71 protein-coding genes, 3 tRNA genes, 1 other RNA gene and 1 pseudogene are annotated in these 85031 nt (G+C 59.6%); 51 read left to right on the top strand and 25 right to left on the bottom strand.

From position 1 onward, the window contains the following. Positions 1–247 precede the first annotated feature (247 nt). Both IMW75_RS18195 and IMW75_RS18200 read left to right on the top strand, forming a co-directional pair. Complete coding sequence (locus IMW75_RS18195) at positions 248–1186, top strand: 5'-nucleotidase (RefSeq protein WP_205893397.1); 939 nt, start codon at positions 248–250, stop codon at positions 1184–1186. 48 nt (positions 1187–1234) lie between these two features. Then, entirely contained in the window at positions 1235–1567 is a 333-nt protein-coding gene (locus tag IMW75_RS18200) for a hypothetical protein (protein ID WP_205893398.1), read from the top strand. A 544-nt stretch (positions 1568–2111) separates the two neighbouring features. On the opposite strand, the gene IMW75_RS18205 is transcribed toward IMW75_RS18200, so the two are convergent. Continuing rightward, positions 2112–2312 (bottom strand): hypothetical protein, encoded by a 201-nt coding sequence (locus tag IMW75_RS18205; RefSeq protein WP_205893399.1) that lies wholly within the window; start codon positions 2310–2312, stop codon positions 2112–2114. A gap of 682 nt (positions 2313–2994) precedes the next feature. On the opposite strand from IMW75_RS18205, the gene IMW75_RS18210 reads away from it, so the two are divergent. Further along, positions 2995–3276, top strand: coding sequence for a DUF3077 domain-containing protein (locus IMW75_RS18210; protein WP_045060068.1), 282 nt, complete (start codon positions 2995–2997; stop codon positions 3274–3276). A 355-nt stretch (positions 3277–3631) separates the two neighbouring features. On the opposite strand, the gene IMW75_RS18215 is transcribed toward IMW75_RS18210, so the two are convergent. The 9 genes and pseudogenes from IMW75_RS18215 to IMW75_RS18250 all read right to left on the bottom strand — a co-directional run bounded on the left by IMW75_RS18215 (position 3632) and on the right by IMW75_RS18250 (position 14683). After that, positions 3632–5512, bottom strand: coding sequence for a DNA/RNA helicase domain-containing protein (locus IMW75_RS18215; protein WP_205893400.1), 1881 nt, complete (start codon positions 5510–5512; stop codon positions 3632–3634). 324 nt (positions 5513–5836) lie between these two features. Beyond that, positions 5837–6039 (bottom strand): annotated as a pseudogene (locus IMW75_RS26990) (integrase); the annotation flags it as partial. A 141-nt stretch (positions 6040–6180) separates the two neighbouring features. Then, positions 6181–6577: a transfer-messenger RNA gene (gene ssrA / locus IMW75_RS18220) on the bottom strand. Positions 6578–6675: 98 nt separating this feature from the next. Then, positions 6676–6957, bottom strand: coding sequence for a hypothetical protein (locus tag IMW75_RS18225; protein WP_045060067.1), 282 nt, complete (start codon positions 6955–6957; stop codon positions 6676–6678). Positions 6958–7083: 126 nt separating this feature from the next. Then, the gene (locus IMW75_RS18230; protein ID WP_205893401.1) at positions 7084–9894 is read right to left on the bottom strand and encodes an FAD-binding and (Fe-S)-binding domain-containing protein; all 2811 of its coding nucleotides are present in this window, start codon (positions 9892–9894) and stop codon (positions 7084–7086) included. Further along, on the bottom strand, positions 9891–10562 hold the full coding sequence (locus IMW75_RS18235; protein ID WP_045060065.1) for a LutC/YkgG family protein: 672 nt from the start codon (positions 10560–10562) through the stop codon (positions 9891–9893). Before IMW75_RS18235 ends, IMW75_RS18230 begins: the two co-directional genes overlap by 4 nt. Continuing rightward, positions 10562–12016, bottom strand: coding sequence for a LutB/LldF family L-lactate oxidation iron-sulfur protein (locus IMW75_RS18240; protein WP_205893402.1), 1455 nt, complete (start codon positions 12014–12016; stop codon positions 10562–10564). Before IMW75_RS18240 ends, IMW75_RS18235 begins: the two co-directional genes overlap by 1 nt. Next, positions 12013–12837, bottom strand: coding sequence for a (Fe-S)-binding protein (locus IMW75_RS18245; protein ID WP_205893403.1), 825 nt, complete (start codon positions 12835–12837; stop codon positions 12013–12015). The genes IMW75_RS18240 and IMW75_RS18245 overlap by 4 nt, the downstream gene beginning before the upstream one ends. Positions 12838–12988: 151 nt before the next feature. Continuing rightward, positions 12989–14683, bottom strand: a complete 1695-nt coding sequence (locus IMW75_RS18250) for a lactate permease LctP family transporter (RefSeq protein WP_205893404.1) — start codon at positions 14681–14683, stop codon at positions 12989–12991. 260 nt (positions 14684–14943) lie between these two features. On the opposite strand from IMW75_RS18250, the gene IMW75_RS18255 reads away from it, so the two are divergent. Next, entirely contained in the window at positions 14944–15711 is a 768-nt protein-coding gene (locus IMW75_RS18255) for a GntR family transcriptional regulator (protein WP_122837454.1), read from the top strand. Positions 15712–15854: 143 nt separating this feature from the next. Here IMW75_RS18255 and smpB read toward each other — a convergent pair whose 3' ends face one another. Next, positions 15855–16337: an SsrA-binding protein SmpB gene (gene smpB, locus IMW75_RS18260; RefSeq protein ID WP_028623113.1), complete on the bottom strand. Its 483-nt coding sequence runs from the start codon at positions 16335–16337 to the stop codon at positions 15855–15857. A gap of 118 nt (positions 16338–16455) precedes the next feature. Here smpB and IMW75_RS18265 point away from each other — a divergent pair, with 118 nt between their 5' ends. The 3 genes from IMW75_RS18265 to IMW75_RS18275 are packed head-to-tail and all read left to right on the top strand — an operon-like array spanning position 16456 to position 18608. Then, on the top strand, positions 16456–17859 hold the full coding sequence (locus IMW75_RS18265; protein ID WP_045060060.1) for a sodium-dependent transporter: 1404 nt from the start codon (positions 16456–16458) through the stop codon (positions 17857–17859). Between the two features lie 7 nt (positions 17860–17866). Continuing rightward, positions 17867–18301, top strand: a complete 435-nt coding sequence (locus IMW75_RS18270; protein WP_045060059.1) for a type II toxin-antitoxin system RatA family toxin — start codon at positions 17867–17869, stop codon at positions 18299–18301. Further along, positions 18294–18608 carry an RnfH family protein gene (locus tag IMW75_RS18275; protein ID WP_045060058.1) on the top strand — a complete coding sequence of 105 codons (315 nt, stop codon included), beginning with the start codon at positions 18294–18296 and terminating at the stop codon, positions 18606–18608. Before IMW75_RS18270 ends, IMW75_RS18275 begins: the two co-directional genes overlap by 8 nt. A 58-nt stretch (positions 18609–18666) precedes the next feature. On the opposite strand, the gene IMW75_RS18280 is transcribed toward IMW75_RS18275, so the two are convergent. Continuing rightward, positions 18667–19194, bottom strand: a complete 528-nt coding sequence (locus IMW75_RS18280) for an outer membrane protein assembly factor BamE (protein WP_045060057.1) — start codon at positions 19192–19194, stop codon at positions 18667–18669. A gap of 97 nt (positions 19195–19291) precedes the next feature. On the opposite strand from IMW75_RS18280, the gene fur reads away from it, so the two are divergent. Then, positions 19292–19696 (top strand): ferric iron uptake transcriptional regulator, encoded by a 405-nt coding sequence (gene fur / locus IMW75_RS18285; protein WP_045060056.1) that lies wholly within the window; start codon positions 19292–19294, stop codon positions 19694–19696. A 207-nt stretch (positions 19697–19903) separates the two neighbouring features. Here the strand turns inward: fur and recN are convergent, their stop codons facing one another. Then, positions 19904–21577: a DNA repair protein RecN gene (recN, locus tag IMW75_RS18290; RefSeq protein WP_045060055.1), complete on the bottom strand. Its 1674-nt coding sequence runs from the start codon at positions 21575–21577 to the stop codon at positions 19904–19906. Positions 21578–21817: 240 nt separating this feature from the next. Here recN and grpE point away from each other — a divergent pair, with 240 nt between their 5' ends. The 8 genes from grpE (at position 21818) to IMW75_RS18330 (ending at position 32282) form a co-directional block, all read left to right on the top strand. Then, on the top strand, positions 21818–22384 hold the full coding sequence (grpE, locus tag IMW75_RS18295) for a nucleotide exchange factor GrpE (RefSeq protein WP_205893405.1): 567 nt from the start codon (positions 21818–21820) through the stop codon (positions 22382–22384). A 102-nt stretch (positions 22385–22486) separates the two neighbouring features. Then, positions 22487–24403 (top strand): molecular chaperone DnaK, encoded by a 1917-nt coding sequence (dnaK, locus tag IMW75_RS18300; RefSeq protein ID WP_045060053.1) that lies wholly within the window; start codon positions 22487–22489, stop codon positions 24401–24403. 298 nt (positions 24404–24701) lie between these two features. After that, complete coding sequence (gene dnaJ / locus IMW75_RS18305; protein ID WP_205893406.1) at positions 24702–25826, top strand: molecular chaperone DnaJ; 1125 nt, start codon at positions 24702–24704, stop codon at positions 25824–25826. A gap of 10 nt (positions 25827–25836) precedes the next feature. Further along, positions 25837–26640 carry a 4-hydroxy-tetrahydrodipicolinate reductase gene (gene dapB / locus IMW75_RS18310; protein ID WP_045060051.1) on the top strand — a complete coding sequence of 268 codons (804 nt, stop codon included), beginning with the start codon at positions 25837–25839 and terminating at the stop codon, positions 26638–26640. Positions 26641–26898: 258 nt separating this feature from the next. Continuing rightward, the gene (gene carA / locus IMW75_RS18315) at positions 26899–28035 is read left to right on the top strand and encodes a glutamine-hydrolyzing carbamoyl-phosphate synthase small subunit (RefSeq protein ID WP_045060050.1); all 1137 of its coding nucleotides are present in this window, start codon (positions 26899–26901) and stop codon (positions 28033–28035) included. 116 nt (positions 28036–28151) lie between these two features. Continuing rightward, positions 28152–31373 carry a carbamoyl-phosphate synthase large subunit gene (gene carB, locus IMW75_RS18320; RefSeq protein ID WP_045060049.1) on the top strand — a complete coding sequence of 1074 codons (3222 nt, stop codon included), beginning with the start codon at positions 28152–28154 and terminating at the stop codon, positions 31371–31373. Then, on the top strand, positions 31370–31846 hold the full coding sequence (gene greA / locus IMW75_RS18325) for a transcription elongation factor GreA (protein WP_008029775.1): 477 nt from the start codon (positions 31370–31372) through the stop codon (positions 31844–31846). The genes carB and greA overlap by 4 nt, the downstream gene beginning before the upstream one ends. 31 nt (positions 31847–31877) lie before the next feature. After that, entirely contained in the window at positions 31878–32282 is a 405-nt protein-coding gene (locus tag IMW75_RS18330) for a hypothetical protein (protein ID WP_045060048.1), read from the top strand. Positions 32283–32291: 9 nt separating this feature from the next. On the opposite strand, the gene IMW75_RS18335 is transcribed toward IMW75_RS18330, so the two are convergent. Then, positions 32292–32600 carry a YhbY family RNA-binding protein gene (locus tag IMW75_RS18335; RefSeq protein ID WP_045060047.1) on the bottom strand — a complete coding sequence of 103 codons (309 nt, stop codon included), beginning with the start codon at positions 32598–32600 and terminating at the stop codon, positions 32292–32294. A gap of 101 nt (positions 32601–32701) precedes the next feature. Between IMW75_RS18335 and rlmE the strand changes: the two genes are divergently transcribed. The 25 genes from rlmE (at position 32702) to IMW75_RS18460 (ending at position 56523) form a co-directional block, all read left to right on the top strand. Further along, on the top strand, positions 32702–33331 hold the full coding sequence (rlmE, locus tag IMW75_RS18340) for a 23S rRNA (uridine(2552)-2'-O)-methyltransferase RlmE (protein ID WP_205893407.1): 630 nt from the start codon (positions 32702–32704) through the stop codon (positions 33329–33331). Positions 33332–33528: 197 nt separating this feature from the next. Then, positions 33529–35439 carry an ATP-dependent zinc metalloprotease FtsH gene (gene ftsH / locus IMW75_RS18345; protein ID WP_045060045.1) on the top strand — a complete coding sequence of 637 codons (1911 nt, stop codon included), beginning with the start codon at positions 33529–33531 and terminating at the stop codon, positions 35437–35439. 8 nt (positions 35440–35447) lie between these two features. After that, positions 35448–36299, top strand: coding sequence for a dihydropteroate synthase (gene folP, locus IMW75_RS18350; protein ID WP_045060044.1), 852 nt, complete (start codon positions 35448–35450; stop codon positions 36297–36299). Between the two features lie 17 nt (positions 36300–36316). Beyond that, positions 36317–37654, top strand: coding sequence for a phosphoglucosamine mutase (gene glmM / locus IMW75_RS18355; RefSeq protein WP_045060043.1), 1338 nt, complete (start codon positions 36317–36319; stop codon positions 37652–37654). A 66-nt stretch (positions 37655–37720) separates the two neighbouring features. After that, a complete protein-coding gene (gene tpiA / locus IMW75_RS18360) occupies positions 37721–38476 on the top strand; it encodes a triose-phosphate isomerase (protein WP_205893408.1) in 756 nt (251 codons plus the stop codon). Between the two features lie 4 nt (positions 38477–38480). Then, positions 38481–38864: a preprotein translocase subunit SecG gene (gene secG / locus IMW75_RS18365; protein ID WP_017336473.1), complete on the top strand. Its 384-nt coding sequence runs from the start codon at positions 38481–38483 to the stop codon at positions 38862–38864. Positions 38865–38886: 22 nt separating this feature from the next. Continuing rightward, a tRNA-Leu gene (locus IMW75_RS18370) sits at positions 38887–38972 on the top strand. Between the two features lie 96 nt (positions 38973–39068). Next, a tRNA-Met gene (locus tag IMW75_RS18375) sits at positions 39069–39145 on the top strand. Between the two features lie 138 nt (positions 39146–39283). Beyond that, positions 39284–39742, top strand: a complete 459-nt coding sequence (rimP, locus tag IMW75_RS18380; RefSeq protein WP_010463487.1) for a ribosome maturation factor RimP — start codon at positions 39284–39286, stop codon at positions 39740–39742. A 47-nt stretch (positions 39743–39789) separates the two neighbouring features. After that, positions 39790–41271 (top strand): transcription termination factor NusA, encoded by a 1482-nt coding sequence (gene nusA, locus IMW75_RS18385; protein WP_045060041.1) that lies wholly within the window; start codon positions 39790–39792, stop codon positions 41269–41271. A 27-nt stretch (positions 41272–41298) separates the two neighbouring features. Beyond that, complete coding sequence (gene infB / locus IMW75_RS18390) at positions 41299–43824, top strand: translation initiation factor IF-2 (protein WP_205893409.1); 2526 nt, start codon at positions 41299–41301, stop codon at positions 43822–43824. Positions 43825–43983: 159 nt separating this feature from the next. Next, positions 43984–44385, top strand: coding sequence for a 30S ribosome-binding factor RbfA (gene rbfA, locus IMW75_RS18395; RefSeq protein ID WP_045060039.1), 402 nt, complete (start codon positions 43984–43986; stop codon positions 44383–44385). A gap of 3 nt (positions 44386–44388) precedes the next feature. After that, positions 44389–45306, top strand: a complete 918-nt coding sequence (gene truB, locus IMW75_RS18400) for a tRNA pseudouridine(55) synthase TruB (RefSeq protein WP_045060038.1) — start codon at positions 44389–44391, stop codon at positions 45304–45306. Between the two features lie 117 nt (positions 45307–45423). Beyond that, entirely contained in the window at positions 45424–45693 is a 270-nt protein-coding gene (rpsO, locus tag IMW75_RS18405; protein ID WP_028623136.1) for a 30S ribosomal protein S15, read from the top strand. 195 nt (positions 45694–45888) lie between these two features. Next, entirely contained in the window at positions 45889–47994 is a 2106-nt protein-coding gene (gene pnp, locus IMW75_RS18410) for a polyribonucleotide nucleotidyltransferase (RefSeq protein WP_045060037.1), read from the top strand. 215 nt (positions 47995–48209) lie between these two features. Further along, positions 48210–48285: transfer RNA gene (locus tag IMW75_RS18415), tRNA-Thr, on the top strand. 168 nt (positions 48286–48453) lie between these two features. Then, on the top strand, positions 48454–49668 hold the full coding sequence (locus tag IMW75_RS18420; protein WP_205893410.1) for a tyrosine-type recombinase/integrase: 1215 nt from the start codon (positions 48454–48456) through the stop codon (positions 49666–49668). A gap of 136 nt (positions 49669–49804) precedes the next feature. Beyond that, on the top strand, positions 49805–50482 hold the full coding sequence (locus tag IMW75_RS18425; RefSeq protein WP_205893411.1) for a hypothetical protein: 678 nt from the start codon (positions 49805–49807) through the stop codon (positions 50480–50482). 142 nt (positions 50483–50624) lie between these two features. Continuing rightward, positions 50625–50846, top strand: a complete 222-nt coding sequence (locus IMW75_RS18430; RefSeq protein ID WP_205893412.1) for a helix-turn-helix transcriptional regulator — start codon at positions 50625–50627, stop codon at positions 50844–50846. A gap of 281 nt (positions 50847–51127) precedes the next feature. Then, a complete protein-coding gene (locus tag IMW75_RS18435; RefSeq protein WP_205893413.1) occupies positions 51128–51340 on the top strand; it encodes a hypothetical protein in 213 nt (70 codons plus the stop codon). Continuing rightward, positions 51333–51611: a hypothetical protein gene (locus tag IMW75_RS18440; protein WP_205893414.1), complete on the top strand. Its 279-nt coding sequence runs from the start codon at positions 51333–51335 to the stop codon at positions 51609–51611. The genes IMW75_RS18435 and IMW75_RS18440 overlap by 8 nt, the downstream gene beginning before the upstream one ends. 3 nt (positions 51612–51614) lie before the next feature. Then, complete coding sequence (locus IMW75_RS18445) at positions 51615–52679, top strand: toprim domain-containing protein (RefSeq protein WP_205893415.1); 1065 nt, start codon at positions 51615–51617, stop codon at positions 52677–52679. Further along, positions 52666–54531, top strand: a complete 1866-nt coding sequence (locus IMW75_RS18450; RefSeq protein ID WP_205893416.1) for a DUF927 domain-containing protein — start codon at positions 52666–52668, stop codon at positions 54529–54531. The genes IMW75_RS18445 and IMW75_RS18450 overlap by 14 nt, the downstream gene beginning before the upstream one ends. Before the next feature lie 445 nt (positions 54532–54976). Further along, complete coding sequence (locus IMW75_RS18455) at positions 54977–55519, top strand: hypothetical protein (protein ID WP_205893417.1); 543 nt, start codon at positions 54977–54979, stop codon at positions 55517–55519. 698 nt (positions 55520–56217) lie between these two features. Then, positions 56218–56523 (top strand): DUF6388 family protein, encoded by a 306-nt coding sequence (locus tag IMW75_RS18460; protein ID WP_045060036.1) that lies wholly within the window; start codon positions 56218–56220, stop codon positions 56521–56523. 113 nt (positions 56524–56636) lie between these two features. On the opposite strand, the gene nadC is transcribed toward IMW75_RS18460, so the two are convergent. Then, positions 56637–57485, bottom strand: coding sequence for a carboxylating nicotinate-nucleotide diphosphorylase (gene nadC, locus IMW75_RS18465; RefSeq protein WP_045060035.1), 849 nt, complete (start codon positions 57483–57485; stop codon positions 56637–56639). 195 nt (positions 57486–57680) lie between these two features. Between nadC and ampD the strand changes: the two genes are divergently transcribed. The 3 genes from ampD to IMW75_RS27395 all read left to right on the top strand — a co-directional run bounded on the left by ampD (position 57681) and on the right by IMW75_RS27395 (position 61272). Beyond that, on the top strand, positions 57681–58241 hold the full coding sequence (gene ampD, locus IMW75_RS18470) for a 1,6-anhydro-N-acetylmuramyl-L-alanine amidase AmpD (protein ID WP_045060034.1): 561 nt from the start codon (positions 57681–57683) through the stop codon (positions 58239–58241). Then, a complete protein-coding gene (gene ampE, locus IMW75_RS18475) occupies positions 58238–59074 on the top strand; it encodes a regulatory signaling modulator protein AmpE (protein ID WP_205893418.1) in 837 nt (278 codons plus the stop codon). Before ampD ends, ampE begins: the two co-directional genes overlap by 4 nt. 1493 nt (positions 59075–60567) lie before the next feature. Beyond that, complete coding sequence (locus tag IMW75_RS27395) at positions 60568–61272, top strand: methyl-accepting chemotaxis protein (protein WP_414704657.1); 705 nt, start codon at positions 60568–60570, stop codon at positions 61270–61272. Between the two features lie 165 nt (positions 61273–61437). Here the strand turns inward: IMW75_RS27395 and IMW75_RS18485 are convergent, their stop codons facing one another. Both IMW75_RS18485 and cra read right to left on the bottom strand, forming a co-directional pair. Further along, positions 61438–62238 (bottom strand): TatD family hydrolase, encoded by an 801-nt coding sequence (locus tag IMW75_RS18485; protein WP_205893420.1) that lies wholly within the window; start codon positions 62236–62238, stop codon positions 61438–61440. A gap of 3 nt (positions 62239–62241) precedes the next feature. After that, positions 62242–63237, bottom strand: coding sequence for a catabolite repressor/activator (gene cra / locus IMW75_RS18490; protein ID WP_045060030.1), 996 nt, complete (start codon positions 63235–63237; stop codon positions 62242–62244). A 289-nt stretch (positions 63238–63526) separates the two neighbouring features. Here cra and ptsP point away from each other — a divergent pair, with 289 nt between their 5' ends. Genes ptsP through IMW75_RS18505 form a run of 3 tightly spaced genes read left to right on the top strand, consistent with a single transcriptional unit; the run spans position 63527 to position 69080 of the window. Next, on the top strand, positions 63527–66388 hold the full coding sequence (gene ptsP, locus IMW75_RS18495) for a phosphoenolpyruvate--protein phosphotransferase (RefSeq protein ID WP_045060029.1): 2862 nt from the start codon (positions 63527–63529) through the stop codon (positions 66386–66388). Then, positions 66388–67329 (top strand): 1-phosphofructokinase, encoded by a 942-nt coding sequence (gene pfkB, locus IMW75_RS18500; RefSeq protein ID WP_045060028.1) that lies wholly within the window; start codon positions 66388–66390, stop codon positions 67327–67329. Before ptsP ends, pfkB begins: the two co-directional genes overlap by 1 nt. Before the next feature lie 11 nt (positions 67330–67340). Continuing rightward, positions 67341–69080 (top strand): PTS fructose-like transporter subunit IIB, encoded by a 1740-nt coding sequence (locus IMW75_RS18505; protein ID WP_205893421.1) that lies wholly within the window; start codon positions 67341–67343, stop codon positions 69078–69080. A gap of 253 nt (positions 69081–69333) precedes the next feature. Here IMW75_RS18505 and IMW75_RS18510 read toward each other — a convergent pair whose 3' ends face one another. Both IMW75_RS18510 and IMW75_RS18515 read right to left on the bottom strand, forming a co-directional pair. Further along, complete coding sequence (locus IMW75_RS18510; protein ID WP_205893422.1) at positions 69334–71862, bottom strand: PepSY domain-containing protein; 2529 nt, start codon at positions 71860–71862, stop codon at positions 69334–69336. Between the two features lie 258 nt (positions 71863–72120). After that, the gene (locus IMW75_RS18515; RefSeq protein ID WP_205893423.1) at positions 72121–74457 is read right to left on the bottom strand and encodes a TonB-dependent receptor; all 2337 of its coding nucleotides are present in this window, start codon (positions 74455–74457) and stop codon (positions 72121–72123) included. A gap of 207 nt (positions 74458–74664) precedes the next feature. Here IMW75_RS18515 and IMW75_RS18520 point away from each other — a divergent pair, with 207 nt between their 5' ends. Together IMW75_RS18520 and IMW75_RS18525 are read left to right on the top strand one after the other, a co-directional pair. Further along, complete coding sequence (locus IMW75_RS18520) at positions 74665–75345, top strand: Fe2+-dependent dioxygenase (RefSeq protein WP_045060023.1); 681 nt, start codon at positions 74665–74667, stop codon at positions 75343–75345. After that, positions 75342–76103: a tetratricopeptide repeat protein gene (locus tag IMW75_RS18525; RefSeq protein ID WP_205893424.1), complete on the top strand. Its 762-nt coding sequence runs from the start codon at positions 75342–75344 to the stop codon at positions 76101–76103. The genes IMW75_RS18520 and IMW75_RS18525 overlap by 4 nt, the downstream gene beginning before the upstream one ends. A 194-nt stretch (positions 76104–76297) precedes the next feature. On the opposite strand, the gene IMW75_RS18530 is transcribed toward IMW75_RS18525, so the two are convergent. The 5 genes from IMW75_RS18530 to IMW75_RS18550 all read right to left on the bottom strand — a co-directional run bounded on the left by IMW75_RS18530 (position 76298) and on the right by IMW75_RS18550 (position 81379). After that, complete coding sequence (locus IMW75_RS18530) at positions 76298–77461, bottom strand: type III PLP-dependent enzyme (RefSeq protein WP_045060021.1); 1164 nt, start codon at positions 77459–77461, stop codon at positions 76298–76300. 452 nt (positions 77462–77913) lie between these two features. Next, entirely contained in the window at positions 77914–79071 is a 1158-nt protein-coding gene (locus tag IMW75_RS18535) for an osmoprotectant ABC transporter ATP-binding protein OsmV (protein ID WP_045060020.1), read from the bottom strand. Beyond that, positions 79068–79721, bottom strand: a complete 654-nt coding sequence (locus IMW75_RS18540) for an ABC transporter permease (RefSeq protein WP_205893425.1) — start codon at positions 79719–79721, stop codon at positions 79068–79070. Before IMW75_RS18540 ends, IMW75_RS18535 begins: the two co-directional genes overlap by 4 nt. A gap of 12 nt (positions 79722–79733) precedes the next feature. Beyond that, the gene (locus tag IMW75_RS18545) at positions 79734–80642 is read right to left on the bottom strand and encodes a glycine betaine ABC transporter substrate-binding protein (RefSeq protein WP_414704656.1); all 909 of its coding nucleotides are present in this window, start codon (positions 80640–80642) and stop codon (positions 79734–79736) included. A gap of 20 nt (positions 80643–80662) precedes the next feature. After that, on the bottom strand, positions 80663–81379 hold the full coding sequence (locus IMW75_RS18550) for an ABC transporter permease (protein WP_045060018.1): 717 nt from the start codon (positions 81377–81379) through the stop codon (positions 80663–80665). 468 nt (positions 81380–81847) lie between these two features. Here IMW75_RS18550 and IMW75_RS18555 point away from each other — a divergent pair, with 468 nt between their 5' ends. Both IMW75_RS18555 and IMW75_RS18560 read left to right on the top strand, forming a co-directional pair. Next, positions 81848–83431 carry a peptide chain release factor 3 gene (locus IMW75_RS18555; RefSeq protein WP_045060017.1) on the top strand — a complete coding sequence of 528 codons (1584 nt, stop codon included), beginning with the start codon at positions 81848–81850 and terminating at the stop codon, positions 83429–83431. A gap of 303 nt (positions 83432–83734) precedes the next feature. Beyond that, a complete protein-coding gene (locus tag IMW75_RS18560; RefSeq protein WP_205893426.1) occupies positions 83735–83992 on the top strand; it encodes a hypothetical protein in 258 nt (85 codons plus the stop codon). Positions 83993–84789: 797 nt separating this feature from the next. On the opposite strand, the gene IMW75_RS18565 is transcribed toward IMW75_RS18560, so the two are convergent. After that, the coding region (locus tag IMW75_RS18565) for a hypothetical protein (RefSeq protein WP_205893427.1) at positions 84790–85031 on the bottom strand (242 nt) is incomplete at its 5' end.

Here is an 85031-nt window from a genome sequence, read left to right on the forward strand (position 1 = left end):
AACGCTTCGATTTCAAATGTCCGATCGAAGTGATGAGTGAGGTGATGCAAAAGGCCATTGCGATGCGGCACGATACTCCCACTTCGATTCAATAACCGTGTTGCACTCAGCTCCTGCAACCGCCCTGTGTTTATTTTTAGCTGGAATACCCATTGGAATACTGCACGTCTTCGATGGAAGCGTCGGTGAAATTAGGTTTAGCTAGGCCGAACAGTGACGGCTCCACGAGGTGTAAAGGAATGGCCCTATGGCATTTGATCTGAGCAACACCCTAGTCGTCGGCATCTCCGCTACCGCGTTGTTCGATATGAGCGAGTCCGACCAGATGTTCAAGGCGGCATTGGAGGCCGACCCGGAAAGCGTGATCGACAACTATCGTCGCTACATGCAGGAGCATGAGGACGAGCCCCTGGCACCCGGCACCGGTTACCACCTTGTGAAGGCGTTGCTCGATCTCAACCGGCATAAGAAAAGTGGCGCCGAGTCTCCGCTGGTCGAGGTGGTGGTAATGTCGCGCAACAGTCCGGACACTGGTATTCGCGTTCTCAAGACCATTCGCTGTGATCAGTTGGCTATCACTCGCTCTGCTTTTACAGGCGGCGAGTCGGTCGCCGATTATATCGATGCCTTCGACGTAGATCTGTTCCTAACCACTAACGTAGAGGATGCGCAAAAGGTTATCGACTCCAGGCAGTGCGCTGCGGCGATCCTCAAGGCGCCGCCAGCCAACGCCCCACAAATTCCGGAAGGCCAAGTACGCATCGCCTTCGACGGTGATGCCGTGCTGTTCTCCGACGCCAGCGAACTGGTCTACAAAGCCCAAGGGCTGGATGCCTTTCAAGCTCAGGAAGATGCGCTGCAGCACACGCCCATGGATGAGGGGCCCTATGCCAGCCTGCTCATAAAGCTGGCCAAGTTGCAGGAGCGTTTGCCAACCGGTGGGAAGGATTCACCGATCAGAATCGCCATTGTCACTGCGCGAAACTCCCCTTCCGAGATGCGCGTAATCAACACTCTGCGTGCCTGGGGCGTGTACGTTGATGAAGCCTTCTTTCTCGGTGGTGTGGGCAAGCCCAAAGTGCTCACGGCCTTCAACCCGCACATTTTCTTCGATGACCAAGACGTCCACTTGGAAGCTGCGGCAAATCTGGTACCCTCGGGCAAAGTGCCATATTTAACGAGATAGAATATTGGCTCAGGTATTGCCAGCCCGGTGGAGTGAAAGGAATCAAGAATGGACGGTGATAATCGGCTCTACAAACTAGCCATAACCCCCACAGGTCGACGGCTGTGGACATATATGGCTGCCATCCTCGAAGTCACGGAGATGGACCACGGGAAAGTGTTTCCTTTGAAGCGGTTTTTGGTGAATTTTCAGACTCATCTGGATTGTGGACGAGTTGAAAGTGCACCTGAGGGCTACCGATTGACTCGCATTGGGCAGGACTATTTTCAAGCCCGTTATCAGGCTGGAAACACCCAGCGCATTGAGCGGGGGGCAGTCGAGCAGATGATCAGATCTATTCGCTCTGGGGTCGGAGAAGACGAGTGGGTTGAACTGACCTGATCGATGATCTTTTGTACGTAGCCGAAATTCAGATGATCTGAATTTCTCGATCTGATTAAGTCGCCCAACACGGATGTTGTTCATGTCTGCACAGAAGTACTCCGCGAGTCAGCACTTGGTCGAAGCCTTGCTGAGCTGGGTAAAGTTCTGCGAGATTGCCATTCCAGAAATTCGGCGCCCTCTCCTATGGGATGCAACCAAGGTGCATGACCAGATGGAAAGTCTGGCCCAGGTTTCCCAGTCAGATACATCATCGACGCAGCCGACGTGCTTGCTCAGTTTGATCGCGACATGGCGCACTATGACGCGGTCACCGGCTGGGATGACCTCAAGCCAACCTGGCACCAACTGCATCCTTAAGGATTCAGCTGCCTCCTAGCCGGAGCGGTGCGAAGCCTTCGTGGTCGAACGCCGTCGGCTAATGGCCCAGGAAACTAAGGAGTATACTGAGGCTTATGAGAGCCAACCTCAGGCGTCTCGCGCCTTTAGGCGTATACAGGGATAAAGCGAGCGGTAAGTTTCGGCGCCTTTGTTAGGTCGTGGCTCAATCAAGGAAGTCAATAGTCCTGCGTTTCTGCCTGCCTGAAAGTGTCCGGATAGCCGTGGAATCGGTGTCCGGATGCTTGTGGAATGAGTGTCCGGATGTTGGTGGAATGGGTGGCCGGATGGTCATGGAATCCGCACGCAGCGTGACGAGCTTGCGGTAACCGTCGAAGGTGCTGCTGGCTACATACTTCTTCTTCATCAAACCACCTGGTCAAAAAACCCGTTCATGGTTTCTCGCGATGCTTCGGGTACGAACTTCGCGGCTCGGCCAGTCCCGGAAGTGTCACCGAGTAATCGAGGGTGCCAATCGATATCGCATGTTTGATCGCCTCCTTGTGCTGCTCGGCCTTCTAAATCAATGCCTGCCATTCCTGAGCGCGTCAGGGACTGATGCATACTTGCAAAGATCTTTTACGAAGCAAACCGTCTGTTAGCCCGCAGGCGCGAAGCGGTTCAGGCGTCATCCCGTGGGTTGCAGGATTCAGTCCAAGGCTGTCAGTGGTTGCAGGGGAGGAACGCTCGCGATACCCTTCCCATGTCGCTGCAAATTCAGCGACCGGGTGTGGTAACCCGAGTTCAAGGCGCAACAGCGCCCCATCACGTTTGCCGGCGTTTTTTTATGCCAGCAAGCGCGAGTTATGGCGGCTGTGCGTGGGACGCCCTCGGGCGTGCCGGTTTCCTTGATACCCGGTTTACCACCCTGCGCACAGCTGTCACCCATTCGTGTGGTAACGAACGTGGCAGCTCCTCGTATCAAGGAGTTGGATAATGCGCAGAATCAAACCGTATGAAGTTTGGCTTCCCCCACTTCGCAGTTCCCAGTGGCGTAACGCCCCACCATCCACCCTCGGCTACTGCATCTCCCTCTCCGGAGGTGGCAAATGACCGACAATCCCGAACTCAAAACCATCGGCTTCACTCCCGCGATCTACCTCGGTAATCAAGCAATGTTTCACGTCATTGGTGGCGTGCCCATTGGTGATGCGTTGTCGATGGCTTCGGATTTTCTTTGCCTTGCCAAGTCGCTGACAGAGGATGCGGCTTATGCGAAAGACAATGGGCGCCATGCTTGGGCTGCGCATTATTTGGCGGCTATGGGTAAGGCGTTGGTTGATGATTCGTTGAAGGTTTTGATGCGGGAGCGGGAGGACTCTGGGGATTAGTCTGAAGGTGGGCTTGCGATGGTGCTGGGTCATTTGGGTTTGTTGTGGGTGATCTGGCGCTTTCGCGGGCAAGCCCGCTCCCACAGGAGGTGGTGTTTTGGGGGTGGGCTTTTGTTCGCTGATTAGCAATTGATTTGGGGTGAGGCTGGGTGCCTTGAAGGTCTTGGGGATTGGTGGGGCTGGGGATCGTCATCACGAATTTTGATCCGCAGTGAGTCGAAGACAATCATTGGGTACATGGGGGCAAGCGGACGTTGCGGAGCCTCCCCAAACACAGGGGGTTGGCCGGAGGAGCAAAGATGAGGGGCAAACTTAACTACGGCCGCCTCATCCTTCGCCATGCTTAGCCATGGTTTTATGGATCGTCAGTCGTGACTGTATCCGACAACTTACTGGCAAAATACTGTGCGGTCTCCGGATCGGTGCAGTACAGAAAGCAGCCCTTCATTCCACGGGTCATCAACGTTCGATACGTGTTTTTTATGATCAGGTCTGTTTCCTGTTGCGCTAGGACCGGTTGCTCCTTCATCAACTTCTTCCAACCTCGAATCGATTTGTCATGCTTATCTCTGTCATGTGGCGATGTCACCACTTGCCCGTTCCGCACCACCAGATCCGGCCCGATGATCACCCCTATATAATCCACCTCGAGACCCTGACAGGTATGGATGCACCCGACCTGTTCGATGGAGTTTTCAGCGATAATCCATAAGCTACCATCCTGATCCAGATTCCATTGGCGTGCGTAGTCGTCGCCGATAACAATATCCGAAGCCTTGGAGTCTTTTTTGCTGAGCCAAGGCCAGCAGTAACCCGCGACAACGCGAGCCTTGTTACCGTGATTTTTCTGCTCGATAGCGGCATGCATGGCTTGAGGGGAATCGAACACCTTGAACTCATAGTCGCTGGTGTCGAGCAGGGGGTGGGCTGTTGGGCGAATCTCCAATACGTCGTCTAGCCATGCAACGTAGCCATCAGAGCCACTGCAACGGAACTGGGAGGACAGGACGTACTCTTCCACGGTCGCGCCTTTGGCTTTGGCAAAGGCGCGAATCGCTTGCTTGCTACCGATGTCGCTCAGGGTCACGCGTTGATCTTCGTCGATAAAGAAGATTGAGCATTTCGCTGAATTGATCAGCTCCTTGATTTGGTTTTCGCCAAGGTTTCCGTACAGGCCACTTTTTTCATTGAGCCTATGAGCCTCATCAATGATGAGCGCATCATAGGTATTAGGTTCGGTACCGATAAATGCACCCGAACCGGAAAAGAAATTAGAAAAGTGGGTTCGCTTTACAGTGCCAATCAATTTGCTCTCGTACACCTTGCGTGGGGCAGCATTTTTTGACACATATTTGCTCAAAAGGCTCAAGGCGGTGAGCCTTACCAGCAAGTTAATCGCCAGTACCGTTTTTCCGGTACCCGGACCACCCTCAATAATCAACACCTTTGGTGCTTCGATAGTAGCTTGGCTCGCTGACGCGAGAGCAGACTCGAAAGTTGCCTTTTGATCGTCGATCAATATGAACTCAGGCTTGCCTTTCATCAGTCCACTCAGGGCTTCAGCCAGAGCTTTGGATGGGCGAATTTTTCCGTTCGAGAGCTCGTAAAGCACCTCTTTGTTGTCACCGTGAACGATGTGTTTTTTCAGGAAGCTTCTCAGCTTTTCGAGCTCTGCGGGGCCTTTCAGGAACAAAGGTGCTTTGCTGGTGTAGGGCTCATAGTGAGCAGAATTGATGACACCGTCGCTGAGATAGTTATGCAGGTAGGCACAGGGACGCACCTCGATGCTTTTGTCATAGACGGCTTCGTTAAAGCCCTCCAGTAGGGCGGCGTACGACCATACCTGATAGGAGGGATGGATAGTCTCGACTTGGCTGCCACCCAATGCCGTTTTTACGATGGCATCCTTTGTGGTTGCAGTGGCTTTACTCCACTGCTTTAACTCAATCAAGACCGCGTTTTTTGCTTGAAACTCATCACGGCCCGTGAGCAAGAAATCGATACGTTTCGAAGACTGGGGGATATGCAGCTCGATGGCCAAGCCTGCGTCGCTGGGTAGACCGTCGTCTCGTAGCACCTTAGCCATGTAGGTCAGTGATCCCTGCCAGGATTTGATCTCCGAAGCGCCAACCTTTTTTCCGGTGGCTTCTTTGAAATGCCTGAGAATCACTTCTTCAATATCGTCGTTATCGCTGTCTCTGAGAAACTGCTGTTTGGTCGCAGCGTAAACGATCACACGTGGTCCTTAGAGCTCCGAGCTCAGAATTGGTCGCAGTTTTTGCCGATGCTGGCGGATTTGCTGGCAGCACCCAAAATACGATCAGAAAACGTAGACTGAGATTGTAGGACCTTTCGTTTTTCGTAGCCGAATTTTCGCACATCGTCCTGCGATAGTTTTTAGCAGGAGAAGCTTGGCGGCATTCGCCACTTCTGTCGCCACGCGCATGCCCCGGGATACTTATGTTGTCGCCGTTGTCGCCGTTGTCGCCAAAAGCTGATTTACCTTGGTGTTGGTCTTGGTTATGGCTCAGCGAATGGGAATGACGTTGGAGTTCCTGGTCTAATTGATCGCAGATGCCGACAGGCTGCCTTCTCGATATACTCGCGCCACCAAACCATCATCGGCCGCCGGCGTTCGATTTAGGCTGCCCGGTTTTAGGCACTCCGGACTTCATCCTTATCAACTTGCGCCAGTGCGACTTCGATCAGCTCCGGGTCTCAGTCATGTTCGTTCAGGATCATGCTCGCCATGGAGCGCATGCCGGGTAGCTGGGAATACCATTGGGAATAACAACCCGCCAGGAACTCAAAAAAACAGGAAAGCCCCCGAAGCCCTGAAACCCTTAATTTCTCTGAATCCCAGGCACAAAAAAAGACGTCCTTAGACGTCTTTTTTCGTTGATTTGGTGGAGCCGGGGGGATTTGAACCCCCGTCCGCCAGTACTCCGCTGTCGGTACTACATGCGTAGCCGTTTCTATTAAGTTAACCCGCAGCGACCCGAAGGGCAGGGTGCTTTGGGCGAGTTGTGTAAGTTTTAGCCGCTTCGTCCACAACGTACTGCACGGCGATTCTGTTCTATATGACAATCATTTCGGGTTTACAGACATCCCCTAGTGATTGCTGGGCCCGAAGGCACCAGGAGCTCAGGGCTAAGGCTGCTTACGCAGCGAGAGCGTAATCCTGGCTGTATTTTTCGTCATTGGCAACTATAAGAAGTTGCAACAGTGGATTTACGAGTTCTGTTACCAACTCGGCATGCACCTAAAGTTTCGCGACCGGCGTCGAATCCTAAACGGCCCCGAACTCATTGCTCGTGAATCTGGTGAGCAACAAGCCTGTACAGTGTACGGCAAACCAACCCGGAAGGCCAACCCGAAGGTTCGCCTTCCGGGAATGGGTCATTTATTGCTGCCGCTGCTGGCGTTCTGGATGTCCTGGATAGTCTGGGTGGTCTCAGCGATGCACTTCTCGGTGCCTTCCTTGGTGTTCATGGCCTGGTGCGCCTTGGCTTGCTGGACGCTGGCCTCGACACGGGTCTGGATTTCCGGCGCCTGGATCTGCGACTTGGCATTGGCGATGGTCTGCAGATTCACTTCGCACAGGTCTTCAGTCGCGGCGAAAGAGGTGGAGGCCATCATGGAAGCAGTAACGAAAAGACCTAACAGTACAGAACGTTTCATGTGTATCTCCTTGAACTGAGGCGCCGGGCTTGGCCGGCGTCAGGACGGGCTGCCGAGTTTGGGTAAAGCCCGGCAGGGCCGGGTTACTTGGTTGACTACAACCAGGCGCAAGGGTTCTATTTTTCTTCAGGTCGCTCGCGCTCGGGTGACGCGGTCCACGAGGTAGACCAGCCCGTGGTAGTCGATTCCACCGTGCTGGCTGAGGCCGATTTCACAGGTGCGGCTGGTGGATATGCCTTCGCTGCAGTGCTGTACGGCGTCCTTGAGCGAGCGCAGCGAGTGCGCGTTCAGTTCCGGGGTGGTGAAGCCCTTGTCGCCGGCAAAACCGCAGCAGTGAATGCCTTCCGGAATGACCACGTTGGTGCTGCATTTGCGCGCCAGGTCTATCAGCGCCTGGCTCTCGCCCAGGTGCTGGGTGCTGCAGGTGACGTGGACGGCGATGGGCGCTTGCTGCGGGGTGAAGTCGAGACGATCCATCAGGTGGGTGCGGATGAATCGAACCGGGTCGTACAGGTCCAGGCGCACTTCGCCCAGGTCCTGGACCAGGCGCAAGGTGCAGGGGCTGGTGTCGCAGTAGATCGGGTCGAGCCCGCCGCGGCTGGCGTGTAACAGTGCGCCGATGAGTTCCTGGCGCTTGTGTTCGGCCTGCTCGGCGTAGCCCTTGGAAGCGAAGGGCTGGCCGCAGCAGAGACTGTCCAGGTTGTCTGGGAACACGACCTGGTAGCCGGCCTTTTCCAGCAGGCCGCGGGTTTTGTCGTAGAGCGACATTTGCTCGTTATCACCGGCTGCCGGGCCCATCACACGCGAGACGCAGGCGGCCAGATAGACCACCCGGGGGCGGTCGTCCGAGAGGGGCGGGCTGAAGCGAATGGCTTTTTCCGGCTGGGGCATGGCGTTGGACCACTGCGGGACCTGGCCTTTGGATAATTTGCTGAGTGCCGCGGACACCTTCGCCAGTCGCGGCGCACCCAGGAGCATCCGGGCACCGTTGGCCACGTGCAGGGTGAAGCGCGCGCCTTGCAGGGCAGTGGCGAAATTGCCTTCCAGCCAGTTGGCGGTTTTCTTACTGGTTGCTTTGCGGCTGCGCAGCTTCTTCACCAGTTCGCCGGTATTGATGCCTACCGGGCAGCGCTGTGCGCACAGACCGGTAGCGGCGCAGGTGTCGATGCCCTGGTATTCGTAAGCGGCTTCCAGCTCTGTGGTGTCGACACCGGCGCGTTTTTTCGCCTGGATATCGCGCCAGATCACGATGCGCTGGCGCGGGCTCAGGGTCAGGCCCTTGGACGGGCACACGGGTTCGCAAAAGCCGCACTCGATGCACTTGTCCACAATTTCGTCGGCGGCGGGCAAGGGCTTGAGGTGCTTGAGATGGATCTGCGGGTCTTCGCTGAGTACCACGTCCGGGTTGAGGATGCCGGCGGGATCGAGCAGGCGCTTGAGCTGCCACATCAACTGGTATGCATCGCTGCCCCATTCCAGTTCAACGAAGGGCGCCATGTTGCGGCCGGTGCCGTGTTCGGCCTTGAGCGAACCACCAAATTCCACGGCGACCAGTTGCGCCACGTCTTCCATGAACGCCTGGTAGCGCGCGACTTCTTGCGGGTTGTTGAAGCCTTGGGTGAAGACGAAGTGCAGGTTGCCTTCCAGGGCGTGGCCGAAGAGGATCGCTTCGTCGTAATGATGTTTGTCGAACAGCTCGATCAGGCGGTTTACGCCGATGGCCAGCTGTTCCACGGGGAAGGTCACGTCTTCGATGATGACCGTGGTGCCGGTTTTACGCACGGCGCCGACGGCGGGGAAGGTGTCCTTGCGGATCGCCCAGAGGCGGGCGTTCTCGACCGGGTCTTCAGTGAAATCGACTTGTTTTTCCACGGGGAAGGAAGTCAACGACGCCATGATCAGCGCCAGTTGTTCCTGCAGCAAACTCGATGACGCGGCGCGGGATTCGATCAGCAGGGCGCAGGCATTGTTCGACAGCTGCTGTACGAAAGCCGGCATGCCGGGTTTGTCCTGCACCGAACGCAGGCTGCGGCGGTCGAGCAGTTCCACGGCGGACACCGGCTGGCTTTTCAGCACGCTGACCGCGTTGCAGCAGGTTTCGACGTCCGGGAAGACGATCAGTGCCGAGGCCTTGTTGGGGTGGTCGATCACGGTGTCGTAGGTCACGGCGCTGATAAAGCCCAGCGTGCCTTCGGAGCCCACCAGCAGGTGGCTCAAGATATCCACAGGCTCGTCGAAATCCACCAGGGCGTTGAGTGACAGGCCGGTGGTATTTTTCAGGCGGTATTTGTGGCGAATTCTTGCCGCCAGTTCGGTATTGGCGCGGGTTTCACGGCCCAGCGTGGCCAGGCGCTCCAGCAGGGCTGCGTGGCTCTGGCGGAATGCCGCGACACTGGCCGCGTCTTCGGTGTCGAGGCGGCTGCCGTCAGCCAGCACCAGGCGAATGCCGGCCAGGGTGTGATAGGTGTTTTGCGCAGTGCCGCAGCACATGCCGCTGGCGTTGTTGGCGACGATGCCGCCGATTTTGCAGGCGTTGATCGACGCCGGGTCCGGGCCGATCTTGCGTCCGAACGGCGCCAGCCATGCGTTGGCCTGTGCGCCGATTACGCCCGGTTGCAGGCGGATTTGTGTGCCCTGGCCGCGAATCTCGCGGCCGTTCCAGTTATCCCCAAGCACGATCAGCACCGAGTCGCTGATTGCCTGGCCGGACAGGCTGGTGCCCGCCGCGCGGAAGGTCACCGAAACCTGGTCCCGTTGCGCCAGCTTCAGCAGCGCCACCACTTCGTCTTCGGACTCGACCCGGATCACCAGCTGGGGAATCAGCCGGTAGAAGCTGGCGTCGGTACCGAAGGCCAGCGTCGACAGCGGGTCGTCGAAGCGCCGCTCCTGGGGGATCAGTTGTTGCGCGTCTCGCAGGAAAGCCGCCGGTAAAGTCATTGGTCCTCCAGAATCAAAACCACCAGGTCTTTCGGGCCGTGGGCGCCGTAGGCCAGCACTTGTTCGATGTCAGCAGTCTTCGACGGACCGGACACCAGCAAGGCGTTGGTCGGCATGCCTTGGGCCCACTCGAATTCCTGTTGCACCTGGTAGAAGTTGTCGCGGATTTCGCTCGCCTTCAGCAGGGCGAAATGCACCGGCGGCACCAGGCTCATCAATCGCGGCTCTTCCCGGGTTGGCCAGAGGATCAGGCTGCCGGTGGCGGCGATGGCACCCAGGGTCGTGGTCAGGCTGGCCGGCGTGTCGTGGAACAGCTCGGCTTTCCATTCCTCGATCGGACGATTGTAGGATTTGAGTGTTGGCAGCTGCGGATTGTTCGCCCAATGCTGAGTGACGCGTTGGCCGTGTGCAGTGGTCGGGGCGATCAGCAAGCTGGGTAGCTGGCGATCCTTGACCAGTTGCGCGAGCAGTGCCGGCCACTGTTCATCGCACGTCAGGTGGATCTCGGTGTGCACCGCTTCCATCAGCTTGCGCAGTTGCGGGATGCGTTGTTCGGGCGCGTAGGTGTAGGGCGCTGTCAGCAGTTCGACGTCGAAGTCGTCAGGCACCGGCGTGGTTCCCGTCAGACTGTTGCGTAACTTGCCGAGGATATTGTGCTTGGCACTCATCAGCGATCTCCCTGTCTGGCCAGATGTTCGCGGGCCATGTCGTGCAATGAACGGGCTGCCGGCTTTGGCGCGCTGTGGTTTTGTGTCCACGGGCCCAGGCGGGTCGGTGTGAGGGCGCGCAGGCGGGTGGCGAAGAAGCCGAACAGGCGATAGAGCGCCGGTGAACTGTTGAGCCTGGCCCAGGAATTCCAGATGAAGCGTTCCTTGCGCGAATACTTGCTGCCCTGGCCGCGCATGACCGGGTTCGGGCTGTCCGGGGCCTTGACGTTCTCTTCGCGCAGGCGACGCAGCAACGCAGGGATAGGAATTTTGACCGGGCAGACTTCACCGCACGCCCCGCACAGCGACGATGCGCTGGGGTGGTCCGGAACCTTCGCCAGGCCAACCAGGTGTGGGGTGATGATTTTGCCGATGGGCCCTGGGTACACCTCGCCGTAGGCGTGGCCGCCGATTCGGGTGTAGACCGGGCAATGATTCATGCAGGCGCCGCAGCGGATGCAGTTGAGGGTCTGGCGCAGCTCGCTGTCGGCGAAAGCCTGGCTGCGGCCGTTGTCCAGCAGCACCAGGTGCACTTCCTGCGGGCCGTCGAGTTCATGTTCCTGGCGCGGGCCGGAGATCATGTTGACGTAGGTGGTGATCGGCTGGCCGAGGGCGGAACGGGTCAGCAGCGACAGCAGCGGCACCACGTCGCGCAGGTTCTCGACCACTTTTTCGATGCCGGTGACGGCAATGTGCACCGGCGGCACCGTGGTGGTCATGCGCCCGTTGCCTTCGTTTTCCACCAGCAGCAGGGTGCCGGTTTCGGCCACGGCGAAGTTGACACCGGAGACGCCGATGTCTGCTTCGAAGAATTTCTGCCGCAGGACTTTGCGACCGATCTGAATGAGTTGGTCAACGTCCTTGGTGTACTCCACGCCAAGTTTGTCGTGGAACAAGGACGCGACCTGACCGGCATTCTTGTGGATTGCCGGCATAATGATGTGTGAAGGCTTCTCGTGGTCGAGCTGGACGATGTACTCGCCCATGTCCGATTCCAGGCATTCAATGCCCCGATCAGCAAGGAAATGATTCATCTCCATTTCTTCGCTGACCATCGATTTGCCCTTGATCACTTGCCGCCCCTCGTGAGCGCGGATGATCGAGAGGACGATGCCATTGGCCTCGTCCACCGTTTCCGCCCAGTGCACTGTCACACCGTTGCGGGTCAGGTTCTGTTCAAGCTGCTCGAGCAGGTCGGGCAGCTTGGATAAAGCACGGGCGCGGACGGCATTGCCGAGCGCTCGCAGATGTTCCCTTTCGTGGGCATCGCTGAAAGACGCTGCCCTTTTTGTCATCAGTGAATCCATCGCCGTGCGAAAGTTGTTTCGCAACTGCGGGTCACCCAGTGCCGTGTGGGCTCGGGTGCGAAAATCTTCTTCTACGGCAACCGTAGGAATAAGCGCGGAAGCGTTCATAGAACACCTCCGGTTCGCTGCCAGAGGAAACTGGCCAGGTGTTGGCCGCGCAACGCTTCCTTCTGTTTCTCCAGCGAGCCGTTGATGTTCATCAGGCAACCGCAATCGGCACTCAGTACCTGGTGCGCGCCCGACTCTTTCAGCGACCGGGTCTTGTCAGCCACCATCGCGCCGGAAATGTCTGGCATACGGACGCTGAAAGTCCCACCGAAGCCACAGCATTCACTTTCGTGGCTGTGGTCGACTCGCTCCACGTTGCTCAGTTGCGACAACAACTCGCGACCGTGCAGGTGGGTGTTCATCTCACGACGCGCCGAACACGAGGTGTGCAGCGCCACTTTCACCGGCTCGCCGCTGTCCTTGAGCTGCACCTTGCAGACAAACAGCAGGAACTCGGCCAGTTCATACGTCCGGGCCGCCAGGGCCTGAACCTGTTTCAGCGTTTGCGGCTCGTCCTTGAACAAGTCGGCATAGTGTTCGCGCAACATGCCGGCACAGGATCCCGACGGCACTACCACCGGGTAATCTGCGGCGAACAGCGCCAGTTGCGAGCGCGCGACGATCCTTGCCTGCTCGGTGTAACCCGAGGTGTAGGCCGGTTGTCCGCAGCAGCTCTGCCCCTGCGGGTACTCGACCCGAATGCCTTCGCGTTCCAGCAAGCGGATCGCATCCATCCCGGCTTCGGGATAGAACAGATCCACCACGCAGGTCCCGAACAGGTAGACCCGTGACGGTTTCTCGCTGGGGTATTGCCGAGGCTCAGGCAGTGGCGGGGCCACGCGGGTCGCGTTCGGCACGGCGTTGTAAAAAAGCTCGCTCATCAGGCGTGTCTCCGGGTGGGCCCGGTTATCCGTCCGCTGAGGCTGCTGAATATAGAGAGGGAAGCTTTCAGCAGCCTTACAGACCGGGTTGTGAATAGCTGACGCCGGAGTCGTGGTCCGGCGTCGGTTTTTTCGATGCTGCTTCCAGGTCTTAGTGCACCAGCATGCCGGTGAGCCAGTAGGCCTGGATGTAGGTGATCAGGCCGACGATCGTTGCAAAGAACAGGCTGTGCTTGAGGGTGAAGCGGAACAGATCCGACTCCTTGCCCACCAGGCCGGTCGCGGCGCACGCCACGGCGATCGATTGCGGCGAGATCATCTTGCCGGTCACGCCGCCGCTGGTGTTTGCCGCTACCAGCAGCACATCACTGACGCCGATCTGGTGCGCGGTGGTCGCTTGCAACGAGCTGAACAGCGCGTTGGACGACGTGTCGGAACCTGTCAGGAACACGCCCAGCCAGCCAAGGAACGGCGAGAAGAACGGGAAGGCCGCGCCGGTGCCTGCCAATACCAGCGCCATGGTCGAGGACATGCCCGAGTAGTTGGTGACGAAGGCAAATGCCAGGACCATACCGATGGACAGAATCGGCCAGCGCAGTTCGTAGAAGGTCTCTTTCAAAGTGGTAAGACCAGTTTTGAAATTGATCTTCAGTACCAGCATCGAGATCAGTGCGGAGAAGAAAATCGCCGTGCCGGTGGCGGAAATCGGGTCGAGCTTGAACACCGCTGGAATGGCGGTTGGCGCAGTCACGATCGGTGCGACTTTGATCACCATCTGATCCAGGTGCGGAATCGCGAAGTTGAACACCCAGCTGTACATCGAGCCGCCGGCAGCAAACATTGCCTTGAACGGTTTGAGGGTCCAGATGGTGACCAGCACGGTGAGAATCAGGAACGGCGACCAGGCTTTGATGATTTCGAACAGGCTGTATGGGGATGCCACGCTGGTGCGCGGTTGGCCGAAACCACCGGCGCTGGCGGTCACCACCGAGGCCGAGACGGCACCGGCGATGTGTTGGCCGGCGGCGCGTTTTGGCTGCCAGACTTTCAGGAACAGCGTCAGGGAAATCAGGCTGACCAGGGCCGAGGTGATGTCCGGCAGCTCAGGGCCGATAAAGTTCGACGTGAAGTATTGAGTGATGGCAAAGCTCAAGCCGGCGACCAGCGCAGCAGGCCAGGTCTCACGAACGCCGCGCAGGCCATCCATCATGAACACCAGCCAGAACGGCACGAACAGCGACAGCAGCGGCAGTTGGCGACCGGTCATGGCGCCGATCTTGAACGCGTCGATGCCGGTCACTTGCCCGGCCACGATGATCGGAATCCCCAAGGCACCGAAGGCCACTGGCGCGGTGTTGGCGATCAGGCACAGGCCCGCGGCGTACAGTGGGTTGAAGCCGAGTCCTACCAGCAATGCGGCGGTAATCGCTACCGGCGCACCGAAACCGGCAGCACCTTCCAGGAACGCACCGAAGCAGAAACCGATCAGCAGAACCTGCAAACGCTGGTCGTCGGTGATCGACAAAACCGAGCTGCGGATGACCTCGAACTGACCACTCTTGACCGTCAGTTTGTAGAGGAACACAGCGGCGACAATGATCCACGCAATCGGCCACAGACCGTAGGCGAAGCCATAGCCTGCGGCGGCGAACGCCATGTCGACGGGCATCTGGAAAGCGAAGATTGCGACGGCGATGGACAACGCCAGCGTGATACTGCCGGCCACGTGCCCTTTGAGGCGGAACACCGCCAGCGCCAGGAAGAAAAACACGATGGGGATAACGGCGGCGAGCGCGGAGAAGCCAAGGCTGCCGAGCGGGGTATAGAGCTGTTGCCAGGTTTGCATATGGGGTGGCCCCTAATTGTTGTTGGTCAGGCACTGGTCAGCGTGCTTGGATAATTGGTAATACCAATTTACAATCGCTGTTGGCTAGAGTAAAAGCCTTCTAGGGGTGTGTCAATTTGCCGCCCGCAAACTTTCGTCTTACGTGCGCCTGGCGGGTCGATTTTTCGTTCGACTAAACAGTGTCCGGCAGGTGCCTGCGCAGCGCCGATAGGCCAGAATAGAGAGCCCGGCGAGTGGTCGGGATCGTGGAGAAATGAGTCATGGGGTTTGATCAGATTCGGCAGCGCCGTTTGTCTGACGATATTGTCGAGCAGCTCGAGGGGATGATTCTCGAGGGCACGCTGAAGGCCGGTGAGCGCTTGCCTGCCGAGCGTGCGCTGGCCGAGCAGTTCGGCGTTTCGCGGCCGTCTTTACGCGAAGCGATCCAGAAACTGGCGGCCAAGGGCTTGCTGGTCAGCCGTCAGGGCGGTGGCAACTATGTGGTCGAATCCCTGGGCACGACGTTCAGTGATCCGTTGCTGCATCTGCTGGAAAGCAATCCCGAGGCCCAGCGCGATTTGCTGGAGTTTCGCCACACCCTGGAAGCGTCATGCGCCTATTACGCAGCGCTGCGCGCTACCGATGTTGATCGCGAGCGCCTGACTGCGGCATTCAATCAGCTGCAGGACTGCTACACGCGACACGATGAAATCAGTCGCGCGGAAGAAGGCGCCGCTGATGCGAAATTTCACCTGGCGATTGCCGAAGCGAGCCACAACGCCGTGTTGTTGCACACGATTCGCGGGCTGTTCGATCTGCTCAAGCGCAATGTCGTGACCAATATCGGCGGGATGTACAAGCAGCGCACGGAAACCCGCGACATGCTGATCACTCAGCACCGGGAACTGTACCTGGCGATTATCGAGGGGCGTGCCGAGCAGGCGCGAGAGGTGTCCAGCAGGCATATCCTGTATGTGCAGGAGGTGCTGGAGGAAGTGCGTCAGGAAGTGCAGCGCGTGGCTCGGGCGGAGCGGCGCAAAGGGATGTGAACGATTTTGAGTGCAAAAGATCGCAGCCTTCGGCAGCTCCTACATGGATTTTGTTTCAACCCGATTCATCGGGCTCGCACAAAACTGTAGGAGCTGCCGCAGGCTGCGATCTTTTCGCAGGCGCCGCATTTCAGGCAGAAGAATTAATCTTCCTTGCCCTTGTTCCGCACCGCACGCTGCAGCTCACGACCGGCGTCGCGTTCGCGTTCGGTGTCGCGCTTGTCGTATTCCTTCTTGCCCTTGCCCAGAGCGATCTCGCACTTGACCATGTGCTTGCTCCAGTACCAGGACAGGCATACGCAGGCATAACCCTTCTGCTGCACGGCGGCGGCCAGCTTTTCCAGCTCGCGCCGATTCAGCAGCAGCTTGCGCGTGCGGGTCGGGTCAGCAATGACGTGGGTGCTTGCGGTCATCAGTGGCGTGATATGGCTGCCAAGCAGCCAGGCTTCGCCATCCTTGAGCAGTACATAACTGTCAACCAGTTGTAGCTTGCTCGCCCGCAAACTCTTTACTTCCCAGCCGGCCAGGACCAGACCAGCCTCGAACCGATGTTCGATGAAGTAATCGTGTCGCGCCTTTTTATTTTGCGCGATGGTCCCTGTGGGGTGTTTCTTCTGTTTAGCCATAGGGGCGGCATTATAGGGAGTTGCAAGCAAGTCGGCTACGGTATCGCTACGTGCTTGAGCAGGTTGATTGAATCCCGGACAATGCGCGCTCTTTTTTGAACGCTTGGGCGTGATAACGATGTCGACAGACAAGGTTTCTGTCCACGGCAGTTGGGCTAGCCGCTGGGTCTTCATACTCGCCGCGACCGGTTCGGCCGTGGGCCTGGGTAGTATCTGGAAATTCCCCTACATGGTCGGCGTCTATGGCGGCGGCGCCTTTGTGCTGATGTTCCTGGCCTGCATCGCGCTGATCGGTGTGCCGGTCATGCTGGCCGAAACCCTGATCGGCCGCCGTGCCCGGCAAAGCCCGGCGAATGCCTTGAAGGTGCTGGCCATCGAGGCCGGGCATTCGGGCAAGTGGTCCTGGGGGGCCTTCGCCGGCATGATCACGGCGTTGCTCATCCTGTCTTTCTACAGTGTGGTGGGCGGCTGGTCGCTGGATTACATCATCGACATGGGGCGTGGCGATTTCCAGGGCGTGACACCTGATCAGGTCGGCGCGTATTTCGGTAATGTCATCGCCGACCCCTGGCGCCTGACACTTTGGCACACAATATTCATGCTGCTGTCGGCCGTGGTGATCGCCAAGGGCGTCGTTGCCGGGCTCGAGCGCAGCCTGCGGATCATGATGCCACTGCTGTTCGTGATGATCCTGGTGTTGCTGGGTTACAGCATGACCACGGGCCACTTCATGGAAGGCGTGCATTTCATGTTCGACTTCCATCCGGAAAAAGTCCTTGATGGCTTGCTGCCCGCGATGGGCCATGCGTTCTTCTCCCTCAGTGTCGGCGTTGGTTCGATCATGATCTACGGCGCCTACATGCCCAAGGATTCATCGATTTCCGGTACGGTTGTCGGCGTGGCGCTGCTGGATACCTTCGTGTCCCTGGTCGCCGGATTGGCCCTGTTCCCGATCGTGTTCGCGGCCGGCCTGAACCCGAGCGAAGGTCCAGGGCTGATGTTTGTCAGCCTGCCTTTCGCCTTCGGCAACGTAGCCTTCGGCCAACTGATGGGCGTAGTGTTCTTCGTGCTGGTAGCCGTTGCGGCCTGGAGTTCGGCGATTTCCCTGCTCGAACCGATGGTGGCCTACCTGGTTGAACGGACCAAGGTCAGCCGCGCCTGGGTGACGTTCTGGCTGGCTTTCACCTGCTGGTTCGTGGGGCTGGGCACGGTGTTTTCCTTCAATATCTGGAAGCAAGCCAAGTTTTTCGTGAACGAAGGCGGGATGTTTCACCTCTATCAATGGGGTGCGGCCGGGGGATTGGACTTCTTCGGCGTGATCGATTTCTTCACCTCGCGAATCATGTTGCCCCTTGGCGGGTTATGTTTCGTGGTGTTTGCAGGCTGGGTAATGGGCCGTGAGGCGGTGCGCGACGAATTGTCGATCCGCCGTCCGGCACTGTTCGCCCTGTCCCTGTTTTTGATGCGCTATGTGGCGCCCATCGGCATTCTTGTAGTGTTTGCCGCCCAGCTGTGGAAGTGACGCTGACATGACGACACATATTCAACGTTCGGCCCTGCTGCCGTATCCGGCGCAAGCGCTGTATGACCTGGTCAACGACGTGGCGCGCTATCCGGAATTCCTGCCCTGGTGTTCGTCTGCCGAGGTCCTGGAGAGTTCTGCCGAGCATATGCGCGCCAGTGTCGGCGTGGCGAAGGGTGGCCTCAGCCAGCATTTCGTGACGCGCAATACGCTGGTGCCCGGTCAGTCCATCGAGATGAACCTGGAAGAAGGTCCGTTCAATCAGCTGCATGGCGTCTGGGTGTTCAAGGCGTTGGGCGAGAAGGCCTGCAAGATCAGCCTCGATCTGTCGTTTGATTATGCCGGCCCGATCGTTCGCGCCACCTTGGGGCCGCTGTTCAACCAGGCCGCCAACACCCTGGTGGATGCGTTCTGCCAGCGTGCCAAGCAAATGCATGGTTGAGGTCATGATCGACGTTGAGGTGATGTACGCCGCCGTTGATCGCCAGCTGTTGTTGGCGGTGAGCGTGCCGCCGGGGCTGACCGTGCGCGAGGTTGTGCGGCGCTCCGGGGTTGGCGAAGCGTTTCCCGAGCTTAATCTTGACGAGTGCCCGCTTGGGATCTTCGGCAAGGTGGTGGCCGATCCGCAAAGCCGGCTGGCCCAGGCCGGCGACCGGATCGAGATTTACCGGCCATTGCTGGCGGACCCCAAGGAAGTTCGGCGGCTGCGCGCAGCAAAAGCGGCTGAAGCCAGGGCGCGTAATCAGTAATCGCTGAACCGCAGACAATAAAAAACCCGGCATGCCGGGTTTTTTAATGCGTCGCAAATTATTGCGGCGAAGTGTCCAGAGGCTCTGGAGTCGGGACCGGAACGGTTTCTACGCCGTCCACGTCCTTCTGGATCTGGTCCAGCAACGAGCCTGGCTTGACCGGTTTTTCCGGTTTCGGCTTCTCGACGTTCTCTGCAGGTGCGGTCACATTAGTGCCGCCATCCTGGCCGAGAATGGCTTCGTCACGGCTGACTCCCGGCATGAAATCACCGGAAAGGCTGACAAGCTGGTCATTTGGGTTGAAGATAACGCTAATGCGTTCCTGTTGGCGTTCACCGCCACCGGGTTGCAGGCTGTACAGGTAATCCCAGCGATCGGCATGGAACGTGTCAGTCAGCAGGGGGTTGCCCATGATAAACCGTACTTGCCGACGGGTCATTCCCGGGCGTAACTGGTCTATCATGTCCTGCGTGACGACATTGCCCTGCTGGATGTCGATTTTGTAAACCCCGGGGAATGAACAACCGGCGAGTGCGAGCAGTCCCACAAAGGTGAAACTGGTTAGCAAGAGCTTGGTGTTTTGCATCGGTGGGCGACTTCCACTATCTTGGCTGGGACAACGTAAACGCCGATCATACCCGCATTAAGAGAAGCTGCGAAGCAGCATCGCGAGAAAGCTGACCATGGTTGAAAATAGCGAACTACGCAAAGCCGGCCTCAAAGTGACCCTTCCGCGGGTCAAAATTCTGCAAATGCTCGATTCCGCCGAGCAACGCCACATGAGTGCCGAGGACGTCTACAAGGCGCTGATGGAGGCTGGTGAGGACGTCGGTCTGGCCACGGTTTACCGTGTACTGACCCAGTTCGAGGCAGCTGGCCTTGTGGTGCGGCACAACTTCGACGGAGGCCATGCGGTCTTCGAGCTGGACGACGGCAAGCATCACGACCATATGGTCGACGTCGAAACCAGCGAAGTGATCGAATTCTTCGACGAAGAAATCGAGCGTCTGCAGAAAGCCATCGTCGACAAGTATGGCTTTGAGATGGTTGATCACAATCTTGTGCTGTACGTACGCAAGAAAAAGTAAGTATGTCGCGCGAACCTTCGGTTCGCGAAACGAGCGAAGGCGACCCCAGGGTCGCCTTCGTGCTTTCTGCTGCTTGTATGGGTTTGCAAGCGGTTCCTGTAGGAGCTGCCGCAGGCTGCGATCCTTTGATCTTTGCATTACAAGGGGCAAAGTCAAAAGGTCGTCCGAACGCGGCCCGAGCCTGCGGCAGCTCCTACAGGGTTCGCTTTAGTTTTTTGCGGTAACCACCATTTTTTTCGCGTGAGCGAGAGATTCCTTGGTGAGGTCGATGCCGCCCAGCATGCGCGCCACTTCTTCCACTCGTTCATTCTTGCTGAGCTTGGACACGGCGGTACGCGTCGCGTCCTCCCCGCGCACCTTGTGCACAAACAGATGTTGATGACCTTGGGCGGCCACCTGCGGCAAGTGGGTCACCGTCAGCACCTGGCCGCGTTCGCCTAGGCGGCGCAGCAGCTGGCCGACAATTTCTGCGGTGGGGCCACCGATACCCACGTCCACTTCGTCGAATACCAGGGTTGGCACCCGAGAGGTCTGGGCCGTGATCACCTGAATGGCCAGGCTGATCCGCGACAACTCGCCGCCCGACGCCACTTTCGCCAGGGCTTTGAGCGGCTGGCCGGGGTTGGCGCTGACCAGCAATTCGACCTGCTCCAGCCCGTTAGGCAGCAGTTCATCACTGGTGTTGGGGCGCAATTCAATACTGAAGCGCCCACCGGGCATGCCCAGGCGCTGGATTTCCTGTTCAACCGCGCTGGCCAGGCTGCCTGCGGCCTGGTGGCGCAGGTCGCTGAGGTCACGGGCCTTCTCGTGATAATGACGGGCGTAAGACGCCAGCTCATCACTCAAGCGCTCGATGGATTCGTCGTTGGCATTGAGTGTCTCGATTTCATCCAGCAGTTTCTGCTGCATTTCCGCGACTTCGGTCGGCTGGATGCGGTGCTTGCGTGCCATGGTGTAGATCGCATCCAGGCGCTCCTCCAGGTATTGCAGGCGTGCGGGGTCGGCATCGAAGTTGTCGAGGAAACGATTTAGCTCGCCAACGGCTTCTTCGACCTGGATCTGTGCGCTGGTCAGCAGGCTGCTGGCTTCGCCCAGGGCGCCGATGGAGTTGTTCACGCTCGACAGGCGATTGAGGCTGGCCGTCAGGGCGTTCAAGACATTTCCCGAATCACTTTCGCTGCATTGCTCGACCACTTGGCGGCAAATGCCCAGGAGTGTCTCGGCATTGGTCAGGTTCTTGTGCTCCTGCTCCAGCTGTTCCAGCTCGTTTTCGCCAAGGCCGAGGTTTTCCAGTTCTTCGAGCTGGTAGCTGAGCAGTTGATGGCGGGCACGCTGTTCGTCGCCGGAGTTGGAGAGGCGGTCCAGCTCGTGGCGGGTCTGGCGCCAGCGCTGGGCGGCCAGTTGAACATGGCGGGCCAGGTCGGTTGCGCCGGCATACTCGTCCAGCAGGCGACGGTGAGTGTCGGTCTTCAGCAGGGACTGGTGTTCGTGCTGGCTATGGATGTCGATCAGCAGTTCGCCCAGCGACTTGAGGTCGCCAAGGGGGCAGGGGGTGCCATTGATGTACCCGCGGGAACGGCCCTCGGCGGTGATCACCCGGCGCAGGATGCACGGCCCGTCGCTGTCGAGGTCGCGCTCGGCCAGCCAGGCACTGGCTTCAGGGATGTCGACCAGGTCGAAGGTGGCCAGGATGTCGGCCTTGTCTGCGCCTGGTCGCACCACGCCGCTGTCGGCGCGATCGCCCAGGGTCAGGCCCAGGGCGTCGAGCATGATCGACTTGCCGGCGCCGGTTTCCCCTGTGATCACGCTCATCCCGCGATCAAGTTCCAGATCGAGATGTTCAACGATGGCGTAGTTGTGTACAGACAGGTGCACCAGCATAAGGGCCGCTCCCAGGTGTTAGGTCTGGTTATTTATACAGTGTTTTCATTCTGGCTGACAATGGCCTCGCTTAGCTCGATTTGCTTGATCCGACGAAACCCTTAGTCCCGTGTTGAATCACAATGCAGCTCTTTTTTGTAGGGTTAATCCGCTCAACCCCTTGAAGCTGGTTTTTGCGGCCCCATATAGCTGGGCAGAAGCGCGAGTTGAGCTCGCGGACGTTATTGAAAGGAGAAATCTATGGCTGACGAACAGACAGTAGATACGCAAAATCCAGACGCCAATCAGGCGCCCGAGACTTCGGGTGATGACCTGGCGACCCGTGTAAAAGTGCTCGAAGAGCAACTGGCAGGCGCTCAGGATCAGGCTTTGCGTGTAGCCGCCGATCTGCAGAACGTCCGCCGTCGCGCCGAGCAGGATGTAGAAAAGGCTCACAAATTTGCGCTGGAAAAATTCGCCAGCGACCTGCTGCCGATCATCGACAGCCTGGAGCGGGGCCTGGAGTTGTCCAACCCGGATGACGAAAGCATCCGCCCAATGCGTGAAGGCATCGAGCTGACCCTGAAAATGTTCCAGGACACCCTGAAGCGTTATCAGCTGGAAGCGATCGACCCGCATGGCGAACTGTTCAACGCCGTTCATCATCAGGCGATGGCCATGCAGGAAAGCGCCGATGTCGAGCCAAACAGCGTGCTCAAGGTGTTCCAGAAGGGCTACCAGCTCAATGGTCGCCTGCTGCGCCCGGCCATGGTCGTGGTCAGCAAGGCCCCTGCGCCAGTTTCGCCTTCTATTGACGAGCAGGCTTGAAATTAGCCGCAAGGCCCCCATTTAGAAGTCAAGCGTTTAAGTGCTACCGCAGTTAGCCACCACTGCTGCGGCAACCAAATCCAAAGTTTCGGGAGAGTTAACATGGGCAAAATTATCGGTATCGACCTGGGGACTACCAACTCCTGCGTCTCCGTGATGGAAAACGGCAAAGCCAAAGTTATTGAAAACGCTGAAGGCGCGCGTACCACGCCGTCGATCATCGCTTACGCCAACGATGGTGAAATCCTGGTTGGCCAGTCGGCCAAGCGTCAGGCAGTGACCAATCCGCACAACACCCTGTACGCGGTGAAGCGTCTGATCGGTCGCAAGTTCGACGAAGAAGTCGTACAAAAAGACATCAAGATGGTCCCTTACAAAATCGCCAAGGCTGACAACGGCGACGCATGGGTAGAAGTGAACGGCCAGAAAATGTCGCCGCCACAAATCTCGGCTGAAATTCTGAAGAAAATGAAGAAGACCGCCGAAGACTACCTCGGCGAGCCAGTGACCGAAGCGGTGATCACCGTTCCGGCCTACTTCAACGACAGCCAGCGTCAAGCGACTAAAGACGCCGGCCGCATCGCGGGCCTGGACGTTAAACGTATCATCAACGAACCAACCGCAGCTGCTCTGGCTTACGGTATGGACAAGGCCAAGGGCGATCACACCGTGATCGTTTACGACCTGGGCGGTGGTACTTTTGACGTTTCCGTGATCGAAATCGCTGAAGTTGATGGCGAGCACCAGTTCGAAGTACTGGCCACCAACGGTGACACGTTCCTGGGCGGTGAAGACTTTGACATTCGTCTGATCGACTACCTCGTTGACGAATTCAAGAAAGAAAGCGGCATGAACCTCAAGGGTGACCCGCTGGCGATGCAGCGCCTGAAAGAAGCCGCTGAAAAAGCCAAGATCGAACTGTCTTCGAGCAATTCGACCGACGTGAACCTGCCGTACATCACTGCAGACGCTACCGGTCCTAAGCACTTGAACGTGAAAATCTCCCGCGCCAAGCTCGAAGCGCTGGTTGAAGACCTGGTTCAACGCACCATCGAACCATGCCGCATCGCTCTGAAAGACTCCGGTATCGACGTTGGCGCTATCAACGACGTGATCCTGGTTGGCGGTCAGACCCGTATGCCACTGGTTCAGAAGCTGGTGACCGAGTTCTTCGGTAAAGAAGCTCGTAAAGACGTGAACCCGGACGAAGCCGTTGCCATGGGTGCTGCTATCCAGGGCGCAGTATTGGCCGGTGATGTGAAAGACGTCCTGCTGCTCGACGTCAGCCCGCTGACCCTGGGTATCGAAACCATGGGTGGCGTGATGACTGCGCTGATCGAGAAAAACACCACGATTCCTACCAAGAAATCGCAAGTGTTCTCGACTGCCGACGACAACCAGGGCGCTGTGACCATTCACGTGCTGCAAGGTGAGCGTAAGCAAGCCGCTCAGAACAAGTCTTTGGGCAAGTTCGACCTGGCCGAGATTCCACCAGCACCACGTGGCGTGCCACAAATTGAAGTGACCTTCGACATTGACGCCAACGGCATCCTGCACGTAGGCGCCAAGGACAAGGCCACTGGCAAGACTCAGTCGATCGTGATCAAGGCCAACTCGGGTCTGTCCGAGGAAGAAATTCAGCAGATGATTCGCGATGCTGAAACCAACGCCGACGAAGATCGCAAGTTCGAAGAGCTGGCCGCTGCCCGTAACCAGGGTGATGCGCTGGTGCACTCGACTCGCAAAATGATCGCTGATGCTGGCGACAAGGTGAGCGCTGAAGAGAAGACTGCAATCGAAGCTGCTGTGGTAGCCCTGGAAGCCGCTGTCAAAGGCGACGACAAGGCTGCGATCGAAGCCAAGGTTGAAGAGCTGTCGAAAGTCTCCGCTCCAGTGGCGCAGAAGATGTACGCCGAACAGGCCCAGCCTGCTGAAGGCGCTGCACCGCAGGACGAAAAGGCTGAGAAGGCCGATGACGTCGTCGACGCTGAGTTCGAAGAAGTCAAAGACAATAAGTAAGTTGTTGGTCGCCCGGTTGACTGCCTTCAGGCGGTGACTGGTAGGATGTCGCCGCGCGGGAGCCTGCTCCCGCGTTGGCGTGTCTGGAGTACGAGAATTTTTTACAGCATGCGGCAGCGTTCGTATGTTGGTGGTATGGCCGGGAATGCTCCTGCTTTCCGCGCCGCAAGTACCGCAATGAATCAAAGACCAGGATCGTTGAATTGACGTGAGTTGGGTCCGGGCCTGTATTGGGGCTCAACGAGTTTGGCAAGGCTCAGGAGAGGTTTGCCGGACGTCCTCAAGAGTGCAAAGACTTATGGCAAAGCGTGACTATTACGAAGTGTTGGGTGTTGAGCGTGGCTCAAGCGAAGCAGACCTGAAGAAGGCCTACCGCCGCCTGGCAATGAAGCATCACCCGGACCGTAATCCCGATGACAAAGCGTCGGAAGAGATGTTCAAGGAGGCCAACGAGGCCTACGAAGTGCTGTCCGATTCGAGCAAGCGCGCCGCTTACGACCAGTACGGTCATGCCGGCGTCGACCCGAGCATGGGCGGCGGTGGGCCAGGTTTCGGTGGTCAGAATTTCTCCGACATCTTTGGCGATGTGTTCAGCGATTTCTTCGGTGGCGGTCGCGGCGGTGCTCGTGGCGGCGCCCAGCGCGGCAGCGACCTGCGCTACACGCTGGAGCTGAACCTGGAAGAAGCGGTGCGCGGTACTACCGTGAATATCCGCGTTCCGACATTGGTCAACTGCAAGCCGTGCGATGGCTCGGGTGCCAAGAAGGGCTCGGCGCCTGTTACCTGCCCGACCTGCGGCGGCATCGGCCAGGTTCGCATGCAGCAAGGCTTCTTCTCGGTACAGCAGACCTGCCCGCGCTGCCATGGCCAGGGCAAGATCATTTCCGACCCGTGCGATTCCTGCCAGGGCGACGGTCGTATCGAAGAGTACAAGACCCTGTCGGTGAAAGTGCCGGCCGGTGTCGATACCGGTGATCGCATCCGCCTGTCCGGCGAAGGCGAGGCGGGTGCCCAGGGCGGCCCGACTGGCGACCTCTATGTGGTGATCAACGTGCGCGAGCACGCGATCTTCCAGCGCGACGGCAAGCATCTGTTCTGTGAAGTGCCGATCAGCTTCGTCGATGCGGCGCTGGGTGGCGAGCTGGAGATTCCGACCCTGGATGGTCGAGTCAAGCTGAAGATCCCCGAGGGCACCCAGACCGGCAAGCAGTTCCGGGTCCGTGGCAAAGGCGTTGCGCCGGTGCGCGGTGGCGGTGCCGGCGACCTGATGTGCCGGGTGGCGGTCGAAACCCCGGTAAACCTGGGTCGTCGTCAGCGCGAATTGCTGGAAGAGTTCCGCAGCTCGCTGGCGGACGATAACAGTCATTCGCCGAAAACCACCGGCTGGTTCGAAGGCGTGAAGCGCTTCTTCGGCGATTTGTAAGGAGAAGGGCATGCGACGTATTGCAGTGATGGGCGCCGCCGGGCGCATGGGTAAAACCCTGATTGAAGCCGTGCAGCAAACCCCGGGCGCCGGCCTGACGGCGGCTGTGGATCGTCCCGACAGCACGCTGGTCGGTGCGGATGCCGGTGAGCTGGCGGCGCTGGGTCGCATTGGTGTTCCGCTGTCTGGTGACCTGGCTCGGGTGGCCGACGAGTTCGACGTGCTGATCGACTTCACTCACCCGACAGTGACCCTGAAGAACCTCGCCTTCTGCCGCAAGCACGGCAAGGCGATGATCATCGGCACAACGGGTTTCAGTGTCGAAGAGAAGCAGCTGCTGGCCGAGGCGGGCAAGGACATTCCAATTGTCTTCGCTGCCAACTTCAGCGTCGGCGTCAACCTGTGCCTGAAACTGCTCGATACGGCGGCGCGGGTGCTGGGTGATGATGTCGATATCGAAATCACCGAGGCTCACCATCGGCATAAAGTCGATGCGCCGTCAGGCACTGCCGTGCGCATGGGTGAGGTGATTGCCGATGCCCTCGGTCGTGATCTGAAGAAGGTTGCGGTGTACGGTCGTGAGGGTCAGACCGGCGCTCGCGAGCGCGAGACCATCGGTTTTGCCACCGTGCGTGCCGGCGACATTGTTGGCGATCACACGGTGCTGTTCGCCGCCGACGGTGAGCGCGTCGAGATCACCCACAAGGCGTCCAGTCGCATGACCTTCGCCAAGGGTGCGGTGCGTGCCGCATTGTGGCTGGACGGGCGTGAGCCTGGTCTGTACGACATGCAAGACGTGCTCGACCTGCGTTAAGATGCACCCGAAATCGGGCTCGCGCGCAGCGTTTGAGCCCGTTTTTACTCCGCCAAGCGACGACCTGTCGCATTCTCCGGCCTTTAAGGCTCATTGGCGGTAGACCAAAAAGGCCTTTTTCTGTAAGCTACAGCTTTAGTGTGTTCACTAAAAGCGCGCAGAATAATTCAGTGAATGAGCGGGGTGACGTGTCCATACGTCACTCCGCTTTTTTACACCTGCGATCGCCCTTTCAGGCTTTATTTACGGGAGGTCTTCTTGACTAAGCCAGCCATACTCGCCCTTGCTGATGGCAGCATTTTTCGCGGCGAAGCAATTGGAGCCGACGGTCAAACCGTTGGTGAGGTGGTGTTCAATACCGCCATGACCGGCTATCAGGAAATCCTTACCGATCCTTCCTACGCCCAACAGATCGTTACCCTGACCTATCCGCACATCGGCAACACTGGCACCACGCCGGAAGACGCCGAGTCTGACCGCGTCTGGTCTGCTGGCCTGGTCATCCGTGACTTGCCACTGGTTGCGAGCAACTGGCGCAACACGATGTCCCTGTCCGATTACCTGAAAGCCAACAACGTCGTGGCCATCGCCGGTATCGATACCCGTCGCCTGACCCGCATCCTGCGTGAGAAAGGTGCACAGAACGGCTGCATCATGGCCGGCGACAACATCTCCGAAGAAGCCGCCATTGCCGCCGCCCAGGGTTTCCCTGGCCTCAAGGGCATGGACCTGGCGAAAGTCGTCAGCACCAAAGAGCAGTACGAGTGGCGCTCGACGGTCTGGGACCTGAAAACCGACAGCCACGCGACCATCGACGCTTCTGAGCTGCCGTACCATGTGGTCGCCTACGACTACGGCGTAAAGCTGAACATCCTGCGCATGCTGGTCGAGCGCGGTTGCCGCGTCACTGTGGTTCCGGCCCAGACGCCAGCGGCCGACGTGCTGGCGATGAAGCCCGATGGCGTGTTCCTGTCCAACGGCCCGGGTGATCCGGAGCCATGCGACTACGCGATCCAGGCGATCAAGGACGTACTGGAAACCGAGATCCCGGTATTCGGTATCTGCCTCGGTCACCAGCTGCTGGCCCTGGCCTCCGGCGCCAAGACCCTGAAAATGGGCCACGGCCACCACGGTGCCAACCACCCGGTGCAGGACCTGGACAGCGGTGTAGTCATGATCACCAGCCAGAACCACGGTTTTGCGGTGGACGAAGCGACCCTGCCGGCCAACGTGCGCGCGATCCACAAATCGCTGTTCGACGGCACCCTGCAAGGCATCGAGCGTACCGACAAGAGCGCCTTCAGCTTCCAGGGTCACCCGGAAGCCAGCCCTGGCCCGAACGACGTAGCGCCATTGTTCGATCGCTTCATCAACGAGATGGCCAAGCGACGCTGATCGCTCGCCCTGATGCAGCAAAGCTTGAGGGCGGCCCCCATCGGCGGCCCCCTCAAGGCTTCACAGATTGAACAAGACGGCTTGCCGACTGACCTGCGGATTTGAGTGACAAACCCATGCCAAAACGTACAGACATAAAAAGCATCCTGATTCTCGGCGCTGGCCCGATCGTGATCGGCCAGGCCTGCGAATTCGACTACTCCGGCGCCCAGGCCTGCAAAGCCCTGCGCGAGGAGGGCTACCGCGTCATCCTGGTGAACTCCAACCCGGCGACCATCATGACCGACCCGGACATGGCCGACGCCACCTACATCGAGCCGATCAAGTGGCAGACCGTTGCCAAGATCATCGAGAAAGAGCGTCCGGACGCGCTGCTGCCAACCATGGGTGGCCAGACCGCCCTGAACTGCGCCCTGGACCTGGAGCGCGAAGGCGTCCTGGAAAAATTCGGCGTAGAGATGATCGGCGCCAATGCCGACACCATCGACAAGGCTGAAGACCGCTCGCGCTTTGACAAGGCGATGAAATCCATCGGCCTGGACTGCCCGCGCTCGGGTATCGCCCACAGCATGGAAGAAGCCAACGCAGTGCTCGAGAAGCTTGGCTTCCCGTGCATCATCCGTCCGTCCTTCACCATGGGCGGCACCGGTGGCGGTATCGCGTACAACCGTGAAGAGTTCGAAGAAATCTGCGCCCGTGGTCTGGACCTGTCGCCAACCAAAGAGCTGCTGATCGACGAATCCCTGATCGGCTGGAAAGAATACGAGATGGAGGTTGTCCGCGATAAGAAGGACAACTGCATCATCGTCTGCTCCATTGAAAACTTTGACCCGATGGGCGTGCACACCGGTGACTCGATCACCGTTGCGCCGGCACAGACCCTGACGGACAAGGAATACCAGATCATGCGTAACGCCTCCCTGGCGGTACTGCGCGAGATCGGCGTGGAAACCGGCGGCTCCAACGTCCAGTTCGGCATTTGCCCGGACACCGGTCGCATGGTGGTCATCGAGATGAACCCGCGGGTATCCCGTTCGTCGGCACTGGCCTCCAAAGCCACCGGTTTCCCGATTGCGCGCATCGCTGCCAAGCTGGCGATCGGCTACACCCTGGATGAACTGCAGAACGAAATCACCGGCGGTGCTACGCCTGCGTCCTTCGAGCCGTCCATCGACTACGTCGTGACCAAGCTGCCTCGCTTCGCCTTCGAGAAATTCCCGAAAGCCGACGCGCGCCTGACCACGCAAATGAAGTCGGTGGGTGAGGTCATGGCCATCGGCCGGACTTTCCAGGAATCCCTGCAGAAAGCGTTGCGCGGCCTGGAAGTGGGCGTTTGCGGCCTGGACGAGAAGCTCGACCTGAGCAATCCGGAAAGCATGAGCATCCTCAAGCGCGAACTGACCGTGCCGGGTGCCGAGCGTATCTGGTACGTGGCTGACGCCTTCCGCGCCGGCCTGTCGGTCGAAGACATCTTCGGCATGAACATGATCGACCCGTGGTTCCTGGTGCAGATCGAAGATCTGATCAAGGAAGAAGAGAAGGTCAAGACCCTGGGTCTGGCCAGCATCGACCGCGACCTGATGTTCAAGCTCAAGCGCAAAGGCTTCTCCGACATGCGTCTGGCCAAGCTGCTGGGTGTGACCGAGAAGGCGCTGCGTCGTCACCGCCACAAGCTGGAGATCTTCCCGGTCTACAAGCGCGTTGACACCTGCGCGGCCGAGTTCGCCACCGACACCGCCTACATGTACTCGACTTACGAGGAAGAGTGCGAAGCTGCACCGTCGGGCCGCGACAAGATCATGATCCTCGGCGGCGGTCCTAACCGTATCGGCCAGGGCATCGAGTTCGACTACTGCTGCGTGCACGCGGCATTGGCCCTGCGCGAAGACGGTTACGAGACCATCATGGTCAACTGCAACCCGGAAACCGTTTCCACCGACTACGACACCTCCGATCGCCTGTACTTCGAGCCAGTGACCCTGGAAGACGTGCTGGAAATCTGCCGCGTCGAGAAGCCAAAAGGCGTGATCGTCCAGTACGGCGGTCAGACCCCGCTGAAACTGGCACGAGCCCTGGAAGAAGCCGGCGTGCCGATCATCGGCACCAGCCCTGACGCCATTGACCGCGCCGAAGACCGTGAGCGCTTCCAGCAGATGGTCGAGCGCCTGAACCTGCGCCAGCCGCCAAACGCCACCGTGCGCAGCGAAGACGAAGCGATTCGCGCTGCCAGCAAGATCGGCTACCCGCTGGTGGTTCGTCCGTCCTACGTGTTGGGCGGTCGTGCGATGGAAATCGTCTACGAAGAAGAAGAGCTCAAGCGCTACCTGCGTGATGCGGTGAAAGTGTCCAACGACAGCCCTGTGCTGCTTGACCACTTCCTCAACTGCGCCATCGAGATGGACGTAGATGCGGTCTGCGACGGCACCGACGTGGTGATCGGCGCGATCATGCAACACATCGAGCAGGCCGGCGTTCACTCCGGTGACTCCGCATGCTCCCTGCCGCCTTACTCGCTGCCTGCGCACATCCAGGACGAGATGCGCGAACAGGTCAAGAAAATGGCCCTGGAGCTGGGCGTTGTCGGCCTGATGAACGTGCAGTTGGCGCTGCAAGGCGAAGACATCTACGTCATCGAAGTCAACCCGCGCGCTTCCCGTACCGTACCTTTCGTGTCCAAGTGCATCGGTGTTTCCCTGGCAATGATCGCGGCTCGCGTCATGGCCGGCAAAACCCTGAAGGAAATCGGCTTCACCAAGGAAATCATTCCTAACTTCTACAGCGTGAAAGAGGCGGTGTTCCCATTCGCCAAATTCCCTGGTGTGGACCCGATCCTGGGCCCTGAGATGAAGTCCACCGGTGAAGTGATGGGCGTGGGCGACACCTTCGGCGAAGCATTCGCCAAGGCCCAGATGGGCGCCAGCGAAGTGCTGCCGACCGGCGGTACTGCGTTCATCAGCGTGCGCGACGATGACAAACCACTGGTTGCAGGCGTGGCCCGTGATCTGATCAACTTGGGTTTCGAAGTGGTTGCCACTGCCGGTACTGCCAAGCTGATCGAAGCCGCAGGCCTGAAAGTGCGCCGTGTGAACAAGGTGACCGAAGGTCGTCCGCACGTGGTCGACATGATCAAGAATGACGAAGTCACCCTGATCATCAACACCACCGAAGGTCGTCAGTCGATCGCCGACTCGTACTCCATTCGTCGTAATGCGCTGCAGCACAAGATTTACTGCACCACCACCATTGCTGCTGGCGAAGCCATCTGCGAAGCGTTGAAGTTCGGTCCCGAGAAGACTGTGCGCCGCTTGCAGGATCTACACGCAGGATTAAAGGCATGATCAAGTACCCAATGACCGTCCAGGGCGCCAAAGCCCTGGAAGAAGAACACGCTCACCTGACCAAGGTCGTCCGTCCGAAGCTCAGCCAGGACATCGGGACGGCCCGCGAGTTGGGTGACCTGAAGGAAAACGCCGAGTACCACGCTGCTCGCGAGCAGCAAGGGATGGTCGAGGCGCGGATTCGTGACATCGAAGGCCGGATTCAGAACCAGGTCATCATCGACGTCACTTCCATTCCTCATACCGGTAAAGTGATTTTCGGCACCACCGTTGAGATCGCCAACGTCGAGACGGATGAGCGCGTCACTTACCACATCGTGGGTGAGGACGAAGCTGACTTCAAACTCGGCAAGATTTCGGTGGGTTCACCACTGGCCCGCGCCTTGATCGCCAAGGAGGAGGGTGACGTGGTTGCCGTGAAGACGCCGGGTGGCGTTATCGAGTATGAGATTGTCGAAGTTCGCCACATCTGATAAGCCATGGCGCCCGCTTCGTGCGGGCGCGATGCTCTGGCAGCTGACCCAGATGTTATGGGTAGGCGGCCTGTGGCTGTTGCATATCGGTCTGCTGCCGGTGCTGGGCTGGATTGGCCTGGCACCGCTGCTGATCGACGAAATTGCAGGCATGCTGAATGCGCTGATGGTGGGGTTTGCCGCAGCGTGTGTGATTTTTCAGGCTTTGGTGCTGATTCAGGCCGAGGGCCTTGCCAGTCTATGGCGCGATATTCGCGGGCAACTGCTGTTGATGGCGCTGTATGCGTGCGGGATGTTTGTCGCTGTGCGCCTGGGATGGCCGGATGCCGTGAGCTGGCAGGTTTTCAGCTATCTGGTCCTGGGGTTTTCCGGGCTGGTGCTGGTGTTGCAGCCGGTACCTGGATGGAGTGGCAGGGTGCGCGAAGCACACCCTTGACCCTTGTCATCACTTGAAGCGATGGACGTTCGACAGCTGCTTGTTGACGCTGAAGTTCTTGCGGTGAATCAGTGCCATCTTGCCAATGACCTGGACCAGGTCCGCTTTACCGACCTTGCACAGCTCTGCAATGGACGCCAGGCGCGATTCGCGATCGAGGATGTTGAGCTTGATCTTGATCAGCTCGTGATCCGCCAAAGCGCGTTCAAGTTCGGCTAACACACCTTCAGTCAAACCGTTGTCCGCCACGATCAAAACCGGTTTCAGATGGTGGCCGATGGATTTGTACTGTTTCTTCTGCTCTTGAGTGAGCGGCATAATCTGACCCTTTCGTCTGGATTCTGTAAAATGGCGGCCATTTTACCCGAGGGCTCGTGGATCCGCCCAATTAATCACGACCCTTATCATCGAGGTGCCCAATGGCGCGTTCCAAGACAAGCCTTGGCTGGCTGAAAAGACATGTCAATGATCCCTATGTGAAGCAGGCGCAGAAGGATGGTTACCGCTCGCGTGCGAGCTACAAGCTTCTGGAAGTCCAGGAGAAATACAGGTTGATCCGTCCGGGTATGAGCGTTGTCGACCTGGGTGCGGCGCCCGGCGGCTGGTCGCAGGTCACCAGTCGGCTGATCGGCGGTCAGGGGCGTCTGATCGCTTCGGACATTCTGGAAATGGACAGTATTCCGGACGTGACTTTCATCCAGGGTGACTTCACCCAGGACGAAGTGCTCGCCCAGATCCTTGAAGCCGTGGGTAATTCGCAGGTGGACCTTGTGATTTCCGATATGGCCCCCAATATGAGTGGTACGCCTGAAGTAGACATGCCAAAAGCCATGTTTCTATGTGAACTGGCGCTTGATCTGGCGGCCCGGATACTCAAGCCGGGTGGTAATTTCGTGATCAAGGTGTTTCAGGGCGAAGGGTTTGATGCTTACGTGAAGGACGCTCGTCAGAAATTCGACAAGGTCCAGATGATCAAGCCGGACTCTTCCCGTGGCAGTTCCCGCGAGCAATACATGCTGGCTTGGGGCTATCGCCGTCCTGCCGAGTAAGGTTTTTTAGCGGGTCGATAGGATTTTCGTATTTCGCCCCGCGGGCAATAGCGAATATTGTGTAGAAAGTGTTTCACAAAGGGTTACAGACGGCGCCTGCCACCGCCGTTCGTAATGTAGTAAGTTAGGCCGGTGAATATCATGCGAAGCGCGCGCCATTAGCGGAGCTTGCTTCAGAGGGTAGTTAATTGAACGATATGGCAAAGAATCTGATCCTGTGGTTGATCATCGCGGCAGTCCTGGTGACGGTGATGAACAACTTCTCCAGCCCTAACGAGCCGCAGACCCTCAACTATTCCGACTTCATCCAGCAGGTCAAGGATGGCAAGGTCGAGCGCGTAGCCGTTGATGGTTATGTCATCACCGGCAAGCGCAGCGATGGCGACAGCTTCAAGACCATCCGTCCGGCAATCCAGGACAATGGTCTGATCGGTGACCTCGTGGATAACCACGTCGTTGTCGAGGGCAAGCAGCCTGAGCAGCAAAGCATCTGGACTCAACTCCTGGTGGCCAGCTTCCCGATCCTGGTGATCATCGCCGTGTTCATGTTCTTCATGCGCCAGATGCAGGGCGGTGCAGGGGGCAAGGGTGGGCCGATGAGCTTTGGCAAGAGCAAGGCACGCCTGCTCTCCGAAGATCAGGTCAAGACCACATTGGCTGACGTTGCCGGTTGCGACGAAGCCAAGGAAGAAGTTGGCGAGCTCGTCGAATTCCTCCGCGATCCGGGCAAGTTCCAGCGCCTGGGCGGTCGCATTCCTCGCGGCGTCCTGATGGTCGGTCCTCCGGGTACCGGTAAAACCTTGCTGGCCAAGGCGATTGCCGGCGAAGCCAAGGTGCCGTTCTTCACTATTTCCGGTTCCGACTTCGTCGAGATGTTCGTCGGCGTGGGTGCGAGCCGTGTTCGTGACATGTTCGAGCAGGCCAAAAAGCACGCGCCTTGCATCATCTTCATCGATGAAATCGACGCCGTCGGTCGCCACCGTGGCGCCGGCATGGGTGGCGGTCACGACGAGCGCGAACAGACTCTCAACCAGTTGCTGGTAGAGATGGACGGCTTCGAAATGAATGACGGCATCATCGTCATCGCCGCGACCAACCGTCCGGACGTACTGGACCCTGCGTTGCTGCGTCCGGGCCGTTTCGACCGTCAGGTTGTGGTCGGTCTGCCGGATATCCGTGGTCGCGAGCAGATTCTCAAGGTGCACATGCGCAAAGTGCCAATGGGTGACGATGTCGCTCCTGCGGTGATTGCCCGTGGTACCCCGGGTTTCTCCGGTGCCGACCTGGCCAACCTGGTGAACGAAGCGTCGCTGTTCGCTGCCCGTACCGGCAAGCGCGTCGTCGAAATGAAAGAATTCGAGCTGGCCAAGGACAAGATCATGATGGGCGCCGAGCGCAAATCCATGGTCATGTCGGAAAAAGAGAAGCAGAACACCGCTTATCACGAAGCCGGCCACGCCATTGTGGGTCGCGTAGTGCCTGAGCATGATCCGGTCTACAAGGTCTCCATCATCCCGCGCGGTCGTGCGCTGGGTGTGACCATGTTCCTGCCGGAAGAAGATCGCTACAGCCTGTCCAAGCGTGCGCTGATCAGCCAGATCTGCTCGCTCTACGGTGGCCGTATCGCTGAAGAGATGACCCTGGGCTTCGACGGTGTCACCACCGGCGCTTCCAACGACATCATGCGTGCCAGCCAGATTGCGCGGAACATGGTGACCAAGTGGGGCCTGTCGGAAAAACTCGGTCCGTTGATGTACGCCGAAGACGAGGGCGAAGTATTCCTCGGTCGTGGCGGCGGTGGTCAGAGTGCAAGCTTCTCCGGTGAGACAGCCAAGCTGATCGACTCCGAAGTGCGCAGCATCATTGACCAGTGCTACGGCACCGCCAAGCAGATCCTCACGGACAACCGCGACAAGCTTGATGCGATGGCCGATGCGCTGATGAAGTACGAGACGATCGATGCTGAGCAGATCGACGACATCATGGCGGGTCGTACTCCTCGCGAACCTCGCGACTGGTCGGGTGGTACAGGGACTTCCGGTACTCCTCCGGCAGTACAGGATCCGCGTCCGGAAACACCGATCGGCGGTCCTGCTGCTGACGTTTAAGGTTTGAAATGACTTCTGTTCAGTCCTCAACCCGGTTGCCTTGCGGCAACCGGGTTCTTGATTTGGCCCATACGCATGTCATGGGCATTCTCAATGTAACTCCCGACTCTTTCTCCGATGGTGGCCGATACAGCCAGCTCGATGCGGCCTTGCGCCATGCCGAAGCGATGGTGGCCGCCGGCGCGACCCTGATCGATGTCGGCGGTGAGTCGACCCGGCCGGGTGCCAGGGCGGTTTCTCCGCTGGAGGAGATCGAGCGCGTAGCGCCTATCGTCGAGCGCATCAGCCGCGAACTCGATGTGATCATCTCGGTGGATACCTCCACCCCGGCAGTCATGCGCGAAGCCGCGCGGCTGGGGGCCGGGTTGATCAATGATGTGCGCTCCCTGCGTCGTGAGGGTGCCCTGGATGCCGCGGCAGCCACCGGCTTGCCCGTGTGCCTGATGCATATGCTGGGCGAGCCTGGCGACATGCAGGATGATCCGCATTATCAGGACGTGACCAAAGAAGTCGGTGAGTTTCTCGCCGAGCGCATGGCCCAGTGTGCGCTGGCTGGAATTCCAGCCGAGCGGATCATCCTGGATCCGGGCTTCGGCTTCGCCAAAACCCTGCAGCACAATCTAAGCTTGTTCAGGCACATGGAAGCTTTGCATGCCCTGGGGCGCCCCCTGCTGGTCGGGGTTTCGCGCAAGAGCATGATTGGTCATGCGTTGAATCGCCCGGTCGGGGAGCGCCTGTATGGCGGCCTGGCACTGGCGGCACTGGCGTGCGCCAAGGGAGCGCGTATATTGCGCGTCCATGATGTAGCCGAAACAGTTGATGTAGTGCGGATGATTACCGCAGTTGAAACAGCCGAATAAGAGTGATGGAGCAACTTATGACTAAGAAATATTTTGGTACCGACGGCATTCGCGGTCGTGTCGGCGAATACCCTATTACCCCTGACTTCATGCTCAAGCTCGGCTGGGCGGCAGGCATGGCCTTTCGCAAGATGGGTGCATGCAAGGTACTGGTGGGCAAGGACACGCGCATTTCCGGATACATGTTTGAGTCGGCGCTGGAAGCTGGCCTGACGTCGGCCGGTGCCGATGTGATGCTGCTGGGGCCGATGCCGACGCCTGCCATTGCCTATCTGACCCGTACGTTCCATGCGCAAGCCGGGATCGTGATCAGTGCCTCGCACAATCCCCACGACGACAACGGCATCAAGTTCTTCTCCGGCAAGGGCACCAAGCTGCCGGATGAAGTCGAACTGATGATTGAAGAGCTGCTCGACACCCCGATGACCGTGGTTGAATCGAGCAAGATCGGCAAGGTTTCGCGCATCAACGATGCCTCGGGTCGTTACATTGAGTTCTGCAAGAGCAGCGTCCCGACCGGCACCAGCTTTACTGGCTTGAAGATCGTGCTCGACTGCGCCCACGGTGCCACCTACAAGGTGGCGCCGAGCGTATTCCGTGAACTGGGGGCTGAAGTCGTAGTGCTCTCCGCCCAGCCCAACGGCCTGAACATCAATGACAATTGCGGTTCGACCCACATGGGCCAGTTGCAGGCTGCCGTACTGGCCGAGCATGCGGACCTGGGTATCGCCTTTGATGGCGATGGCGACCGGGTGTTGATGGTCGATCACACCGGGGCCATCGTTGATGGCGACGAGTTGCTCTACATCATTGCCCGCGACCTGCATGAGCGCGACAAGCTGCAGGGCGGCGTGGTCGGTACCCTGATGAGTAACCTGGGGCTGGAACTGGCACTGGCTGAGCTGTCGATTCCTTTTGTGCGCGCCAATGTCGGCGACCGGTATGTGATTGCTGACCTGCTCGAGCGCAACTGGTTGGTGGGTGGCGAAAACTCCGGGCATATCGTGTGCTTCAGCCACACCACTACGGGCGATGCGATCATTGCGGCGCTGCAAGTGCTGATGGCGCTCAAGACTCGCGCCGAAGGCCTCGCCCAGGCGCGCCAGGCGCTGCGCAAGTGCCCTCAGGTGCTGATCAATGTGCGTTTTGGCGGCGGCGCCAACCCGCTTGAACATCCGGCAGTCAAGGAGGCCAGCCAGCGCGTTACTGACGCCATGGCGGGTCGTGGACGCGTGCTGTTGCGCAAGTCCGGTACCGAGCCGCTGGTGCGTGTCATGGTCGAAGGCGAGGACGAAACACAGGTTCGCGGCTACGCCGAAGAGCTGGCAAAGCTGGTTACTGAAGTTTCTGCCTGAATTCGGCTTGCCAGCCTTGATTGTGTTGGGTAACATCTGCGCCCACTTTGACCGACGAGGTACAGCATGCGTCGCCCTATGGTAGCTGGTAACTGGAAGATGCACGGTACCCGCGCCAGCGTCGCTGAGCTGATCAACGGCCTGGGTCAACTGGCCTTGCCAAGCGGTGTTGATGTAGCGGTATTCCCGCCTTGCCTGCATATCAATCAAGTGATTGATGGCTTGAAAGGCCTGCCGATCCAGGTCGGTGCGCAGAATGCTGCGGTGCAAGCCCAGCAAGGTGCGTTGACCGGTGAGATTGCGCCGAGTCAGTTGGTGGATGCAGGTTGTACCCTGGTTCTTGTTGGACACTCCGAGCGCCGCCAGATCATGGGTGAGCAGGACGGAACACTGATCCGCAAGTTTGCAGCGGCACAGGCATGTGGCTTGATTCCGGTGTTGTGTGTAGGGGAAACCCTCGAGCAGCGCGAAGCCGGAAAAACTCTTGAAGTGGTCGGGCGTCAGCTGGGCTGCATCATCGAGGATCTGGGTGTTGGTGTCTTTGCCCAGGCAGTCATTGCTTACGAGCCGGTCTGGGCCATTGGCACAGGGCTAACGGCTTCGCCGCAACAGGCGCAGGATGTGCATGCAGCCATCCGCGCTCAGTTGGCGGCAGAAAATTCTGAGGTCGCACAAGGTGTGCGGCTTCTATACGGCGGCAGCGTGAAGGCGGCCAATGCGGTCGAACTGTTCGGCATGCCGGATATCGATGGGGGGCTCATTGGTGGAGCTTCCCTGAATGCAGATGAGTTCGGTGCGATCATTCGCGCCGCGGGAAACTGAAAAAATGCTGGAAACAGTCGTAGTCGTTTTTCATCTGCTGGGTGCATTGGGCGTAGTTGCTCTGGTTTTGCTTCAGCAGGGTAAAGGTGCGGATGCTGGTGCGTCTTTCGGAGCAGGTGCTTCAAATACTGTGTTCGGAAGCCAAGGTTCCTCTACCTTTCTTAGTAAGTTTACTGCTATACTTGCCGCAGGTTTCTTCATAACCAGCTTAGGGTTAGGTTACTTTGCTAAAGAGAAAGCTCACCAGCTGACTCAAGTAGGTTTGCCAAATCCAGCAGTGTTGGAAGTGCCAAAGCAACAACCGGCTTCTGATGATGTTCCGGTGCTTCAAGAGCAAAAGTCGGCTACTCCAGCGACTGACGTGCCTCCAGCTCAAGAGCAGAAGTAAGAAGGGTTTCAAACGTAGTATTGCCGAGGTGGTGGAATTGGTAGACACGCAACCTTGAGGTGGTTGTGCCCATAGGGTGTAGGGGTTCGAGTCCCCTTCTCGGTACCAATTATCAGGAGAGCCCGCTGTTGCGGGCTTTCTTGTAGGTGGAAGGTTACATTGACCCTGGAAGGGATCGGTCGTATACTTCCGCCCCAGCTTTGTCGCGGGGTGGAGCAGTCTGGTAGCTCGTCGGGCTCATAACCCGAAGGTCGTCGGTTCAAATCCGGCCCCCGCAACCAGTTTAAAGAGCCCCTTTTAAGGGGCTTTTTGTTAGCTGGACACTTTCAACGCCGCTGTTCGACGGCGTTTCAAGGATGGGCGTTTCGCCCATTTTTTTATTTTGCACAGCATGCACATACATGCACGAGGGGGTTCAGGTGTCGAGCAAGCTAGAAGAGTTGCAGGCCTTGCTGGCCCCGGTGGTCGTGGCCCTAGGCTATGAATGCTGGGGTATTGAGTTTTCGGCTCAAGGTCGCCACTCAATGTTGCGCGTTTATATTGATAAAGAGGGCGGTGTGCTGGTGGACGACTGCGCCATTGTCAGCCGTCAGATCAGTGGTGTCCTGGACGTTGAAGATCCAATCGCCGTTGAATACACCCTCGAAGTTTCCTCGCCTGGCATGGAACGCCCGCTGTTCACTATTGAGCAGTTTGCAAAATTTGCCGGTGAACAAGTGAAGATCAAGCTGCGCTCGCCTTTTGAAGGACGACGCAACTTTCAGGGCCTTCTGCGCGGTGTAGAAGAGCAGGACGTCGTGGTGCAGGTAGAAGACCATGAGTTCCTGTTGCCGATCGATATGATCGACAAGGCCAACATTATTCCCAGTTTTGACTGAGACGCGGATCCCGCGGATCCAATGGCTTGCGAAAGGCGAGGCGTACGATGAGCAAAGAAGTACTGCTGGTTGTTGAGTCGGTATCCAATGAAAAGGGCGTACCGGCAAACGTAATTTTTGAAGCGCTGGAGCTGGCTCTGGCCACTGCTACCAAGAAGCGTTTCGAGGACGAAGTCGATCTGCGTGTGGAAATCAATCGCCACACCGGTGCCTATGAGACTTTCCGTCGCTGGACGGTAGTCGAAGAAGCGGACCTGGACGATCCGGCTATCGAAACCTGGCCAAGCAAGGTTGCTGAAACGCATCCTGGTGCTCAGGTCGGTGACGTAGTCGAAGAAAAGATCGAGTCCATCGAGTTCGGCCGTATCGCTGCACAGACCGCCAAGCAGGTCATTGTGCAAAAAGTTCGCGAAGCCGAGCGCGCTCAAGTCGTTGATGCTTATCGCGAGCGCCTGGGAGAAATCATCTCCGGCACCGTGAAGAAAGTGACCCGCGACAACGTGATCGTCGACCTGGGCAACAACGCAGAAGCGTTGCTGGCTCGTGAAGACATCATCTCCCGCGAAACTTTCCGGGTTGGCGTGCGCTTGCGTGCGCTGCTCAAGGAAATCCGCACCGAGAACCGCGGCCCGCAGTTGATCCTGTCGCGTACCGCGCCGGAAATGCTGATCGAGTTGTTCCGCATCGAAGTGCCGGAAATCGCTGAAGGCCTGATCGAAGTAATGGCTGCATCCCGTGACCCGGGTTCGCGTGCCAAGATCGCGGTCCGTTCCAAGGACAAACGCATCGACCCGCAGGGCGCTTGCATTGGTATGCGCGGTTCGCGCGTCCAGGCAGTGTCGGGCGAGTTGGGCGGCGAGCGTGTGGATATCGTCCTGTGGGACGACAACCCGGCTCAGTTCGTGATCAACGCCATGTCCCCGGCTGAGGTTGCGGCAATTATCGTTGACGAAGATGCCCATGCAATGGACATCGCCGTTGGCGCAGACAATCTGGCTCAGGCCATCGGTCGCGGAGGTCAGAACGTGCGTCTGGCCAGCCAGTTGACTGGCTGGACCCTGAACGTGATGACCGAATCGGACATCCAGGCTAAGCAGCAAGCAGAAACCGGCGACATCCTGCGCAACTTCATCGACGAGCTGGAAGTCGACGAAGACCTGGCACAGGTGCTGGTAGATGAAGGCTTCACCAGCCTGGAAGAGATTGCCTACGTACCGGTGGAGGAAATGCTCAACATCGATGGCTTTGACGAAGAAACCGTCAACGAGCTTCGCGCTCGTGCCAAGGATCGTTTGTTGACCAAAGCCATCGCTACTGAGGAAAAGCTGGCAGACGCCCATCCGGCCGAAGACCTGCTCTCGCTTGAGGGTATGGACAAGGATTTGGCGATGGAACTGGCGGTGCGCGGCGTAATTACCCGCGAAGACCTGGCCGAGCAGTCTATTGACGATCTGCTCGACATCGACGGCATTGACGATGATCGTGCCGGCAAGTTGATCATGGCCGCCCGAGCCCATTGGTTCGAGTAATTAGGCGCGGCCTGAGGAGAGAAGTGCATGACGCAAGTCACGGTGAAACAACTGGCCGATGAGGTCAAAACACCGGTAGAGCGCCTGTTGCAGCAGATGCGTGAGGCAGGTCTGCCGCACACCGCCGCCGAAGAACATGTGACTGACAGTGAGAAGCAATCTTTGCTGACTCACTTGAAAAGCAGCCACAAGGCGAAAGTGGAAGAACCACGTAAGATCACGCTGCAGCGTAAAACCACCAGCACCCTGCGTGTTGCTGGCAGCAAAAGCATCAGCGTTGAAGTACGCAAGAAGAAAGTTTTCGTACAACGCAGCCCGGAAGAAATCGAAGCCGAGCGCAAACGCGAACTGGATGAACGTCGCGCAGTAGATAATGCTGCTCGTCAGAAGGCTGAAGAAGAAACCAAGCGTCGCGCCGAAGAAGAAGCGCGTCGCCAGCCTGCGCAAACCGGTACCAACGACGCAGTCGCGGCTCCTGCTGCGGCCGCCGAACCTGTGCGTGAAAGCGCTCCGGTTGTGGCTGCTGCTCCAGCACCGTCTGCAGACGTTCGTAACAAGCAGAACGAACAGCGCCGTCCGGACAAACCACGTGCAGACGATAACAATCGTCGCAGCGGTGGTGGCGATGGCGAGCGCAAAAACGCTCCGCATCGTGCCTCGGTCAAAGAGAAAGCGCCTGCTCCACGGGTTGCTCCACGTACTACCGACGAAGAAAGCGATAGCTTCCGTCGTGGTGGTCGCGGCAAGGCCAAGCTGAAAAAACGCAACGCCCACGGTTTCCAGAGCCCAACCGGCCCTGTCGTGCGTGATGTGCAGATCGGCGAGACCATCACTGTTGGCGATCTCGCCAATCAGATGTCGGTCAAGGCTGCTGAAATCATCAAGTTCATGTTCAAACTGGGTACTCCAGCGACCATCAACCAGGTGCTTGATCAGGAAACTGCTCAGCTGGTAGCCGAAGAACTGGGCCACAAAGTGACCCTGGTCAGCGACACCGCCCTGGAAGATTCCCTGGCCGAGTCACTGAAGTTTGAAGGTGAGACGTTCTCCCGTGCGCCAGTTGTGACCGTAATGGGCCACGTTGACCATGGTAAGACTTCGCTGCTCGACTACATCCGTCGTGCCAAGGTAGCTGCTGGCGAAGCCGGCGGTATCACCCAGCACATCGGTGCGTACCACGTTGAAACCGAACGCGGCATGGTCACCTTCCTCGACACCCCGGGTCACGCCGCGTTTACCGCCATGCGTGCTCGTGGTGCCAAGGCGACTGACATCGTGATCCTGGTAGTTGCAGCGGACGACGGCGTGATGCCGCAGACCATTGAAGCTGTCCAGCACGCCAAGGCTGCCGGTGTTCCACTGGTGGTTGCAGTGAACAAGATCGACAAGCCGGGCGCTGATCTTGATCGCATCCGTAGCGAGCTGTCGGTTCACGGCGTGACTTCGGAAGAGTGGGGCGGCGACACCCCGTTCGTATCGGTTTCGGCGAAAGTCGGTACCGGCGTGGACGAGTTGCTCGAAGCTGTCCTGCTGCAAGCTGAAGTTCTTGAATTGAAAGCGACTCCGTCGGCTCCTGGCCGTGGCGTCGTGGTTGAATCGCGTCTCGACAAAGGTCGTGGCCCGGTTGCAACCGTTCTGGTTCAAGACGGTACCCTGCGCCAAGGCGACATGGTGCTGGTCGGTTCGAACTATGGCCGTGTACGTGCCATGCTCGACGAGAACGGCAAGCCAATCAAGGAAGCCGGTCCTTCCATCCCTGTCGAGATCCTCGGCCTGGACGGTACCCCGGACGCTGGCGACGAGATGAGCGTGCTGTCGGACGAGAAGAAAGCCCGTGAAGTGGCTCTGTTCCGTCAAGGCAAGTTCCGCGAAGTCAAACTGGCTCGCGCTCACGCCGGCAAGCTGGAAAACATCTTCGAAAACATGGGCCAGGCAGAGAAGAAGACGCTTAACATCGTCCTCAAATCCGACGTCCGTGGTTCGCTGGAAGCGTTGAACGGTGCCTTGAACGGCCTGGGTAACGACGAAGTGCAAGTGCGTGTTGTCGGTGGCGGTGTCGGTGGTATCACCGAGTCCGACGCCAACCTGGCACTGGCCTCCAACGCTGTACTGTTCGGCTTCAACGTGCGTGCCGATGCTGGCGCTCGCAAGATCGTCGAGCAGGAAGGTCTGGATATGCGTTACTACAACGTGATCTACGACATCATCGAAGACGTCAAGAAAGCCCTCACCGGTATGCTGGGCAGCGATGTTCGCGAGAACATCCTGGGTATCGCTGAAGTGCGTGACGTGTTCCGCTCGCCGAAGTTTGGCGCGATCGCCGGTTGCATGGTGCTCGAAGGTGTCGTTCACCGTAACCGTCCAATCCGTGTACTGCGTGAAGACATCGTTATCTTCGAAGGCGAGCTGGAATCCCTGCGCCGCTTCAAGGATGACGCTGCCGAAGTACGTGCCGGCATGGAATGCGGTATCGGCGTGAAGAGCTACAACGACGTCAAAGTCGGTGACAAGATCGAAGTCTTCGAGAAGGTTCAGGTTGCTCGCAGCCTCTAACTCGCGCACTTCAAGGGCCACGCCAGGCCGCCGCATGCAGATGCGCGGCCAGGTGTCAGGACTCTAAACGCAACGCCCGGTCTGGCTTCTGTCAGGCCGGGCGTTTGCCGCTTTCAGACCACACGGGTTTCACCGTGGGGCAGTAACAGGTAACAAGACATGGCAAAAGAATACAGCCGTACCCAACGTATCGGCGATCAGATGCAGCGTGAGCTGGCACAGCTGATCCGTCGTGAAGTCAAAGACCCGCGCGTCGGCCTGGTCACCATTACTGCTGTTGAAGTCAGCCGTGACGTCGGTCACGCCAAGATCTTCATCACCGTGATGGGCCAGGACAACGCCGAAGACATCGCGCAAAGCATCAAGGTGCTCAACTCCGCCGCAGGTTTCCTGCGCATGCAGCTGGCCCGTGAAATGAAACTGCGCAGCGTTCCGCAGCTGCACTTCCACTACGACGAAAGTGTCGTGCGTGGCGCGCACCTGTCGGCCCTGATCGAACGTGCGGTGGCTGAAGACAGTCAGCGCCCGGTAGCGGCTGAACCCGAAGACGCCAAGGAGTAATCGGTGGCTCAGGTCAAACGTATCCGTCGTAACGTCAGCGGCATCATCCTGCTCGACAAACCGCTGGGGTTCACCTCCAACGCGGCGTTGCAGAAGGTTCGCTGGTTGCTGAACGCCGAGAAGGCCGGTCACACCGGCAGTCTCGATCCGCTGGCCACCGGTGTATTGCCGTTGTGCTTCGGGGAGGCGACCAAGTTTTCGCAATACCTGCTCGATTCCGACAAGGCCTATGAAACCCTGGCGCAGCTGGGCAAGACCACCACCACGGCGGATGCCGAAGGTGAGGTTTTGCAGGAGCGCCCGGTGACCGTTGGTCGCGTCGATATCGAAGCGGCTTTGCCAAAATTCCGTGGGCAAATCAGTCAGATACCGCCTATGTACTCGGCGCTCAAGCGTGACGGGCAGCCGCTCTACAAGCTGGCTCGTGCAGGCGAAGTAGTGGAGCGCGAACCGCGTTCTGTTACTATTGCGCGCTTGGAATTGCTGGCCTTCGAAGGCGATACTGCGCGGCTGGCGGTGGATTGCAGCAAAGGCACCTATATTCGTACCCTCGTGGAGGATATCGGTGAGCAACTCGGTTGTGGCGCTTACGTTGCAGAATTGCGACGTACCCAGGCCGGGCCTTTCACTCTGGCGCAGACTGTCACGCTTGAAGAGCTGGAAGCGGTACATGCCGAGGGCGGTAACGAAGCGGTCGATCGCTTCCTGATGCCATCGGACAGCGGCCTGCTGGATTGGCCACTGCTGCAGTTTTCGGAGCACAGCTCGTTCTACTGGCTTAACGGCCAGCCGGTACGAGCCCCGGACGCGCCGAAGTTCGGCATGGTACGGGTACAGGATCACAATGGTCGCTTCATCGGAATCGGTGAAGTGAGCGAAGACGGGCGCATCGCGCCGCGTCGACTGATTCGGTCAGAATGACCGGACGAGGGTGGCTGTTAATAGGCACGGTCACTACTCATTTTTAGATACAGGGATTTGTCCCTGGCCTATTGAGACTGTTTTTCTGAAACAGTTTCCTGATAAAAGGATTGCCTCATGGCTCTCGACGTTCAAGAAAAAGCTCAAATTGTTGCCGACTACCAGCAAGCTGTTGGTGATACTGGTTCTCCAGAAGTGCAAGTTGCACTGCTGACCCACAACATCAACAAACTGCAAGGTCACTTCAAGGCCAACGGTAAAGATCACCACTCCCGTCGTGGTCTGATCCGCATGGTAAACCAGCGTCGTAAGCTGCTGGACTACCTGAAAGGCAAAGACGTGAGCCGTTACAGCGCTCTGATCGGTCGCCTGGGTCTGCGTCGCTAATAAGCGATTGCGCTATGAGGTTGGTTGTTTGCTGTGCGTCAGCGGGTTTCCCGCTGGCGCATGGCAGGCTCCCAGCCTCAAGTTTTATCTGGATACACGTTTTACCCTGGACAGGCGTTGGGCCGATTCCCGACATTGCCCAAGAATTTCGCAAGAAGACAAGTTCCCCAAGAGCCACAAAGAAGGTAGGACACCGTGAACCCGGTTATCAAAAAATTCCAGTTCGGTCAGTCGACCGTTACCCTCGAGACAGGCCGTATCGCCCGTCAAGCCTCCGGCGCAGTGCTGGTTACCGTTGACGACGACGTTACCGTATTGGTGACCGTTGTTGGCGCCAAGACCGCTGACCCGAGCAAAGGCTTCTTCCCTCTTTCCGTTCACTACCAGGAAAAGACTTACGCTGCCGGTAAGATCCCTGGTGGTTTCTTCAAGCGCGAAGGCCGTCCTTCCGAGAAAGAAACCCTGACTTCCCGACTGATCGACCGTCCGATCCGTCCGCTGTTCCCAGAAGGCTTCATGAACGAAGTGCAGGTTGTCTGCACCGTCGTCTCCACCAGCAAGAAGACCGATCCGGACATCGCTGCGATGATCGGTACCTCGGCGGCCCTGGCCATCTCCGGCATTCCTTTCGATGGCCCGATCGGCGCTGCCCGTGTTGCGTTCCACGAAAGCACCGGCTACCTGCTGAACCCGACTTACGAGCAACAGAAAGCTTCGAGCCTGGACATGGTCGTTGCCGGTACCTCGGAAGCCGTACTGATGGTTGAATCGGAAGCCAAAGAGCTGACCGAAGACCAGATGCTGGGCGCTGTACTGTTTGCTCACGACGAGTTCCAGGTTGTGATCAACGCCGTTAAAGAACTGGCTGCCGAAGCGGCCAAGCCAACTTGGGCCTGGGCTCCACAGCCTGAAGCTACCGCTCTGCTGGGCGCTATCCGTGCCGAGTTCGGCGACGCGATCTCCCAGGCCTACACCATCACCATCAAGGCCGACCGTTACGCTCGCCTGGGTGAGTTGAAAGACCAGGTGGTTGCCAAGCTGTCCGGTGAAGAAGGCCAGCCTTCTTCCAGCGAAGTGAAAGCTGCCTTCGGTGAAATCGAATACCGCACCGTTCGCGAAAACATCGTAAACGGCAAGCCACGTATCGATGGTCGCGACACCAAGACCGTACGTCCTCTGAACATCGAAGTCGGTGTTCTGCCAAAGACCCACGGTTCGGCCCTGTTCACCCGTGGCGAAACCCAGGCCCTGGTTGTTGCAACTCTGGGCACCGCCCGTGACGCGCAGCTGCTGGACACCCTGGAAGGCGAGAAAAAAGACCCGTTCATGCTGCACTACAACTTCCCGCCGTTCTCGGTAGGTGAGTGTGGTCGCATGGGTGGCGCTGGTCGTCGCGAAATCGGTCACGGCCGTCTGGCCCGCCGTTCGGTTCAGGCGATGCTGCCAGCCGCCGACGTGTTCCCGTACACCATTCGTGTTGTATCGGAAATCACCGAATCCAACGGTTCGAGCTCGATGGCTTCGGTCTGCGGCGCTTCCCTGGCCCTGATGGACGCTGGCGTGCCAATGAAGGCACCGGTTGCCGGTATCGCCATGGGTCTGGTTAAAGAAGGCGAGAAGTTCGCCATCCTGACCGACATCCTGGGTGACGAAGACCACCTGGGCGACATGGACTTCAAAGTAGCCGGTACCGCCAAAGGTGTTACCGCGCTGCAGATGGACATCAAGATCAAGGGCATCACCGAAGAGATCATGGAAATCGCCCTGGGCCAAGCCCTGGAAGCGCGCCTGAACATCCTCGGCCAGATGAACCAGATCATTGGCCAGTCGCGTACCGAACTGTCGGAAAACGCTCCGACCATGATCGCGATGAAAATCGACACCGACAAAATCCGTGATGTCATCGGTAAAGGCGGCGCGACCATTCGTGCGATCTGTGAAGAGACCAAGGCTTCGATCGACATCGAAGACGACGGCTCGATCAAGATCTTCGGCGAAACCAAGGAAGCGGCTGAGGCAGCACGCCAACGCGTTCTGGGCATCACCGCTGAAGCTGAAATCGGCAAGATCTACGTGGGTAAGGTTGAGCGCATCGTCGACTTCGGCGCATTCGTCAACATCTTGCCTGGCAAGGACGGTCTGGTTCACATCTCGATGCTGAGCGACGCTCGCGTTGAGAAAGTGACCGACATTCTGAAAGAAGGCCAGGAAGTGGAAGTGCTGGTACTGGACGTGGACAACCGCGGCCGTATCAAGCTCTCCATCAAAGACGTGGCAGCTGCCAAGGCTTCGGGCGTTTAATTACCCCCTTCGCTTGAAAGCTTTGACGTTGTAAAAAATGCCCCGCAGTGAACGCTGCGGGGCGTTTTTTTGCTCTGTACAGAAAGATCAAAAGATCGCAGCCTGCGGCAGCTCCTACTCGGTTTCAATGTACGAGCTGCCGCAGGCTGCGATCTTTTGTTTTTAGGGCGTATGAAGTTGCCTGACTCTATAGTCAGTGCTAGGTTTAGCCCACTGCCCGTGTAGCTCAGCCGGTAGAGCAGCGCACTCGTAACGCGAAGGTCGCAGGTTCGATTCCTGTCTCGGGCACCATTAGAGAGTTTTTTGCAGTCCCATCCAGTGCCCGATGCCATCCTCAAACCCCGCCTAGTGCGGGGTTTTTGTTTCATGGAGTCCCATCCGGTTTCATCGAAGCCCTTGTGTTGTTAGTACCCATGTTAGTACCCTATGCTGGTTCAATAAAGTCTGGGGACTCATTCGATGGCCTTAACCGCCTTGCAGATTAAGAACGCCACGCCTAGCCACAAGGATTACGAGCTGGCAGACGGCGACGGCCTATCGCTACGGGTGCGCCCATGCGGGAGCAAGTCGTGGCGCTTTCGCTTTCGCCTGGATGGCAAGCAGTCCCATATCTCCCTTGGCCCTCTAAACAAGGTAACGCTTGCTCAGGCTAGGCAGCGGACCAGCGAGGCGCGCAGCTTGGTAAGCCAGGGCAAACACCCCGGAATGGAGCGCCAGTCGTCACGCACCCAAGCCGCTGCCGACCGCGCCAATACCTTCAAGGCTCTGGCGTTGGAGTGGCACGCACACAAAGTGCCTCGCTGGTCGCCGGGCTACGCCACCGATGTGCTGGAGGGTTTTGAGCTGGACGTTTTCCCGCACGTTGGCTCTCAATCCTTGATTGCCATCAAGCCGTTGGAATGGCTGGGCGTGTTCCGCCGTATAGAGGCACGCGGGGCGCTGGAGAAGTTGCGCAAAGTACGCCAACGCTGTCAGGAGGTTTACCGCTTTGCCATTGCCACGGGGAACGCTGAGTACAATCCAATAGCCGACGTGGGTGGCGCCCTGCGAGCACCCGAAGCCGAGCACTATCCGTTTCTGCCCATTGCCGAGCTGCCCGCGCTGCTGGCCGCCGTGCGTGCCTGTCGCGGCCATGACGTGGTTAAGTTGGGAGCTCGCTTGCTACTGCTGACGGGAGTCCGTACCGCTGAGCTACGCGGCGCGCCATGGGCAGAGTTCGACCTTGAAGCGGGCCTATGGTCGATCCCGGCTGAGCGCATGAAAAAGCGCCGTCCGCATTTGGTGCCACTGTCCCGGCAAGCGCTGGAAGTCCTGATCGAGCTACGCGCTATTACGGGTGGTTACACCCTGGCTTTTCCGGGTCGCAACGACCCAGCCAAGCCAATGAGCGAGGCGGCCATCAATCAGTTGTTGAAGCGGTGCGGCTACGACGGCAAGACCACGGGCCACGGATTCCGCCACACCATGTCCACCGCTTTGCATGAGCAGAATTACTCCAGCGAGTGGGTGGAAACTCAGTTGGCACACGTTGATAAAAACTCGATTCGAGGCACTTACAACCATGCGCAGTACCTGGAGGGTCGCCGCCAGATGCTTCAGTGGTACGCGGACCATCTGGATAACCTGGGCAGGGGCGGCAACGTGGTGGCCGGAGCCTTCGGGCGCCGCGCCTAAATGCTCTGTCTGGCGCCGCCGAACCGACGCTGTACAATCGCGCTACGGCCAGCCTAGCCCGACGGGGTGAACAGGCGATTCCCCCCAGACGCCCGGCTGGCCGTTCTACCGCTCTGGGGGATTGTCTGGGGGCAATATGCTTCACACCACATCCGTGCCAGCGGCGGACTTCATTCGCCTTTCCGATCTAATCAAGCATTACAGCCAAGCACTGGCTTGCAGCCACGCCGCTGCCGCCTGGGAGCTGCGCGAAACCTTCGCTGAGTTGGCCATCTTTCGGGGCAAACAAGGACAGTCGGATTACCTTGATGGGAGTATCTGTTGTGTCGGCACGGTCGCAAGGCCGAGCAGGCAGCGCGGCCTTCAACGTATCAGCCTGACCCAACTCATAACCTACTTCGATCAGCATATGCAGGCAGGTCACACCGGCCCCGAACTCATTGAGTGCGGCAACCAGATTGACGGTTTACGTCCGGTCGCGGCAGCGGCGGTTGGCTTTGATCGGCAGGAGCTGACGCACCAGCTGGTCTTTGTCGAGCGCCCATTTCCTAGGCTCATGGATAGCCAAATCGACTCAGCGGGCGAGCCAAAAGGGCGCCGCAAAGGCAGTGAGCGCGAAGCCTTGGAGGGGCTGATAGAGATCGCGGTAACTGCTGCTCGCAAAGCCCCGAACGATCCATTCTGCCTACAGGTCGCTGGGCTTGATGTGAAGGTGGCTATGGGCGCCCGTGCCCGTGTCCTGCGTGAGCTGGCGGACTTTCTATGCAACAAGGAATTCCCCTCAGCAGGTACGATCAGGAACATGTTGAGGTAGGGTATTTGGCACCGGCATCGCTATGGCGTTAGAGAGACGTTAGACGCCGCTAGAGGTAGGTTAGACGCTGTATAACTCGGTTGGCCAAAGGCCTATGCGTCAATTGTAGTCATTCCCAGCAAGCCCCATTGAGGCCCAACGAATGGCTACAATTCACGCCCAAACCGTCACCCCGGCGCTGCTGCGCCTACCTGCCGTCTGCGCCCTGGTCGGCTTGAGCAAGTCACAGATTTATCGCCTGTCCGGTGCCGGGGAGTTTCCCAGCGCCGTGCGCCTCGGTGCCAATTCCGTGGCCTGGCCAGCTGAACATGTGCAGGCTTGGATTGCCGATAAGATCGTGTCGGCAGGTGGCGCGAACGCATGACCGCCCTTGCCTGGTGCCAAACAAAGCGCTATTGTTCGCCCGTCGCTGCCAATTCAGCGACCGGGTTTGACGGCCCGATCAGTAAACGGCGCTACAGCGCCCCAAGTCTTGCAGGCGCTTTTTTTGTGCCCGCAATGTCGTTTTATGGCGGCTGTGCGTGGGAGACCGAAAGGTCTGCCGGGTTCCGTTTACCCCGGTCCGTCAACCTGCGCACAGCTGCCACCTTAATTCGTTTGACGGCGAACGGTGACAGCTCCCAACCAGTAAGCGGAGCGCCACCCATGACACACTCTCACGCCCTCAATCCGTCCAGCACCAGTCACCGTCAGGCCATCGCCCTGATCGGCGCCGAACTGATCGCCTACCGCGTCAACCGCAAGCCCGAACAGCGCACCCACTTGCTGGGCCTGGTGCAGATGGCCACCGCTCTGGGCGTTCTGAACGCCAGTGACCGCCTCACCCTGGCGGCCAGTCTGGAGGTGTGCCATGCGTAACTTCCAGCCACTCGAAAGCGGCTCGCAAGGCTGCGCCGGTCCCGTCCTATTCCTGGACGCCACCGCCTCGCTCAACCAACTGATGGACGCCGCCGATTGGCGCCTGGGCGCTGTGCGCGACCTGCTTGACGTGCTCGCTTGCAGCAACCTTGACGACCACGCACACCTCGCCGTTGCCGGTGTGTCCCGTGCCGTCCTGCTGCTGACCGATGACGCGGCAGCGTTGTACGCCGCCGCCCGTAAGGCGCACCAAGTCCACCGAGAGGGCTAACCCATGACCGACCAAAAACGCGCCTGGTCCGGGTGCGGCGGGAGCGCTCGCCCTCAAGAAAGCCCGACCATTGCCGCCATTCGTGCCACTGCCGATATGGCGTTGATCTATGCCCCGGCCTTGGTGCCGGAATTACTGCCCGAAGGCACCCGCAAGGGTGATGAGTGGTGGTCACGCAATCCGACGCGGGCCGACCGCGACGCCGGGAGTTTTTCCGTGTCGCTGATCGATGGCCGCTGGCACGACTTCGCCAGCGGTGACGGTGGCGGCGACCTGGTGTCGCTGGCCGCTTATGTCTGGGGCACCCGCCAAGCCGATGCCGCACGAGACCTGGCGCGGCGCCTGGGTTTGCATCTGGACGCCTTGGAAGGACGGCCCGCCGATACCGGCTCCAGTGAGACCCAGCGACAGCGCCTGGCCGCCGCCAGGCTTGAAGCCGAACAACGGCAGCAGCGCGAAGCCACCGAGCGGGAACAACGGCACCAGGACGCCGCCAGCCTGGCGCGCACGCTCTGGCACGACTCACGACCAGCCGACCCGACCCATAACTATCTGGTGGCCAAGCGCATTCCGGCGACGGGCATTCGTCAGCGCTACGGCGTGTTGTTGGTGCCGCTGCACAACCTCGACGGCGACCTGGTGAACCTTCAGCGGATCTACATGGACGGCTCTAAACGCTTCCTATCAGGCGGCCAGGTGACGGGCACGTTTTGCCCGCTGGGCCGCATTGAGCCTGGAGTGCGGATATTCATCTGTGAAGGTTGGGCCACTGGCGTGACGCTACTGGCGCACTACGGCGCCGCTGCCGTGGTCTGCGCGATGAACGCCGGAAACCTGCGCCCGGTAGCGGTGGGCCTGCGCAGCAAATACGGCGGCCTCACTGACTTGACGATTGCTGCCGACGATGACCGGCGCACCGATGGCAACCCCGGCCAGGCTGCCGCCAATGCCGCCGCCTTGGCCGCTGGTGCGCTGATCGCGACACCCCAGTGGCCACCAGGCGCACCGCTAGAACTCTCTGACTTTAACGACCTGTACTGCTGGGAAGCTGACCATGCCAACGAATGACCACGCACATCCTGCCACCATTGATTTGGGCGGCACGGCGGGGGCCACGGACGGCACCGACCCCACACCAGGCGCTGCCGCGCATGCGGCCAAGGTCACGGCCAAATTCCTGGAAGGTCGCCCGCCGCAAGTGGCCCCGATCCGGCCAGGCTGGGCGGTGTATGAACATCCGGTGCAACTTGAAGGGGGACGCAGACTGCGCCCTGGCGTGTATTGGCACACCCACCGAACAGACGCAGAAGGCGAGCGTCACGCCGTGGACGAGTGGATCTCGTCGCCGGTCATTGTCGCCGCTCGCACCGTGCGCACTGAGGACGGCAGCGAAGGCCGTTTGCTGCACCTGGTCACGCAAAGCGGGATGCGCGAATGGGTGCTCCCCATGGAAGTGTTCGGCGGCAGTGGCGAGGACGCTCGTCGTAGTCTGTTTTCCATGGGCGTGCTGATCGCGCTGAAAAAGCGCGGTGCATTCATGGAATACCTGTTCGACCAGGAACCGGTGCTGACCTTGGCCACCACTACCCGTCCCGGCTGGCATGAGTCAGGGGCATTCGTGCTGCCTAACCGCACCATCGGCAGCGACACGGTGCGCTTTCAATCCAGCGGCCAGGCGCCTGCGCTGTTCGCCGCCAAGGGCGACTTGGCGCAGTGGCAGACGCTGATTGCTGCCAAGTGCCTGGGCAACCCGGTGTTGACCCTGGCCATCGGTTGCGCCCTGGCGGGTCCGCTGCTGAGCCTGGTGGGGGTGAATGGCGGCGGTGTGCACTTGGTCGGCGACAGCTCCAAGGGCAAATCCCTGGCGCAGCTCATCAGCGCCACGGTGTGGGGTGATCCCGCTGTGTTCGCATCGAGCTGGGATGTCACCAAAGGCGGCTTGGAAATTGAGGCGTCCTCACGTAATGACACGATGTTGTCACTGGACGAAATCAAACGGGCCGATCCCAAGCGCGTGCAGGAAATGACTTACGCCCTAGCCAACGGCCAAGGCAAGGGCACGATGAACCGCGAGCGCGAAGGCCGCGCCAAACTCAATTGGCGGCTGCTGACCCTTTCCAGCGGTGAGCGCTCCCTAGCCGAACACGCGGCCATCAGCGGAAACGCGGCCCACGCCGGGGCCGAGTTGCGCATGGTGGATGTGAACGCCGGGACGCGGGCACACGGCGCCTTCGACGACACATGCGGAATGGAGGCGGCAGACTTTCACCGCTCGCTGACGGTGTTTGCTGGCCAGCACCATGGGCACCTGGGCGCGGAGTTTGTCGAGCGGCTCATATCCAGCGGCGAGCGTGACAGTTTGCAAGGCGACTTCAGCAAGGTGCGCGCCTGCTTTGTCACCGATAGTGCACAGTCTGGGCGCATCGCTGACCGTTTCGCGGTGATCGCTCTGGCTGGAGAAATGGCCATCGCTTACGGCCTGCTGCCATGGCCGGAAGGCACCAGTCTCAAGCACTGCCAGTTGCTTTATGGCGAATGGCTGGCCCGTGTGGGCAGCGGCAGCGCCGAGGATCGCCAGATCCTGGCCGGGGTGGCGGACTTTATCGACCGCCATGGCAGCAGCCGCTTTTCCGACATCGACGCCGAAGACACGGACAGCCGGATTATCAACCGCGCCGGGTACTGGGAAGTGATGCCAGAAGGGCGCCTTTTCCTGTTCAACCGCACGGGGCTGATCGAAGCGGCGCACGGTTATGGGCTGCCCCGCATCGTCAGGGCGCTGGAGTCAGCGGGTGCGCTGGCCAAGCGCGACACCGACCGCAAGCGTCACACGAAAAAATACCGCCTGCCTGGCGGTGGATCGTCGGGCCTGTACGTGGTGGACCCGGAACGCCTGGACGGCGAAGGCGGCCCGCCATGACAGGCGCATTCTCACGTCGATATGAAAATGCCCATATTCACAGGAACCTAAAAACGGTGGGAACAGTGGGAACAGTGGGAACAGCCAGTAAATACGCGGGCTGTAGGCGTTCCCACCCTTATAAGAGAAGTGGGAACAGTGGGAACACACACCACTTTGTGTCTATTAGGGCGCCGCTTTTCTGTTCATCCTGGCTATTTCTGTTCCCACACCAAAAAGAGATGGGAACAGGTTCCCACTCTGGAGGCCCCGTAAACCGGGGCGTTCCCACGGTTCCCACTGTTCCCACCGGTTTTGAATCACAGACACATATGGGTGTGAGCCAGGCGGTGATGGGTGACCAGCGGTGAGCCTGCCGGACAGCCTGTTCCAGCAGGAGGCGACCAACACCGCACCGGATTCACCGTGTTGGTTATGGCTGCTGGAACTCGCGGGTGGTCGTGTCGTGCAGATAACGTGTAGCCCTGACGCAGAGCGCGTCCATGTCGAGAGTGTCGCCAGGGCGCGCCATGGTGCCGCCTTGGTACGTGTTGTGCCGGTGCCGCGTGCTGACCGGCTCTTACGGCCCTCTGAAATCCAATGGGCCTTGGCGGGCCGGGGTCTGGTGCCGGTCGAAGCCATGCCGCCACGTCGCTGGCTGGCCAGGGTGGCGTGGCTGCTGGAGTGTTCGCCCGGCCAGCTGGAGGCAACCGGCAGGCTCACGACGGAAGACGGGGCCGAGTGCTCAGCGGCAGCGCCACACCTGGCCGCCGAACTGATCCGCTCCCATGGTTGGCGGCTGCCACCGCCAGAGCCAGAACCAGGCCCGCGCCAGGATCAGCCGCCACCGTCCAGCGCGACGGGTTTTTCCGTCACCTGGCGGGCCGCCCGTGACGCATACCTGGGGCACTTGGTCCGCTGCCCGGCCTGCATTGCGCACCGCTTGCGCAATCCCATCCATTGCGAAACCGGCAGCGCCTTGCGCTGCACTTACGACGGGGCCAGCTAATCAATCCGGCATGGATGGATATAATCGGTAGGGATAGGCGGTTTATCTGGGTTGTGCCGGGTTTAAGTGGGCCTTGTCGTGGCGGTTGGCTTCATCGGTCCCGACCAACCACCACCGCTTATCACCCGCACACGAATGCATGGCGGACTACACGGGGCTTGCCGGGAAGTAACAGGATGGCCGACCGCCGCTGTTGCCTGGCAGCCACCACCACCACTCGCCACCCGCACCCGAATGCATGGCCGATTACTCAGGGCTTGCCGAGGCCAAGGCGGATGGCCTACCTTATCTATCGACCGGCAGTTGCTACCGTTTACCACCCGCCCGCGAATGCATGGCGGACTACTCAGGGCTTGCCGGGAAGTAACAGGATGCCCGGCCTCGCCGTCGCTGCCTTAATCATCGTTGTAGTGCCCGGCGAGTACCTGAGCAAGTGCGGCCAAGCGAGTACAACGGCGAGTACCTGTGTACCCATTTAAGTACCCATTTGTTTTTTGAACGGGTTACAGGTCAGTAAGGCCGGGGTGTGCAGGCTTAGGGTTTGGTTCCTGTCTCGGGCACCAGCGACACGTTGTTTTCAGATGATCCACGAATGGTTCTGAAGGCCAGACAAATCGGGCTTCAATCGGTTTATTTGCGTCAGAGAGATCCTTGATGATCCAGATCCATCTTCCATTCCCCCGATCAAAGAGAACGCCATGACCGTTAAAGAAGTGTCCCAGGAAGCTCGTCACGAAGAAGCGCTGAAGAAGTATTTGCTTGAGTCCCCCCAGCTGGCTGATGAGATCAAGGACCTGCCCGCTGACGATCAGAAAGACCAGATCCAGTGGGCGTTCGAGGACGAAGCAGAATCCCAGGGCCTGCAACCCTGGGAGCTGACGCTCAAGTACACCTCGACACCGGAAGAGTTCGAAGCTGCGCGCCTGGTTTTGCACAAGGAAGCAGCCGAAGTCCTGGGCGTGGAGTGGGACGAGTACTGCGAGATGAATAATCTCGTCGTCTGACCCTTGCAGGAGCAATCCTGCTCGCGATGGGCGCTTACGATAACCCGTGTTTACCGGGTAAACACGGTGTTTTCAGGCTCATCGCGAGCAGGCTCGCTCCCACAGTATTGAAATCAGATACTCAAGCGCATCGACAGATCAACCGCCTTCACATCCTTGGTCATCGCACCGATCGAAATATAATCCACACCGGTTTCAGCAATCGGCAGCAGCGTGCTTTCGTTGACCCCGCCGCTGGCCTCCAGCTTCGCCTTGCCACCGTTCAGGCGCACTGCTTCGCGCATGTCATCCAGGCTCAGCTCGTCGAGCATGATGATGTCGGCACCCGCTGCCAGCGCTTCCTTCAGCTCACCCAGGCTTTCCACCTCGATCTCCACCGGCTTGCCCGGGGCAATCTTGTGCGCGGCGTTGATGGCTTCTGGAATGCCGCCGCAGGCCGCGATGTGGTTTTCCTTGATCAGGAACGCGTCATACAGGCCAATGCGGTGGTTGTGGCAACCGCCGCAGGTGACCGCGTACTTTTGTGCCAGGCGCAGGCCGGGGAGGGTTTTACGGGTGTCGAGCAGCTTGACCTCGGTGTGTGCAACGAAATCCGCCAGGTACCGGGCGCGAGTGGCAACGCCCGACAGCAGTTGCAGGAAATTCAGTGCGCAGCGCTCGCCCGTCAGCAGCGAGCGCGCCGGGCCTTCGAGGTGAAACAGCGCCTGATTGGGTTGCACCCGGTCGCCGTCACTCACCTGCCAGTGCACGGCGACTCGCGGGTCCAGCTGCCGGAACACGGCATCGACCCAGGCGGTACCGGCGATGACGGCGGCGTCACGGGTAATGATGGTGGCTTTGGCCAGGCGTTCTGCCGGGATCAACAGTGCAGTGATGTCGCCGCTGCCGATATCTTCAAGCAACGCACGGCGCACGTTGGCTTCGATTTCGGCAGTCAAATCGGCGAGACGTAGATTCGGCATAAAGGGCTCCACAAACAAAGTGCTCCGATTATAGGGCCATGGCACGCGGCAACCCAAGGCATCAGAAGCCCTGCTCGGTGGTGAAACCTGCATTTGGTCGCCTGGCCCGGGAGATCAATCGTGGCAAGTGATCGCGCACGGAGGGTCTATCGCGGCATACTGGGGGCCAATACAGTCGACCCTGAAGGAGCCGGTATGCAGTTGGACCCCGCGAGTGGTTGGTGTGAAGGCGCCCAGGTCTGTCCTTCGCCCAACTTCAATGCGCGCCCTACGGATGAAATTTCCCTGCTGGTGATCCACAACATCAGCCTGCCGCCAGCGCAATTCGCCACCGGCAAGGTGCAGGCGTTTTTCCAGAATCGCCTGGATGTCACGGAGCATCCGTATTTTGCGGGGATTGCCGATCTGCGAGTGTCCGCCCACTTTCTGATTGAACGAGATGGCACCCTGACTCAATTTGTCTCTTGCCTTGAGCGTGCCTGGCACGCGGGGGTCTCGGTTTTCGAAGGGCGGGAAACTTGTAACGATTTTTCCGTGGGCATTGAGCTTGAAGGCACCGATGATCAGCCTTTCACTGACGCTCAATACGAGGCGCTGACGGGGCTGACCCGACAATTGCAGAGGGCTTTCCCGGCCATCACGCCACAGCGTATTTGCGGTCATAGTGACATCGCACCCGGTCGCAAGACCGATCCGGGGCCAGCGTTCGACTGGGCACGCTATCGCGCAGCCCTGGCAAAAGAGGAACAACAATGAGTTTTCTGGTGTTGCTGTTGGCGGTCTGGATCGAGAAGTTCTCGGCCCTGCGTCATCGGGTCCAGCGCGACGGCGGATGGTTGCGCGAACTGCACAAGCTTGAAGCCAGCCCCCGCCTGGCGAGCCACCCATGGCTGGTGCTGGTGATTCTGGTGTTGCTGCCTGTTGCGCTGCTGGGCCTGCTGTTGGTCGTCCTCGATCCAGTGGCCTACGGCTTGTTGGCCTTGCCTGTGCATTTGCTGGTGGTGATCTACAGCCTGGGCCGCGGCGATCTGCTCGCCGGCCTCGGCCCCTTCCGCGACGCCTGGCGCCGGGAAGACTTGCAAGCGGCCGGGCATGTGGCGAACCGTGATCTGGCTATCTGCGCAGACAGTGGCGAACAGTTGCTCGAACGCGTCCAGGCGCACTTGCTGTGGGAGGCCTACCAGAGTTTCTTCGCGGTGATCTTCTGGTACTTCCTGCTGGGCCCGGTCGCTGCACTGAGCTATCGCCTGCTGGCACTGGCCGAAGTCCACTCCCAGAACCCCGCAGTCGCCGAGCGTGCCGCGCAATTGCGCCATGCCTTCGACTGGATACCGGTACGCCTGTTGGCGGCGAGCTTTGCATTGGTCGGCAACTTTGTTGCGGTCAGCCGGGTCATGCTCCACGAACTGCTGAACTGGGACATCAGCGCGGCCCAGCTGATCGAAAAAGTCGGCCTGGTGGCCGGCGAGATCCCCGCACCGGTGGTCGGCCCGGACGGCATCAACAGCCTCGACCGGATCTGGGAGCTGCTGCTGCGCTCAGCCGTGCTCTGGTACGCCGGTTTCGCCCTGTTGACAGTCCTTCCCTGAATCCTGCCCCCTGACGACGAAGATCGATGCACACGATCTTCGTCGTTAACCTTAAGTTACAAAAACTCCCGCCGATTTAAGCTATACAGAGACAGCGCTCAATAGTGGCTATCTGCTTTCTCTGTGCGCCTGCCAATAACAATAAGAAATCCAAGGGAGACTTCACAGTGAAGAGCTTGCTCTATCCCGCCGTCGCGCTAATGAATCGCCTGAGCTTTGGCATGAAGTTCAGCCTGATCAGCGTGCTGTTCCTCATACCGATGCTGGTGACCAACTTTTATCTGGTGCGCGATTCCTATCGCGAATTCCAGGGCACGCGGGTCGAACTGCAAAGCATCGACCTGCTGGGCAGCAGTCTGGCGCTGCGCCGGGATCTGGAAACGCTCAACAACCTGGTGCAGATCAACGTCACCTTGGGGCAGTCGGGCAAGGCCGGCAACGTCGAGTCGACAATCAGCGCTTTGGAACAAAGCCTGTTGGCACGCCTGCAGGGGTTGAGCGCCATGTCGTCGGACCCGGAACAGATTGCGGTGTTCGAGGCCAAGCGCGATGAAATGATCGCTGCCTTCAAGGCCCAGCAGGCCGAGAGCTCCGTGCAGAGTAAAAGTGGCATGATCGGCAAGCTGCTTGGCAGCGCGCAGATTTTCAGCCAGATCATTGCCAGTCAGGCCGGCCTGAGCCGCGATACGCAAAGCGACATGCGGCAACTGACCGAACTCATTACCACCGTTACCCCTGCGGTCACCCAGTTGCTGGGTGAAGGGCGGGCCATGGGTGCGTTTTCCCTGGGGCAGGGCTTTCTCAATTCGGCGTCGAGCACCCGCTTCGACGAGCTGTTGGCGCAAATCGAAAAGCTCCAGGGCGAGTACGGGCTGAAGCTGCAGGACGCACTCGGTTCAAGCAAGGCGGCCAGGGAAAGCCTGGCGGCTCAAGCCGATATCAGCCAGTCGACCTTGAAAAAAGCCAGCGAGCTGTTTGAAGAGCAGGTGGTCATGGCTGATACGCTGGACGCGCCGTGGCAGGGTTTCTACGACCAGGTCACGGGCCTGATGGGCCAGACCTACCAGCTCAATGAAGCCACCCTGAAATTCCTCGAGACCCAGCTGCAGCAACGCCTTGAGCAGAACCGCACGCACATGGTGCTGCAGGCTGTGGCGTTATCGGTGGTGTTCATCCTGATTTTCTATCTGTATGGCGGTTTCTACGCGTCCACCCGCACCACCTTGAAGAACCTGGGCGCGATGATGGACAAGGTCGCGGCCGGCGACATGACAGTAACCTTCAACGCCAATAGCCGCGATGAACTGGGTGAGTTGGGCGAGGTGTTCAACGCAACCGTGAAGAAAATCCACGACTTGATCGAGCGCGTGGGGCACACCGTAGGTGAAGTCGAGCGCCAGGCCGGCCAGGTCGAAAACGTCTCCGCGCGCAGCAACCAGGCCGTGGCGGGGCAGCGCCTGCAGATCGAGCAGGTGGCGACCGCCATGAACCAGATGTCGGCGACTTCCCTGGAAGTGGCGCGCAGTGCCGCCGCAGCGGTCAGTAGCGCCCACAGCGTCAATGACGAGACGCTTAGCGGGCGCGGCCTCGTGCAATCGCAACAGGGCAGCATTGCCGCTCTGGCCGGGGAAATCGACCAGTCGGTGCTGGTGATCAATCAACTGGCCACGGACAGCCAGGCCATCAGCCGCGTGCTTGAAGTGATCAAGAGCATTGCCGAGCAAACCAACCTGCTGGCGCTCAACGCGGCCATCGAGGCCGCGCGGGCGGGTGAGCAGGGGCGTGGATTTGCGGTAGTGGCCGATGAGGTCAGGACCCTGGCCAAGCGCACCCAGCAATCGACTGAAGAAATCGAGCAAATGATCAGCAAGCTGCACAGTGGCGTAGGCGCCGCGGTGAAGGCCATGGGCAGCAGTCATCAGATGGCCAGCGGTACCGTGGGGCAGTCGGAGAAAGTCCAGCAGGCGCTGGAAAACATCCTCGACGCAGTCGGCATGATCGTCGACCAGAACCAGCAGATCGCGGCTGCCGTCGAGCAGCAGACGGCCGTGGCGCATGACATCGACCAGAACATCGTCGAGATCAACCGTGCGGGCGAAAGGACGGCCGAAGGCGCGCACCAGACCGAAGACGCGAGCAGGGCACTGTCGCTCCAGGTGGTGGAGTTGAAGCAGCTGATCAGCGCATTCCGGGTGTGACACCCCGGCTGGCCCTGCAGATGCAAACTCAGCGCAAGCAAGGCTTTGTGAAAGCAAACTTTTGTATGAGCCAACCTCTGTAGGAGCAAAGCTTGCTCGCGATGACGGACTGACATTCAGCACCTATGTCGACTGTCATGCCGCAGTCGCGAGCAAGCTTTGCTCCTACAGGCCGCTCTGAGCTGGAATAGTCCAATCGAACACTGCGCACGCATTGGCACTGCTGGCAGCCGCCAACTGCTCTGCACTGACGCCCATGATCGCCGCCAACGCCACACAGATAGCCGGCAAATGCGCCGGGCTGTTGCGCTCGCCGGGGTACATCGCCGGTGCCATGTCCGGCGAGTCGGTTTCCAGCACCACGGCGTCCAGGGGCAACTCCGCCAGCACCCGGTGCATGCGCAGGGCCTGGGGCCAGGTCGCGGCGCCGCCCAGGCCGAGCTTGAACCCCAGCTTGATGTACTCGCGAGCCTCTTCCTTGCTGCCGGCAAACGCGTGGATGATGCCCGCGCGTTTCAGGCGCAGGCGTTTGAGCGTGGCGATCACGGCCGCATGGCTGCGACGCACATGGATCAGCGCCGGCAAGTTGAAATCCGCTGCCAGTTGCAATTGCGCTTCGAACAACGCCTGCTGGCGCTCGCGGTCCAGGGTTTCTATGAAGTAATCCAGGCCGATCTCGCCCACCGCGCACACCTGTCGATGGCCGGCCAAGCGCTCAAGCCAGGCACCCAGCTCAGATAGATCCTCAGGCTGGTGCTGGTCCAGATAAACCGGGTGCAAGCCGAACGCCGCGTACAAGTCAGAATCGCTTTGCACCAGGTCCCACACCCGCTGCCAGTTATCCTGGTAAACCCCCAGCACCACCATCCGCCGCACACCCAGTGCGCGGCTTTCAGCCAGCAGCGCCGTGCGATCGGCGTCGAAATCGGCAAAGTCCAGGTGGGTGTGGGTATCAATCAGCTCCACGATTCAGTCCTGGCGAATACGCTGCTTGAAGGTCCGGGCGATGGCTTGCACGCCAGGTTGATAGTCCGACTGCTCGATGGCCGCCAATGCCAGTTGCAGGGCCTTGTCGGCGATCAGCTGATGTTGCTGGGCCATGGCATTCACCGGCAGTGGCAGGAAATCCAGCAACTGGGTGTCGCCAAATGTGCCAAGGCGCAACGGCCGGGATTTCAGTGGGAAATCGTGCAAGGCATCGAACACGCCCTGCAACAACACATAGGAGGTGGTAACCAGCGCATCGGGCAGGTGCCCCAGGCGTTGCAGCATTTGCTCCATCAACTGCTTGCCACATTCGCGGCTGAAGGACTCGCCGTGCTCTATCAGCACCTCGCCATCAAACCCGGCCAACGCCTGCTTGAAGCCTGCAGCACGCTCCTGGCTGATGCTCAGTTCAGGGCGCGCGCCGATCAGGGCAATCTGCGTAGGCAAGGGCTGCAACAGACTGCGGGTCAATTGCAGACTGGCTTCGCGGTCGTCACTGATCACCGAACAGAAATGCTCGGGTTCCATGACCCGGTCGATCGCGATGATGGGAATTCCCTTGGCTTGCAGCTGGCGATAGCTGTCGTCGCCACTGGGCAGGCAACTGGCGACGATCAGCGCATCGCAGCGCCGGGCGCGAAACAGCTGCAACAGTTGCCGCTCGCTCTCGGGTGCGTCGTCCGAACTGGCGATCAGCAGCTGATAGCCACGGGCCCGCGCGCCTTGTTCGAGCAATTTGGCGATTCGCGCGTAACTGGGGTTTTCCAGATCCGGCAGAATGAACCCCAGGGTGCGGGTGTGCCGGCTGCGCAAACCTGCCGCTTGTGGATTGGGGGTGAAGCCATGCTGTTCGACTACCGCGCGCACGCGCTCGACCGTGGCGCTGCTGATGCGCTGCTGTGCAGCCTTGCCATTGATGACGTAACTGGCGGTAGTCACGGAGACCCCAGCCAACTGGGCGATATCACTGAGTTTCAACTCGGGTTTTCCTTGTTTTTTCGAGCTTGCCCGACATTTTCGCCAATCCTACCCGATTCAGGCAGGCGACCATTGTGGCAGCGCATCCGACAATCTGGACTTCAAGGATGGGACATTATCGAGTAACGTGCCAATCTTTCTAGATTAAACGTTTCAGCAGGCGTATTTTCTACGTTTAAGGCGCCTTGGCCAGTTCTGCTGTGAAACTGCCAAATTTGCTGAACAAGCGCCTAAGCTGAACTATCCAAAACAATACCTGGCACCTTGTCGGCGCCAAAAAGGAGAAAGCATGCTCGAGCTCACTATTGAGCAGATATCCATGGGCCAATCGGCCGTGGATAAGTCCGCAGCGTTGCATTTACTGGCCCAGCACCTGGTTGCCGATGGACTGGTCGCCGAGGGGTATCTCGCCGGCTTGCAAGCCCGGGAAGCCCAGGGCTCGACTTTCCTCGGTCAAGGTATTGCCATCCCCCACGGTACCCCGGATACCCGCGACCAGGTGTTTTCCACCGGCGTGCGCCTGATGCAGTTCCCCGAAGGGGTGGACTGGGGCGACGGGCAGATTGTCTACCTGGCGATCGGCATCGCGGCCAAATCCGATGAACACCTGCGCCTGCTGCAACTGCTGACCCGCGCCTTGGGCGAGACCGACCTGGGCCAGGCCCTGCGTCGTGCCAGCAGCGCCGAAGCCTTGCTCAAACTCCTGCAGGGCGCACCGCAGGAACTGGCGCTGGATGCCCAGATGATTGGCCTGGGTGTGTCCGCCGACGACTTCGAAGAGCTGGTGTGGCGCGGTGCCCGTCTACTGCGCCAGGCGGATTGTGTGAGTAATGGTTTCGCTGCGGTACTGCAGCAGGTTGAAGCGCTGCCGCTGGGCGATGGTTTGTGGTGGCTGCACAGCGAACAGACAGTCAAGCGTCCTGGCCTGGCCTTCGTCACGCCGGACAAGCCGATGCGCTACCTCGGCCAGCCGCTGAGTGGCCTGTTCTGTCTGGCCAGCCTCGGCGAGGCGCATCAGGCCCTGCTAGAGCGTCTGTGCGCGTTGTTGATCGAAGGGCGTGGCCATGAGCTGGGCCGTGCAACGAGCAGCCGCAAAGTCCTCGAAGTGCTGGGCGGGGAATTGCCTGCCGACTGGCCAAGCGCACGAATCGCCCTGGCCAACGCCCATGGCCTGCACGCACGCCCGGCGAAGATCCTCGCTCAACTGGCCAAGGGTTTTGACGGCGAGATCCGAGTCCGCATCGTCGATGGCCAGGACAGCGCGGTGTCGGTGAAGAGTTTGAGCAAGCTGCTGAGCCTTGGCGCGCGCCGTGGTCAGGTGCTGGAATTTGTCGCCGAGCCGGGAATTGCCGCTGACGCGTTGCCCGCTCTGCTGGCTGCCATCGAAGAGGGCCTTGGTGAGGAAGTCGAGCCATTGCCCGCCGTGAGCCAGCAGCGAGAAGTGCTCACCGACATCGCCGAGGTGCTTCTGGCACCGGCATCCGGCAGCCTGGTTCAGGCGATCGCCGCCGCTCCCGGGATCGCCATCGGCCCGGCGCATATCCAGGTGCTGCAAGCCATCGAATACCCGCTGCGGGGAGAGTCGGCCGCCATCGAGCGCGAGCGTCTCAAACTGGCGTTGGCCCAGGTGCGGCAAGACATTCAAGGGTTGATCGAACGGAGCAAGGCCAAGGCCATCCGCGAGATTTTCATCACCCACCAGGAGATGCTCGACGACCCGGAACTCACCGACGAAGTCGACACCCGTCTCAAGCAGGGCGAAAGCGCGGAAGCTGCGTGGATGGCGGTGATCGAAGCGGCGGCCCGGCAACAGGAAGCCTTGCAGGATGCATTGCTCGCCGAACGCGCAGCCGACCTGCGGGACATCGGGCGCCGGGTGCTGGCGCAACTCTGTGGCATCGAGACGCCGAGCGAGCCGGATCAACCCTACATCCTGGTGATGGACGAAGTCGGTCCTTCCGATGTGGCACGTCTCGACCCGGCGCGCGTTGCCGGCATCCTCACTGCACGCGGCGGCGCTACGGCACACAGTGCAATCGTCGCCCGGGCCCTGGGCATTCCGGCCCTGGTCGGTGCGGGCGCGGCCGTGTTGCTGCTGGCCCCAGGTACGCCATTGCTTCTGGATGGCCAGCGCGGTCGCCTGCACGTGGACGCCGACGCCGCCACCTTGCAGCGCGCTACCGAAGAACGTGATACCCGCGAACAACGGCTCAAGGCCGCCGCCGAGCAACGGCATCAACCGGCCCTGACCAGCGACGGCCACGCCGTCGAAGTGTTTGCCAACATTGGCGAAAGTGCGGGTGTCACCAGTGCCGTGGAGCAGGGCGCCGAAGGTATTGGCCTGCTGCGTACCGAACTGATCTTCATGGCTCATCCGCAACTGCCGGACGAGGCCACGCAAGAGCTGGAATATCGCCGCGTGCTCGATGGCCTCGCCGGTCGCCCGCTGGTGGTACGCACCCTCGATGTCGGCGGTGACAAACCCTTGCCGTACTGGCCGATCGCCAAGGAAGAAAACCCTTTCCTTGGAGTGCGGGGCATTCGCCTGACCCTGCAACGTCCCAAGGTCATGGAAGCGCAATTGCGGGCCTTGTTGCGGGCCGCGGACAACCGGCCATTGCGCATCATGTTTCCCATGGTCGGTAGCGTCGACGAGTGGCGCCAGGCCCGGGACATGACCGAGCGCCTGCGCCTGGAAATCCCCGTGGCGGACCTGCAACTGGGGATCATGATCGAAGTGCCGTCGGCGGCCTTGCTGGCGCCGGTGCTGGCAAAGGAAGTCGACTTCTTCAGCGTCGGCACCAATGACCTGACCCAGTACACCCTGGCCATCGACCGCGGTCATCCGACCCTGTCGGCGCAGGCGGACGGCTTGCACCCGGCGGTGCTGCAACTGATCGACATCACCGTGCGAGCCGCCCACGCGCATGGCAAATGGGTCGGTGTGTGCGGCGAGCTGGCTGCCGATCCACTGGCGGTGCCAGTACTGGTCGGCCTCGGCGTGGATGAGTTGAGTGTCTCGGGTCGCAGCATCGCCGAGGTCAAGGCGCGCATCCGCGAGCTCAGCCTCACCCAGGCCCAAACCGTTGCCCGCCAGGCCCTGGCCGTCGGCAGCGCGAATGAAGTACGCGCACTAGTGGAGGCCCTGTAATGGCCAAGATCCTGACCCTGACCCTCAACCCGGCACTGGACCTCACTGTCCAGCTGCCCCGCCTTGAACCCGGCCAGGTCAATCGCAGTGACGAGATGCACACCCACGCGGCCGGCAAGGGCGTGAACGTGGCGCAAGTACTGGCAGACCTCGGGCATCAATTGACGGTCAGCGGGTTTCTCGGTGCAGACAATCCCCAGGCATTCGAGACGCTGTTCGCCAGGCGCGGCTTTGTCGATGCGTTCATTCGTGTTCCGGGTGAAACCCGCAGCAACCTCAAGCTCGCCGAGAGCGATGGGCGCATCACCGACGTCAACGGTCCGGGACCGCTGGTCAGCGCGGCGGCGCAGCAGGCGTTGCTTGACCGCCTGGATGAAATCGCACCCGATCATGACGCGGTCGTCGTCGCCGGCAGTTTGCCCCAGGGTGTCAGCCCGGCATGGTTGCAGGCACTGATCGAGCGTCTGAAGAATCTCGGCCTGAAGGTGGCCCTCGACACCAGCGGCGAAGCCCTGCGCGCAGCGCTCAAGGCCGGACCCTGGCTGATCAAGCCCAACGCCGAAGAACTGGCCGAGGTATTCGATAGCGAAGTGGTGTCGGTGGCTGCGCAGGCCGAAGTCGCGAGTCGCTTGCACGCGCAAGGTATCGAGCACGTAGTGATTTCCCATGGCGCGCAAGGTGTGAACTGGTTCAGCGTTGGCTCGGCGATGCACGCCACGCCGCCCAAGGTCAGCGTCGCCAGCACGGTGGGCGCAGGTGATTCGTTGCTTGCCGGCATGCTCCACGGTTTGCTCAGCGCCGACACGCCTGAACAGACCCTGCGCACCGCCACGGCGATTGCCGCGATGGCCGTGACCCAGATTGGCTTCGGCATTGGCGACACCGCGCAATTGGCGCAGCTCGAACAGGGTGTGCGCGTACGCCCCCTGACAGAACAATAAGAGGGATTGTCATGAAGTTAGCCATTGTTACGGCCTGCCCGAACGGCATGGTCACCAGTGTGCTGTGCGCCCGTTTGCTGGATGCTGCAGCGCAGCGTCAGGGCTGGAGCACCAGTGTCGAAGTTACCGATGCGGCGCACCCTGAGCGGCAATTGTCGGCGGCCACGCTGGAGGCGGCCGAGTGGGTATTGCTGGTGACCAGTGCGCCTGTGGACATGTCGAGATTCGTCGGCAAGCGCGTGTTCCAGAGCACTCCGGCCCAGGCCCTGCAGGACGTGGAGGCGGTGCTGCGCAAGGGCGCTGATGAGGCGCAGATTTACGAGGCCCCCGAAGCCGTTGCCCAGGCATTGCCCACCGGCCAGACCACGCCGAGACTGGTGGCGATTACCGCCTGCCCGACCGGTGTCGCCCATACGTTCATGGCCGCCGAAGCCCTGCAGCAAGCGGCCAAGCGCCTGGGCTACGACCTGCAAGTCGAAACCCAGGGGTCGGTCGGCGCGCGCAATCCGCTGAGTGCCGAGGCCATTGCCCAGGCCGATGTGGTGCTGTTGGCCTGTGACATCGAGGTGGCGACCGAGCGTTTTGCCGGGAAAAAAATCTACCGCTGCGGCACGGGTATCGCCCTCAAGCAAGCCGAGGCCACCCTCAACAAAGCGCTGGCCGAGGGCTCGCAGGAAACTGCAGCGAGTGGAACCAAAGGCCCCGCCAAGCAGGAGAAGACGGGCGTCTATAAGCACTTGCTGACCGGCGTGTCGTTCATGCTGCCGATGGTCGTGGCAGGCGGCTTGATGATCGCCTTGTCGTTTGTGTTCGGCATCACCGCGTTCAAGGAGGAGGGCACCCTGGCTGCCGCGCTGATGCAGATCGGTGGCGATACCGCATTCAAACTGATGGTGCCGTTGCTGGCGGGTTACATCGCCTACTCGATCGCCGACCGCCCGGGCCTCGCGCCGGGGATGATCGGCGGTATGCTGGCGAGCACCCTTGGCGCGGGCTTCATCGGCGGGATCATTGCCGGTTTCATCGCCGGTTATGCCGCCAAGGCGATCAATCGTTATGCGCGATTGCCGCAGAGCCTCGAAGCGCTGAAACCGATCCTGATCATCCCGTTGCTCGCCAGTTTGTTCACCGGCCTGGTGATGATCTATGTGGTTGGCAAACCCGTAGCCGGGATGCTGGAAGGGCTCACTCAATTCCTCGACAGCATGGGCACCACCAACGCGATCCTGCTGGGCGTGTTGCTCGGCGGCATGATGTGCGTCGACCTTGGCGGGCCGATCAACAAGGCCGCCTACGCGTTCTCGGTAGGGCTGCTGGCATCGCAGAGTTACGCACCGATGGCCGCGACCATGGCCGCCGGGATGGTGCCGCCGATCGGGTTGGGCATCGCCACCTTCATCGCCCGGCGCAAGTTCGCCCAGTCAGAGCGGGAGGCGGGTAAAGCTGCTTTTGTGTTGGGGCTGTGCTTCATTTCCGAAGGCGCGATTCCCTTCGCTGCCAAGGATCCGCTGCGGGTTATTCCGGCGAGTATCGCCGGTGGGGCGCTGACGGGTGCGTTGTCGATGTACTTCGGCTGCAAGCTCATGGCACCGCACGGCGGGTTGTTCGTGCTGGCCATTCCGAATGCGATCAACCATGCCTTGCTCTATCTGCTGGCGATCGTTGCAGGGAGCCTGGTGACGGCGGTGGCCTATGCGCTGCTCAAACGCCCGGAAGCCGTCGAACTGGCACTCGAGCCCGCCAAGGCCTGATAGCAGTCACCTGTAGGAGCGAGCTTGCTCGCGAAAAGACCGAAGGCAGCGCTGGGCATCAGCTTCCCCGCGTCTTCGTTAACGACCATCGCGAGCAAGCTCGCTCCTACAGGGTATCGGCGGCGCACGCAGAGCCGACCGTGGGAGCAAAGCTCGCTCGCGATAGCGGTCCAGCTGTCACATCAATGCTGGATTGGAGACGCCATCGCGAGCAAGCTTTGCTCCCACAGGGGATATCCCGGGATTTTGGGTTTCAGTAAACGTCGCGTCTATAGCGGCCTTGCTCGATCAGCTTGTCGACGTGTTCAATTCCCAGCACTTCGTTGAGTACGTGATCCACCCCTGAGGCCATGCCCTGCAGGCTGCCGCAGATGTAGATCACGGCGCCTTCGGCCAGCCATTGCTTGAGTAGATCGGCCGACTCGCGCAGCCGGTCCTGCACATAAATCTTCTGCGCCTGGTCTCGCGAGAACGCCAGGTCCAGACGCTCCAGATCCCCCGAAACCAGCCATTCCTGCAGCTCATCGCGACAAAGAAAGTCGTGCTCGCGATTACGCTCGCCGAACAGCAGCCAATGCCGCTGCTGGCCATCGGCGATCCGCGCCTTGAGCAAGCTGCGCAGCCCGGCCAGGCCAGTGCCGTTGCCCAGCAAGATCATCGGTACCGGCTCGGTTGGCAGGTGGAAACTGCTGTTGCGCCGAACCCGCAGGCTGATGCTGCCACCTACCGGTGCGTGCTCGGTCAACCAGCCGGAGCCGACGCCCAGGCTACCGTCCGGGTGCACTTCCTGACGCACGATCAGTTCCAGGATGCCGTCGGCGGCGATCGAGGCGATGGAGTATTCGCGCATGGCCAGCGGCACCAGTGCATCCACCAGCGACTGGGCATGCAGGCCGACCAGATGCGCGCGGTTCTGCGGCAGTTGGCGACTGGCCAGGGCCTGCTCCAGGGTTTGTGCCAGGCCATCGAGGGTCACGGTGGCTCGACCGTCTATCCCCAGGCCATCGAGGAAGTGCTCGATCGCCCATGAGCAGTTACGCGGCAGTACCTCCACCAGGTCACCGGCGAGCCAGCCGCTGGCAGTGGGGGCGGTCAGGCCCAACAGGTAGACCGGCGAACCGCTGCTGTCCGGGTTCATCAGTTCGCGGCGGGTCAGCGTCCAGTTGTCGTAGCTGGGTGCTTGCCAGGTGTCCAGGGGCGCCTGTCCGGTCAGCTGGCCGAGTTGCTGCTGCCAGTGACGCAAGGCGTAGGGGTCGCCGCTGTCGACTTCCACCGGGGCGAACAGCGTCTTGCCGCCATGCTCGCCCAGCCAGGTGTGCAAGCGTCGGGCGAATCCGCAGAAGTGTTGATACTGCCGATCACCGAGGCCCAGCACCGCATAGTTCAGGCTGTCCAGGCTCATGGCGCGACCCAGCACCTTGCGCTCGAAACCCCGGGCGCTGTCCGGCGCTTCGCCGTCGCCAAAGGTACTGACCACGAACAGCGCGTTGCTTGAATCCTGCAGGTCCTGCTCGCTGACATTGGCCAGTGGCTGCACTTTCACCGGCAAGCCGGCGGCCTGCAATTGCCCGGCGGTCTGCCAGGCCAACTGTTCGGCAAAGCCGCTCTGGCTGGCGAACCCGATCAACCAGGATGGGGCGTCGACCGACGGTTGGGCAAGGCCGTTGCGAGCGTCTCTGATGTGCTTTTTCTTGCGTCGACGGTCGAGGTACAGCAACCAGCCGGTGATGAAGAACAACGGCATGGTCAGGGCACTGAGGGTCAGGATCACCCGCCCGACAATCCCGAAGTAACTGCCGACATGCAGGGCGTAAATGCTGGTCAGCAACTGCGCCTTGAGGCTCTTGTCGCTGTAGCGGTCATGCCGCTTGACGATGCCGGTGGCGGGATCGAGGGTGATCTGGTTCAAGGCGCGGTCGTGGGGTGAGGTGTTCAGCAGATAGAACACGGTCGCCGGCTGGCCGGCCACAGGCGGCATGCGAATGTTGTAGGCGCTCAGTGCGGGACCCGCAGCGCTGTAGATACTGCTCCACATGGCCGCGTAGTCGGCTGTCGGCGCCGGACCGCTGGGGGCAGGCCCGCGTCCGCCGCGCACCCGCTCATTTTGCGGTGAATCGGACAGCAAGCGGGTCAGGCCCTTGTTGTACCACTCGTAAGACCATGACAGGCCGGTGAGTGCCGCCAGGAGGTAGAACAGCAGGCACCAGGTGCCGGCGACCGAATGCAGGTCCCAGTTGAAGCTGCGGCCTTTTTTCTTCCAGTCCAGGGTCAGCCAGGCGCGCCAGCTTTTCCACTGGCGGGGCCAGCGCAGGTACAGGCCGGACAGGCAGAAGAACACCAGGATCAGCGTGCATGCCCCGGTGATCTGCCGGCCGGTATCGCCCATGGCGAGGAAGCGGTGCAGTTGCAGCATCAGGCCGAAAAAGCCCTGGCCGGCGGCATCGCCCATGAACTCGGCGGTGTAGGGATCGAAGTAGCGCATCTCGCCGCGGCGCTCGCCGGGCTTGGGGGTGAAGAACACCTTGGCCGCTGCGCCGCTGTCGGTTTCGACGCTGAGCATCGAGACTTTCTTGCCGGAGGCCGCTTCGATGCGTTCCACCAGTTCGGCAGGCGGCAGGACGCCGGCGACCTGCTTCTGGACCTGCAACACCGATGGGTTCAGCGCACTGAGGATTTCATCCTGGAACGACACGGTCGCCCCGGTGATGCCCATCAGGGCCAGGACCAGCCCGGCGCTGATGCCGAAAAACCAGTGCAGCTGGAACAGGGTTTTCTTCAACACGTCGCTCGCCTTGTTCGTTCGAAAATAATCATCACGGCGCGCATTATGCCGTGGGTTGACGGGATGCCTTGTCTATTACGCACAAAAGCCCCGTTCATCTGGATGAACGGGGCCAGGCGGTAACGCGCGGCGCTACCCGTAGGAGCGAGCTTGCTCGCGAAAAACTCGAGAACAGCACGGGGTATCAGGCTGCCCGCGTCATCGTTGACGTCCATTGCGAGCGAGCTCGCTCCTGCTATGGGTGGAGTTCACCCTTTATCAGAAGTGGAAGTTGGTGCTCAACAATGCCGTACGGCCCGCCGCCTGGTTGGCGAAGTGGGTCGAGAAGGCTTTGTCGTAGTAGGTTTCGTCGGTCAGGTTCTGCACGTTCAGCTGCAGGTCCACGTTTTTGGTCAGCTTGTAGGCAACCATCGCGTCGTAGCGAACATAGTCATCAACCATGGTGGTGTTGGCCACGCTGCCGAACACGTCATCGACGTAGAACGCGCCGCCACCGACGGTCAGCTTCGGCGTGACCTGGTAGGTCGTCCAGAGGCTGGCGCTGTTTTTCGGCGTGTTAGGCAGTTCGTTGCCATCGTTGGCTGCGCCCAGTGGGCCGCCGTCGACTTGCTCGCTGTCCATGTAGGCGTAACCGGCGAAGACCTGCCATTTGTCAGTGATCTTGCCGCTGGCCGACAGTTCGATACCTTGCACGCGGGTCTTGCCGGCGTTTTCATAGGACGTGGTGTCCACTTGAACACGAGCATTGTCCTTTTCGGTGCGGAAGATATCGGCGGTCAGGGACAGGCGATCATTGAGCAGATCCCACTTGGTACCGATTTCGTAGTTCTTGGTGGTTTCCGGCTCCATGTCGCTGCTCAGCAGGTTGCCGGTGCGATCCGGAGTGCCACCCAGCGGGTTGCCTTCCTGACCTTCGCCCAGGGTATTGCCCGGCGGCGTCGCTGACGTAGCGTACGAGGCGTAGATGCTGCCGTTCTCAGCCGGCTTGTAGACCACGCCGAACTGACCGGTGATGAACTCGCTGGTGTCCTTGCCTTTGGAGGCGTTGCCATTGGTCACCACGGTCGCGCCGGCAGCATTGTAGGTCTTGTACTTGGTGTCGAAGTGGTCGTAGCGCAGGCCCATGTTGACCAGCCACTGCTGGGACAATTCCAGGGTGTCGAACACGTACAGTGCGCGGGTGGTGCTGGAGGTGTCGGTGCCGGCGTAGTTACGCGAGATTGCGCCGTTCCACGGATCGCTCGGGTTCGGGTTCGACAGCGAGGTGCAGTTGTAGCCGCTTGGCGCGCCAATCAGTGCAGGGCTGCAGTTGGTGGTGACTGGGTTGCCGCCTGGAGTGGTATCGGTGTCGACGCTGTACGAGGACTTCTGACTCTTCTCGTGGCTCAACTCGATACCGGTGGCGAAGCTGTTCTTGAACCCGGCGATGTACACGTCACCAAACAGATCGGTCTGGTTGGTGGTGGTGTCGGTGTTGCTGACACGGGTGTTGGCACGACGCCAGACGCTGCCATTGTTGACGTTGCCCTTGGAGTCGTCTGGCTGGGTCAGGATGTAATCCTGCATGCTGCTGCCGTGGCGCAGGGTGTTCTTCACGGTCAGGGCATCGTTCAGGTCATGCTCGATGGCGATGGTCGCGGTGTCGGTGCGGCCCTTGCGGAAGTCGCGTCCGTCCAGGCCGTAGAAGTTGCTGCTGTCGCCACCGTCATCCGGCGTGTCCGGGTTGGACTTGGTGCGCGCGGCAGAACCGGCAACCGGAATGCTGTACGGAATGCCCGAGTCTGGCGTGTCGTTGCTTTCCAGATGGTAGTAATCGAGATTGACGCGGGTGTCGGTACCCAGGCCGAAAGCCACGGACGGCGCGATGCCCCAGCGGTCGTAGTCGACGCTATCACGGCCGGCGACGTTGCTTTCGTGGCTCATCAGGTTCAGACGGCCAGCGGCGGTGTCGGTGAACTGGTAGTTGCCGTCGAAGGTGTAGCGTTGCGTCTGGTCCGAACCCCAGGTGAATCCACCGTCGAGGGAATCGCCCAGATGGGCCCTCTTGCTCACCATGTTGATGCTGCCACCGGCAGCGCCACGGCCGCCAATGGCCGAGTTCGGGCCTTTACTGACTTCGATCGACTCTACCGCTAAGATCTCGCGGCTTTGCGAGCCGGTGTCGCGCACGCCGTCCAGGTACGTATCGCCCTGGGCATCGAAACCACGGATGAATGGGCGGTCACCCTGGGGGTTGCCACCTTCACCGGCACCGAACGTGATGCCCGGAACAGTCCGCAACGCATCCTGCATGTTCAGGGCGCCAGTGTCCTTGAGTACCTGTTGCGGAATCACGGTGACAGAGCGCGGCGTGTCTACCAGTGGTGCGGTGTACTTGGGCGAGGAGGCTTTTTCGACGTTGTAGCTGGTCGCTTCCTGAGCTTCAGCGTTGATCGAGGTGGCGTCCAGGGAGATCGTGTTGCCCTGCGCCTTGGCGTCGGTCTTCTCTGCGGCGAAAACCATTTGGCCTGCGGAGCCGGCAGTGATTGCCACGCCAATTGCAGACGCGAGCAAACGCGGTGAACTGACAGGTGATTGTAGTTGTTGGCGTGACATTGAAATTCCCCTCCCCAAGGATTTGAGGTCGCGGAATATAGGGTAAACAGGTATTCGTATCAATTGCGAAACATTACTATTCGCACTGAATTTACATTCTTTACAATTTAACCTTACGGTTTTTGCTGATTCGTTCGTCGCGAGGGTTTTACACAGTCAATAAGAATCAATACCATTGCCATCCCTTTGCCTGCAGGTATTGCCTCCATGTTGCTGCACATTCCCGGCGTGTTCGCGAAAGAAGAAGTGCAGCGTATCCGGGAGGCCCTGGAGCAGGCGGATTGGGCGGATGGCAAAATCACGGCGGGCTACCAATCGGCCAAGGCCAAGCATAATTTGCAGCTGCCGGAAGGCCATCCACTGGCCAAGGAAATCGGCGCAGCGATGCTGGAACGGCTGTGGAAAAATCCGCTGTTCATGTCCGCTGCCCTGCCGCATAAGGTCTTCCCGCCGTTGCTGAACTGTTACACGGCGGGCGGCAGTTTCGACTTTCATATCGACAACGCAGTGCGCCAGCCGCAGAACAGTATCGAGCGTGTGCGCACCGACTTGTCGGCCACCCTGTTCTTCAGCGAGCCTGAGGACTATGACGGCGGCGAACTGGAGATCCAGGACACCTTCGGCACCCAGCGGGTGAAATTGCCTGCCGGTGATATGGTCCTGTATCCCGGCACCAGCCTGCACAAGGTCAACGCGGTTACCCGCGGGACACGTTTTGCCTCGTTCTTCTGGACCCAGAGCCTGGTGCGCGAGGACAGCCAGCGCGCGCTGCTGTTCGAGATGGACGGGGCGATCCGTCAGTTGACTCAGGACATGCCCGATCATCCTTCATTGATCCGCCTGACCGGCACCTATCACAACCTGCTGCGCCGCTGGGTCGAGGTATGACTTTTCAATTGCGCCGCGAGGAAGTTCTGGACGGTGAACGGCTCAAGGCCATGCTCGACGAAAGCCCGGCGCGTGCTGCCCAGGCCATCCTGATCGCCGCCCGCGAGAACCTCCTGGATGCCCAGGCATTGCTCGGGCAGATCCTGCTGGACGGGCAAGGTATCGAGCAGGATTTGCCACTGGCCCTGCGCTGGTTCGAGATCGCGGCGAAACGCGGCCACCTGATGGCGCGCAACATGCTGGGTCGCTGCCATGAACACGGGTGGGGGTGCGCTGCGGACGCCGCAGTGGCGGCCGGGCATTATCGGATCGCCGCAGACGCAGGCCTGGATTGGGCGATGTACAACTACGCCAACCTGCTGGCAACCGGGCGTGGGGTAACGGAAGATCAGGGGCAGGCACTTGCTCTGTATCGCCGTGCCGCCGGGCTTGGCCACGCGAAATCGATGAACCTGCTGGGGCGTTATCTCGAAGAAGGCCAGTGCTGCCCGGTTGATCCGAAGGCGGCGCGTGACTGGTATCGACGCTCGGCGGTTGGCGGCGATTTTCGCGGGCAGTTCAGTTATGCCGCGGTGCTGGCGGATGAAGGCAATGTCGCAGAAGCGCTGGGCTGGTTGCGCAAGGCGCTGGCGGGCGGGAACCTGAATTTCCTGCGGGTGGCGAGCCAGGCGTTGGCGAGCGCCGCCGATCCGCAAATCCGCGCATTGGCAACCGACTACGCCCAGCGCCAAACCGAATTGGAACGCGGTCCCCTGTAACGGCTGGCAATGACGAAACCGAAGCTGCAATGCAATCCTGCGTAGGAGCTGCCGCAGGCTGCGATCTTTTGATCTGGCCTTTGAAAAACAAGATCAAAAGATCGCAGCCTGCGGCAGCTCCTACAGGGATTGCATTTCAAGGCACAAAAAAGCCCATGACGTGTCATGGGCTTTTTGTCTTGCGCGGCTACCGCTTACACGTAATACGATTTCAGCGGCGGGAAGCCATTGAACTCTACGGCGCTGTAACTGGTGGTGTAGGCACCGGTCGACAGCCAGTACATACGGTCACCGATTGCCAGGTTCAGTGGCAGGCCGTATTTGTAGTTTTCGTACATGATGTCGGCGCTGTCGCAGGTGGGGCCGGCGATGACTACTTCTTCCATCTCGCCTTTCTTCTCGGTCCAGATCGGGAACTTGATGGCTTCGTCCATGGTTTCGATCAGGCCGGAGAACTTGCCCACATCCGTGTACACCCAACGCTCGACGGCGGTGCGGGATTTGCGCGCAACCAGCACCACTTCGCTGACCAGGATGCCAGCGTTGGCGATCAGCGAACGGCCCGGCTCCAGGATGATTTCCGGCAGGTCGTCACCGAAGTCTTCCTTGAGGAAGCGGATGATTTCCTCGGCGTAGGTTTCCAGGCTGTTGGTGCGGGTGATGTAGTTGGCCGGGAAGCCACCGCCCATGTTGATCAGCTTGAGCACAATGCCGTCTTCTTCTTTCAGGCGCTCGAAGATCACTTTGACCTTGGCGATCGCCGCGTCCCAGACGCTGATGTCGCGCTGTTGCGACCCGACGTGGAAGGAGATGCCGTAAGGCACCAGGCCGAGGTCGCGGGCCAGGATCAGCAGGTCCATGGCCATGTCGGTCTGGCAGCCGAATTTGCGCGACAAAGGCCAGTCGGCCGTGGTCGAGCCTTCGGTGAGAATACGCACGTAGACTTTCGAGCCCGGTGCAGCCTTGGCAATGTTGCGCAAGTCGGCTTCGGAGTCGGTGGAGAACAGGCGCACGCCCTTGTCGTAGAAATAACGGATGTCTTTGGATTTCTTGATGGTGTTGCCGTAGCTGATACGGTCGGCGCTGACGCCGCGGTCCATGACCTTGTCCAGCTCGTAGATCGATGCGATGTCGAAGCTCGACCCCTTGTCTTTCAACAGGTCGATGATCTCGACCGCCGGGTTGGCTTTTACCGCGTAATAGACTTTGGCGAACTCGAAACCGGCGCGCAGGTCATCGTAGGCCTGGCTGATCATCGCGGTGTCGATCACCACGAACGGGGTTTCTTGCTTGTCGGCGAACGCCTTCATTTTGTCAAAGGTGGCGCGCTCGAAATAATCTTCGACGTTGATCGACATGCTGGAGACTCCTAAGGGCAAACTGATTTGGTCAATGGGTGTAAATGAACGTCCTCCGTATCCCCACTTTGGTTCGCCTACTTCCCAAGGCATGTCGCCGAAAGCAAAAAAGGCCACGGGAGGCGGTGCTTCCCTTGGCCTTGCTGTCTCGTCGTCAGTACTTGAGCCGGATGGATCGTTTCCAGCATGGACGTTCGGCGCGAACTTTAGGGCGTGAGGGGCTCGAGATCAACAAAAAATGTCGCGTTTTTGCACGCTTCCGTCGTGCGGTCCTGGACAGTTACTGATGTAACCGACCTGCATGACAGTGTGATGTTCCCCAAGAAGGGAGATTTGAATACGTGTAGGAGCGAGCTTGCTCGCGATGGACGTCAACGATAACGCAGGGAACCTGATACCCGCGGGGCCATTGAGTGCATCGCGAGCAAGCTCGCTCCTACAGTTATTTTTTGTCAGGCGACCGCAGTCTCGGCTGGCGAAACAATGCTGGTCTTGCCGCCACGGGACTTGCCGGAACTCAGGTACTCGGCAATCGACTCCTGGGTCACTTCACCCAGGAACACCCGATCCGCGTCCATCACTGGCAACCACGAGCGGTTGAACTCGTACATGCGCGACAGCAGGATGCGCAAATGCTCGTCGTAGGCCGCCGTGGCGTTGAACTCGCGCAGGTATTGCGCGCACGTGCCGGCCTGGCGATGCAGGTCACGACGTCGGACATAGCCCAGCGCCTTGTTCTCACCATCCGTCACCACCACATAACGGCGGTCATGCTCGTCCATCAGCTCCAGGGCGTCGGCCACCGGGGTTTCCGGGCTGACCGATGGCGCGTTGTCCGCCGCGTCTTCAGCCTTCACCAGCAACAGGCGCTTGAGGGTGCTGTCCTGGCCGACGAAGTTGCTGACAAAGTCATCCGCAGGGTGCGCCAGCAAGGTGTCCGGATGATCGATCTGCAACAATTTGCCTGCGCGGAAGATCGCAATCTTGTCGCCCAGCTTGATCGCTTCGTCGATGTCGTGGCTGACCATGATCACGGTCTTGTTCAGCGCGCGTTGCATCTCGAAGAATTCGTTCTGGATCATCTCGCGGTTGATCGGGTCGACCGCGCCGAACGGTTCGTCCATCAACAGCAATGGCGCATCTGCCGCCAGCGCGCGGATCACACCGATCCGCTGCTGCTGGCCGCCCGACAGTTCACGCGGGTAGCGATTGAGATACTGCTTGGGTTCAAGCTTGATCATGCTCATCAACTCGCGGGCGCGGTCGTGGCATTTCTGTTTGTCCCAGCCCAACAGGCGCGGGACGATGGTGATGTTTTCCTCGATGGTCATGTTCGGGAACAGACCGATCTGCTGGATCACATAGCCGATGTTACGGCGCAGGGTCACGGCGTCGAGGTCGGTGGTGTCCTCGCCGTTGATCAGGATCTTGCCCGAGGTGGGCTTGATCAGGCGGTTGATCATTTTCAGCGTGGTGCTTTTGCCGCAGCCCGATGGTCCGAGGAACACACAGATTTCGCCTTCATTGACGGTCAGGCTGACGGAGTCCACGGCTTTCACATCTTTGCCGTTGCTTTGGAAGGTCTTGCTGAGGTTTTGAAGTTCGATCATTTGAGCAGTCCTTTTGGAGTCAGCGTGCGTTGCAGCCATTGCAGAAGCAGGTCGGCGGAGATGGCCAGGAGACTGACCAGCACGGCGCCGACGATCAGCATCGACATATCGCTGCGGCTGATTGAAGCGAGAATGAGTACACCCAGGCCACCGGCACCGATGGTGGCGGCGATGGTCATGACACCGATGTTCATGACCACGGCGGTGCGTACACCGGCGAGGATCACCGGCACTGCAATCGGCAGCTCGACCATGCGCAGGCGCTGGCCAAAGGTCATGCCGATACCGCGGGCGGCTTCGCGAATGCCAGGTTCCACGCCCGTCAGGGCGAGGTAGGTGTTACGCATGATCGGCAGCAGCGAGTACAGGAAGACGGCGGTGATCGCCGGCATCGGCCCCAGGCCCTGGCCGAATTTGGAGTAGAACGGCAGCAGCAGGCCGAAAAGTGCGATCGACGGCACCGTCAGCAGCACCGTGGCGCTGGCCTGCAGCGGCCCGGCCAGTGCCGGGAAACGGGTCATCAGGATGCCCAGCGGCACGCCGGCTACGATCGCCAGGGTCACGGCAATGCCGACCAGGGTGATGTGCTGCCAGGTCAGATGCGCCACCTGGGCCCAGTCGAGATGGGAAAAGGCGTTCAAAAATTCCATGTCTTTTCCTCCTTAGTTGATTGGGTGCTGGCGCAGGAAATCGGCGGCAACGGATGATGGGCTTTCGTGACCGACGTCGACCCGCGCATTCAGAGCACGCATGGTCTCGTCATCGAACAGCTCGGCCAGCGGTTTGATTTCTTCCGCGAGTTTGGGATGAGCGTCGAGGTAAGCCTGGCGTACCACCGGTGCTGCGGTGTAGTCCGGGAAGTAGTGCTTGTCGTCTTCCAGCAACTTGAGTTTGAAGGCGTTCAAGCGACCGTCGGTGGTGTAGACCAGGCCGGCGAACACCTGGCCATTACGCAGGGCGGTATAGACCAGCCCGGCATCCATCTGGCGCGTGTTTTTCCGGGTCAGGTTCATGCCATAGAGCTCGACCATGCCGGCCATGCCGTCGGAACGGTTGGCAAACTCGGTGTCCAGGGCGACGAGGTGGTTAGTCTTCGCCTCAGCCTGCATCACCGTGTTCAGCTCGCTGATGGTGTTGATCTGCGGATAAGCCTTGGCGGTGGTTTCCGGCAGTGCCAGGGCGTAGGTGTTGCTGAACTTCGACGGGGTGAGCCAGACCAGGCCTTTTTTTGCGTCCAGTTCTTTCACCCGGGCGTAGGACTGGGCGCTGTCGAGCTTTTCAGTGATGTGGTTGTAAGCCACCAGCGACACGCCGGTGTATTCCCAAATCAGGTCCAGTTGACCGCTTTCCTGAGCGCTGCGAGCGAGGTTGCTGCCCAGACCGCCCGTCACCTGGGTGTCGTAACCCTTGGTGCGCAGGTACTGGGAAGTGATTTCCGCGAGCAGGGTCTGTTCGGTGAACACCCGGGCGCCGATGCGAATCACCGGTTTTTCAGCGGCTTGAGCCAATCCTGCGAACAGCAGGACACAGCCCATTATCAAGGTCATGCCTTTCAGGTGGAGAGCTTTCATAAATATTCCTTTGCCGAGGCTTAAGACGGGCGCAAGCCGCGTTCGAGCCAGAGGCGGCTGGCCAGTGTCACCAGACCATCGAGCAGCAAGGCCAGCAAGGCGGTACACGCCGCGCCGAGCAGCAGTTGCGGCTGATTGTTCAGGGCGATGCCAGGGAAAATCAGGCTGCCCAGGCTGTTGGCGCCGATCAGGAAGGCCAGCGGTGCCGTACCGACGTTGATCGCCAGGGCCACACGCACACCACCGATGATGATCGGTACGGCGTTTGGCAGTTCGACCCGCCACAGCACTTGAGTCGGCGTCATGCCGATGCCGACGGCTGCTTCCTTGAGAGAACCCTGGACGTTTTTCAGGCCTTCATAGGTGTTGCGCACGATCGGCAACAGCGAGGCAAGGAACAGGGCGAAGATCGCGGGACCACTGCCGATGCCAAGGATGCCCAGGGCGATGGCCAGTACGGCCAGGGGCGGCACGGTGTTGCCGATGTTGAAGATTTGCATGAAGCGTTCAGCACGGCCAACCATGGTTGGGCGACTGAGGAAGATACCGGCGGGTATGCCCACAACAAGGGCGGCCAGCATGGAAGCGAGGACGAGCATCAAATGGGCTTGCAGGTAAAACAACAAATCGTCGCGGTAATGTTCGATCGTATTGATGCCGATCCAGTGGACCAGCAGGGCCAGGAGTGCGACGACAACCGCACCTCCTATCAGCCCTTTGCCATAGCGAATAGCCACAGGCGGACTCCTTTTTTTCTTTGTCGGCGAACGCAGTCCCGAGTGGCAGTGCCATTCCTGGCTGCCGGGCAATGCAACGTTCGCGAGAAGCAGCTCATGCCGCACGCCTTCCCTGTAGGAGCGAGCTCGCTCGCGAAAAATGTCCCGACACCGCGGTTAACCGAATAGCCCGCGTTATCGTTGACGTCCATCGCGAGCAAGCTCGCTCCTACAGGGGAAATGCGTGCGGCTTATCGAGCCATAAGCGCAGCCTCGTCAGGCTAACTTGCTGATTTATCAGCCCCTGACACGAGTGCTGTAACAGGGGAGTGGACGTCTCTACCTTTTAAAAGGTTCCATAAATAACAGCAAATAGCCACCGTCGGAGCTGCCGAAGGTGTTTGGGGGAGGGTACGAGCGGTGGTCCGTGGGGCGCGTTTTAAGCTATACTCGCCGCCCTTTTTTGAATCACCTGCCAGGCGATTTCCCATGACCAAACAGGCCGCCGAAGTCGCGAAACGCCGCACTTTCGCCATTATTTCCCACCCCGATGCCGGTAAGACCACCATCACCGAGAAGCTCCTGCTGATGGGCAAGGCGATCGCGGTTGCCGGCACGGTGAAGTCTCGCAAGTCCGACCGCCATGCCACCTCCGACTGGATGGAAATGGAAAAACAGCGGGGTATTTCCATTACCACGTCGGTCATGCAGTTCCCGTATCGCGACCACATGGTCAACCTGCTCGACACCCCGGGCCACGAAGACTTCTCCGAAGATACCTACCGTACCCTGACGGCGGTCGACTCGGCATTGATGGTCCTCGACGGCGGTAAGGGTGTGGAGCCACGGACCATCGCGCTGATGGACGTCTGCCGTCTGCGGGACACGCCGATTGTCAGCTTCATCAACAAACTCGACCGCGACATCCGTGACCCGATTGAACTGCTCGACGAAATCGAAGCGGTCCTGAAGATCAAGGCTGCGCCGATCACCTGGCCGATCGGTTGCTACCGCGACTTCAAGGGTGTGTATCACCTGGCCGACGACTACATCATCGTCTACACCGCCGGTCACGGCCACGAACGTACTGATGTGAAGATCATCGAGAAGCTCGACTCGGACGAAGCCCGCGCGCATCTGGGCGACGAGTACGACCGCTTCGTCGACCAGCTGGAGCTGGTGCAGGGCGCCTGCCACGAATTCAACCAACAGGAATTCCTCGACGGCCAGCTGACTCCGGTGTTCTTCGGTACTGCCCTGGGCAACTTCGGTGTCGATCACGTGCTGGACGCCGTGATCAATTGGGCGCCAAAACCCCTGGCGCGGGTCGCCAACGAGCGCACCGTGGAACCGATCGAAGAGAAATTCACCGGCTTCGTGTTCAAGATCCAGGCGAACATGGACCCCAAACACCGCGACCGTATCGCCTTCATGCGTATCTGCTCCGGCAAATACGAAAAGGGCATGAAGATGCGCCACGTGCGCACCGGCAAGGATGTACGGATCGGCGACGCGCTGACGTTCTTCTCCTCCGAGCGTGAGCAACTGGAAGAAGCTTTCGCCGGCGACATCATCGGCCTGCACAACCACGGCACCATCCAGATCGGCGACACCTTCACCGAAGGCGAAGTCCTGGGCTTCACCGGTATCCCGCACTTCGCCCCGGAGCTGTTCCGTCGTGTGCGTCTGCGCGATCCGCTGAAATCCAAACAGCTGCGCCAAGGCTTGCAGCAACTGGCCGAAGAGGGCGCGACCCAGGTGTTCTTCCCCGAGCGCAGCAACGACATCATCCTCGGCGCCGTGGGTGTGCTGCAGTTCGACGTGGTCGCCAGCCGCTTGAAAGAGGAATACAAGGTCGAGTGCTCCTACGAGCCGATCACCGTGTACTCGGCGCGCTGGATCGATTGCGACGATAAGAAGAAGATGGAGGAATTCCGCGTCAAGGCTGTGGAAAACCTCGCGGTCGACGGCGGCGGTCACCTGACCTACCTCGCCCCGACCCGGGTCAACCTGGCGCTGATGGAAGAGCGCTGGCCGGACGTGAAATTCCGTGCGACGCGTGAGCATCACTAAGCGTTGAGCTGTCACACAAAAGCCCCGTTGCGAAAGCCTCGGGGTTTTTGGTTTCTGGCGAAGATCAAAAGATCGCAGCCTTCGGCGTATACCCGTAGGAGCTGCCGAAGGCTGCGATCTTTTGATCTTTTGGCCTAACAATTATTCCAAACCAATCTGTCGATTAGCGGCAATTACTTCTTTTCGCTGGCGTCCTATCTGGAGAACCCGGCCGATTGGAACTAGATTTCAGTCAGCTCCACGGTAACCGGGTTACGCGCCGGCAGGCACCCATGCTGCATCTCAGAAAGGATGAATTCGGCTATGAGCATTCTTCAACGCATTTTGCTGTTGCTAAAGGTTTTGGTGATTATGTCCGTTGGCATGTCCGCAGCGCGGGCCGAATGCCCCGATCACGGTGAACAGGCATCGAGCGGGCAGGTAGGGCACTCAGGCCTGATGATCGCCAAGTCCGAATGCGAGCCCGGTGACCAGGGGCAGGGCGGTAGCGCGGACGACGATGATTCCACTACCGAGGAGCCGGATTCCGACGACCCGGATGAAGGCGATAGCCAGACGTAAGAGGTAATTTCGGGCAAAAGAAAACCCCTTCACTCCGACCGTTACGCAGTCGAGGCAGAAGAGGTTTTTGGACAACCAACACCTGACCCTGTGGGAGCGGGCTTGCCCGCGATGGCGATGCCGCAGTGACATTAAAGTCGCCTGGCGGGACGCCATCGCGGGCAAGCCCGCTCCCACAGGTTTTTTAGTACACCGTCATGTCGCGCCATCCAGAAGCTGCTCGGCGTAGTGGCAAGCCACCTGGCGGTTGTCGAGCAGGCGCAGGGCCGGTTCTTCGGTGCCGTAGCTCTACACCCTCTCAATCTTCGCCTGGATAAGTCACCTCATTTTGGGTGCATTGCCCGCTGCATGGTTACGGCTTTCTGTCGCCCGTATTTAACCCCCCCCCCCTGGCTGATGGCAGAGATTTTTCGTTATTGCCAAAACCGTTTCCGGTAAATACCACGCAGTTATTTGAAACATATTGAGATGGTTTAGAGCTTGTCGGTGGCGCGGACCTACAGAATGTTCCTACAGCTATTTCTGTAAATTGATATATCGATTTTTTTCTATTGTGCGATTGAGTGTGATGTCTATATTGAAAACTAGATCGACGCTTGAAGAGTGTCAACGTGATCGAAGCATTAGTGGGGGTGGATAAAACCATTGCGTATCAAGAGCTTGATAGGCTGTCGAATGACCTTGCCAGCCTTTTCATTCAACTGGGGCCACCTCTGAATCCCGCATCGGGGTATATGCCGAGGCTTCCGTCGATCTGGTTGTCAGTATTATTGCAATAATTAAGGTTGGCGCAGCCTTTATCCCTTTGGAAGTTGCTGATTCGTCTGGTCTGATAAGTCAATTTCAACGAGTTGGTGCGGTTGAAATTTATCCCTGAAGAACGAACTTAACGCCAGCCGGTGCTGCTTCAAACGTATCCGCTCCATGAACCCCACATTCAAAGCCACCATCTGATCCCCCGAAGCTATGCTCCCGATTTCTTCATCTGTGGCAATTAGCCCACTTCCTATTTTGCCAGCACAAGAATGGCGAAGCCTGG

It is taken from the genome of Pseudomonas gregormendelii, from assembly GCF_017114825.1.
Lineage (GTDB): Bacteria > Pseudomonadota > Gammaproteobacteria > Pseudomonadales > Pseudomonadaceae > Aquipseudomonas > Aquipseudomonas gregormendelii.

Excerpts from the sequence above, each read along its gene's own strand:
- IMW75_RS18560 (WP_205893426.1), top strand. The coding sequence starts at position 83,735 with ATGAGCATTCTTCAACGCATTTTGCTGTTGCTAAAGGTTTTGGTGATT.
- IMW75_RS18535 (WP_045060020.1), bottom strand. The coding sequence starts at position 79,071 with ATGATCGAACTTCAAAACCTCAGCAAGACCTTCCAAAGCAACGGCAAA.
- IMW75_RS27395 (WP_414704657.1), top strand. The coding sequence starts at position 60,568 with ATGTCGGCGACTTCCCTGGAAGTGGCGCGCAGTGCCGCCGCAGCGGTC.
- carB (WP_045060049.1), top strand. The coding sequence starts at position 28,152 with ATGCCAAAACGTACAGACATAAAAAGCATCCTGATTCTCGGCGCTGGC.
- IMW75_RS18235 (WP_045060065.1), bottom strand. The coding sequence starts at position 10,562 with ATGAGTGCCAAGCACAATATCCTCGGCAAGTTACGCAACAGTCTGACG.
- ampE (WP_205893418.1), top strand. The coding sequence starts at position 58,238 with ATGAGTTTTCTGGTGTTGCTGTTGGCGGTCTGGATCGAGAAGTTCTCG.
- ftsH (WP_045060045.1), top strand. The coding sequence starts at position 33,529 with ATGGCAAAGAATCTGATCCTGTGGTTGATCATCGCGGCAGTCCTGGTG.
- pfkB (WP_045060028.1), top strand. The coding sequence starts at position 66,388 with ATGGCCAAGATCCTGACCCTGACCCTCAACCCGGCACTGGACCTCACT.
- IMW75_RS18545 (WP_414704656.1), bottom strand. The coding sequence starts at position 80,642 with ATGAAAGCTCTCCACCTGAAAGGCATGACCTTGATAATGGGCTGTGTC.
- IMW75_RS18265 (WP_045060060.1), top strand. The coding sequence starts at position 16,456 with ATGTCGACAGACAAGGTTTCTGTCCACGGCAGTTGGGCTAGCCGCTGG.
- grpE (WP_205893405.1), top strand. The coding sequence starts at position 21,818 with ATGGCTGACGAACAGACAGTAGATACGCAAAATCCAGACGCCAATCAG.
- IMW75_RS18240 (WP_205893402.1), bottom strand. The coding sequence starts at position 12,016 with ATGAACGCTTCCGCGCTTATTCCTACGGTTGCCGTAGAAGAAGATTTT.
- ampD (WP_045060034.1), top strand. The coding sequence starts at position 57,681 with ATGCAGTTGGACCCCGCGAGTGGTTGGTGTGAAGGCGCCCAGGTCTGT.
- IMW75_RS18445 (WP_205893415.1), top strand. The coding sequence starts at position 51,615 with ATGACCGACCAAAAACGCGCCTGGTCCGGGTGCGGCGGGAGCGCTCGC.
- ptsP (WP_045060029.1), top strand. The coding sequence starts at position 63,527 with ATGCTCGAGCTCACTATTGAGCAGATATCCATGGGCCAATCGGCCGTG.
- IMW75_RS18330 (WP_045060048.1), top strand. The coding sequence starts at position 31,878 with ATGCTCTGGCAGCTGACCCAGATGTTATGGGTAGGCGGCCTGTGGCTG.
- IMW75_RS18250 (WP_205893404.1), bottom strand. The coding sequence starts at position 14,683 with ATGCAAACCTGGCAACAGCTCTATACCCCGCTCGGCAGCCTTGGCTTC.
- recN (WP_045060055.1), bottom strand. The coding sequence starts at position 21,577 with ATGCTGGTGCACCTGTCTGTACACAACTACGCCATCGTTGAACATCTC.
- nusA (WP_045060041.1), top strand. The coding sequence starts at position 39,790 with ATGAGCAAAGAAGTACTGCTGGTTGTTGAGTCGGTATCCAATGAAAAG.
- IMW75_RS18530 (WP_045060021.1), bottom strand. The coding sequence starts at position 77,461 with ATGTCGATCAACGTCGAAGATTATTTCGAGCGCGCCACCTTTGACAAA.
- secG (WP_017336473.1), top strand. The coding sequence starts at position 38,481 with ATGCTGGAAACAGTCGTAGTCGTTTTTCATCTGCTGGGTGCATTGGGC.
- IMW75_RS18540 (WP_205893425.1), bottom strand. The coding sequence starts at position 79,721 with ATGGAATTTTTGAACGCCTTTTCCCATCTCGACTGGGCCCAGGTGGCG.
- glmM (WP_045060043.1), top strand. The coding sequence starts at position 36,317 with ATGACTAAGAAATATTTTGGTACCGACGGCATTCGCGGTCGTGTCGGC.
- IMW75_RS18520 (WP_045060023.1), top strand. The coding sequence starts at position 74,665 with ATGTTGCTGCACATTCCCGGCGTGTTCGCGAAAGAAGAAGTGCAGCGT.
- IMW75_RS18255 (WP_122837454.1), top strand. The coding sequence starts at position 14,944 with ATGGGGTTTGATCAGATTCGGCAGCGCCGTTTGTCTGACGATATTGTC.
- rlmE (WP_205893407.1), top strand. The coding sequence starts at position 32,702 with ATGGCGCGTTCCAAGACAAGCCTTGGCTGGCTGAAAAGACATGTCAAT.
- IMW75_RS18450 (WP_205893416.1), top strand. The coding sequence starts at position 52,666 with ATGCCAACGAATGACCACGCACATCCTGCCACCATTGATTTGGGCGGC.
- IMW75_RS18270 (WP_045060059.1), top strand. The coding sequence starts at position 17,867 with ATGACGACACATATTCAACGTTCGGCCCTGCTGCCGTATCCGGCGCAA.
- infB (WP_205893409.1), top strand. The coding sequence starts at position 41,299 with ATGACGCAAGTCACGGTGAAACAACTGGCCGATGAGGTCAAAACACCG.
- IMW75_RS18555 (WP_045060017.1), top strand. The coding sequence starts at position 81,848 with ATGACCAAACAGGCCGCCGAAGTCGCGAAACGCCGCACTTTCGCCATT.
- IMW75_RS18195 (WP_205893397.1), top strand. The coding sequence starts at position 248 with ATGGCATTTGATCTGAGCAACACCCTAGTCGTCGGCATCTCCGCTACC.
- IMW75_RS18430 (WP_205893412.1), top strand. The coding sequence starts at position 50,625 with ATGGCTACAATTCACGCCCAAACCGTCACCCCGGCGCTGCTGCGCCTA.
- greA (WP_008029775.1), top strand. The coding sequence starts at position 31,370 with ATGATCAAGTACCCAATGACCGTCCAGGGCGCCAAAGCCCTGGAAGAA.
- fur (WP_045060056.1), top strand. The coding sequence starts at position 19,292 with ATGGTTGAAAATAGCGAACTACGCAAAGCCGGCCTCAAAGTGACCCTT.
- smpB (WP_028623113.1), bottom strand. The coding sequence starts at position 16,337 with ATGGCTAAACAGAAGAAACACCCCACAGGGACCATCGCGCAAAATAAA.
- IMW75_RS18440 (WP_205893414.1), top strand. The coding sequence starts at position 51,333 with ATGCGTAACTTCCAGCCACTCGAAAGCGGCTCGCAAGGCTGCGCCGGT.
- IMW75_RS18505 (WP_205893421.1), top strand. The coding sequence starts at position 67,341 with ATGAAGTTAGCCATTGTTACGGCCTGCCCGAACGGCATGGTCACCAGT.
- IMW75_RS18525 (WP_205893424.1), top strand. The coding sequence starts at position 75,342 with ATGACTTTTCAATTGCGCCGCGAGGAAGTTCTGGACGGTGAACGGCTC.
- IMW75_RS18230 (WP_205893401.1), bottom strand. The coding sequence starts at position 9,894 with ATGACTTTACCGGCGGCTTTCCTGCGAGACGCGCAACAACTGATCCCC.
- rpsO (WP_028623136.1), top strand. The coding sequence starts at position 45,424 with ATGGCTCTCGACGTTCAAGAAAAAGCTCAAATTGTTGCCGACTACCAG.
- IMW75_RS18335 (WP_045060047.1), bottom strand. The coding sequence starts at position 32,600 with ATGCCGCTCACTCAAGAGCAGAAGAAACAGTACAAATCCATCGGCCAC.
- rbfA (WP_045060039.1), top strand. The coding sequence starts at position 43,984 with ATGGCAAAAGAATACAGCCGTACCCAACGTATCGGCGATCAGATGCAG.
- IMW75_RS18225 (WP_045060067.1), bottom strand. The coding sequence starts at position 6,957 with ATGAAACGTTCTGTACTGTTAGGTCTTTTCGTTACTGCTTCCATGATG.
- dapB (WP_045060051.1), top strand. The coding sequence starts at position 25,837 with ATGCGACGTATTGCAGTGATGGGCGCCGCCGGGCGCATGGGTAAAACC.
- IMW75_RS18245 (WP_205893403.1), bottom strand. The coding sequence starts at position 12,837 with ATGAGCGAGCTTTTTTACAACGCCGTGCCGAACGCGACCCGCGTGGCC.
- folP (WP_045060044.1), top strand. The coding sequence starts at position 35,448 with ATGACTTCTGTTCAGTCCTCAACCCGGTTGCCTTGCGGCAACCGGGTT.
- dnaK (WP_045060053.1), top strand. The coding sequence starts at position 22,487 with ATGGGCAAAATTATCGGTATCGACCTGGGGACTACCAACTCCTGCGTC.
- IMW75_RS18420 (WP_205893410.1), top strand. The coding sequence starts at position 48,454 with ATGGCCTTAACCGCCTTGCAGATTAAGAACGCCACGCCTAGCCACAAG.
- IMW75_RS18205 (WP_205893399.1), bottom strand. The coding sequence starts at position 2,312 with ATGAAGAAGAAGTATGTAGCCAGCAGCACCTTCGACGGTTACCGCAAG.
- nadC (WP_045060035.1), bottom strand. The coding sequence starts at position 57,485 with ATGCCGAATCTACGTCTCGCCGATTTGACTGCCGAAATCGAAGCCAAC.
- IMW75_RS18435 (WP_205893413.1), top strand. The coding sequence starts at position 51,128 with ATGACACACTCTCACGCCCTCAATCCGTCCAGCACCAGTCACCGTCAG.
- IMW75_RS18460 (WP_045060036.1), top strand. The coding sequence starts at position 56,218 with ATGACCGTTAAAGAAGTGTCCCAGGAAGCTCGTCACGAAGAAGCGCTG.
- IMW75_RS18210 (WP_045060068.1), top strand. The coding sequence starts at position 2,995 with ATGACCGACAATCCCGAACTCAAAACCATCGGCTTCACTCCCGCGATC.
- IMW75_RS18280 (WP_045060057.1), bottom strand. The coding sequence starts at position 19,194 with ATGCAAAACACCAAGCTCTTGCTAACCAGTTTCACCTTTGTGGGACTG.
- IMW75_RS18275 (WP_045060058.1), top strand. The coding sequence starts at position 18,294 with ATGGTTGAGGTCATGATCGACGTTGAGGTGATGTACGCCGCCGTTGAT.
- IMW75_RS18200 (WP_205893398.1), top strand. The coding sequence starts at position 1,235 with ATGGACGGTGATAATCGGCTCTACAAACTAGCCATAACCCCCACAGGT.
- dnaJ (WP_205893406.1), top strand. The coding sequence starts at position 24,702 with ATGGCAAAGCGTGACTATTACGAAGTGTTGGGTGTTGAGCGTGGCTCA.
- IMW75_RS18515 (WP_205893423.1), bottom strand. The coding sequence starts at position 74,457 with ATGTCACGCCAACAACTACAATCACCTGTCAGTTCACCGCGTTTGCTC.
- tpiA (WP_205893408.1), top strand. The coding sequence starts at position 37,721 with ATGCGTCGCCCTATGGTAGCTGGTAACTGGAAGATGCACGGTACCCGC.
- IMW75_RS18425 (WP_205893411.1), top strand. The coding sequence starts at position 49,805 with ATGCTTCACACCACATCCGTGCCAGCGGCGGACTTCATTCGCCTTTCC.